Source organism: Paenibacillus sp. PsM32 (genome assembly GCF_030433815.1).
Classification (GTDB): Bacteria; Bacillota; Bacilli; order Paenibacillales; family Paenibacillaceae; genus Saccharibacillus; species Saccharibacillus kyungheensis.
The window spans coordinates 1-115,343 of the sequence record NZ_JARUWY010000003.1; the positions used below are offsets into that span (position 1 = coordinate 1).

The following is a 115,343-nucleotide window of genomic DNA, read 5'->3' on the forward strand; positions in this document are numbered from 1 at the left end:
TGTATGTGTATGTGTATGTGTATGTGTATGTGTATGTGTATGTGTATGTGTATGTGTATGTCCAGTTAAATGAAGGAGGATTCCTATTGAATACAAAGTTGATACCGTCACTTTCTCCAACTAACACGAAAGTATCTACTGCAATTATAGATCAAGTTCATAAGATCATCGAAGATGAAAAAGTAAATCGTTCTCCGCATATGATCTCACGAAAACCTGTATGTGCTTTTATTTATGATCTGGATACATTACGTCAACGTACACGTAGCAAAGTAGAGGATATGCCGGCAAGAACTAACTTATTTTATGCAGTCAAAGCAAATCCTGAGCCACGCATTATTACAGTATTAGCGCCAATTGTAGACGGTTTTGAAACGGCATCGATCGGCGAAGTGCATACTATTCGGCTGATCGATCCCGATGTTCCTATTATTTTTGGTGGCCCGGGTAAAAAAGATAGCGAAATCGAGCAAGCGATTGATCATAATGTGATGTTGATTCATGCAGAAAGTATGCATGAAATTCGTAGAATTGCATGGATTGCCGAGCAGAAAAGCAAAACAGTGCGCATTTTACTACGTGTGAATGTCAGAAAGACTATTCCTACAGGAACCGTCACGATGGGTGGTAAGCCGACTCAATTCGGGATTGATGAAGCGCAGATTGCAGAAGCGATCGAATGTGTACAGTCTTTGCCACAACTAACGCTAGCTGGATTTCATATGCATTCAGTATCCAACAATCTGGATGCACAGCTACATGTCGAATTGGTCAATATGTATATTCAATTGGTGAGTCAGTGGATCAGTCAATACCAGCTATCGATTCAATATGTTAATGCAGGTGGGGGATTTGGCATTTGTTATACAGAGCCAGATACTCATTTTGCATGGGATACTTTTATAAAAGGTCTTGATGATATCTGGAATGAAGACGTATTGCCAGGAGTAGAACTTATCTTCGAGCCGGGTCGTTATCTGGTTGCTCATGCAGGATATTATGCGTCAGAAGTGATTGATCTGAAATGCAATCATCATAAACATTACGCTATTTTGCGTGGAGGAACACATCATTTTCGTTTACCTGTCTCATGGGGACATAATCAACCTTTTGAACTCATCGCTATACAGCAGTGGGATTATCCTTTTGAGCGTCCACATCAAGAGCAGATTACGATAACACTGGCAGGAGAACTATGTACACCCAAAGATGTACTTGCTCAAGATGTAAAAGTAGAACAGATTGCTGTAGGAGATATTGTTTTATTTTCGATAGCAGGTGCTTATGCTTGGACAATATCACATCATGATTTTTTGAGTCATCCTCATCCCGATATGATCTATATTGATAACCAAATAGGAGGTTATGAACCGCTATGAATTGGAACGAAGTTTTAGAACCGTTAACTGCTAAGAACAATCCATCTATCGATCTACAATCTGTATCTTCCAATCCTACCTATACAGAGCAGACAGAACAGCAAGTGAAGCGAAGTATAGCATCAGAGCAGATTATGCAAGATTTGATCAATACATTACTAGCTGAAAAGGTCTGGTCAGATCACGAATTACAATTGCTGTCTACAGAGGAATTGAAGCATCGCATCATTTCATCGGCATCAGCTTTGTCCACTATCCAGCAAGCAGAAGCATTAACAGCGATCTCTTCGCTAACGGATACCAAGACATTAGAAAATAGCTTGTGGTATCTCTGGAATATAGAGTCGCCCCAACATGATCTATCTGTATCATCTGCTCCGGCACAGATTATAGATACACCTGCATATACCATTATTTTTCCTGTAAAATCAGCGATTGTTCAACCTTATCGTTATATACCTGCTAGCACGTCTATATATGCTTATCATGCTAACTCTACTGATTCATATTCTAATAGCGTCGAGGCAACTCAGATCAATACTCATGTCTATGCGGTTCGTTATTCTGATATACTCTCAGCCGATCAACCGTCGTCTGTCCTACAGATCATCGCATTAACACCGACACAATTGATGAAGATTGTAAATGATCAATGCTTTACTGCCACTTATCGAGAACAACCCGGTGTAGAGCGCTTTGTGCAGTTATTAGAAGAGACAATTCAGCAGACCACTTGGTCATTAGAACATAATTTAGCTCCAGTATCTTTATTTGATCTGTCAGCCAGCGAATTTTTTCAACATATGGAGCGGTATGCTTCATTAAGAGATCGACCTTTTCATCCAGTATCCAAAGCCAAAGTTGGATTAAATGAGCAAGATTATCGTCAATATAGTGCAGAGTTCGCTCAACCCGTGACATTGTGCTGGGTGGCTATTAAGCGTCATGTTGTGATGGAAGGCGAAGCTCTGGTTGGCAGAACGGTTCTGGATTATCAATTATATGATTATCGTCAAAATAGTTCATTAGCAAATGATCTGTCTGAACCGATGTTTGATCTATTATCTAGTGATCAACAACAGCAAGTCATACAAGCTATGCAACAGCAAGGGTTAGATCAAGCAGAATATATAGCAATTCCTGTTCATCCATGGCAATTTCAGTATAATTTGCCGCAATATTTAGCAACAGCACAGCAACAAGGCGATTGGGTAGACCTTCAGCTTCAAATCGGTCTATTTGAAGCTACTTCATCGGTACGTTCGTTATCGCCTACAGATCATAGTCCGCATTATCTCAAATTACCGCTTAGTGTATTTTCATTAGGGGCTTCTCGTTATTTGCCAGCTGTCAAATTGATAAACGGGCAGCGTGGACAATCTATGCTAGAACAAGCGCTGGATCGTGATCAGATATTGAATGAACAGTTACTTCTATGTGATGAAAATCGTTGGTGGGCGTATATGCCTGAAGCAGGAAGTCTATTTGATGATGAACCGAGACATCTAGCCGCAATGGTACGTACTTATCCTGAGTCATTGATTACAGGTGCGCAAGGAGAACGATTATTACCGATGTCTGCTCTATCTGTAATTTTACCTGCACCGATCAATGCTTCGCGTGAAGGACACTTTTTCGATGAATGGATGATTGCACGTCATCTGCAAGTGACAGAAGAATCGGTATGTACATTATTTGGCGAAGTCTGTCAGACCTTTTTCCAGATCAATTTGCGACTATTCCGACTAGGACTGATGCCAGAATTGCATGGACAGAATAGCGTATTGGTCTGGCAAAACGGTCATATCAAGCAGATGCTTTTACGAGATCATGATTCTGTACGATTGCATTTACCATGGCTTCGCAAGCAAGGTATCGCTGATCCTCAGTATATGATTCGACCCGGTTATTCAAATAGCTTGTACAATGATACACCGACAGAATTACTGTTTTATTTGCAAACGTTAGGGATTCAAGTGAACTTGTATGCAATTATAGATTCGTTATGTACGGTATACGATATACAAGAAAATATATTATGGACAGTATTACGAGATCAATTGATCGAGCAGTTAGATGAAATACCTTTTGAAGCAGAAGTACGACAAGAAATAGATGGTGTATTGTTCGACAAAGCAGAATGGCCGCTTAAATTGTTAGTGAAGCCTTTATTAGAACAAGCAGGTGTACCCGGCAGTATGCCATCCGGTCAAAGTACAATTCAAAATCCATTTGCACAACTGTGATCCAAAGACTCATTTGCTACAACAATTTACTTTTGCGTCTAAATCTATATAATGAGAATAGTTCTCAGAAATGTGATAATTATTCTCAATCTATGTAGAAAGGCGACGAGTAATGAGTAAGATATTAGATCAGTATCGACAATTTCCTTCCTATATTTATAAATTACAGACTGTGCAATATGCGGATCAAGTGTTACCACGCTACGACGCTATATTGCATAGTCTTTTACTATTTAAAGAAGCCAAAGGACAGATCATTATTAACGGTAATCGCTATGATCTTCATCAGCAAAAAGTATTTCTAGTTCCACCACATGCTTCGCTGAAAATCATGGTTGATAGCGATACTCGTACCGAATATTATATGCTTTCTTTTCATGTACTACAGCCTGATATACAGGGTAGTTTTGTACCGATAGAATTGCTCGGGTTATATGAGCTTCATGTGGCTCACTTTCGCTGGTTTGTTGATCGAGTGCGTGAGATTCAAGAAAAGCACGATCAAGAGAATTTATGGGATCAGATGAAAGCGAATATTATTTTCCAAGAACTGTTGATTCATTTGTTCAAAGAAGATGCTCAAGAACAGAAGCCTGATATGAATCAAGCGATAGCGGCTACACTGGATCATATGGAACAGCATTATGCTACATCGATTACTCGCAATCAATTAGCCGAGATTGCAGGCATGAGTGCAGATTATTATTCGCGTGCTTTCAAAAAAGTAGTCGGGAAAAGTCCGATGGAGCATCTTACTGAACTTCGGATCACTCAGTCCAAAGAAGTGTTATTGCTGTCTAATGATTCTTTTCGTTCGGTAGCACAGCAAGTAGGGTTCAGTGACGAATTTTATTTTAGTCGCAAATTCAAAGCTGTAACCGGGCGCTCACCCAAATCGTATATTCACAATATTCGTTATTCGAACAAAATCGCTTCACTCAAACATTTATTAACCGGTCATCTGGTAGCACTTGGAATAGAACCTTATGCAGCCGTTATTAATAATGCTTATCCTGTGACGACTCAATTTGAACATACGATTCCGATCGGAGATAGTAAGCCTGATCTGGAGAAGTTAATGAATGCTCAACCCGATCTGATCGTAACTTGTGAATTTCGAGATTTTGAAAAGTCACAAAAAGAAAAAATGTATGAGCAGATTGCACCTACTATCACATTGCCTTTTTTTGAAGATTGGCGTGTCCATTTTCAAACGATTGCACGAATTGTAGGTAAAGATCAAGAAGCTCAAGTGTGGTTAGAACAATATGCAGATATCGCCCAATTATTACGTCAACAATTGAAACATACATTTGGTTCACGTTCATTGCTAATTCTTGGTGTAGGAGAGAGCAAGATCTGTATCTATGGCAAGCGCAATCTAGGAGCTGTATTGTACAACGATCTAGGATTTACAATGCCTGCCGGAGTAGAGAATATCGCTCATTATTTTGAAATTCAACCGGAAGACTTGATGCATTATGATGCAGATTGTATATTGATTACTCCTTTTCAGCATGATGGTACAGTAGGGATGCAAGCTGGCATTGAGCAAGGTATTTTCCGTTTGTGTGCTCATCCGATCTGGCAACAGCTCCAAGCTGTACAGTATGATTCAGTCTATGAAATGTATACGACTCAACATATGCATACCTGTTATAACTCTTTTTCACATCTGATGTTATTAGAAAAAGTACGTCAATTGTTTTTGGATAAAAACGACAAATGACGGATTATTCCAAGCACTAGACTGAATTGTCCATGTTAAAGGAAAAGACGTTCACTATAATTAATAATGAGAATCAATATCAATTGTAGTGAACAGAAAGGGAGAATAAAGACCATGTTGAAAGGCAAATCGTTCAAAGGTATACATATGTTGTGCATCATGATGATTATCGTGATTATCCTTGCGGGTTGTGGTGCAAATAACAATAAAAGTGCAGTTGATCCAACAGCGCAAGCGGCAGGCGAAAATGCTAATGCAGAAGCAGCAACACGTACAATTCAGCATGAAATGGGTAGCACAGAGATAAAAGGAACACCCAAACGGATTGTGACATTATATCAAGGCGCAACTGATGTATTAGTCGCTTATGGTGTAAAACCTGTAGGTGTAGTAGAAGCGCATACAGGAGAACCTGCTTATGATTATTTGAAAACTGATCTGACAGGTGTGCCTACAGTTGGACTTGAAACACAGCCAAATCTCGAAGAAATTTATAATTTAAAACCGGATCTTATTATCGGTTCCAAATTCCGTAATGAAGCAACGTATGCTCAGTTGTCCGAGATTGCTCCTACTGTGATGGTGGATCAAGTCTATGATTGGAAAAAAACGCTTGATCTAGTCGGTCAAGTCTTAAATGAACAGGATAAAGGAAAGCAACTGTTGCAAGCGTGGGAAGATCGTGTAGCTGATTTCAAAAAGAAAATGGGAGATCGTTTGCCTATTCAAGCTTCTATTGTGAACTTCCGCGCTGATCATGCTCGTATTTATTATATGGGTTATGCAGGGTTGATATTGAAAGAGCTTGGATTTACCCGCCCAGCATCGCAAGAACAAGAAGAGTGGGGAATCAAAGTAAATTCCAAAGAAAGTATTCCTGATATGGATGCTGATGTGATCTTTGTATTCGATTCAGGTACAGACAAAGCCGCTATCGAAAAAAATTATCAACAATGGACGAGTCACCCATTATGGAAAAACTTAAAAGCATACAAAAACAATCAAATCTACAAAGTCAACGAAGTGAATTGGAATCTAGCAGGCGGTTATATCTCAGCAGGTCTAATGTTAGATGAACTGTATGATATCTACAAATTAGAAAAGCCTCAAACCAAATAAGTGCAATTGGCTAGAACCTAGAATTTCTTAATAGGATAAAGGAGGAGAACAGGTAGTTTACATCACCTGCTCCTCCTTTTATCACATTTACTGGATAGGAGTATAGATGTAGTCCTGTTACTACAATCATTTAACAAAACGTAATCATGAAAGAGTGAATGTCTATTGGTTTTATTCAAAAGCAATACAGCCAAATGGTGCGGATTAATTATTACGTTATTATTATGTATCGTTGTTCTAGCGATTAGTCCGATGTTAGGGCGAACTTTTGTACCACTAAAAGAAGTGATCGCGGCGATACTTCATTACAATCCCGAATCGATAGCAGACGTGGTAGTGTATACAGAGCGATTGCCACGTGCCATTATCGGAATAGTAGTAGGAGCAAGTCTAGCGGTTGCAGGTGCATTGATGCAAGCACTGACACGCAATCCACTAGCTTCACCGAGTACATTTGGGATTAATGCAGGAGCTATCTTTTTTGTCGTGATAGCTAGTCTGCTATTTTCGATAACCGAAATGACGCAACTGATGTGGTTTGCTTTTGCAGGGGCATTAGTAGCGGCAGTAATCGTCTATGGATTGGGGTCGATAGGACGAGACGGATTAACACCGATAAAGATTGTACTCGCAGGATCAGCGATTCTGGCGTTATTTACTTCATTTACACAGGCGATGCTTGTTTTAAATGAAACAGGTATGCAAAATGTATTATTCTGGTTAGCTGGAGCGATTGGTGGACGAACATTAGCGATGTTACAACCAGTTCTGCCGTTGCTTACGATTGCAGGTATAACTGCATTATGTATGGGACGAGCGATCAATTTATTTGTCACCGGTGAAGAGATTGCCAAAGGCATGGGACAACGTGTGCTATTACTCAAACTGGTTATTGGTTTGATTATTGTTATTCTTGCAGGTGGTTCGGTAGCTATAGTTGGTGCTGTCGGATTTGTAGGGTTATTTATTCCTCATATTGCACGTGCACTTGTAGGAGCTGATTATCGCTGGATTATTCCATTTTCCGGTGCTTTGGGAGGTTTGTTGTTGATGACAGCAGATCTGGTGGCACGATTAGTGATTATACCAGCAGAGATTCCATTAGGTGTAATGACAGCATTTATCGGGGTACCGTTCTTTATCTATATCGCTCGTAAAGGAGTGACATGGAAATGAACAAACATAGATATTGGACATTACGCAGTCGTTCTGCGAGATTTCATATGCAAGTAGAAAAAAGATCTGTTCGTACTTTGGCGATACTGATAGCGCTTGTGATCATCATTGGCATTATAGGTGTAGGAATCGGAGAGACATGGATACATCCATGGGAAGTGATTAGAGCTATATTCGGTCACAGTTCAGGCAACTATGATTTTGTATTGTATCGCTTGCGCTTACCGCGTGCTGTTGTAGGTTTGCTAGCAGGAGCGGCGCTGGGCATGTCGGGTGCTATTTTACAAGGAATGATTCGTAATCCGTTAGCTTCACCAGATATTATCGGTATTACAGGTGGAGCGTCAGTGGCGGCTGTTTTATTTCTTTCATATGGAAATAGTGTATTTCATCTAAGTATCGACTGGTTACCTGTGGCAGCTATTACAGGAGCACTGGTTGTATCCGGGCTTATCTATCTATTGTCCTGGCAAAATGGTGTGACACCGATGCGACTGGTATTGATTGGGATAGGAATCTCAGCAGGAATGAGTGCACTGACTACTTTTATGCTTGTGATCAGTTCTTCGTTTACAGCAAGCAAAGTATATATCTGGTTAACAGGTAGTGTATATGGGGCTACATGGAGCGGAGTTTATTCTATTTTGCCTGTATGTATAGTAGCGATTCCATTACTTTTGTACTTTGCCCGTAGTCTTAATTCGCAAGAATTGGGTGATGATGTAGCGCTAGGTCTAGGTGTACGAGTGCAGAAGCATCGCTTGATGCTGTTACTATTAAGCGTGATTTTGGCAGGAAGTGCGGTAGCTGTAGTTGGAGCAGTTGGATTTGTCGGATTAATCGCACCACATATTGCCCGTAGATGGGTTGGTCGTACATTTGGCAGTGTTGCACTTGCCTCGGGATTGCTCGGAGCTTTACTGGTATTTGTAGCCGATGTTATCGCACGAACAGCTTTTTATCCTATTGATATTCCAGCAGGTATATTTACAGCGGCGATCGGTGCTCCTTTTTTTATCTATTTGTTATATCAACATCGGAATCGATTTTGAAAAAAATCATATTCACTAACATGAATACATGGAGCATACAAGGAGGGGGAAGATGATGGATCAAATCGAAGCAAAAAATATGACGATCTCGTATGGAACAGATCCTATTATCGAAAATCTGAATCTGCATATTCCTAAAGGTGAAATAACGGTTCTGATTGGAAGCAACGGGTGTGGTAAATCGACGATTTTACGTACATTGGCACGCCTACTCAAGCCGAACAATGGATCGATATTGTTAGCAGGAGAAGAAATCGCTCATATTTCCACCAAAGAGATTGCTCGCCGGATGTCTATTTTACCGCAAGGCCCGAATGCTCCTGAAGGATTAACCGTAGAACAATTAGTTAAGCAAGGAAGATATCCGCATCAGAGCTGGCTCAAACAATGGTCTATTCAAGACGAGCAAGCTGTTCAGCGAGCACTGGAATTAACACATATGGTCGAATTAGCTGATCGAGCAGTAGATTCATTATCTGGTGGACAACGTCAACGTGCATGGATAGCGATGACGCTAGCACAAGGAACAGACACTTTATTGTTAGATGAACCGACAACGTATCTTGATATGACGCATCAAGTTGAAATTTTGGATTTGCTATTTGATTTGAATGAACGTGAAGGGCGTACGATTGTTATGGTACTGCATGATCTCAATCTGGCTTGTCGGTATGCTCATCACATGATCGCTGTACACAATCGAGGGATTTACGCTCAAGGAAGACCTGAAGATATCATGACCGTAGAAAATGTACAATCGGTATTTGAAATGCGTTGTCAGATTGCGCGCGATCCTTTATTTGGTACACCAATGCTTATACCTTATGGAAAGGGGAGAGTCTTACATGAACCGCTCTCTGTCTAATCTTACATCTTGGGAATCATATGAATGGGAGTATCTGAATCAAGAGTTAAGATTAACTGATCAGATTGCAGAAGATGATGAGTATAGTGTCACTTCTTCTGCCTTGTTAGACCCTCAGCAATGTGCAGCCTATTTGGATCGGTTACAACCATTGTATCGTTCATCTTCACGTGCACTTACAGCTTCGATGTTTTCCAAACGTTACGCTTTTATGATGGTCTGTCCTATATTGTATGCGATGAGTATGTATCGCAAAACATTTTCACTGAATATTGATAATTGTCAGTTAGAATCAGCTTATTTCCAATTACCGACTCGCAAAACATGGATGCCTAATCTACTGTTGCGTGATCCAAGTGTATATGAGCTTCAATCTGCGGATGTAGCCAATAATGAATTATACGCCCAACAGCGGGAAGATATTGTACGACGTGTATTTGCAGAGCATCTTCAACCTATTTTACAAAATATCTCGGAAGTGTCTTCGATCTCACGAACTATTTTATGGGAAAATATAGCGATCTATGTATATGTACTGTACGAAAATCGGTTATTGAAAGAAGCAAACGAAGAACAACGTCAACGGATACAGCAGGATCTGTATTATCTGACTCAAGAAGCGCCGAATGATTGCTTTGGAGAAAAGCGTAATCCACTGACACAATTTTATACTAAAAAGCGCGTAGTACCTCTTTCAGAACAACCGCAACGTGTACGCAAAACGTGCTGTGCTCATTACGAGTTACCTGCTCCATCGGATTATTGTCCAACCTGTCCTAAAATTTGCAAAAATTAAAGTATCAGTACAGACACGATCTATACAGTAAATCCTATATCAAAATCATGATCGAACTCATTTGTATATTCAATAGAGAAGGAGTACAGCAGATGTTACGTATCGAACCGCGCGTTCAAGGTGTTACAGCAGAATTAATAACATTGTACAGTCAACTTCAGCCTTCTACATTAGGTCATCTGACAGACTTTGGATTTTTACGAGGAATACAGCCTTTATTTCGTCCGATTCGAATGCTTGGCAATGCAGTGACTGTACGTATTCCTCATCTTGATTCCACAGCGATTCGACATGCGTTACAACAAGTGATGCCTGGCGATGTGATTGTAGTGGATATGTCTGGAGATGATTTTCGAGCATGTTGGGGAGAATTTCGTACATATGTAGCGATGAAAAAAGAAGTAGCAGGTGTAGTGATCTCTGGTTGTGCAACCGATGTGAAAGTGATTCGAGAATTGAATTTTCCGGTATTTGCGACAGGAACCAGTGCATTAACTACTCGAAGCTTAGACTTGGAAGGCGAAGTAAATACAACGATTAGTGTATGTGGTGTAACCGTACAGCCAGGAGACTTGATTATTGGCGATGATGATGGCGTATTTGCTGTTCATCCAGATTATGCACAGATGCTAGGTGAGCAAGCTTTAGCCAAACAACAACAGGAAGAACTTAATCGTCAAAAATACGGATATGATCTTATAAAACCATATCCGTTACCCAAAATATAATAGTTGCTTATAAAAAGACATAAACAAACAATAAAAGATAGATATAATCTTTATTTTGTTTTATTTATGTCTTTTTTTGTTGACTTTATTTTTAAGTAGGACTAATATAACATTATAGATAAAGTAATTATTTTCACAAAGTATAAATGCAAATGATCACTTCTGTATCATCCTAACCCATATTGAATAGGAGAGATGTAACATGAACACCTCAACAGTAGCTCAACCTATCAAAGCAGGAATGCATATTCCTTTTGTACGTGAAATGGCAGAGACGACCTATAATATGTGGAAGTTCGGTTGGGATGAGCGGAATGGTGGAAATGTGAGCTGTATACTTGATGAAGAAGAAGTCTCGCCTTATATTGATATTCAGCAAGTACAATATAATATCCAACCTGCCTTTCCTGTACATGAATTAGCAGGTAAATACTTTATCGTAACAGGATCAGGGAAATATTTTAAAAATGTAATTGATGATCCTGAAGCCAACTTGGGTCTTTTGCGTGTATCTGCGAATGGAGAACAATTGGAAGTATTATGGGGATTCAAAAATGGAGCTGTACCGACAAGTGAATTGCCTTCTCATTTTATGAGTCATATTGAAAGGTTAAAAGTAGATCCTCAGCACCGGGTCGTCATACACAATCACGCAACAAATGTGATCGCGATGAGCTTTATCCATGATCTTAATGAAAATAAATTTACCAAAACATTATGGGAAATGTGTACCGAATGTATTGTAGTGTTTCCAGATGGAATTGGCGTTATCCCATGGATGGTGCCAGGGTCTAATGCCATCGGTCAAGCCACTGCGCAGAAGATGAGAGATCATCATGCGGTATTATGGCCACATCATGGTATATTTGGGACAGGGCACTCGATAGATGAAGCTTTTGGACTTATCGAAACGATAGAAAAAGCAGCTCAGATTTATATGCTGACAGCTCATCATTCGGTTCGTCAGAAAATAACCGATCAACAATTAGCTGATCTAGCCACAGCTTTTGGTGTGACTCCACGTGCTGGCATTTTACAAATCTAAACATCATAACCAGTTTACAAATAGCGATTATTACATTTACAAAAGTAGATCATTGAATTAACGATCTACTTTTTTTATGTCTAAAAATAGGTCTTTTGATTTACTTTTTAACTTAAAAATAGAATAAAAGGAAAAAATATTGAATTTTTTTACGAAAATTAGCGAAAAATAAAAAATATTCATACTTTATTAACAATTTTTATGTAAAATGAGTTTAAAGTCTTTACTTTTTGTTTAAATTTATATGATAAAAGACTCATATTAAGTAGTCTAAAGAACTAATAAGAGGATATATATAGAAACGTAACGAAAGAGGCAGAAAAATGAATACGATTTTGGAAACAACGATACCCGTCCACTGGCTATATGTGTTTATAGCCGCCTTTGCTTCTATGGTAGGTTGTGCTGTCATAGTTATTGGTTCTGCGTGGTCTAACTCTTCGTTGCGTAATCAATATGTGAAAAAAAGACAGCGGATAATAGCTCTCATTGGCGTACTAGCTTTTAGTACTTCTCATATCTTGATCCCTATATCAATGAATGTTCCGATCACAATGAAATATTATGGATTTCATCTTGTTTTTACGATTATTGGTTGTTATGGAGCAGTGTTTGCAGCTTCCCGTTATGCTTTTTCATCATGGCGTGGATCTATGCAATTTTTTGTAACCAGTATGACGGTAGCAGTTACGATTTTAGTATTTGATTATGCGAATACATTATATTTATTTCGAGGATTTTTGATCTGGCAACCTGAACTGATTTTAATGACGATTCCTATCGCTATTTCTATTTGTTTAGCAGTTATGCGCTTATTTTCACTATCTAGTCGTAATCGGGAACACGGTCTACGTTCGCCTACAATGATTTTTGGCATCATCACTTCAGGAATGGGGCTAGCAGGTATTCCGTTACTTTGTGCATATTCCGTATTACCATTTGATCAAATGGGATTGACTGAAAAATCGTATCTTGTTCCTTATATTTATATGATTTTTGTTACAGCTAGTCTGTATGCTATTCCGGATAGTTTTATCTTTGTCCGTGAACAAAAAGAAAATCGTGCAATGATTCAGCGAGAACAGTATTACAGTTCCTTGTATGAACAGAATCCTGATAGTGTGATTGAATTTGATATCAATGGTGTTATTACAGGGATTAATCGCCGTGCACAGAAAATGTCTAGTGAACTGGGCAAAACATTGATTGGAGTACGTGCTACAGACCTGCTAGAAGGCGAGCAGAAAATTCTTGCTCAAGATCATCTAAAATTAGTGTTAAGCGGACATTCAAGTACGATTGACCTGGAATTAAAATATCAAAAAGATCGTACGTTATCCATAGCGTTAACGTCTATTCCTATCTTTGTACATGGCAAAATCGAAGGTGCTTATACTATTGTTAAAAATATTACCAAACGTAAACGAGATCAAGAAACGATCCGTCATCTTGCCTATCATGATGAATTGACAGGGTTAGCGAATCGCCGTTCTTTTGAAACTCGTTTATCGATGTATACGATGGTAGATAATCATCATTCACCGTTCACTTTATTTTTTATCGATCTGGATCGATTCAAACGTATTAACGATTTATTCGGTCATGCTTTTGGAGATGCTGTTATTCGTCACTCTGGTCTTGTACTGAAAAGTTGCCTGCCCAAAGACAGCTTTGTTGCTCGAATGGGTGGAGACGAATTTACAGTGATTATCCCGGGCTTATCAGATATCGAAGAAATCAAAAAAATAGCTGGTAAAGTGGTAGAACGATTTGTACAACCGTTTCATATTGAAAAGCATGCGGTAAAATTATCAGCTTCGATTGGGATTGCCCGCTTCCCGGAAGATGGGGCATCCGCAGGTGTACTGACTCAGCGTGCCGATACAGCGATGTATACAGCCAAAGAAAATGGTAGTTCTCAGTATCAATTCTACGACGCAGTATCTGATCAGAGCAGTCTAGAACAGATTATGCTAGAAAATGATCTGGAACAAGCAATCGATAATAATCAATTAAAATTGGTATATCAACCCAAGTTCGATATTCGTACCGGACTTATTATCGGCTATGAAGCACTTGTTCGCTGGTATCATCCTATTTTGGGTGAGATTCCGCCACTTTCGTTTATCCCGTTAGCAGAAAAGTCAGGCATGATTATTGCTTTAGAACAATGGGTGTTACGTACGGCGTGTTTACAAAGTAAAAAATGGCAATGTGAAGGTTATGATGCAGTACCGATTGCTGTCAACGTATCTCCAATTCACTTAATGAAGCCAGACATTTATGAGACTATTATCAAAACGCTACAAGAATTAGATTTCGATCCTACCTTGTTAGAAATTGAGATTACAGAAAGTGCAATGATGCATAATGAAGAGCATGTCATTGATATTTTGAGTAAATTAAAACAATCCGGCATTTCGGTGTCGATGGATGATTTTGGTACAGGTTATAGCTCACTTAGTTATTTGCATAATTTACCAATCGGTTGTCTCAAAATCGACCGCTCGTTTATCCGCAAAATTACAGTAGATAAAGATAGTCGTGCGATCGCTGAAATGATTATCTCTATGGCGAAGCAATTAGGACTAAAAATTATTGCTGAAGGCGTAGAGACAGAAGAACAAGTAGCGTTACTCAAAGAGTGGAAATGTTATAACGTACAAGGATTCTACTACAGTCGTCCACTTGCCCCAGAAAATGCAATTCATAGTCGTGTGTCGTAATGAACGCCGAGTAGTATCAATAAATACCAAAATAAAGACCCTGAGTACGCTGTATGATCCAGCACTCAGGGTCTTTTATAATAAACAATCACTAATCTTGTTAAGAAGCTGTCTTCGTAACTGTTTTCTCGCGGAATACAAAGAACAAAGCAATCAACATCAAAATGACTCCAATAAGACGTTTGATCCCAAAATGAATCGTTGCACTTTCAAACCAACCAAAGTGATCGATCGCCATACTGGCTACCAATTGACCGACAATCACAGAGATCACCGCAGCTGTTACACCAATCTTAGGAACAGCTAATACCATTAATGAAAGATAGACGACACCGAAAATAGCACAAAGCAATTGCCATTTAGGAACTTCGTGGATATTTAAAATATTGCCTTGTCCAAAGAAGTTTACAATAATAGTCAAAAAAATAGCACCTGTGAAAAAGGTGAAAAAGGCACTTTCGATCGTTCCAATTTTGTTACCCAGTGTACCGTTGATTGCGGATTGAATACCTAAGCCGATACCTGCTAGTAAAGGAATAATTAACATAGCTATATTCATAATGTTGACCTCCTACAAGACTAAGAAAAACGACACAGTAAGCAAAACAACAGCTACCAATCGATTGACATTAAATTTGATTTTGGGTGAACCGAGAAGTCCAAAGTGTTCAATAATAATACTAATCACAATTTGACCGATAATAACGGCAGTGATCGATATACCTACACCGATTAACGTTACACTGATTACGAGTAGAGCAAGGTAGACGACACCGAGCAGACCGCCAAGAAGATTCCATTTGGGAACTGTAAATATTGCGCCCAAGTTTCCTTTACCGAAAAACAACGTGACCAAAAAGGTCGCCATAGCTCCGATAATAAAAATGTAATACGTACTTTCTAATTCTCCTACATGTTCACCTAGCGCACCGCCGATAGCAGCTTCGATACTTAGAGACATACCTGCGATAATAGCCGCTAGATAAATCAGTATTTTACTCACATTATTCACTCCTTTTATATAAATATCTCGAATAATCGATATATCTTCAAAAAAAGAAACTAGCTTTGTTCAAATTTCTTCATCTAAGAACTTAGCTATTTTCTTAATTGTATCTTCATTACGACGATAATACGTCCATTGTCCATAACGTACCGCTTCAAGAAGACCCGCTTTTTGCATAATAGATAAATAATGTGAAACTGTTGACTGAGATAAATTCACCTTATCGTGGATATCGCCTACGCATACGCCACCTTTGATACTTACCTCCTTAGGCAAATGCGCTTGTTGCTGGGGAAAGTTTTTCTCAGGTTCTCTCAACCATTTCAAAATATTTAAACGCGTCTCATTTGAAAGAGCTTTAAAAATATCGATTTCTGTCATACAGGCTATTATATCGAATAATAGCGATATGTCAAATTAGATCTTTTCTGTTAGTATAGATAGAATTATGACTTTTGATATTAGAACCTGGTCTTAAGACGTGATATACTATGCAGAAGTGATAACACTTATATTATGGTTGAATAAAGGAGATTACTCATTTGGATTATCAAAAATGGATTGCACCCGAACAATATAATCTGACGTCAGAGATGGAACGTCATGATGCTGATAAGATTGCTTTAAAATGGTTAAGCGAGCATGACGATTATGCTGAGATCACTTATGGTGATTTATTGAAAAAGGCCAATCGTCTAGCAAATGGATTGGTGAAGTTAGGACTTCAAAAAGGAGATCGGGTATTGGTCATGGTACCAAGACAGATTATTGCTTATGTTATTTATCTGGCTTGTCTGAAAAGTGGATTAGTCATTATCCCTTCTTCTGAAATGTTGCGTGCGAAAGACTTAGCATATCGTCTGGATCATTCTCAAGCCAAAGCTGTTATTGCCTGGTCTGATGTAATGGGCGAAGTGGATAAAATTCAAGATGAATTGCCATCATGGCAACATCGAATCGCTGTTTCTAATGAAACAGTTACTTTATCAGAGAACTGGGTTGGATTAGACTCACTGCTAAATGCACAGTCTGAAGAATTCACAGCAGTAGATACGAAGCGAGATGATACAGCGATTCTCGCTTATACGTCAGGAACAACAGGCAATCCAAAAGGTGTTGTCCATACACATGGTTGGGCGTATGCTCACCTTCGTATTACCTCACCATGGCTTGATATCCGTGAGAGTGATACAGTGTGGGCAACTGCGGCACCTGGCTGGCAGAAATGGATTTGGAGCCCGTTCTTATCGGTTCTAGGAAATGGTGCAACTGGATTCGTATATAATGGATCATTCCATCCCAAACGGTATTTGCATTTGCTTGATGATTACAATATTCAAGTGCTGTGTTGTACACCGACAGAATACCGGATTATGGCCAAAATCGAAGGATTAGACGAATATCAATTGCCTAACTTACGCAGTGCTGTGTCTGCCGGTGAGCCACTAAATCAAGAAGTAATTCATACGTTCAAACGCCACTTCGATATTACGATTCGTGATGGGTATGGACAGACAGAGAGTACACTATTGATCGGTAATTTGATTGATACTGAAATTCGCTTGGGCTCTATGGGGAAATCGATGTCTCCTGGATTGGTAGAAGTGGTAGACGAAGAAGGTGTTCCTGTACCGGCTGGTCAGGTAGGGGATATCGCTGTTCGTATTGATATGCCTGCGTTATTCCAGACGTATTATCTGAATCCAGAACGCAAGCAGGTTAATGTACATGGTGATTACTTTGTGACTGGAGATCGCGCTTGGAAAGATGAAGATGGTTATTTCTGGTTTGAAGGACGGGGCGACGATATTATTATCAGCTCTGGTTATACGATTGGACCTTTTGAAGTAGAAGAAGCATTAATGAAGCATCAAGCTGTCAAAGAATGTGCAGCTGTAGCGAGTCCTGATGAAGTTCGTGGACATGTGGTTAAAGCATTTATCGTATTGCAAGACGGAGTAGAAGGTACACCTGAATTAATAAAAGAATTACAAACTCATGTCAAAGAGTGGACAGCACCATACAAATATCCACGTAAAATCGAGTTTGTGACGGATCTCCCAAAAACCAATTCTGGCAAAATCCGCAGAATAGAATTAAGAGAACAAGAGAAAAAGAACAATAGTCTTTAAAAATTAAAGAAAAATGGATATTATTGATTAAAAAGCAACGAAAATGGCTGAATATAAGCTATTTTCGTTGCTTTTTCTTTTTTCTACAATGAAGGAACGATTGGCAAAGTTCAAAACTTTTTGGACAATAATAACTTTATAAAACTACCTAAATAAATATTTCAACATATGAAAAATTCACAATAGAAAACCAGAAATGTTATCGCATCATACTCAAAAAACCATACTTTCGACGCTTAATAGAAAAAAAGAAAAACACATCCTCTACAATTATACAACAACAAAAATAACCGACTATACCATAGATCAGAAGCAGTCTGATACTACTTCTGATCTATAAGTATTGCCAGTTTACGAGCGGTATCAAATTCAGGTAAAGCTATATTAACAAGAATTTGTATATCAGGAGAATCTAAAGATTGAAAAGAAATATGTTCAAATGCAAGTTCTTTGACAAGAGGATGAAGGATAATTTTACGACCTTCTGGCGCATCTAACACTTCATGCAATTCCCATAATTCGCGAAAAGGTTCACTTACTTTTTGCAAATTCATCACAAAGTCGGTATACCAGGGATCTTCGATAAAACGAGCATATCTGGCACGAAATTGAGCGACAAGGCGAAGGGCATGTTCTTTCCACTGTGATCCTTTGAGAGCAATAAATTCAGTAGAAGTAAAGGTTCGCCACAGTAGATTCCGATCCTGTTCGTTCAAATAACTATAGTCTCCATATACGACTGAAAAAGCTTTATTCCACGATAGGACATTTAACTTTGGATCAATAGCACAAGCAGGTGCATGACCTAATTGATCTAAAAAGCGTTGCACTGTATCGCTAACTTGCAATTGAGGTGGATGTATATAAGGTGGTAATTGGCAATGGGCTAAAACAAAAAGATGTTTACGCTCAAATTCGTCTAGTTGTAAAACGCGAGCGATACTTTCTAGCACTTGAATAGAGACTTGTATATCGCGTCCCTGTTCCAGATACGTATACCAATCTACACTTACTCCAGCGAGCATAGCAACTTCCGCACGACGCAACCCTGGAGTCCGTCTACGTCCATGTTCCGGTAATCCAACATGTGCAGGCAATATTCGAGCACGACGATTTTTTAGAAAATCTCCTAATTCTGATTGACGATCCACTTCTAACATAGCGACCTCCTACTAAGCTTATTTATAAATATCTGTCCAGATGAGACAGGGACAATGAATCCTAGGATAAACGCCCATCTATGTCATAGAATTCTTTCATTATACACTAGGATCAAGCAAAGGAGAGGATCACACAATGGATATAATCTTGAATAAAGTAGTATTGATTACGGGAGCAAGTAGCGGAATAGGAGAAGCGACAGCACGTGTATTATGTAGAGCAGGAGCGTCGGTAGTTCTCGGAGCAAGACGAACAGAACGTTTACAAAAGGTAGTCCAAGAATTAAAGGAAGAAGGCGGACAAGCAGAATATTGTACGTTGGATGTCACCAACCTTGAACAGATGCACGAATTTGTAGCTTTTGCCCAGCAAAAATTCGGACGAGTAGATGTGTTTATCAATAATGCTGGAGTTATGCCATTATCTCCACTTGATAGTTACAAAGTGGAAGAATGGAATCAAATGATTGATGTGAATATTCGCGGTGTTTTACATGGTATTGCTTCAGCATTACCTGTTATGGAAAAGCAACAGACAGGGCATTTTATTAATATCGCTTCTGTAGGAGCTTATCAAGTAAGTCCAACAGCAGCAGTCTATTGCGCTACCAAATTTGCAGTACGAGCCATCACAGAAGGATTGCGTCAAGAATCAAGTGGACATATTCAAGTCACTCTTGTATCTCCAGGTGTCACTGAATCTGAATTAGCTGATCATATATCGGATGAGCAAGCTCGTGCTGAAATGAAAGAATACCGCCGTATTTCGATACCGGCTAGCGCTATTGCTAATGCGATCTTGTATGCGATTGAGCAACCTCAAGAAGTAGATATCAATGAAATCATTATAAGACCAACTGCTACTTCATAAACTAAAGTACAATAACGCACTATTTTAAATTCATAATCTAAAAAAGTTGCCTCTATATAAGGAGGTGACTTTTTTTAGATTGATTATACAAATCACAAAAATATTATACATAAATTTACTTATTTAGAAAATAAGGATATGAATCATTAAGAATAATCTAAAAGTTATTCGAAGATCACTTTTAACGCTAATCTTTTTGTCTAAATTGTTCGATATTTAAGATATAACGTTATAAGTGACGTTAGGTTGGAGGATACGATTATGTTTATTTTTGTGATTAGTGTAATCAGTTTGTTTGTACCCTTTTTATTTCTTACTACTTTAGCGATCAATGTTATTTTGAGAAATCCCAAACATTCTTTGCATCGATTAACGATGATGGTTATGTTTACATTAGGTTTAATATTTTTAAGCGATTTTCTTATGCATACCTTAGAATTTCAATACGGACAACTTACCTTTACTTTTCTAGGATATAATCTTTCCTTTTTAGCGATGACATTGCTGATTTATTTTTTTGCTAATTTGAGTCACTTGCGTATTCCTAGATATGTGGTTCATATTATGGCTTGTATTCCGTTAATAGGTATTCCTTTACTTAATGTGTATCCGTACCTTTTTAATATTACGATTACTCAAAGTAAATACTGGCGAGTGGAAGATCGTTCACTCTCGTTTGATTTGATGTTTATTGTTATTGCTCTTTATAGTCTAACTACCCTTATTACATTTGTCGCACTTACTTATCGCAAAATGAATGGCTCTTTAATGTATCAGCGTGAGAAGCGCATGATGGGTACCATTATGCGAGGAAGTATTCTAGCCGCACTATGGTTAGTGATCACTTTCGTAATTACTTCGATTTATAAAGAAACCCCTTATTTTCCGATTGCAAGTCTACCGGCTTATTCAGGTGTGATCTTAGCTGTAACATTGCATATTGCCATGCATAAATATAACTTTTTGGCAGCAGCAGAACGCCGCTATAAGCTTCTATTTACATTATCAAGTAGCGGGATTGCTTTGATGAATCGAAATGGAATTGCAGTGGAAGCTAATCCTGCTTTTCGCTTATTGGCGGCTGTCGATGAATCGGAAGGCGAGATTGATATTTTTACGATGCTTCAGCATGAAGATAAACATAATTACCGAGAACGTTTAAAAAAAGCATTTGAGAATCGTACGATATTACAGAACTCTCAAGTACAAATACGTAATTTAACAGGGATGACCTATATTGTTGAAGTGAATAATGATTTTTTGGAGATTGATGGGGAACTGTATTGTTATCTATTAGTGCGTGATATTACAGCGCAACAATTGAATGAAGCCCAGTTGATCGAATTAGCTTACAATGATCCACTGACAGGACTGTCTAATCGCTTTCAATTCAATCGCAAATTATGGATGGCTGTCGATAAAGCAAATGAAGATGGCACTAAAGTGGTTGTGATGCAGATTGATCTGGATCATTTCAAATGGATTAATGATACGATGGGTCATTCTGCTGGAGATATTTTGTTACGACACGTCGCTCAGCTTTTACAAGAATATGTACCTCCTCATGCTGTTGTAGCTCGTATGGGTGGGGATGAGTTCTCTATTATGATTGAACTCGCTTCAGGAGAAGGTGAGCAGTTGGCGATCGATATTGCGAATCAGATTATACATGCTTTTGAACAACAGGTCGTTATCGTAGGCAAATATTATAGAGTTTCTTGTAGTATCGGTATTAGTATTTCTCCTGATGATGGAGAAGATTCGGAAACGTTACTGCGTCATGCAGATACAGCGATGTATGTAGCCAAACGTTCCGGTCGCAACCAATATCATATATTTACCAAACAACTCAAAAGATTAGCTGAAAAGCATCTATTATTGCAACAAGGGTTAGAGAATGCACTAAGTCTTGGAGAGTTCTCTCTTGTGTATCAACCTCAAGTCGATAGTCGTACTCAACAAGTATTTGGAGTAGAAGCGTTGTTACGATGGAGTTCACCTGATCTGGGGATTGTCTCACCTGTCGATTTTATTCCGATTGCAGAACAAAATGGAACGATTCGTCAAATTGGAGAATGGGTGATGAGAGAAGCTGCTTATCAAGCCGCCGCATGGATTCAAGCAGGGCATACAGATTTACAAATATCTGTTAATGTCTCCGCTAGTCAATTAAGCGATCCTAACTTTGCTAACAAAGTAGAAGCTATTCTTAAAGAAACCGGATTACCAGCTCATCTGTTATGTCTGGAGTTTACAGAAAGCGAAGCGATTCGAGAAGAAGAGCAAATCTTAAAAGTGTGCAAATCGATTGTAGATATGGGCGTTGTGTTGGCTGTCGATGATTTTGGTACAGGATATTCATCGTTACGAACAATCACCCGTTTTCCATTCCAATTTATAAAAATTGATCGTTCATTGATCTATGATATCGGAACCAATCCACGAAATGTAGCAGTAGTTCGTTCAGTTATCGAATTAGCTCAGCAATTGAATATGAACGTGATTGCCGAAGGCGCAGAGATGGCAGAGCAAGTAGAAATGTTATCTCAACTAGGCTGTTTTCAAATTCAAGGATATTATTATGGCAAACCAATGAGAGCCAAAGATATCGAACGCAAGTTATATCGTGATTTGGAAGAAAATACACGTATTGATCAAGCTTTATAACGATAAAAAAGCAGTTCGCCTGTCATGAGGAAGAACTGCTTTTTGTTATATTCTGAAATACATAGATTATCTGATAACCAAAAGTTTTGATTTTTTGCAGTTGAACATATATGCTACGATTAGATTGAAATATAACATCTGAATCAAAGTATCGTATCATTATATTGAAAAAGGATGGATAAGGAGGAATACGGTTGACATTGCAGCAGCTACGGTATGCGATCGAAATTGCGAATTGCGGTTCGATGAATGAAGCAGCCAAACGTCTTTTTATTTCTCAACCGAGCCTTTCCAACGCGATTAAAGAACTTGAAAATGAGTTAGGCATTACTATCTTTGATCGTACCAATCGAGGAATTAGTATTTCTATCGATGGAATGGAGTTTCTCGGTTATGCACGTCAGATCATTGAGCAGACAGAACTGATCGAAAACCGGTATCATGGTAAAAATCGTACACAAATTCATTTTTCGGTATCTACACAACATTATGCGTTTGTGGTAGATGCGTTTGTCAAATTGATGAAGCAAAGTGATGTAAATGAATACAGTTTTCATTTACGAGAAACACAGACGTATCCGATTATTGAAGATGTGCGTTCTTTGCGTAGTGATATCGGCATTTTGTATATTAATGAACGTAACTTCAAAGTGATGAATAAGCTTTTTAGTGATGGTAATCTGAAATTTACCCCTTTGTTTAACACGAGTCCGCATATTCTGATTCATAGCAGACATCCATTAGCTAATCAAGAAACAGTGAAGATGGAGGACTTGTCGGGCTTTCCGTACATTACGTTTGAACAGGGAGTTAACAATTCATTACACTTTTCTGAAGAAATGCTCAGTATTCGAAGCAATGAAAAAAGTATTAAAGTAAGCGACCGCGCTACATTATCTAATCTATTAATGGGTACAGATGGATATACGATCGGGACAGGTATTCTTGTGTCTGAACTTAATGGACATCAGTTAATCTCGATACCTGTTGAAACCAATGAAACAGTAACGATTGGCTGGATTGCTCATAAAGATCGACAACCTAGTGAAATAACAGCTCAATATATCGAATTACTTAATGATATGATTTCTCAGAACTTACTTGATCTGAATCAGTTCTTATTATGATTACACTTATACAGGAGGATTCTATGCTCAATCCAGTCATTGGTACCAAACGAAACAAGCCTCCTTTTCGCTATGATATTGTTGGAAGCTTTTTAAGACCGGACGATCTGAAAGATGCTCGTCTACAGTATGAACAAGGTGAAATGAATGCCGAGCAATTATCGGTTATCGAATATGCAGAAATTGCTCAATTGGTAGACAAGCAAAAAGCTTTAGGATTGCAAGTGATTACAGATGGAGAATTTCATCGTTCCTGGTGGCATTTAGATTTCTTTCTCGGTATTCAAGGTACTCAGAAGATCTATCTCAATCAGGGGACAGGTGGACAAGATAGCAAAACACGCACAGAAAGTTTTCAAATTGTAGATAAAATCTCTTTTGCACATCATCCCATGTTAGCGCACTTTCGTGAATTGCAACAATTAGCAGGAGATCATATTGCCAAAATGACGATTCCTTCGCCGGCATTATTTCATTTTGTAGAGCATTATAACGGCAATGATGTGTATTCTGATCAAGAAGAGTTGTTTGCTGATATTATCAAAGTTTATCAACAAGCGATTCAAGCGTTTTATGATGCAGGTTGTCGTTATTTACAATTAGATGATACTACATGGGGGACACTGTGTAGTGGCAGACATCGGGTACACTTGCGTAGTCGAGGACTTGATCCAGATCAATTAGCTGAAGACTATGTACGCTTAATCAATGAAAGTATAGCTCATCGTCCAGATGATATGGTGATTGCGCTTCATGTATGTCGGGGCAATCTGCGCTCAACATGGTTTGCCGCAGGTGGTTATGAACCGATTGCTGAGACTTTATTTGCTCAGGCACAAGTTGATGCTTTTTTTCTTGAATATGATAATGAACGTTCAGGAGGATTTGAGCCATTACGCTTTATCCAAGATCAATTTGTAGTACTCGGTCTAGTCACAACCAAACATGGTGGACTTGAAAGTAAAGAAATGCTCAAAACCAGAATAGCCGAAGCCGCGCAAGTAGTTAATCTTAACCAACTCTGTCTAAGCACCCAATGTGGATTTGCTTCCACAGAAGAAGGTAATATGTTAACAGAAGAAGAACAGTGGGATAAGATTCGTCTAGTGATCGAAACAGCTAATGAAGTATGGACACAGCCTAGTTCTTAATTTGAAGGGTAACGGAAGATTGTAGTGAAGCTCAGCATGCTAAGATTTAGGCTCATATTAACATGACTATCAGTAGGGTAGAAATAAATAAAAAGGACTTGCTATCATACATCGAGCAGGTCCTTTTTTGGTGTATCTATCACTTTTATTCATCTTCAATAATATAACCCTGTCCAAGTGACTTGCTCTCAAAACCAGCCATATGACGACCTTGATAGCGTATAGGTTGATGACCGGCTATAATAATCATATTTTGCGTATCAGATGTTCCTTCAGCCGGAAGAGCAAAACACTCGATATAGGTATACACTTCACACAATGTAGTGTATATCGCATTAATGATCCGATCATGATTAGCTTTACCAATCAGATTAATCATCAAATATCCTGTATCGTGTAACTTGGTAGCGGTCATTTGAAAAAACGATCTAGAGATTAAATGTTGAGGAGTGCCTGCTGTCGTAAAAGCGTCTAAAATAATATAATCATACTGGTGATCATTTTCAGCCGATAATAATACTCTTCCGTCTCCGATCTGGACATTATCCAGTGTGTAATAAAAATAAGTCTGACTTAGCTCAAGCACCAGCGGATCAATTTCAGCAATGCGAAATGACTTGGTCGGATAGTGACTCGCAATCGTTCCTATGCCATGCCCGATAACAAAGACATCTTGAAACTCTGAATTGTTAAGCTCCATCAGATGAATCATGGCACGCGGATACTCAAATAGAATCCGATCAGGATGCTGAAGATCAATCGCACCCTGTATGTCTTCATTAGCAAATTGAAGAATCCGAAAACATCCTTTTTCATTATAAAACTCATTAGTCTCATATACAGAAAGTTGATTTTCTTTTTGAAATAATAGTTGCAAGATAGTATGCTCCTTACTGAATTAAGTGATCAAATGTATGGCGGAAAAAGGATAAATAAACACTCTATAATCATAACAAATTGTGCAATATGGTTCATTATACATATAGTTGGTGAATCATAGAATAGAACAAGCTAACATTAAAAAAATATACTTTTGGAGGTTACCATCATGGCTAAAATTGCTGTCGAAAAACCATTTGACGATATTAAAGAAGTATTGGAAGGAAAAGGTCATCAAGTTGATCTTGTAAATAGTGATCAAGAACTTAAAGGATACGACGTTGGTGTAGTTCGTGTCCAAAATGATGGCGATACAGGATTGTATGATTTCCCGATCGTGAGTGTAGAAGGTTCATCTATCGATGAAGTAGTTGCACAAGTAGAACGCTATCTCGAACTATCTAAATAAGCAATCAATAGATTTAATAACCAACTGATCCTTTATACAAAGGGTCAGTTTTTTTGTTCACTTTTGCTGCTTATTGACACGTACAATCGTTTGTCTTATATTGTTAACTAACATACTAAAACTATTATTTTTTCATAATATGCAAATAAATGGATATAGAAAATATCGAATTTTATTTAGGTATTATTAAGTTTACATCAAATGTTAAATCGCTTTAAGTTACCCATTTTACACAAAAAGACATTTACTTAACAGGCAAGTTATTTTATCTTTAATTATAGCGAATCTTTTGATGATATCTAATCGTTGTTTCGGCACGTTACATAAAATCAAAAGAAAATATGTAAAAAATTTCGTAGTGTACATAACAGTAGACGACCTGGGAGAGCTATGCCTTCGAGGGCGTTTTGTCTCAAAATCAAGCCAATCAACCAACATAGACGGGAGGTAGCAGATGAATAAAAAAAACGTACTTATGTTTTCTGGTCAAGGTTCTCAATATTATCAAATGGGAAAAAAGTTATTTGATCAAGATCAGCAGTATCGTCAGATTATGCTTGATTTGGACAAAATAGCGATAGATATGATAGATATTTCTATTGTACATACGATTTACAATAATGAGTTTCGGAATAGTCCGCAATTCACACGTACGTTGCTAACTCATCCCGCTATTTTTATGGTTGAATATGCACTGGCGCAAGTATTAATCACACGCGGTATCCAAGTCGATTATGTGTTGGGCAGTAGCCTGGGTGAATTTGCAGCGGCTACTATTGCAGGTGTATTCGATGCTTCTACCGCTCTTACATGTGTTATTCAGCAAGCAAAATGCTTTGAACAATATAGTTCGTCCGGGTCTATGTTAACTGTGTTATCTTCTGTTGCTATCTATGATCAACTACCACAAATACAATATTGTACACTGGTGTCCGTCAGCTATGATGGGCATTTTGTTATTTCTGGACCTGTAGAGAAATTAGCATCTATTCAGAAATATCTAGCTCAGCAATCGATTGCTTGTCAGTTACTCCCAGTATCGTTTGCTTTTCATTCATCTGCGATTGATTCAGCAAAGCCATCTTATTTATCATTTTTAAAAACGATATCATTTCAAAAGCCAACATTGCCTTATTTGTCGTGTATGCAAGGAGGTCTCGTTACAGCGATTCAACCTGATCATTTCTGGCAAGTAGCAAGGCAACCTATTTTATTTCAACAAACTGTTCGAGAGAGTGAATCTTTAGGGTCACATCTGTATATCGACAGTAGCCCTGGTGGTACATTATCAGCTCTGGTCAAACGCAATCTAGATACTTATTCGTTATCATCTACATCTAGCATCCTAGCGCCTGCTGGAGATGAGATAGTGAATATAGAGCGTCTGTGCAATCAAATAAATAGTGATGATGATTCAACACCTTATTCATCTGTACCGTCTCAATCACAAGGAGGAGAAAAGCTTATGAGAGCATATGTATTTCCAGGGCAGGGTTCACAATTTAAAGGTATGGGCAAAGAATATTTTGCTGAATTTCCAGATTTGGTTGCTCAAGCTGATCAAATCTTGGGTTATTCGATCGAAGAACTTTGTCTGAACGATCCTCAAAAACAAATCGGACATACAGCTTTTACTCAACCTGCATTATATGTTGTAAATGCACTGATGTATTACAGCATGATCAAAAAGAATAACATTCCTGATTACGTGGCTGGACATAGTCTAGGCGAATTTAATGCATTATTAGCAGCAGGGGTATTTGATTTTGCAACAGGTCTAAAAATTGTACAATACCGTGGCGCACTTATGGGAGAAGCTAGCGGTGGCGCAATGGCAGCGATTGTCGGATTAGATCAGAGCAATATCGAACGAATTGTCAAAGAGCACAGATTCCATACTATCGATATAGCGAATCTCAATACTCCTTCACAGATTGTGATCTCTGGTCCTAAAGATGATCTGGTACAAGCACAAGCGATATTTGAACAACAGGGGGCTACGAACTATGTAATGCTCAAAGTCAGTGCAGCGTTTCACTCTAGATATATGGCAACTGTACAGCAGAAATTTGCAGCGTATCTGGATCAATTTGATTTCAATATGCCTGCTATTCCTGTTATTTCAAATGTATATGCTAGACCTTATCAATCTAACAATCTGCATGAATGTATGGTTCAACAAATTACTTCGTCAGTACAGTGGACAGATAGTATACGTTATCTGATGGGAAAAGAAGTAAGCGAAATTATCCAAGTCGGCCCTGGAAAAGCAGTCACTAATATGGTGGCAGCGATTCAGCGGGATGCCAGCCCCTTAATTTTAGAAGAAGCTACGGTAGAACAACCGCATGAAGTGAATGTACCAACCGTACATCGTTATGATGCTTCTACACTGGGTTGCAATGAATTTAAAAAAGAATACAATCTCAAATTGGCTTATATTGCAGGGGGAATGTATGGCGGCATAGCGTCTGTATCTATGGTGAGTACATTGGCTAGCTACGGTTGCCTTGCTTTTCTAGGAACCGGTGGATTAACGATGGAACGGATTGAAGCAGACATTATTGCTATCCAGCAAACTCTTCAGCATAGAGAGTCATACGGGGTTAACTTTTTACATAATCAAGTTCAACCAGATATAGAACAACAATTGGTTGAACTTTTGTTAAAACATCAAGTGAATATTATAGAAGCCAAAGGATTTTTAACGATAACACCAGCGCTTGTGTATTACCGGGTATCTGGATTATCGCTTGATTCGAACAGTGAAATAAAAACAGCTCATCGCATTATTGCTAAATGTTCACGTCCAGAGATAGCGACTTTATTTATGAGCCCGCCACCTCAACATATAGTGGATCAATTGGTACAAAGCCGACATATTACAGCAGAACAAGCTCAATGGGCAAAACAGATCCCGATGGCAGATGATATCTGTGCAGAAGCAGATTCAGGGGGTTATACCGATAGTGCAGTCATGATGACGTTGTTGCCATCGTTGTTAAGCCTTCGAACAGCAATCATGAAGCAGTACTCCTATCGTCGAAAAATAAGAATAGGCGCTGCTGGAGGGATCGGTACACCTGAAGCAGCAGCGGCGGTGTTCGTGATGGGAGCCGATTTTATTTTGACAGGATCGATTAATCAATGCACGGTCGAAGCCGGAACCAGTGCGATGGTCAAAGAATTGCTTCAGCAGATCAATGTCCAAGATACCGAATATGCACCTGCTGGAGAAATGTTCGAATTGGGAGCTAAAGTACAGGTGCTAAAAAAGGGATTGTATTTCCCGGCACGTGCAAACAAATTGTATGAATTGTATCGCCAGTATAATGCGATTGAAGAGATAGATGAGAAGACGAAAACAAGGTTACAAGAACAGTATTTCAAAAAGAGTTTTACCGATATTTATGCTGATGTTAAACAAACGTATAGCTCGCAAGAGATTGAGCGTGCAGAACGTAATCCCAAAGCTAAAATGGCGTTATTATTCAAATGGTATTTTACGTATTCTACCGAATTGGCATTACGTGGTGATCGGGACTCCAAAGTAGATTATCAAGTCTATTGCGGACCGGCATTAGGTGCTTTTAATCAGTGGGTACAAGGTACTCTGCTAGAGCACTGGCAACAAAGACATGTAGACCAAATCGCAGACAAGTTAATGAAAGAGACTGCCGATTTATTAAATCATCGCTTGCTTCATAGCTTTTAACTACAACTTATTCTAGTGCGAAGGAGCCAAATGAATGCAGATAAATACAGATGTATTGATTGTCGGTGGTGGAATAGCAGGTGTCTCATTAGCTCTGGCGATGGGCAAAAAAGGTCATGATGTGACTCTAGTAGAACGGGTAAAGCAATTTAAGCCTATCCCTAAAGGGGACTTTCTACAGCCAGTGACGATAGAGTTGTTAAAAGGATTGGATGTTCTTCCGGAAATCCGTAAACACTGCGCGCTAGTCACCAAAGTTCATTATGGAACAGTAGGCGGGATACGCTGCTTTTCAGGAGATTACAGTACGATGGATATTCCTATTCAATATGCACTAAATGGAGATCATCATAAAATTCATGAAAGTATATTTAATGCAGCAATCGCGCTTCCTAATGTTCACTTCTATGCTGGAGTGAATGCTCAACAGTTATTATACGATAATGGAAAAGTCATCGGGCTCGAAGCAACAACCGATGGAGAACCAATGACTATTCATAGCAAAGTTGTAGTAGGATCAGATGGCATTAAGTCGAAGATTCGAGAACAGCTAGGGCTCAAACACCATTTATATCCTTACGAAGAGAAAAAAGCTAAAATGTTTGCTTTTACTTTTCATATGGATGAAGATCCACCAGCAGAAGCCAGTTTCTTTTTTGGAAGTGGCGTAAGCTGTGGAGTATTTCCATTGCCTAATAAGCGTACACGTGTATATCTCGCCCTTCGTAAAGAGCTGTGGCAGAATATCAAAGATGATGGGATTGATTCGTTACGCCAATTACTGCTATCGCTTTGTCCGCATCTTCAGCAGGAATTAACACAGATAACAGATTTTAAACAAGTTCAGTCGATTCCGGCATTTTATCTAGATACAGATAAATGGGCGGTAGATGGAGCTGTTCTGTTGGGGGATGCTTGTCATGCATTAAGTCCTGCACTGGGGCAAGGAATGAATCTGGCGATTCAAGGTGCTATGGAGCTTAGTGAAACGTTGACTACAGCATTATCGACTGAAAATTATTCGGAGTCAATGTTGCGTTCTTATGAAAAGAAAAGACGTAAATATGTAAAATTAATTCAGCAAAATAGCACAGCTCATACGTTCTGCTGGTTTGTTAAAAATAGTTCGTTTATCAAATTACGCAATGCGGCTTTTCGCCGGATGGGTCGTTGTCCGAATCTTCTAGAAGCTCAAATGCTAACAACATCGGGATATAGTGATAAGTCACCATCGTTTTCCTATTTACTTCGTTTTGCAGGTATTATGAAACCTTAATTTGACGGAGGTGAAGAGTAATGGAATCGAAAAGAGCCGATATTGCTATTGTAGGGATATCTTGTCGTTTTCCCGGTGCGAATGGGTATGAGGAATTTTGGAACAATCTCGAAGCAGGAGTCAATTCTATTCAAGAAATCCCCGCCGATCGTTGGAATATTCAAGACTATTACTCTGCCGATGTACTGGAAGCAGGCAAAACCAATAGTAAATGGTGTGGAGCGATCGATCATGTGTATGATTTTGATCATCGGTTTTTCAATATTTCGCCACGTGAGGTAAACAACATGGACCCTCAGCAACGATTATTGCTAGAGGAAACATGGCATTGTATTGAAGATTCAGGTATTCCATTATCACTATTGCAACAACAAATCACTTCGGTCTACGCAGGTATTATGTCGGCTGATTATTTACAAGAGATCAGCAGTCTGGATCAGCAAGACATCGATAGTTACGCTTGTCTAGGTACATATGAAAGTCTGTTAACCAATCGAATATCATACATTTTGAATTTAAAAGGAATAAGTATGCCTATTAATGCAGCTTGTGCTTCATCACTGGTGGCTGTCCATGAAGCCAGACGTGCATTAATTCATGGTGATTGTGATTATGCTATCGCTTCGGCTGTGAATCTAAATCTTCATCCTATGAAATATGTTTCTTTTGCTCAATCTCGAATGCTTAGTTCAGATGGTCAATGCAAAACATTTGATCAACAAGCGAATGGGTATGTGCCTGGCGATGGGGTTGCAGTCCTTTTGTTACAACGACTAGATCAAGCGGTAGCAGATGGAAATCATATCTATGGAGTTATTCGGGGATCGGCTGTGAATCATGTCGGGAAAAGCGTTTCTTTAACTGCTCCCAAAATGGAATCTCAACAACAAGTTATACAAGCCGCTTATCAATCTGCTGGTGTAAAAGCATCGACTATCAATTATATTGAGGCTCACGGTACAGGTACATCGCTAGGCGATCCGATAGAGATCGAAGCTTTAACTCAAGCGTTTCGGACAGATACTTCAGATAAGGGATATTGTCAGATTGGTTCGGTCAAAACCAATATCGGACATCTGGAAAGTGCAGCTGGAATGGCTGGGATCATTAAAGTGTTAATGATGATGAAGCACCAAAAGATACCGGCTTCTCTAAATATCCAAACACTGAATCCGATGATCGATTTTGACTCTACTCCATTTCAAGTCACTACAAAATGTAGTGTATGGGAACGAATCGATACAGATCAACCTTTGCGAGCAGGAGTAAGTTCTTTTGGATTTGGCGGTGTTAATTCTCATATTTTGTTGGAAGAATATACACCTGATCCTGTTCATGAGGTTGTAGAATCACCAATCTCTACACCTGATACTCAATTCATTCTATTATCTGCCAAAACGATTCAAAGTCTTGAGCAATTGATTGACCATTGGAAAAACTGGATCGAGCATATCGAGGAAAAAGAGTATTCATTTCATGATATATGTAGAACACTTTTACATGGCAGAGAATCTTTTGCTTATCGAGTAGGCAGTATCGTATCTTCTATCAGCGATATCAAGAAATGGCTACAAACGGCTGCTTCTCATATTATCAAAGCAGATCAACCGTATTGGAGCTTGGATACAACATGCTTATCATGGAGAGGTTATGCTGATATTCAATCAAGTTCTATCTATAGTTCTCTGTATAAGCACAAACAAGAAGAAACGTTAAATATTCTTCGACAAATTACCCAAGATCCTAATCAAACTGAAGGCTATTATCAAGAAGTATGGCTTGATAAAGATATCGAATTATATACATTTATAAGCGGATACAGTTATGCTTGTGCATTCATTGAAGTAAGCACATTACCAGAACTCGTGACTGCATTTGGAAAAGGAACATGGATTGGTCTTGCTATTAGTGAAGTTTTACCTATCCCAACGATTATGAATCTGTTACTTCATCAAGCAAATCAAGAAGAGATGGTGCTTAATAGACCTTCTATTCCTTTATATACAGGGAATCATACCTATATCGCACCTTTAGTATGGGATGCTGCATATGTTCAATATCTATCCAATCAATTATCAGAACTTGCGCAATATGAGCAGATATCACGTATTCAGGAAGAACATATCAGCAAAGCAAAATTGTTATACGCTCATCAGTATACGTTTAGATCATTGCTAGAGGAATGGAATAAGATTATACAAGAAAAATATAAAATCGATATTATAAAATGGATGATTGAAGATAAACCAATGACATGTGATTATCCAATCGCTCAGATCAATATGATGATACTGTTAAGTATTGTGTATTCCTTACGCAAATTGAAACAAAAATGGAATCTATCCGAGCGATATACTTTTGATCATAAAGCTTGGCAAGAATGTATAGATTTATTAGATGATGAGATGCTTAGCAAGCAAGACGCATTGGAACTTATTATGCATACTAATCTGGATGCTGAGCGTATAGCCTATTCATTGTCGCAACAACCAAATCAAATCAATAAACAACATGATTATTCTATACTTTATGCGCATAATCATACGCTTACTGAAATAGATCATCCTTCTGACTGGTTGTCGCACCTGGTGTATACAGAAGATAAGTCATCTGCATTGGAAGAAGAACTACTTGCAGATCACATGATAACTAACAAACAATGTGTTATCCATTTAAACGGTTCTTATACAGAACAGTTATTACAATTGTGGCTACATGGCATTGATATTCGCTGGGATGTATTTTACAAAAATCAATCTTACACCAAAGTGAGCTTACCTTTATATGCCTTTCAACGTACTACATTTCGACTGCAAGTCAATACCAAAACAAAGCAAAAATCGATACAAAATGAGATGACTTCACATCCGATGGTACAGCAAAATCAACCGACAGCAGATCGTATTGCTTTTCGATCTACATTTACAGGAGAAGAATTCTTTTTGTGGGATCATCGGGTACAAGGGGTTGCTGTGCTACCTGGTGTAGCTTATTTGGAAATGGCTGTTGTAGCTCTTCAAAAAGCGAGCGGGATGTTAACAAAAGTTCAGACTGGCTTTGTCTTGAACTATGTAACATGGACACAACCTATCTATGTTACAGACCAACCCATTGATGTACACATCTATCTGTATTCAGCAACACAGGAACAATTACGTTATGAGATTGCTATAGAGCATGATGATTCTAGTCTTTCTGTATGTGGTCATGGCATGGTTATGCTGAAGAACTATTCGGAATCTCAGCTATTAACTATTGATCCTGAAGAACTTCAGCAGTTAGCTACACAACAACAATGGGATGCTACAACTTGCTATCACCAACTGGATCAATGGGGTCTGAACTATGGTGATAGTCATCAAGGTATCGATTATGTATGGATAGATAAGCAACAAGCCGTAGCCAAAATAAAGCTGCCAGCGAAAATAGAAACTACGCTATCCGATTATATATTGCATCCGGCGATGCTCGACTCGGCATTACAAGTTACTATTTTATTTACAATGTCTCAACAGGATACGCATTTGAAAGGAAAACCTCAGTTACCTTTTGCTTTGGGAGAGTTAGAGTATATTCAAGCTTGTACGACGACAATGTGGGTATGTATTCGTTGGAGCGAAGGCAGTAGTGCTCAAGACAAAGTGCAAAAGTTAGATATAGATCTTTATAATGATTCGGGTCAACTATGTATACGCATATCAAAATATACAGCTAGAACATTAGAAGGACAATTATTAGAGTCATCCCGAGTACCTACACCGACTAAATTACCTGAACAGGTAACCATGTTTGCACCGGTATGGGATACCTTATCAGTAGATGAAATTGTAAGCCTAGATCATACTGCAATACATCAACAAAAAATGCTGGTGATAGGAAGTTCTGATTTGGAGTGGATCGCTCTTTCTTCTAATTATCCGAACGCTATACGCTGGGAATGGAAAACAGATCAGACTATTGAGTCTATCTATCAGTCGTTACTTCTTTATGGTCAGATCGATCATATAGTATGGATAGCTTCTGATCTTCCATCAGATGTGACTCATAGTGAAACGATTATATATGGACAAGAACAAGGTGTGATTCAGCTTTTTCGTCTAATCAAAAGTTTATTTCAACACCATGATGATCGTCATGTATTGGAATGGACGATAGTCACTATGAATACGCAACGGGTATCGCCTTCTGAACAAGTTAAACCTATTCATAGCAGCATTCACGGCTTAATAGGTTCACTGGCTAAAGAAATAAAAAATTGGCATTTTCGTGTAGTTGATCTTGAACAGACAGAGGCGATAGACTGGCAACTTGTTTTTTCATTACCACCTCATCCTGATGGTGATGTGATAAGTTATCGTAGATCACAGTGGCATCAACAGCAACTTATTCCGGTACAGTATACAGCTATTCAACACACTGCTTATCGTAAAAATGGTGTGTATATAGTGATCGGTGGTGCAGGAGGGATCGGCGAAGTATGGAGCGAGTACATGATACGCCATTATCAAGCAAAGATTATTTGGATCGGTAGACGTGATATCAATGAACAGATTGAAGCAAGCTTACATCATTTAGCACAGTATGGCACAGCACCTGAATATATCAGTGCAGATGCAGCTGATCCAGATGATCTGGAAAGAGTCTATCAAGAAATCATCAAGCGTTATCCTCAGATTAACGGTGTTATCCATGCAGCAATTTCTTTATTAGACAACACACTGATGCAGATGGATGAAGAGCGGTTTCGAGGAGCGTTGACAGCCAAAGTGAATGTGTGTGCCAGTATAGAACATGTATTTCAAAAAGTTAATCTTGATTTTGTGTTGTTTTTTTCTTCAATCAATGCATTTGCTAAGCCAGCAGGTCAAAGTAATTATGCAGCAGGATGTACGTTTAAAGACACATTTGCGCAATATCTAGCCACTCGTTGGACATGTGCTGTCAAAGTCATGAATTGGGGATATTGGGGAAGTGTAGGCACAGTAGCATCAAGAAACTATCGTGAACGTATGCTCAAACAGGGAATCGGTTCGATTGAACCTCAAGAGGCGATGCAAGCATTAGAATGGTTGCTTGTTTCTCCATCTCAACAGATAGGGCTAATCAAACAAGTAGATGAACGCAATGTGTATCATATTAATGAAGAAGAACTAATGATTGTACAATGATCAGAAAAGGGAGATCTTTATGTCTGATAATGAACAACTACATGATCAACAGCAACAGTTAGATGAACTAAATCAATGGCTTGTTCAATTATTGTATGTGCAGATGCAAAAGATAGGCTATACAGCAGATATGCCTATAGCGGAGCTATTAGACTTACTTCCTAAAACAAATCAAATGTATATGAAATGGCTACAACAAACGGTAACTGTTTTTAACCAGAATTCGTTTCCTTTGCTACATGCTGATGAAGTATGGAACAACTGGACAGAACACAAAGAACAATGGTTAAAAGATACTGATATGCGTGCCAAAGTAATTTTAGCTGAAACGATGCTCTTGTCCTTACCTGATATTTTACATGGTGATAAGCCAGCAACCGACTTGATGTTTTCACATGCTTCGATGGATCTGGTAGAAGGAATCTACAAGCACAATAAGATAGCAGATCATTTTAATCATATGGTTGCAGATCAGGTCATTGCTCAGATTCAAACCATAGATCAGAAGAGCAATTCCAAATCATTGCGTATTTTGGAAATAGGAGCAGGCACAGGTGGAACAAGCGCTTTATTATTTTCCAGATTAGAACCGTATACAGCATATATAGAAGAATATGCGTATACTGATATTTCCAAATCTTTTCTCAATCATGCTCGCAAACATTATGGAATTCACTACGATTATTTAACATACCATCTTCTGAATATTGAAGAATCTATGCTGAATCAGCAGATTGATATAGGTGGTTACGATCTAGTCTTAGCGACTAATGTGCTACACGCTACAAGCGATATTCGTTTAACTTTACGTAATGCCAAAGCATTATTGAAAAAAGACGGTCAAATCATTATTAATGAAATTATTGAATATTCTTTGTTTAATCATGTCACTTTTGGTCTACTTCAAGGATGGTGGTTGTATGAAGATCCGGTATTGCGTATTCCGGGTTGTCCGTTGCTGACTCCTAAGCAATGGAGCAATGTACTGGAACAAGAAGGATATCAGCAGATTTCGTATCCCACGGTAGAGACTGAATTTCTAGGGCAACAGGTAATCACTGCTATAAGTGATGGAATTGTTCGTCAGAAAAAAGAGATTGCCACTCCTAAACAGCATGATGCAGCGAAAATGATCCAACAACCTGTAACAACACAAGAAGTATCTAACAAAGTCACTGTGACATCAACAACACAACAGTCCGAAGAGTTAGTAAAACAGAAAAGTATGGAGCACTTCAAAGTAGTCATTGGACAGATTTTGGAAGTGGAACCCGATAGTATAGATGTTAGTGAAGAACTCGAAATGTACGGTATGGATTCTATTTTAATTATTCAATTAACAGATGAACTGAATAAAGTCATGGAAGAGCATGTGAGTAGTGTGCTCTTTTTTGAATACTCTACTATAGCCTCGTTAGTCGAGTATTTTATTACCAATCGCTATCAAGCATTGATGAAGATGTTGGGAGAAAAAGTAGAGTCAGATTCCGAAGAAAGTACTGATCCTATTGCAACTGTAAATGTGCTAGAAGAGGTTATTCCTTATACTTCTACAGTGACCACAGAGCCAGTAGTTGAACCTGACACCGAATCTATAACATCAACTGCATCAACAGATTCGCGCCAACAAGATATCGCTATTATTGGATTAGCAGGTCGATATGCACAAGCCGATGATATGGATGAATTCTGGAATCAACTACAACAAGGTAAAAGTGCTATTACCGAAATACCTACCGAGCGCTGGCAATGGCAAAATCATTACCGTTCTGAAAAAGGGCAAACTGGATTTTCTTATAGTAAGTGGGGAGGGTTTATCAAAGGTATTGATACGTTTGATCCTTTATTTTTTTATATTTCTCCCAAAGAAGCAGAACAAATGGACCCGCAAGAACGACAATTTTTACAAATTGCTTATTCTTGTATTGAAGATGCTGGCTATATTCCGCAACAATTAAGTGATTCGCAAAAAGTAGGTGTATTTGTAGGTGTGATGAATGGAAACTATCCTACTGGATCATCATACTGGTCTATAGCCAATCGGGTCTCATATAGTTTTAATTTTGTAGGACCTAGTCTAGCTGTAGATACAGCATGTTCATCATCGCTAACAGCTATTCATTTAGCATTAGACAGTTTGTACAGTGGAACCAGTGACTGTGCAATTGCTGGCGGGGTGAATCTGATTGTAGATCCTGTACACTATGCACGATTATGTGAAAAAAATATGCTTTCTCCTGGAGAACAATGTCGTTCCTTTGGCGAATCTGCTGATGGATTTGTAGACGGAGAAGGGGTAGGCGCTATCGTATTAAAGCCTCTTCAGCAAGCGATACAAGATGGTGATCATATCTATGGAGTGATCAAAGGCAGTATGATCAATGCAGGTGGCAAAACCAAAGGCTATACCGTTCCTAACCCGGCGCTTCAGTCGAAAGTGGTTGCCGATGCTATACAAACATCGGGTATAGATGCACGTATGATTAGTTATATTGAAGCTCATGGTACAGGTACAGCACTAGGTGATCCTATCGAAATCGAAGGGTTACGAAGAGCATTTGCTCAACATACTACAGATACGCAATTTTGTTCGATCGGTTCTATCAAGTCTAATATCGGTCATTGCGAAAGTGCGGCAGGGATAGCCGGATTAAGTAAAATCTTATTACAATTTCAACATCAGCAATTAGTACCATCGCTTCATTCTAATCGATTGAATCCTAATATTCAGTTTGAACAGACTCCTTTTCATGTTCAACAACAGTTAACAGCATGGAATAGACCACAAATTGAACAGGATGGTTATCAAGAAGAAATACCGAGAATAGCAGGTATTTCTTCTTTTGGTGCAGGTGGAGCCAATGCTCATCTGATTGTAGCAGAGTATATGCCTGCCTCTGTTCACCAGCAACTACATGATCAGCACGACTATAACAGTCCTCCTGTAGCTATTGTATTGTCTGCTCGTACAGAAGAACGATTACAGGTAATTATGGAGCGGTTACTTCAATACTTAGAACGTTCGCCTGTAAATGAAAAACAATTACCAGATATAGCTTATACTTTGCAGGTCGGACGAGAAGCGATGGATTATCGTCTAGCCATTATCGTGTCATCTGTAGAAGAATTGAAGGATGGATTGAAGCAAAGTCTTCATTCTATCGACAAATCTACAAACACGTATAAAGGCGACACATCAAATAGCAAACAAATCCAGACGCAATGGTCGGACGAGGATATGCAAGCTACGATCACAACATGGATTCGCAAAAGAAAATATCCTCAATTGTTAGAACTATGGGTGCAAGGTATAGATATTCAATGGTCGTTAGCTTATAACGAGAATGATGTATTACCACAGCGAATGTCTTTACCAGTCTATCCATTTGCCAAAGAAAAATATTGGTATACGCCAGCAACAATACAATCTGATATGGATGTATCAGTACAATCTCAAGTTGCTTCGATAGCTGACTATATTCATCCTTTATTACACCGTAATCATTCAAGACTACAACAACAAATATTTACTTCTATATTTAGCGGAAATGAATTTTTTCTAGAACATCATCAAGTACAAGGTGTACCGATATTACCAGGAGCTGCTCATTTGGAAATGGCTTTGCAAGCGATCAGACATTCTATGCCGTTATCAAAAGGGTTAGACACAGAGCTACCTGTGCCTTTTGCATTAACTCATATCGTATGGGCAAATCCTGTGTCTATTGAACAATCTTCTAAGTCAGTGCATATTCATCTGCAATTAGAACATGCACAAGACTTGAGTTATGAGATTTATAGTGAACAAGATCATCAAGAACCGCTGTTATGTAGTCAGGGTAGAGCAACATTCGATATCGCATTACACAAACAAGTGCTAGATATTCAGTCTATTCAACAAGCTTGTCAGTTAAAAAAATGGTCTGCTGCTGAATGTTATAAAGCTTTTGCAGCGATGGGATTATCTTATGGTGTAGCTCATCAGACGATACAATATGTGTCTGTAGGTACCGATCAATTGATCGCCAAATTATCGTTGCCAGATGTATTTGAATCTACTATTCAACCGTATATTCTTCATCCTGCATTGCTTGATGGGGCATTACAAGCTTCTATAGGATTAACGACTGGGTTTGATGGATCTATCACCTCACCATCGCTTCCTTTTGCTTTACAAAGGCTTGAAGTGTTGGGGGATTGTGATACAGAAATGTGGGCACATATTCAATATAGTACAGGTAGTCATCGCAATGATTCTATGCCTAGATTAGATATTGATATTTGTAATCGACAAGGAACAGTATGTATACGATTAAAAGAATTTGTGACACGTCGTATGCAATCTCATCATGCTCCAATTCAGCCTTCTGATGCTATAGATACTTTGGCTACAAGAAATACAGAAACAATGCTGTTTACTCCAGTATGGGAGTTAATCGATAGTATTCCTACAACACATGTGTGTGAATCTATAGAAACAATCGTGTACATTAATACTCAATCTAATGTGCCAGAAATCTGGTCGGACTTTATGCCCAATATGAATATAGTCAATATAGATGCTGGTCAATCGATCAATCAAATAACCGATCGTTTATCGATATTTAGCGAAATAGATCAAGTGATCTGGTCTGCTTCACCTGAATCGATATCAGATGCACAGGAGCAACAAAGTATTGCTTCTCAACAAAAAGAAGTTCTTTTATTTTTTCGGTTTGTCAAAAGTTTGTTAGCACTTGGTTATGGAAGCCGGTCGCTACATGTAACAGTCATTACTTATCAAGCACAACAGCTTGATCCATTTGACAGCATACATCCAGCACAAGCTGCATTACATGGATATATTGGATCACTTGCCAAAGAGTACAGTCACTGGCAAATTCGCCTTGTGGATATAGAAAACGAAGCACATATTCCAGTTGCAGATATAGTATCGATCGCCCCTGATCCACAAGGGAATGCTTATCTATTTCGTGATCAAGAATGGTATTATCAACAATTACTTGCTGTTGAATATGAGCAAAACCAGACATCTACGCTCTATCGTCAAGGCGGAGTATATGTCATCATCGGTGGAGCAGGCGGAATAGGCGAAGTATGGAGCGAGTATATGATTCGTAATTACAGGGCAAATATTGTATGGATAGGTCGAAAAGAACAAAATCCACAGATTCAAGCTCAGCTAGATCGCTTGGCTCGATTAGGGAGACCACCAGTATACATTTCAGCAGACGCTACCGATCTGAACCAATTGCAACATGCGTATCAACAGATCAAGCAACATTATGATCATATTGATGGAGTGATTCATTCTGCACTAGTTTTGTCTGATCGTAGTCTAGCCAATATGCATGAACACCAATTTTGCATAGGGCTTGCGCCTAAATTAAATATTAGTGTGAATATGGCACAGGTATTTACTCAAGAATCTTTAGATTTTATTGTATTCTTTTCTTCTTTGAATTCATTTATGAAATTACCAGGACAAAGTAATTATGTTGCTGGTTGCACGTATATTGATGCGTTTGCCCGCCAGTTATCACAGTCTTGTACATGTGCAGTTAAAGTCATGAACTGGGGCTATTGGGGAAATGTTGGATCGGTTGTATCTCCAGAAGTACAACAAAGTATGGCAAGTAAAGGCATTGGATCTATTGAGCCACCAGAAGCCAATCAAGCGCTTGAGTTGCTTTTGACCAATACGTTAGATCAACTTGTAATGATTGAGACGATAGGACAACCAGAGTTGCCATTATGGAACAACAACAAAACGATTATGGTATATCAATAATCGTTTTGTTTGGGTTGCAATAAAAAGGAGTGCTCAGACATGAAAAACTTCAAGATGATGGAATCAGCGAATCAACAAATGGAAGCTGTCAATGAGCTTTTAATCCAATTATTATGGTGTCAATTGCATGCTGTAGGTTGCTTAGATAAAGATTTTGTCTGGAAAAAAGGAACACTATCGTTTTATCCTAAATGGTTAGTCGAAAGTATCGCTATGCTTCAAGCGCAAGTTCAATTTTTACCTATAGATACCGATCGTTTAATCGATACGAACTTATATAAACAGATGGTCAATACCTATTGGGAGAAATGGGATCAACAACTGACAAGCTGGTTACAAAATCCTGATCTTCAAGCGCAAGTGAAGCTAGTAGACCGCATGTTACGCAGTTTACCTTCGATTTTGCATGGGGACAAATTAGCTACAGAAATTATGTTTCCTGAATCATCTATGCATCTAGTAGAAGGGATCTACAAATATCATTCGACTGCGGATTATTTTAATACTGTACTGGCAGAGTCTGTGTCTACCTATGTTGAGAAATGTGCACAAGCTGGCAAAAAAGTACGCATTTTAGAAATCGGGGCAGGTACAGGCGGAACAAGTGAAGTGGTGTTTGAACATTTAAAAGTATGGGAACATCATATCCAAGAATATGTTTACAGTGATATTTCAAAAGCATTTTTGATGCATGCAGAACAAAAATATGGCCCATCTGTTCCTTATTCGAACTATCAAATTATTGATTTGAAAAAGTCATTTGCTAGTCAGCACGTGGATTTAGGCGCATATGATCTTATTATTGCCAGCAATGTTCTGCATACGACAAAAAATATCCGTCATACGTTACAAACTGTGAAAACAGCGCTTAAGAAAAATGGCATGTTACTTGTGAATGAAATCACAGATAAATCGTTAATCAATCATCTCACATTTGGACTACTGGAAGGCTGGTGGGCTTATGAAGATGAAGCTTTGCGTATTAGCGGTTCACCTGCATTATCCGCAGATTCCTGGAAAAAAATATTAAAACGTGAAGGTTTTCATTCGATTACATATCCTGCCTCAGAAGCTCTTATGTTCAAGCAACAGGTAATTGCTTCTCAAAGCGATGGAATTGTTATTCATGCTAAACATACAACACCAGAGGTGGATGTACCTCTAACTCCACCACCACAACATACGCCAACACAACAATCTGGAGAACATGCTGATATTAAAGCTGTAACCGATCAGTCTGTATACGATTTCGTTAGTGATATCGTGCGTGGAAGTATAGCAGAAGATCTCAAAATAAGTACTGATCGCATCCAGAATAATCGTAGTTTTGCTGAATATGGTGTTGATTCTATTATTGCTGTGCACTTGGTAAATGTAATCAATAAGCGAGGACAATTATCTCTACAGACTACGGTATTATTTGACTATAACAATGTTGATTTGTTAGTAGAGTATCTGCTAGAAGAACATTCTACTCATTTCAAACAAATGCTCCAGACTATAAAAGAATCGTCTGAAGAGAATAAACAGGTACCAACGATTGAAAAGAATACAACACCTCAAAAATTGGATACGCCTATCGAAACGTTAAAAGATTCCAATACCGATCATTTTTCGTCTGAACATCATACATTTTCAGAGAACTATACCAAAGCTCAGAATGTTTCTGCTTCATCTTTTTATCAAGTTGTACTTCACCGACCGTCCGATATCCAAGAATTATCTATTCAAGCACAGGAAGTACCAGCACTTAAAGAAGATGAAGTTCGTATCGCTGTACGCGCGTTTTCTTTAAATTTTGGTGATTTATTAAGTGTAAAAGGAATGTATCCTACGATGCCTCCTTATCCATTTACTCCTGGCTTTGAAGCATCTGGAATTGTGGTTGATGTTGGTGATCGTGTTACACATATTCGTGCTGGAGAAGAAGTTGTCTTTTTTGCGAGTGAACATATGGGTGCACATGCAACAGCTATTACATGCAAATCATCTCAAGTATTTGTCAAACCATCTGCTCTTTCTTTTGCTGAAGCTTGTTCTTTACCGGTTGTAGCGATGACAGTTATTGCTGCTTTTCGTAAAGTACAGATCAAGCCAAAACAACGGATATTAATTCAGACTGCTACTGGCGGAGTCGGATTGATCGCTATTCAGCTAGCTAAACACTATGGAGCTGAAATCTATGCCACAGCAGGTTCACAGCACAAGTTGGACTATTTGTTATCAATTGGTGTAGATCATGTGATCAATTATAGAGAAGTTGATTTTGAACAACAGATTAGACAGCTTACCAATGGTCAAGGCGTTGATATGATCCTGAATACTTTATCAGGCGATGCTTTGCAAAAAGGATTAAATAGTCTGGCTTCTAATGGAAGTTATATCGAAATCGCAATGACTGCTTTGAAAAGTGCCAAAGCGATTGATCTTTCTCAGATGGGATCGAATCAATCTTTTTATAGCTTAGACTTGAGAAAATTAAGCTTAGAGCAACCTGAACGATTAGTCGATTATTATCAGGAAATGGTCGATTGGATCGAAAAAGGAGTGATTGTTCCTCATATCGGTCAACTATTTAGATTTGATCAATTGCAAGAAGCTTATCGGAATATTGAAAATCGCGAAAATATCGGCAAAATTGTAGTTACGATTCCAGAAGAATGGCAATATCAAGGCTCACCACAGAATGATCCAGTGCCATCTTCTAATCAAGATCGAAACTCACGCGAACCTATAGCGATTATAGGGATCAGTGGACGCTTTGCAGGTTGTAATACTCCTGATGAATTGTGGGAACATTTACAACAAGGAACAGATCTGATTCAAAGTGTATCTCGTTGGGATTTATCCAACTATTACGATAAGGATAAACAATATTGTGATCAAGGTAGCTTTTTAGATGATATCAGTACATTTGATCCGCTATTTTTTAATATTTCAGGGCAAGAAGCAATCTATATGGACCCGCAGCAACGTATTTTTTTAGAAGAATCATGGAAAGCTTTAGAAGATGCAGGTTATGCAGGTCATTCGATCAAAGGGCAAAAATGCGGTGTTTATGTAGGTTGCACCAGCAGTGATTATCAGACATTAGTGGGTGAAAATCCACCACCTCAATCGTTTTGGGGCAAAGCAGGGTCTATTATCCCTGCCCGTATTGCTTATTACTTGGATTTGCAAGGGCCTGCTATTGCTGTAGATACAGCTTGTTCTAGCTCATTAGTTGCGATTCATTTGGCTTGTCAGGCGTTATGGGGAAATGAAATTAATATGGCATTAGCCGGTGGTGTGTTTCTCCAATCTACACCTCAATTTTATCTCGATTCTAATCGGGCAGGTATGTTATCTCTTCAAGGAAAATGTCACACATTTGATGAGAGAGCAGACGGGTTTGTTCCCGGAGAAGGAGCAGGAACGATTGTATTAAAACGTCTGCAAGAAGCGATAGATGATGGAGATCATATCTATGGTGTAATACAGGGAAGTGGTATTAATCAAGATGGTACAACCAATGGAATAACAGCACCAAGTGCCAAATCTCAGACTAGATTAGAACAACAAGTCTATGATTCTTTCGCTATTAATCCAGCTCATATTCAAATGGTAGAAGCTCATGGTACTGGAACTAAGTTAGGCGATCCTATTGAATATCAAGCATTAACAAAAGCTTTTAGTGCCTATACAAATGAACAACAATATTGCGCAATCGGTTCTATCAAAACCAATATCGGACATTTGGCGACAGCAGCAGGTATTGCCGGTGTTCTTAAAATAGTGCTATCACTGAAAAACAAACAAATTCCAGCTTCTTTACATTTGGAACATGGTAATCCGGGTATCTCTTTTGCAGATAGCCCTTTTTATGTGAATACGGAGACCAAAGATTGGGAAGTTCCAAGCGGTCAAGTGCGACGTGCAGCGATTAGCTCATTTGGATTTAGCGGAACGAATGCTCATATGGTGATCGAAGAAGCACCACAGAATTCGCAACCCTTTCATGTATCCAAAGCGGGATATCTGATCGTATTATCTGCACGTACCGAGCAACAATTACGCTTACAAGCACAACAATTACTATATTGGAATATAAATCATACAGCAGATTGTGCTGCGATCAGTTACACGCTATTAAGTGGTAGACAGCATTTGAATCACCGTTTGGCTTGTATTGTACGCAATCAGCAAGAATTGACTACATGTCTACAGCAATGGTTGGAGCAAGGACAATCTTCTCAGGTAACTGTTGGGCAAGTGAACCGAAGTGAGAACCGTGAACAACTCTCATTTAAAAAGTATGCAGAAGACTGTATTCAGAAGTGTCAACAAAGTAGACAAGATCCTTCTTATCTTGAATATCTATCTGCTGTAAAAGAAGTATTTATACAAGGATATGACGGTAATATGGGCGATATTTTTGTGAAAAAAGAACAACAACGAGTACCAATGCCAACGTATCCGTTTGCCAAAAATCAATACTGGGTTCCGACTACGCCTGCACAACAAAAAGGATTCACCTCTTCTCAAGCAGTAGTTGTTGAATCTATTCATCCATTGATGCACCGAAATACGTCAGACTTGCAACAACAAAAATATAGTTCTACCTTTACAGGCGATGAGTTCTTTTTCCGGGATCATATTGTACAAGGCGATAAAGTATTACCAGGCGTTGCGCATCTGGAATGGATACGCATAGCGGTTACAGAAGCAGTAGGTGGAATTGCTGAAGATCAAATGATGCAACTTAAAAATATTGTGTGGGCCAGTCCTTTACGTCTGGAAGTCGAGCCATTCATAGCTCATATTGATTTATATGTTGAATCCAATGGCGAACTGTCTTTTGAGATTTATAGCGATGCAACAGCCAATAGAGAGCGCCTTGTATACAGTCAAGGATCAGCATCTATTATAGACAATACACATCCTGTAGCTATAGATATGGCTGATCTGCAACATCAGTATTCAATCAGTCCTATAAGTGCTGATCAATTTTATGAGCAATCACAGAAAAATGGAATAGCATTAGGGAACAGCTTAAAAGGAATAGAAGTCGTCTATACAAAAGCAACAAATGATCATGAAGTATTGGCGCGCCTTAAAATGCCTGTGAGTCAGTTACCTGATCAAGAATCATATCAATTGCATCCTAGTATGATGGATTCAGCTTTACAAGTAGCGATAGGCTATACGATAGGAACGGTAAGCAACCCGGCATATCAAGGCAAATCTACACTTCCATTTACGTTGCAGAAGTTAGAGATATTTCAGCCATGTCTTCCAGAAATGTGGGTATGGGCAAGATACAGTGCTGGCAGTACAGCGAATGATAAAGTTCATAAATTGGATATTGATCTGTGTGACGATGAAGGTAATGTCTGTGTTCGTTTTCGTGGATTTACGGCTAGAACATTAGAGCATGCACTAACAGCTTCTTCACATCATCATGATTCTGTATTACTAACACCAACTTGGACAGAATATCCAGTCATATCCGACAGACAAGATTCTGTGCATAATGATAAAAATATTCATCATATCGTAGTATTATCTCCACCTTTTGCTGCTAGATATGAAGAGATTCGTACACAGCTTCCAGATGTACATTGTGTTATTTTACAAGAAGAAGAGGTTGCCTATCTCATCGAAGAAGAACAGAACGCTCATTTATTTACAAGTTGTACTGTGCAACTGATAGATCTGCTCAAACAATCGCTGTCTAATTCTTCGGAAAAGATATTGCTTCAATTGATCGTACCTGATAAAGGAAAGTATCAGATGTTACTTGGATTAGCTGCGACACTACAGACGGCTCAACAAGAATACAGCAAGTTGCAAGCCCAATGTATTCAAATGAACCTTCAAGAAACAGCTACAGGCATAACAATCAAAATCAAACAAAATCGTCATGAGTCGGTTGCAATTGTACGTTATGAAGATCAGATTCGTTATCTACGTGATTGGAAGAAGTGGGAATCTCTATTATCCAACTCTCCACAGCTCCTATGGAAAGATCGGGGTCATTATTTAATTACAGGAGGCCTTGGCGGTCTTGGATTTATTTTTGCGCAGGAGATTATTCAACAGACGCATCAAGCAACGATTATTATTGTAGGGCGTTCACCGCTAGATCATGTGATGCAAGAAAAGTTAGACCAATTACAAGATCATCAAGCTCAAATTCACTATATCGTAGCAGACATTACGATAGCAGAAGATGTGAATACTATGATGTATCAAATTCGCTCGATCTGCGGAAATCTACATGGCATTATTCATAGTGCAGGTGTCCATCGAGATCATTATATTCAGCACAAAGTAAACGAAGAAATCGAAGAAGTACTGGCTCCAAAAGTTAAAGGAACATTATTACTAGATCAAGTCAGCGCAGAGATGCAACTTGATTTTTTTGTGTTGTTCTCTTCTTTAGCTTCAGTCATAGGCAATACCGGTCAAGCTGATTATGCAGCGGCGAATGCTTTTATGGATATATTTGCTTCCGAGCGTAATCGCAAAGTAATCTATCAACAGCGTTCAGGTAAGACATTATCGCTTAACTTTCCGCTATGGGAAGAGGGAGGTATGCAGGTAAATACGGCAGAACGTACACGAATTCAAAACAAACTAGGTATGATCCCTATGGATACTGCTACAGGTATGCATTTATTTTATCAAGCGATGCAAAGTCAACAAGATCAGGTTGTCGTGATGTATGGCGATACGGATAAGTTTCAATCGTTATTACAACCTGCTAGATCGAAACGGTTAATGAAGCAGGATACATCTACTGTTCCGTATAATGATCAAGATACATCTATACAAGAGCAATCAATCAATAAAAAAGCTGAAACCCACCAGACTGTATTGATCGAGAAAATGCAGTCTGCTCTAATTCATATCGTTTCTCATATGCTGAAAGTAAGTCCAAAAGACATTTATCCTGATGTCGAGTTAAGTGAATATGGATTTGATTCGATCTCATTTACAGACTTCTCGAACCAGTTAAATGATAAATATCAATTGGACTTAACACCAACTGTCTTTTTCGAGTATTCAACTATTTATACATTAGCCAGACATTTGATAACTGTGTATTCAGAACAGTTAACATCTATATTGATGCCAAATGTTCAAAGAAAAGTCGATAGTGCTTCGGATTCGGCGAAAGTAGTAAATACCGAACTTGACCAAGAAGTGAAATCGACCAAGAGTGAGGCAATTGCTCAAGCACGCTCACGTTTTCAAAAGGCAGCAGAACTAGTACATGAACCTGTCTCTTCTACAGAAACAGATCAAAGTCCAGACCCTGTAGCGATTATAGGGATAAGCGGTAGATTCCCGATGGCAGAAGATATTCATGAACTCTGGGAAAATTTAATAGAAGGTAAAGATTGCATTTCCGAGATTCCTGCGGATCGCTGGGATTGGAAAGCTTACTATGGTGACCCGTATCAAGAAAAGAACAAAACAAATATCAAATGGGGAAGTTTTATAGACGGAGTAGCCGATTTTGATCCGATGTTTTTTGGTATTTCTCCTCGTGAAGCAGAATTAATGGACCCACAACAGCGTCTAATGATGATGTATATCTGGAAAGCGATAGAAGATGCAGGTTATGCGCCTTCTAGTCTGTCCGGTAGCAAAATGGGGATTTTTGTAGGTACTGCTAATAGTGGATATAGTCATCTTCTGTCTCAAGCAGATACAGAGATTGAAGGATATTCATCGACAGGTAGTGTGTCATCTGTAGGACCGAATCGAATGAGCTTTTTTCTAAATGTCAATGGCCCGAGTGAACCTATCGAAACAGCATGCTCAAGTTCTCTTGTAGCTCTTCATCGAGCGGTACAAGCGATTCATAATGGAGATTGTGATACCGCAGTAGTAGGTGGAGTCAATACTATTCTTGATCCTGATTATCATATTAGCTTTAACAAAGCAGGCATGTTAAGTCAGGATGGTCGTTGCAAAACGTTTTCGGATCAAGTTAACGGTTATGTGCGCGGAGAAGGCGTAGGGATGATTTTTGTCAAACGCTTAAAAGATGCCGAGCAAGCAGGCGATCATATCTATGGATTGATTCGTGGTACAAATGAAAATCACGGCGGAAGAGCTACCTCGTTGACTGCACCTAATCCAAGAGCTCAAGCCGATTTGATCAAATCAGTCTATAGTCGTGCTCATATTGATCCGGCAACGATCAGCTATATTGAAGCTCATGGAACAGGTACTCCACTAGGTGATCCGATTGAGATCAATGGTCTGAAAATGGCATTTAATGAATTAGGTTATGATGCTACGCTGAATACAGCCACATGCGGATTAGGATCTATCAAGACCAATATTGGACATTTGGAATTAGCAGCCGGTATTGCAGGAATCATTAAAGTGTTATTACAAATGAAATATAAAACACTGGTAAAAACAGTACATTTTGAACAGCTAAATCCTTATATCCAACTAGATCAGAGTCCATTTTATGTGGTGGATAAAAACCGACCGTGGACACCTTTACAAGATCAAGAAGGCAATATATTGCCACGTCGAGCAGGAGTCAGTTCGTTTGGATTTGGCGGTGTGAATACTCATGTATTGGTGGAAGAGTATATACCTTCTTCTATAGATCAAGCTATAGCAACTAGACATGAAGAACCAGTATGTATTGTATTATCTGCACGAACTGAACAACGTTTACGAGAACAAGCCAAGCAATTACGAACAGCTATGCAGTCTGATCAATATACTGATCATGAGTTAGAGCGGATTGCTTACACATTGCAAGTCGGTAGAGAAGCGATGGAAGAAAGGTTGGCTATGCGTGTCTCTTCGATCAACGAACTTGTCACTCTATTAAATAAATATATTGAGCAAGATGATTCTTCATGGAACGATGATATTTATACTGGACAAGTTAAACGGGATCAGGAAGTGCTTGAATTTCTAACAGCAGATGAAGATATGCAAGAAACCGTACAACGCTGGCTCGAAAAAGGCAAATATCATAAGTTGTTAAAACTATGGGTAAAAGGGATGGATATTGATTGGTCAACCTTGTATACTCATCGTTCATTACAACGAATTAGTTTGCCGACCTATGCTTTTGAACGTACACGGTATTGGATTCCTAACCGATCAAAAGTAGATTCTAATTCATATGCGATAGCCAATTCATCCCATATGCATATGATCCATCCATTGCTTCATCATAATACATCTACACTGACTCAGCAGAGATTCACATCTACATTTACAGGAGAAGAATTTTTCCTGAAGGATCATGTGATTAAAGGTCAGAAGATCTTACCAGGCGTTGCTTACTTGGAAATGGTACGTGCTTCTGTCGTACAAGCGATGGAACTTACTAAGCACGATCCATCGATGATTGTTTTGCAAAATGTAACTTGGGTACGTCCGATAGCTGTAGATCAGCAACCTGTACAGATTCATATTCAGTTGATCCCGCAAGAGAATCAGCTACTGAATTATGAAATCTATAGCCAGCAAGAGAATATGCTAATTACTTTGTACAGTCAAGGAACAGTAACAGTAACAGTTGTTCCAACTGAAAAAGAATACAAAGAAATCAATATTGCTGCTCTTCTAGAAAGTTGTGATCAGCACATGATTACAGCAGCAGAATGTTATGATTCTTTCCAACAAGTAGGACTCTCGTATGGCCCTGCTCAACAAGCTATACAAAACATCTATATCGGACATCAGCAAGCGATCGCTCAATTGTTATTACCATCAACCGTATCACATACAGCAGAACAATATATATTACATCCAAGTATGATGGATGCCGCTATTCAAGCATGTATCGGATTACCTTCGCTAGGATATGAATCGGTGACTCCATTTGCTTTGGATCAAATGAAGGTATATCAACCTTGCACATCTAAAATGTGGGTCTGGGTACGTTATCAAGATACGGTAGAACATCAGAGTTCTTTGGACAAAGTAGATATTGATATCTGCAATGAACACGGACAGATCTGTATTGAGATCAAAGGTCTGAATATTATTCATTTAAGCCCTAATCAAGATCAGCTACAGCATACTGATAGCGCTCCACCTGTCGGTGCATTGATGCAATATCCTGTATGGGATAGTGTTATTCCTGAATATACAGCCTCTCATATGGAGTCTTCAACACATATTCTATGCATAGGAGAGAGTCCAGCATTGTGGTTGAATCTCATTCAGGATTATCCACATGTCCGATATGCACAATTAGCAATAGATGCCGATGTAGAGCAGATCGTTGCTCTGTTAGAAAAAGAACCTGCAATCGATCATATCATATGGTCTGTATCTAATACTGTTCAACTTGATCTTTTACATGTGCCTGTACAGCAACCTGCTAAAGGAATATTACAAGTGTTCCGCATATTGAAATCATTGTTGCAGTTAGGATATGGAGAAAAAGATCTATCATGGACTATTGTGACTGCACAGACGCAATCCTTATCCATAGCAGAAAAGGCATATGCAGAACATGCAGGGATTGCAGGTCTGGTCGGTTCTATGGCCAAAGAATATTCAAATTGGAATATCCATCATGTGGATTTGGAAGAGAATATGAATGTGGTTGCTCATGATATATTGACTTTACCTGTTGATCCGGAAGGCAATACATGGATGTATCGTGAACATCAGTGGTATTGTCAACAGTTAATGGTAGTTGATGCCAAAGAAGAATCATCCACTTATTTTCAACAGAATGGAGTCTATGTTGTTATTGGTGGAGCAGGTGGAATTGGTGAAGTATGGAGTCAGTATATGATTCAGACCTATAACGCACAAATGATCTGGATAGGTAGACGACCACTGAATTCACAAATTCAAGACAAGATCGATCGCTTAGGTCAGCAGGGAATCGCACCTCTTTATATCGCTGCTGATGCATCTGATCTACAAAGCCTAACAGAAGCTTACCGAATGATTAAACAATCGTATTCGTCGATTAATGGGGTTATCCATTCAGCAGTAGGAATTATGGATGCTAGCCTGAGTCATATGGAAGAAGATCATTTTCAAACCAGTCTGTCTGCCAAAATAGATATCAGTCTTGCTATGATGCAAGTATTTGCAAAAGAACCATTGGACATTGTATTATTCTTTTCTTCGATGAGTTCATTTAGTAAGCCGATCGGTCAGAGTAGTTATGCGGCAGGTTGTACTTTTACAGATACATTTGCGAACGAGATGAGAAGAGCATTTGAATTTCCGATCAAAGTTATAAGTTGGGGATACTGGGGCGATATCGGAATTGCGGAGAAAGTGCCTTCTGCTTTCAAGCAACGATTAATACAATCAGGGATAGGATTTATAGAGCCGTCTGAGGCTATGCAAGCTGTTGAATATCTAGTGGGTAATCCTATCGATCATATGGCTTTTATTCATACGACTCAACCGGATGCAGTCCTCAATACACATTCAGATGAGAAATTATGGATTGCGCCGAAAGTGGAAGCTGTTGCTATAGAGTCATTACAACGTGATCATACGGATGATTTTAAAGTGAATTCTCTGATACAAACAATGCAAATATTTGATCGAGAATTAGAAACGTTGTTAGCGCATCTATTGTATGTTCAGTTACAACAGGCACAGTGCTTGGAGCATAATAATAATATTGTGCCTGTATATGAACGCTGGCTAGAAAGCAGTCGATGGATATTAAAACAAAAAAATATAGATGATTCCTATGGAGCTATTGAACAGATGTGGAGTCAATGGCAACAGAGAAAAGAAGTATGGAGTCAGCATCCTGATCTACAAGCACAAGTTGTATTGGTAGATACGATGTTGAAGCATCTTCCTGATATTATTCAGGGTAAGGTGTTAGCTACAGATATTATGTTCCCGGATGCTTCGATGTCTTTACTTGAGAATTTGTATAAAAACAATGCGGTTGCAGACTATTTTAACGAAAAGCTAGCAGATACTATTGTGTCTTATATTCAAGCAAGATTGCAAAATGATCCATCTGCGTCTATTCGTATCTTGGAAGCAGGAGCAGGTACCGGAGGAACAAGTGCTATCGTCTTGAAAAAATTAAAGCCTTATACAGACTCTATTGCAGAATATGCATATACAGATCTGTCGAAGGCTTTTTTGAATCGAGCAGAAATGATGTTTGGTCAAGATTATCCTTATCTTAACTATCAGCTATTTAATGTTGAAAAACCAGCGCAAGAACAATCACTAGCAATAGGTAGCTATGATATCGTTATTGCTGCAAATGTGCTACATGCTACACAAAATATTAAACGTACATCCAAACATATTCATTCCCTTTTAAAACAGAATGGATTGTTATTGTTAAATGAACTCAATCGTAGCACATTGTTTAGTCATCTTACATTTGGATTGTTAGAAGGTTGGTGGATGTATGAAGATGCTTCTATACGTATTCCAGGATCGCCTATACTAGATCAACATCATTGGCGTAACACTCTTGAATATACAGGATTTCATACAGTAACATTCCCTGCGCAATATGCTGAACCGTTAGGGCAACAAATTGTTGTAGCAGCTAGTCATGGATTGATTCGGTTACCGCGATCTCAATCAAGTAATCCTATATATGACAGTAAAAATCACAAGGCAGAGGAACGATTCCAGACCATAGATACGATATCTACAGCCAAAGAGATCTATCCCTCACAAGAACAAAAGCAAGAAAAGATTTATATGAGTGCTAAGCCAGCTACTCCAGAACCGATTACTGAAGAAATGCTACTGCAACACAGTAAACCTTATTTTCAGCAATTAATTGGGGAACTGGTCAAGCTTCCTTATGAACAAATTGATATCTCAGAGCCGCTAGAGAAATACGGGATTGATTCTATATTGATAGTGCAGTTAACTAATAAGCTTCGTAAACATTTCGATCCGATTAGTAGCACTTTGTTTTTTGAACATCAGTCTTTGGCAGCGCTTATCCAGTATTTTATAAAAGAACATCAGCAACAACTCATTGAATTATTGGAGATTAAGCCGTCTCCTGCAACAACCGTATCTGCAACTGCATCGTTCACTAACGATAGCTCTCAAGTGATCTCGGATAAAAAGTATCGTCCATTAAAAATGCCTGTACAAGAAGTAAAAGTAACAGAATCAATAGAACCAGAACCAACAGTATCGGAACCAATAGCATCATCTATATCCCAATCAGTGGTTTCAGTTCAACCCATTCCATCGATATCGCAACAAGAGCCGATAGCGATTATTGGTATGAGTGGACGCTATCCACAAGCGGATAATTTGGAACAATACTGGTACAACCTTGAACATGGAATAGATTGTATTAGTGAAATACCTGAAGAACGCTGGTCTATCGAAGGATTTTATAATGCTGATCGTAAGCGTGCAGCAGCTCAAGGACAAAGTTATAGCAAATGGGGCGGATTTATTAATGGATTTGCAGATTTTGATCCTTTGTTTTTCAAGCTATCGCCACGAGAAGCAATCAATATGGACCCGCAGGAACGCATTTTTCTACAATCTGTATGGGAATCGTTAGAAGATGCCGGGCATACTCGGCAAAAGCTGGCAGAACACTATCACAGCAAAGTCGGTGTATTCGCGGGTATTACCAAAACAGGATATAACTTGTACGGGCCAGAGCTATGGAAGCAGGGAAGTGATTTATTTCCAATGACTTCATTTAGCTCCGTAGCAAATCGGGTATCATATTTGCTCGATCTGCATGGGCCGAGTAAGCCTGTAGATACGATGTGTTCTTCTTCATTAACAGCAATTCACGAAGCTTGTGAAAGTATACGTAGTGGAGCTTGCGAATTAGCGATTGCTGGAGGGGTGAACCTATATCTGCATCCATCTAATTATATTGGTCTATGCGCTCAACAGATGCTAGCAGCAGATCATAAATGCAAAAGTTTTGCAGAGCAAGCAGATGGATTTGTACCGGGTGAAGGTGTAGGGGTATTGCTACTCAAGCCACTTTCAAAAGCTATAGCAGATGGAGATGCGATTCACGCTATTATTCGCGGAACAGGTATTAATCATGGTGGCAAAACCAATGGCTATATGGTTCCTAATCCGACAGCTCAAGCTAATCTGATTCGCGATACGATGGATCAAGCAGGCATTCATGCAGAGGAAATTAGTTATATTGAAGCTCATGGTACAGGTACATCACTAGGTGATCCTATTGAAGTATCCGGCTTAACCAAAGCATTTCGTATAGATACTCAACAGCAACAATATTGTGCAATCGGTTCTGTCAAAAGCAATATGGGACATCTTGAATCAGCGGCAGGTATTGCAGGAGTTACCAAAATTATTTTGCAAATGAAACATCAAAAAATAGTGCCTACATTACATGCCAGTACACTTAATCCGGAGATTCCATTTGCGCAGACGCCTTTTGTTGTTCAGCAACATTTGTCAGATTGGAAAAGACCGCATATTCATATCAACGGTCAATTAAAAGAAGTACCACGTATTGCTGGAATTTCTTCTTTTGGTGCAGGTGGATCTAACGCCCATGTCATTTTAGAAGAATATATCGCACAGCAGACCGAACAATCACCACAGTCTGAACCTATTGATCTTCAACCAACAATGATTGTATTGTCTGCTCGTCAGTCAGAGCAATTGATTGAACGTGCTCATCAATTACTTGCTTTTGTAGAGAGCACTGTATCGTCTGAGGTTTCCTTAGCAGATATTGCTTATACTCTGCAAGTAGGTAGAGAAGCGATGGGAGAGCGTATAGCTTGGGTTGTACACTCAATAGCGGATTTGAAAGAAAAATTATCATCTTTTATTCAACAACCTGAGGATTCTAGTATTCATAATTATCAAGGGACTGTGAAACGTTTATTTGATATTACGTCTGTTTTTGACTCTGAAGAACATATGCAACAGATCGTAAATGAGCATTATGTAAATGGTCAGTATGATGTTCTTTTAAAATTATGGATACAAGGTGCACCGATTAGATGGAACAAGCTTAATCGTTCTGTCACAAGCCATATCATTCATTTACCTGCATATCCTTTTGCAAAAGAAAAATATTGGTTAGCGCCTGCACAGCTGAATACATCGCTACCAGAGCAAAAGGTACATTTAAATGAAGGAAAAGTAATGTATCATACGGCTTTGCATCCTTTGTTACATCGCAATACTTCTCAATTATCAGAGCAACGATTTACATCTATTTTCAGTGGTCAAGAGTTTTTCTTTGCAGATCATGTAGTGAACGAAGCCTCCATTTTGCCAGGAGTGGCTTATTTGGAAATGGTTCGCGAAGCGATTGCACAATCAACAAGTGCATCATTAGATCATAGTATGTGGTCGTTAGAAAATATAATCTGGGCAACACCAATTCGTATAGAAGAAACAGAGCTAGCTGTGCATGTTGCGTTATATGCAGAAGATGAAAATCATATTCAATATGAAGTGTATACAGAAAAAGGTACTGCAAGAACGATTCATAGTCAGGGTAGAGCGGTCAAATCATCTTTAATAGATGCACCTGAACTCGATCTATCGCATATTAAACTGTCTATGACAGAAGAGATTCTACCATCTACATGTTATAAGCAGTTTGAGCAGATGGGTCTGCATTATGGAGATCGATTGCAAAGTATTACTTTTTTACAACTAGGTACAAAAGGTGTTCTAGCCAGATTAAATCTACCTGCAACGCTGGAAGATTCTTTTTCTTCCTATGTTCTGCATCCAAGTATGATGGATGGAGCATTGCAAGCTTCGATCGGTCTGATCTTCAGTGACAATACGTCAGCATCTATGCCAAATCGTCCACGATTGCCATTTGCATTGGAACAGATTCGGATATTTAGTGCATGTTCTACATCGATGTGGTCTTATATTCGTTATAGCGAAGGAAGTGATCCGATGGATAAAGTACAGAAATTAGATATTGATATTTGTCATGAAAATGGAGAAATCTGTGCCAGTCTAAAAGGATTTACCAGCAAACGTTTAGAATATTCGGAAGCTTCATCATATCCTAAAGAAACTGTAATGTTAGTACCCGAATGGTTAGAGCAAGATATGGTCACAGTACCTGAAATTTCATTTCAGCAGCATATGATTATGATCTGTAGTCCTTCTACACAGATAGCTGAACAGGTTCGACAAGAACTTCCTGAAGCATTATGTATCCAGCTTGGTTGTCATGAAAGTCTACCGTTAGAACAACGATTTGGAAAAACAGCTTTAGAAGCATTTACTCAAGTTCAACAACTGTTGCAGTCCAAGCCGGAAGGTTCTATTCTGGTGCAATTAGTGGTTGTGAATGACCAAGACTATCAACTGTATACTGCGCTTTCAGCTATGTTAAAAACAGCAGAGTTAGAAAAGCCGCAGTTGATTGTACAGATGATAGAATTAGACGCTTTAGCTGCTGCTTTTCATCCAGTAGACAAATTATGTGAATGTAGAGATAGTGCAGGAGATACGCATATTTCTTATCATAATCATCAAAGATATATTTCAACATGGCAAGAATTTGTTCCTAACGCCACCTCTGTAAAACAGGCATGGAAAGATCGAAATGTCTATTTAATTACAGGCGGAATGGGAGGAATCGGTTATTTGATAGCGCAAGATATAGCACAAACAGTTACAGAGCCGATTTTGATTATGACAGGTCGCTCTAGATTAGATAAAGATATTCAGATCAAATTAGATACATTGCAAGCGTATGGCGCTCAAACTTTTTATTATGTATCTGATATTGCTAATAAAGAAGAAGTATCTGCATTGATGAACACAATTCGCATGAAATTCGGTCAATTACATGGAATCATTCACAGTGCAGGTGTGTTAAAAGATAGCTTTATGATTAGAAAAACGCCTGAAGAATGGAACCATGTGTTAGCAGCCAAAGTGAATGGAACTCTATATTTAGATCAATACAGTCAATCATTTGAGTTGGATTTCTTTGTTCTTTTCTCATCTCTGGCAGGTGTTCTCGGCAATATAGGACAGAGCGATTATGCAACAGCGAATGCTTTTATGGATCAATATGCTCATTACCGGAATAAATTGGTCTATACCGCTAAGCGAACAGGTCATACACTATCTGTAAATTGGCCTCTTTGGGAAGAAGGAGGAATGCAGATGGATACACAAAGTACTTCTTCGATGAAGCAAATGTCTGGCATGCTTCCTATCGATCATTCCACAGCTATACATGCACTACAACAAGCGTTAGAACATGAACAATCTCAAATCGTAGTAATGTACGGCAATGGTGCACAAATTCGCAGTTTTATGGATGTGGATAAAGGAAGAGAGATAGATGTACAAGATAAATATTTTTTAGAACTGTTTGATCATATTCAAAGCGGGCAATATTCGTTAGAACAATTAGTAGAACAGCATAATCAGACAAAACCATTTTAAAAAGAATAACGAAATGAGGTGTTACTATTGAATGAGTCATTATCACATCTATACAGCCAGATTGAACAAGGAAAGATGGATAAGGTAGAAGGTGCTAAGCGATTACAGCAATTACTTTCTACAAAGACGGAATCTTCTACACCACCTATCGAATATTCTATCGATGAAAATGCGCTAAACGATAATGAGCTTCAAGATCAAGCTGTTCAGTACCTCAAAAAGTTATTATCTTCGGTGTTAATGATGCCTGAACGACAGATTGAAGCCGATGCACCGCTCGAAAAATATGGAATAGACTCTATCATGGTTATGAAATTAACAGATCAGTTGGAAACTGTTTTTGGTTCATTGTCCAAAACACTATTTTTTGAATATCATAATCTAGAAGAATTAACAGAATACTTTTTGAAATCACATCGTAAGCAATTGGTTGAACTTTTGGGTACTGGCAAAGAACAACATACACAGATACAACCCCAGCCAAAACAATCACTTAATGCGTCGACAACACAAAGAAACATGAGAAATACAAGGTCTTCAAAAGGTTCTGCTAATCTTAATCGCATAGCTGAACCTGCTAATGATTCTACAACTGCAACAGAATCTTCATCTTCACAAGCATTAGATATTGCTATTATTGGATTAGCAGGTCGTTATCCTGAAGCCGAAAACATTTCACAGTATTGGGAAAATCTTAAAAACGGCAAAGACTGCATTACTGAGATTCCTCAAGAACGATGGAATTACAAAGTGCACACAGAGATGAAACGTTCTACTAATGATGCGACAGTTTCTGGAAAATGGGGCGGATTTATAGAAGGAGTGGATCGTTTTGATGCACTCTTTTTTAATATTTCTCCGAGAGAAGCGGAACGGATTGATCCGCAAGAACGACTATTTCTAGAAAGTGTATATACTGCTATAGAAGACGCTGGATATACTCGTGCTAATTTAGTCCGATCAACAGCGCAGTCAAAAGTCAACAAAGTAGGCGTATATGTCGGAGTAATGTATCAAGAATATCAATTGTATGGAGTAGAATCTCAAAAAATTTATAACGAACCTTTTGCCTTAAATGGTAATCCTGCATCAATTGCGAATCGGGTATCGTATTACTTTAATTTTCATGGGCCAAGTATGGTTGTGGATACGATGTGTTCTTCATCATTAACAGCGATTCATCTCGCATGCCAGAGTCTGCAAAAGCAAGAATGTGAAGTAGCGATAGCAGGTGGAGTTAATGTCTCTGTTCATCCTAATAAATATGTCATGCTAACACAGGGGCACTTTTTATCTAGCAAAGGAAGATGTGAAAGTTTTGGCGAAGGTGGAGACGGATATGTTCCCGGTGAAGGCGTAGGAGCAGCGATCCTCAAGCCGTTAGCCCAAGCTATAGCCGATGGCGATCACATTTATGGAGTGATTAAAGGAACAGCGATCAATCATGGAGGCAAAACTAACGGCTATACGGTTCCTAATCCTAATCAACAAGCAGAAGTCATTGACCAAGCAATCCAAGAATCAGCTATCGATCCTAGAAGTATTAGTTATATCGAAGCTCATGGTACAGGCACATCGTTAGGAGATCCGATTGAGATTGCAGGTCTTACCAAAATGTTTGATCGCTACACATCTGATCGGTCATTTTGTGCGATCGGTTCTGCCAAATCCAATATTGGACATTGTGAAAGTGCAGCAGGGATTGCAGGTATAACCAAAGTGTTATTGCAAATGAAGCATCAGAAACTAGCTCCTTCTATTCATTCACAACCAGCTAATCCTAATATCGACTTTGCAAAAACGCCTTTTACAGTTCAACATCAATTAAGTGAATGGCAACGTCCTGTGATCGCTATAGATCATGTAATGACCGAAGTTCCTTTGACTGCTGGTGTGTCTTCATTCGGTGCAGGTGGATCTAATGCGCATATAGTGATCCAAGAATATATGTCTCCAATCGTAGCCAAGCAATTAGCTGTACCTGTGCAACCTGTGATGATGATATTATCTGCCAAAAATGAAGAAAGATTAAAACAAGTCGTTCTTCACTTCATTCATCACCTAACAGAACACACGTATACTGATCAAGATTTGGCTGATATAGCATATACGTTATGTACAGGTAGAGAAGCGATGGATATTCGATTAGGCATCGTGGCTTCTTCGGTAACGAATCTTATTAGTCAGCTTCAAGAGTATATCGAATCTGATGATATACCTTCATCTGTATACTACGGCAAAGTTCAAAATGATCTGCCTGCATTGCCTTTTTTATCTACAGATGAAGATATGACAGCTACTATTCAGCAATGGATAGAGAAAAGAAAATATTCTAAATTGCTTGAATTATGGGTGAATGGAATCGAATTGAATTGGGATAATGTATATTCAGCTGGTACATTTCAAAAAATCAGCTTACCTACGTATCCTTTTGCTCGTGATCGTTACTGGGTTCCCGAAGTGGAAGAAACGCACGCATTAGAAATAGAACCGAAGTTTCATTCTCAATCTATTCTTCATCCTTTAGTTCATACGAATACTTCAAATATAAATGTACAAAAATATACAACTGTTTTTGAAGGTGATGAATTTTTTATAGCAGATCATCGCATAGGAGATGAACATCTTTTACCAGCAGTAACGTATTTAGAAATGGCTAGAGCGGCTGTGGAACAAGCTCTTACAGGGACACCAGTACAAGGACAATCGATATCTTTGCAACAAACCGTTTGGAAACATCCACTTGTAATTGAACAAGAATCTACTGCTGTACACATTGTTTTATTTCCAGAGCAAGAAAATGCTATTCATTATGAAATATACACGAAATCTGATGATCTAGCCGAACCTATTATTCATTGTGAAGGCATCGCTATTATTGAAGATGTCAAGATAGAACAACCTTTACTAGATATACACCAGATCAAAGCAACATGTAATACAAAAGAATTTACTGCAAACACATGTTATGAAGCTTATCGTCAACTGAATATGAATTATGGAGATCGTCACCAAACGATTCATCATCTATATGCAGGTTCAAATGAATGGTTAGCTCAGCTCCACTTATCAGAAGAACTGCAAGTAAATAGCCAGGATTATGTCCTTCATCCTGCGATAGTAGACGGTGCTTTGCAAGCTTCTATTGGAATATGGTTAGGTAGAGAAGAACGATCTCAAGAGCAAGAAACCTCTTTACCGTTTGCTTTGGAACAAATTGATATCTATCATCCGACAACATCAACAATGTGGGCACATGTCTATCAAGATGAAGTAGCTCAATCTTCTATATCGAAATTAAATATAGATCTAATAGATCAGACAGGTCTTCTTTGTGTAAGATTACAAAGCTTAACAAGTAAAGCGATTCGTAATGAAAAAGCAATCTTACTTTCTCCCAAGTGGGAAGAAAAAGCAGTGACCAATCCATTAGTTGCTCAACATCGTAAATATGATCAGCATATCATCATGCTGTGCGAACCTGATCTGGCACTAGAACAACAAGTGAAAGAACATTTTCCTAATGCACAGTGCATTTCGTTATTACCAGCTCATCTAGCACATATTGATAAATCAAACCTTTCGATCGATCAACGATTTACCCGATTGGCTACACAAGCATTTGAAGAAATAAAGCGTATTTTGCAAAGGTATAAAGAAGATCGCGTGTTTATTCAAATGGTCACTGTTCATCAAAAGTCTCAAAAATCGCCTACTGCTCTTATAGCATTACTCAAAACAGTCACACTAGAAAATCCTAATATAACTATTCAAATGATAGAAACGCAATCTTATCTAACAAATGCTCAAATCATTACACAATTACAAGAAAATCAGTATAGTACAGATCAACAGATTCGCTATGAATCTCAACAACGCTATATTCAGTCTGATTACGAACAGATCATAATACCAATAAAGACTACTCACTCCCTATGGAAAAATGGTGGAGTTTATTTGATTACCGGCGGTACAGGTGGCTTAGGCATGGTTTTTGCAAAAGAAATTATACAGCAAGTGGAGCAACCGATTGTTATTTTAACAGGTCGAGCAGACAATGTAGATGAATCTATTCTTTATTCATTACGATCAAAAGAAGCGATTGTGTTATACAAACAACTTGATCTGACACAACAGGAAGATGTAACCCAATTAATAGAATGGATTACTCAACAATATGGATCATTAAACGGCATTATTCATAGTGCTGGTATGACTCAAGATAATTTTATCATTAAGAAAACAACCGAAGAATTCAATCAAGTGTTATCTCCAAAAGTAACAGGTACAGTCCATTTGGACGTAGCTACTCAGTCTATACCATTAGACTTTTTTGTATTATTCTCGTCGGTTGCTAGTGCGTTTGGGAATGCAGGTCAAGCAGATTATGCCACAGCAAATGCTTTTATGGATCAATACGCTATCGATCGCCATAAGCAAGTATTAGCTGGAGAACGTTCCGGTCAGACAGTGAGTTTTAATTGGGGTCTATGGGTAGAAGGTGGAATGCATATCGATAAGGATACAGCACAGTTTCTGTATCGTACGACAGGTATGAGACCATTGCCTACAGTGACTGGATTGCAACTTTTTTATGCAGGTATGGCATCCAATCAATCTCAAATCATTACTTTATATGGCGATCAAGCTCAGTTATCATCCATATTGTTATCAAGAACGAATGCAGTCCCAACGCTAACAGATCATAAAGTAGAAAAAGAAATACTACACATCATGGCTACTATTCTCAAAGTAGATGCTTCTGAATTGGATACAGAAACAGAATGGTCTGAATACGGTTTTGACCAGACAATGTTAGCAGATTTATCCCATCAATTGAATCAGCACTTTCAATTGCAATTAACAGCCTTAACGTTTGTGGAATATACTACTATTCGGCAATTAACAAATTGGATTGAATCTGGAATCACTATCTCATCACAAGCAGACACCAATAAAATAGCAGATCAAAAGGGTGTAAATCTACCTGAACCTCAATCTGTTGACGTTCATGAACAATCGAACAGTCTACAATCGGCAACAATGATGTATTTGAAACAAACACTATCTACTATTCTCAAGTTGCCGGTAGACCACATTGAAGCCAATGCTCCAATGGAGAAGTACGGTATCGATTCAATTACAACATTACAATTCACAGAACAATTAGAGCAGACATTTGGACGATTATCCAAAACACTATTATTCGAATATCAGACATTATCAGCATTAACAACTTATTTTATCAAAGCACACTTTGATATTTTGGATAAGCAATTTAATATCAATACAGCTCAAAAATCTTCACCTTCTATTGCTAAAGCAGAACATTTATCTACTAATCAACCAAAGAAAGCAATACAAGCACAGTTACCTGGTATTCATTCTCGCTTCAAATTTGCTTATCATACTCATCAACCTGTAGAAAAGCATGAAACAGATATTGCTATTATCGGATTATCTGGTCGCTATCCTCAAGCTGATCATGTAGATCAATACTGGGAAAATCTAAAACAAGGAATAGACTGTATTACAGATATTCCTTCAAGTCGTTGGAATAATGATTCGCTAGATGCTACATCATCGCAGAATAGAAATCAGGGCGGATTTATAGATGGAGTAGAGCAATTTGATCCACTATTTTTTAATATTTCACCTAAAGAAGCAGAGATGATGGACCCGCAAGAACGATTGTTTTTACAAACGGTCTATCAAGCGATTGAAGATGCAGGTTATACCCGACAGACACTGGGTGCTTCTACAGACTCGAATGAAAATCATCAAGTGGGTGTCTATGTAGGTGTTATGTATGAAGAGTACCAATTGTATGGAGCACAAGCGCAAGCATTAAGCCAGAGTTCTGTAGCACTTAGTGGAAATCCAGCATCGATTGCAAATCGTGTATCGTATTTCTGTAACTTTAATGGGCCGAGTATGGCTGTAGATACGATGTGTTCTTCTTCACTAACAGCGATTCATTTGGCTTGTCAAAGTCTGATTACTCAAGAATGTTCGACCGCGATAGCAGGTGGAGTCAATATTTCTGTTCATCCTAACAAGTATCACATGCTAAATCAGGGTGGATTTCTGTCGAGTCAAGGAAGATGTGAAAGCTTTGGTGCAAATGGTGATGGTTATGTGCCTGGCGAAGGTGTAGGAGCTGTTGTACTCAAACCTTTATCTGTTGCTCAGGCAGATGGTGATCATATTTATGGAGTTATTAAAGGTTCAGCAATCAATCATGGTGGCAAAACCAATGGTTATACGGTTCCCAATCCTGTTGCTCAGTCTCAAGTGATTCAGCAAGCATTTCAACGGGCAGGCGTAGAGCCGAGAACGATTAGCTATGTAGAAGCGCATGGCACAGGAACATCTTTAGGTGATCCTATCGAAATAGCTGGATTAAATGCTGTCTACCAGCAAAATACAGCAGATAAGCATTTCTGCGCTATAGGTTCAGTGAAGTCTAATATTGGACATTGCGAGAGTGCCGCTGGTATCGCAGGATTAACTAAAATTCTATTACAAATGAAGCATCAACAACTTGTGCCTTCATTGCATGCAGATCCATCGAATCCGAATATCGATTTTGATCATATTCCGTTTGTTGTTCAAAAAGAATTATCACAATGGCAACGCCCTTTACTTGAAGAACATGGTAAAAAGAAAGAAATACCTAGAAGAGCAGGGTTGTCTTCTTTTGGCGCTGGTGGTTCGAATGCTCATCTGATTATTGAAGAATATACAGTAGAACCAGCGATTACAACGTCTACTGATTTATCTGAAAATGATCCGGTACTAATTGTATTATCTGCCAAAACAGAAGCACAATTGCGTATACAAGCACAACAATTATTAGAGACGCTAGCAACGGATCGTTCAGCATATCCTTTACAACAGATTGCTTATACTTTACAGGTCGGTAGAGAAGCGATGGAAGAACGGTTAGCCTTTGTGACGCATTCGTTATCGGATATGAAAGAGAAGTTGAAATCGTATCTACAACCAACTACACAACCTCATTCATACCAGTTCTATCGAGGACATACGAAAGCGCATAAAGAAATGTTGTCTATGCTGTCTTCAGATCGTGGATTTGAAAATATGATTGCTTCATGGCTCAATCATCGTCAGTATAATCAACTATTAGAATTATGGGTAAAAGGTCTAACAGTCGATTGGAAATCACTTTATAGCGATAGCCAGCCACAGCGTATTTCTTTACCTGTATATCCGTTTTCCAAAGAAAGATATTGGGCTCCAGATCATCTGATGTCTGCAAGCTCTAATCTATCGACATCATTGCCAAAAGCACAACAACAATCTGACCGAACATCAATTATATATAAAAAGCATTGGCAAATGAGTGCTATAACGGAATCATTCAATACCGAGCTTACTTTACCTGCTGATAGACGTGTAGTCATTTTAATGAATAACAAAACAGAAAGTTTAGAAAAGCATTTGTCTGCTATGATCCCGAATTTGTTGATCTGGGATAAAGACGATCTGGCACATCAATTGGAGAGTACAGAGGAGCAAATAAAATCGATTGCAAGCTTTATTGATCTGACTGCATGGACAAGCGATAATACGAGTGATAGTAACAGTAACATACGCTACACTTTACACAAAGGCTGGTTGCAATGGTTACAACGTTGGATTGAGATCAACCAAAAAACACCACTCACGTTATTGCAGGTAACAAAAGGGTTAGAGGTTTTTCAGAATACATCTGTACATCTTCAAGGAGCAGAACGTGTAGGACTGTATCGGATGTTACAACATGAATATGCTCATGTACGTTCAAAACATATTGATTTTGATCTGCATGCATCAGAAGAAAGGACAGCTTTTGCGATTATGCAAGAGCTGTTATTTGATTTTCCAGATGTGGAAGTGTGCTATCGATCCGATCAGCGTTGGGTAGCTTATCTCGGACTTGTAGAGAATATGCCTGATTTTAATACTACCCCCGCTCAACAACGTTCATTTGATCCAGAACAAGTCCTTTGGATCACTGGAGGAACCAGAGGGTTGGGGATGTTATGTGCTCAACATTTTGTAGCTCAATATGGAGTGAAGAAGCTTGTATTAAGCGGTCAAGAAGTATTACCGCCAAGAAAAGAATGGCATTTATATGATCATCAAACTTCAATAACCGCAGAAAAAATAAAATCGATTGTCCAACTAGAAAAACAAGGTGTACAGATCTATGTGACTTCTGTAGATATAACCTCTGTGCAAGAAGTGCAGAAAGTGATTGATGAAGTCCATTCGGAGTTAGGTTCGATAAGCGGTGTTATTCATTGTGCAGGCACAGCGGATCAGATCAATCCAGCTTTTATTCGCAAAAAGGCAGAATCAGTTGAATCTGTGATGAATCCTAAAATAAAAGGATTGCATACTTTGCATCAGTGCTTGCAACAAGAACCTTTGCAATTCTGGGTATTATTCTCGTCAGTCGCTGCGACGATCCCATCACTGGCTGTAGGACAAAGTGATTATGCTATGGCAAATGCTTATATGGATTATTTTGCTGAAGCTTCTACAGATTCGTATCCGATATACAGTATTCAGTGGCCTAGCTGGAAAGAAACTGGATTTGGCGAAGTGAAAAGTAAGCCTTATGAGCAAACAGGATTACTCAGTATGACCAATACAGAAGGATTACAGTTGCTTGATTGTATTATGAACTCATCCAAAGATAGCGTCATATTGCCTGCTGTTATCCATCAAGAGATTGCGCAACCATCGATATGGATGAAATATCAACCGTCTCTATTCTCTGACAAGTTGATAGCAGAGCAAAACGTCAAATCTGCTTACACATCAGCAGCATCAATCGCTATGCCAGAGTCAGAAGAATTACACCATATGACTTTGGATTGGTTAAGAAAGCTGATTGCAGAGGAATTGAAAGTAGAAGTTGGACGATTAGATGATCATACGCCATTTGCTGAATACGGAATCGATTCTATTTTACTAGCACAAATTATTACAACATTAGATCGAACATTACAAGGAACTGCTGTAGATCCAACCATGATGTTAGAGTATCCTACAATTCAACAATTAGCAGAACAATTGGTGTACACGTATCCATTGGAATTAGTTACATTATTCACAAATGATACAACTACAGAGCCAATCGCAAGTCCATCACCAACTATTATTGAAAAGGCTCAGGATATGTATACGCCTATGTCTGAGAAACAACGAGAGCCGAAGCAGAAGATTGCTGTGATTGGTATAGGATGCCATTTTCCTGATGCCAATGATCCTTTGCAATTTTGGAATAATTTAAAATCAGGCAAAGATAGTATTCAAAAAGCACCATCTTCTCGTCAGCATCAACAATCCAATAGAATCGCTTCATATGATTCGACAACTCATGTTCGATATGGAGCTTTTTTACCACATATCGAACAATTTGATCCTGCTTATTTTGGTATCAGTGAATCCTTGGCTGTGCAGATTGATCCGTTACAACGACAACTTTTAGAAGTGAGTGTCGAAGCGGCTACAGATGCAGGATATACCAAACAGCAATTATCAAATACACAAACAGGTGTATTTGTAGGATCACGTACCAGTAACTATTCTTCTAAAGTCGATCGTACAGCGAAAGATACGATTGTCGGTATAGGGCAAAATTTTATCGCTGCACATTTAGCGCATTTTTATAATTTGAAAGGTCCTAATCTAGTTGTAGATACTGCTTGTTCTAGTTCACTTACAGCGATTCATCTCGCTGTACAAAGTATTCAAAATGGAGAGTGTGAATTGGCTTTTGCAGGTGGTGTTGATATTTTGCTAGATGAAGTCCCTTTTGAAACGTTAGGATCAGCTAATGTATTATCGACAGATTCACGCTGTAAAACATTTAGTGCAGATGCAGATGGTATAGGCTTGGGAGAAGGATGCGGAGTTGTGATACTCAAGCCGCTAGATCAAGCGATTGCAGATCAAGATCGTATCTACGGCGTGATTGATGGAAGTGCTTTGAATAATGATGGCAATACGATGGGAATCACAACACCTAATCCAGAAGCGCAGAAAGAATTGGTATACAAAGCAGTTCAGAATGCAGATATCGATCCTTCGACGATTAGTTATATAGAGACTCATGGTACAGGTACATTGATTGGCGATCCGATTGAATTAAAAGCATTAACCAGCGTTTTTTCAGGTGTAACAGATCGTCAACAATTTTGCGGAGTAGGTAGTGTGAAAAGCAATATCGGTCACTTATTAAGTGCAGCAGGAGTGGCTAGCTTTATCAAAGTGTTGCTGTCTCTTGTGCACGAAGAGTTACCACCTACGATTCACTGTGAAGTACCTAATCCAAGATTTCGATTTGAGCAATCACCATTTTATATTGTGCAACAGCATCAGAAGTGGAATCATACACAAGGAGTCTTGCGTGCCGGTATTAGTGCATTTGGATTAGGCGGTAATAATGCTCATATTCTTGTAAGTAATGAAGGGATTCCTGCTTCTTATCGTCGTCAATTGCCTTTATTGTATTCTAATGTTGGATTTAATCGTCAACGATACTGGCCTACAGAACCCCAAGATTATGCAACATCTGGAGTGATATCTTCAGAAGCACCATCTGATTTTTTTGATGTGATTAAAGTTGGCGAAGGGAGTGAATAGGGATGGCTATAGCATCTCGTACCGAAACCTTTTTGCAGAAGCTAAAACATACTGATTATTTTGTACAAGATCATAGAGTGCATCAAATCTGTACACTTCCTGGCGTGGTGCTACTTGATATGATCTATCGTCTCAGTTCTCATGCATTAGGAACTCAAGCTATAGAATTGCATAATGTAATATTCAAGCAACCTATCGTCACGTCAGAACAGTTCGATATTGAAATTTGGGTATCTTTTACAAATTATGATCACTATACAGATGTAGTCGTATCCAGTCGCAAAGTTTACCATGCTAACGATAATATAAAAGAGAACGATAAAGTGGTTAATATGGAATGTTCTCTTCATCCTATAACTACGAATCAGAGTGCTAGAACACAGGTATCTATGCCTTTTCTAGATAAACAGGTAGTGAGTCAATGGGATATGGATAAAGTATATGGGTTAGCGCGCGATTCGGATATTCATCATTATGATTTTATGAAAAATTCTGGCACTGTATATCAACAAGATGATAATGAATGGATGCATTTGCATATTAGCCCTGTAGCTACTCCATATATGAATAAATTTTATGCCCATGTCGCTTTGTTAGATGGTTCTACCTTTGCTGGGACATCGTTCCGTTGGGATGCACAGGGTAACGAGAAGTCAATGGAAGGATTCAAACCGTATATCCCATTTATGATTGAGCGATTTACCATTTATCGTTCTTTTCCCGAGCAAATTTATACTCATACCGTAAGAACCAAAGAAGACCTTGTTGCAGATGCAGACATTATTAAGCGTGATATTTCCATCTATGATCATGAAGGTGTTCTTCTTGCATCATTTCAAAATCTTACTGCCAAACGAATTCGAGAATCTCAATTAATTACGGGATTAGTGAACGAATCATCTGGTTCTGTTGCTACTATTCCATCCAAAGTGGAAAAGGCAACTACTCTAGATAGCCATACATCAGAATCTCCACTCAAACAAATAGAACAATTTTTACAGTTGCAATTAGCGGATATTTTGATGATTGACTCTAATCATATTGATCTTGAAACGGGTTTTTATGAATTAGGATTAGATTCGATTAAGTTACTAGAATTGGTTACTTTTTTAGAACAGTATCTCCAAATCGAATTATATCCAACGTTGTTATTTGAATATTCTACTGTGGCTACATTAGCAGCATATTTGAATGATCACTGGCAGGATACTTTTCTGCAAACTCTTTCTCAGTCTCAGTCGTTAGCAGACCGTTCAGTATTAACAGACACGATAGATCCAGTTGAAAGTACAGCAGTTATCTATGAACCTGTATGGGAAGAAACTTCGATCTCAGAATCGCTTCCAACGGTAAGCAATGCTATAGATCGAATCGTTATTTTGTATACTCCATCTCCAGAGTGGAAAAAAGTATTATCAGCTCATTCCCAAATAGAGCATATCGTTGCACTTCAACACGATAAGCAGCATACGATAGACTATCTACCTTCTCTGATCGAACAGGTATTTACATTCATGCAACAATATGTACAAACCAATCGACACACGCCGACTTTCGTTCAGGTGATTGCGGATAATGAGGATACTACGGGAACGATTTGGGGATTAGAAGGATTGTTTAAAACAATTGCTCAAGAATATCCTTTGATTCAAAGTCAACTTATTTTGTTGGATGTGGCAGATGTATCGGATGCAGACCATATTGTACAGCGATTAGATCAGGAATTTCAGCAGGCTTCTATAATTCCATCAATCAGTATTCATTATCAAGGGCATAGATTAGAACGCCATATCAAAACGTTAAAAGAAGTTACGTTGTTACATGCTAACGCTAACAATGACATTACTACTCAGCATTCTTTTCGTAATGGCGGTGTCTACCTGATTATTGGTGGGATGGGCGGTCTGGGATATGAGTTAGCCAAGCATATTGCAGATCATACGGATACAGTGCTTGTTCTAACAGGCAGATCTCCTTTAAGTCATTCATTATCTGTACAGTTAGAATCACTGCGCGCTAAGGGATCTGAAGCGATATATATCCAGACAGATATCACCAAACATGAAGAAGTCGAAAAAATGGTTGATCTGATTCTGGCGGAATACGCTACTATTAATGGCGTATTCTATTGTGCAGGTGTGATTCAAGATAAGTTATTGATTCAGAAATCAATCACTGAACTTCATCAGACGCTGCAACCTAAAATTCAAGGATTTACTTATTTAGATCAAGTGCTATCTCAACAAGCTCTTGATTTTTTTGTTGTTTTCTCTTCTCTATCTGCTGTAGTAGGCAATATCGGGCAATCTGATTATGCAGTAGCGAATGGATATATAGATCAACTGGTGTTAGAACGTGCGCTCAAAGTAAAACAAGGACAACGTTCCGGAAGCACGTATACAATCAACTGGCAATTATGGGAGCAAGGTGGTATGCAGGTCAGTGATACTCATCGTCAATTCATGTATAAGTCTGGAGGAATGATCCCTTTACCAACAGATGTAGGTATGAATACGCTTGATCTGATTATGAAGTCGGATTCACCTCAATGGACTGTATTATATGGTGAATCTGAGCAAATTCGTTATCATATGCGAGACAATCTAGCTCAGTCTCCTGTATTCTCGCAAAAGCAACATCTAACTACAAAAGAGAGTCAGACAGACAACCTAACAGACATCGCTATTATTGGTGTAGCAGGGCGCTATCCAGATGCCAATACGATCGACCAATTATATGAAAATTTAAAAGCAGGAAAAGATTCAATTACGTCGATTCCAGAACATCGCTGGGCTTCTAATCATAATGCGTATGCTGTAGAAGATTATTATCGTTACGGTAGTTTTGTAGATCGTATAGATGATTTTGATCCTTTATTTTTTAATATTTCTCCTTATCAAGCCGAACGAATGGATCCGCAAGCCCGATTGTTTTTGCAGACGGTATGGGAAGCATGTGAAGATGCAGGATTTGCTGTACATCGGAATCAACATGATTATTCAGCTTCCAGTAGTCGAAGTGTAGGCGTATTTGCAGGAGTATTCTGGAATCATTATGAGTTGTATAGTGCAGAGATGTCACAGCAAGGACAGCCTTCTGCTTTTGGAACCAATGCAGCTTCTATAGCGAATATGGTATCGTATCATTTGAATTTTCACGGACCTTCAATGGCTCTGGACAGTATGTGTTCATCGTCACTTACTGCTGTTCATCTTGCTTGTGAAAGTATCAAACGTGGCGAATGTCATTATGCTGTAGCTGGTGGAGTGAATTTGGTAACTCATCCTCATAAGTATGTATTTTTGAAAGAAGCGCAATTTTTATCTTCAGAAGGAAAGTGTAGAAGCTTTGGGAAAGATGGCGATGGATATGTTCCCGGAGAAGGCGTAGGTGCAGTGCTGATGACTTCTGTAGCTGAAGCTCAAAAGCAAGGTTATCCTATTTATGCTGTTATCAAAGGTTCAGCTCTTAATCATTCAGGAAGAACATCCGGTGCTACGGTTCCTGATCCAGTTGCACAATCAGAAGTGATATTAAATGCACTGGCAAGCGCGCATATCGATCCGTCTACATTAAGCTATATCGAGACTCATGGTACAGGAACTTCTTTAGGAGATCCGATAGAATTACAAGCGTTAGAACGCGCTTTTCGTCAAGCAGGTAGTACTGAGCAACAATTTTGCGCTATTGGTTCGCTCAAGTCCAATATAGGGCATTTAGAAGCTGCCGCAGGGATCGCAGGATTGACCAAATTATTATTGCAATTGAAGCACAAAGAAATTTTTCCTTCTCTTCATGCCAAACCGTTGAATCCACTTATTCCTTTTGGATCAACGTCTTTTTATGTACAACATCAAGGAAAAGTGTGGGAGCGACCTACAATCACGAACGGTGGAGTTACAAGTGAAATTCCATTACGTGCAGGAATTAGTTCATTTGGAGCTAACGGAAGTAATGCTCATCTTATCGTAGAAGAGTATGTTCCTGTACCTGCACTCATGAAGCAGCAACACAGTATAAATGATCAACAACCAGCGATTATTATTCCGTTATCTGCTCAGACTGAAGAACGACTGCAAGTCTATGCGCAAAAGTTACTAGATTTTGTACACACTGCGGACGAATCGTTAAACTTGCGCAACTTGGCATATACATTTCAATTAGGACGTACTGAAATGAAAGCTCGTGTTGCATTTAACATTGTAGATATAGCTGATCTCAAGCAACAATTACATGCTTTTAGACAACAAACGAATATCGATCATCCTCAGCAGACATTGATTCTACCTGCTGAGCAAGCAGATCGTGTTCTATTCATATCACAACTCGTAGCCCAACAGGAATGGAATACACTAGCTACTGCATGGACACAAGGAGCCAAAATCGATTGGACGATATTATATCAAAATCAAAGTGGTCAATTTATTCATGCGCCTACGTATCCATTTAGAAAAAATCGATATTGGGTTCCAGACATTGAGCCTTCTATCTTAGCGACCGAGCAACAAATATCTGCTGAACCACAAGTACCTTTGGAAGAAGTAGCTATATCTTCTTTACATGAACAACCTATTGAAGAGCATAGTTCAACAGATTCTTTATCAATAGTTGAAGAACATGTGAGTACATGGATAAAGACTACAGCTGCCAAAATACTCAAAGTTCAATTGATAGATATAGAGAATGATGTGGAGTTGAGTGAGTATGGATTTGATTCGATTTTATTTACACAATTAGCCGATCAATTCAATCATCAGTTACAGACCGATCTAACACCAGCTCACTTTTTCGAACAAACCACGATTCAACAAATTACAGCATTTTTGATAGATCAATATAGTACAGAAATAAAACATTTCTTTAAGGATAGGGTAGAACAGCATCATCGTTCAGCGAAGTCCAATAGCTCTAACTTATTAACATCGCCCAACCCAAAAGTATCGTCCAAACCAAAAGTGAATTCAAATCAACAACCAGTTAGTTCTGTTCCAGCTTCTTCATCTGTAGATCATCAAGAACCTATTGCTATTATCGGTATGAGTGCGAGGTTCCCGCAAGCAGAAGATCTAGATCAGTTTTGGGACAATCTTGTATCTGGGAAAGACTGTATTAGTGAGATTCCTTCTAATCGCTGGGACTGGAAAAAGCACTTTGGTGATCCTAATCAAAATAACTACAAAACCAATATCAAATGGGGAGGATTTATCGAAGGGATTGATGAATTTGATCCTTTATTTTTTGGTATTTCTCCTCGTGAAGCCGTGCATATGGATCCACAGCAACGGCTATTGATGATGTATGTCTGGAAAGCAATTGAAGATGCTGGATATGCCGCTTCAAGCTTAGCTGGTACACAGTTAGGTATATTTGTGGGAACAGGTAGCAGTGGCTATAACGTGATGATGGCACAAGCTAATGAAAATGTAGAAGCGTACTCGATTACAGCCAATGTACCTTCAGTGGGGCCAAATCGGATGAGTCATTTTTTAAATGTACATGGACCGAGCCAACCGATTGAGACAGCGTGTTCCAGTTCATTAGTCGCTATTCACAGAGCGGTGAATGCTATTCGTAGCGGTGATTGTGATACGGCTGTAACAGGGGGCGTTAATACCATCTTGTCACTCGATGCACATATTAGTCTGAATAAAGCAGGCATGCTTAGTTCAGATGGACGTTGCAAAACATTTTCTGCTCAAGCAGACGGGTATGCACGCGGAGAAGGTGTAGGCATGATCTTTTTGAAAAAGTTAACAGATGCCGAAGCAGATGGAGATCATATTTATGGCGTTATTCGAGGTAGTTATGAGAATCATGGAGGCAAAGCTGGTTCTCTGACAGCACCTAATCCCAAAGCACAAACTGCTTTGTTAAAAACAGCATTTGCAAGATCAGGTATTTCACCGGACACGATTAGTTTTATTGAAACGCATGGCACAGGAACACCTCTAGGCGATCCGATAGAAATCAACACGTTAAAATCAGCTTTTCAGACTTCAGGTGAAGAATCTACAGGGCTTGATCATTCTATCGGTTATTGTGGCATCGGTTCGGTCAAAACCAATATTGGACATTTGGAAATGGCAGCAGGGATCGCTGGAGTCATCAAAGTGTTATTACAAATGAAGCATCAAAAGCTGGTCAAAAGTCTTCATGCCGAAACTGTGAATCCGTATATCCATTTGGAAAATAGCCCTTTTTATATTGTGAATGCAACTCAAGATTGGCAACGGCTTAGAGATGAGAATGGACAAGAGATACCACGCCGTGCAGGAATAAGTTCTTTTGGTTTTGGAGGTTCGAATGCTCATGTAGTACTTGAAGAATACACTCCTGAGATGTCTCCACATCATAATCAAAATGAACCTTCACATCATCCTGTAGTGTTCTTATTATCTGCTGTGACCAAAGAACGCTTGCAAGCACAGATTCAGCAGTGGATACAAGTCCTTCAACACAATGACTATACAGACGATCAGCTACCTGATATTGCTTATACACTTCAAGTAGGAAGAGAAGCATTTGAGATACGATTCGGATGTGTAGTGAGTTCAATCGATGAATTAAAAGAAAAGCTTCAGTCTTATGTAGCATCTGAACATCCAATAGAAAATGTATACGAGGGCGATGCTTCAGCACACAAATCATTTATTTCTTTGTTCAAAGCAGATGAAGAATTGTCTGAAGCTGTGTATAAATGGATACAACGCTCTAAATATCATAAACTGCTTGACGTGTGGACGAAGGGGCTTGATGTGAATTGGAACGCCTGGTATGCAGACGCTCAACCACAACGATTAAGCTTACCTACGTATCCTTTTTCCAAAGAGAAATATTGGGTGAATGTATCATCTTCTTATCTAAGAGGAATTGAGTTACAAAATGAACACACAGGTACATTACAGAATCAAAAAGAAGCAGAAGAACCTCTGAATGTAGAGTCAGTACCACCAAGAGTTGAAGTGAATTCTACTCTGTCTATACAACAGCAAATTACTACTATTTTGGCTGATTTGCTAGGAATAAAAGATACATCTATACAAGCAGATGTACCTTTAGATCGTTATGGTATGAACTCTATTCTTATTTTACAAATGTTACAACGATTACAGAGTCAGATTGATGAATCGATTCAATTAGAAGATATTATGGAGTGCGATACGATCGAAGAGTTAATAACTGCTCTGCCTACTGATCATAGCCATATGAATACTCATTCGGATTCTATTGCCTATTCTGAGTTGATTCATTTAAATGCAGTGACTGTAGGACAGCCTATTTTTTGGATTCATGGCGGTACAGGTGGTGTTGAAGCTTATATAGATCTAGCCAATCAACTGAACCGACCATTTTATGGTATTCAGGCTAAAGGCTATTCTAATGATGAGCCACCTTTGCAAAGTATTTATGCTATGGCTGCTTATTACACACGTATTATTCGGGATATTCAACCTGAAGGGCCATACGATATAGGAGGATATTCATTAGGAGGAGTATTAACGTATGAGATTGCTCGTATATTGCAGACTATGGAGCAAGAAGTATCTTCAATCATTATGATTGATTCTTTCTATCCTGATGATTCACATGTTCAATGGAAAGCGGATCATCCAGATCTATGGCAAATGCTTTATCCGAATGGGTCTACTGCTTCCAAAGAAAAATTTATAGAGACTTGTTCTCGCTTAGAACAAGCGTATGAATTAGATCAGTATAAGCCATTACCTTTACTGAATCCGCAATCTATTCGTAGTTATTATTTCCGTAATCAGAACGGTATTTTGGTAGACGATAATAGCATAAATCCTACAGATTACTGGCAGACATGGAAAACAATATTACCAGATCTTCAGATGGTAGATATTGATGCAACTAATCATTTTGTGATGTTATCTGAACCCACATCGCTTCAAGAGATTACAACAGCTGTTCAATCTATTTATACACCGAATGATGTTCCTAATGCAGTGTCTTCTACAATCTTATAAATGATTCTATAGCCTACGGTACCCTGTAAAGGAGGTGATGCAGAGAACCGGGGTATTTGTTGATTTTTCTTTTAAATGTATTGATTGTATTTGCTTCACAGAAAGTAACCCCATACGAAAATAAGAGGAGATGTTTGTAATGATGATCGGTATTATTTTAATTTTGCTATGTATGATTCGTGTTCCGTCTGCAATGATATCTGCACGTAATGAGAAACAAATCAAAGCCAATGGTGGAGTAGAGTACGGCATGAATAACAGTAAACTACTGATTGTCATACAAGGATTAATCTATTTAGGATGTATCGTCTATGCTTTTGTATATGATGTTCAGTTTAGCTGGCTTACGATTGTTGGACTGCTTGTGTACTTATTCTCTTTGGTTACACTGATGTATGTTATTCGTACACTTAGCCCTTTTTGGACATTCAAGTTGTACATTGCTAAAGATCATAAACTTGTTGAAAGCCCATTATTCAAGCATGTACGTCATCCTAATTACTATATGAATATTATTCCAGAACTGATTGGTTTTGCTCTGATTTCTCAAGCATGGGTAGTCTTTATTCCTTTATTTATTTTGCATCTTATTACATTAATTAACCGAATTTCATTAGAAGAAAAAGTGATGAAGCAGACGTTCCAACAGTATTAAGACATAGTGAGTATGTATAAAATAAAAGACTTTTAGGAGGAATTGTAATGGAGAACAAAACAAGAGAGTATTTTCCTGACTTAACTCAAGTGTCTGGTTTTACAACTAATGAAGAGAAATACGAACCTTTTGCATGGTATCAACAAATGCGACAAAATGAACCGGTATATTATGATGAAGGACAAGATGTATGGAATGTATTTAAGTATGACGATGTGAAAAGGGTCGCTGAAGACAAAGATTATTTCTCAAATGCTGTTTTACTGCCAGATATTATCAAAGATTCATTAATGGGACTCGATCAACCCAAGCATACACTTAACCGGGCATTGATTAATCGAGCATTCACACCAAAAGCTGTGATGTCCTGGATTCCCAAAATCGATCAAATTATCGCTGAATTGATGAATGCTATTGATGGTAAACAGCATATCGATATCGTGCAAGATTTTGCTTTCCCTCTGCCGATGATTATTATTTCAGAATTGCTTGGTATTCCTACAGAAGATCTTGAGAAGTTTAGAGCATGGGTGAGTACACTTACTGTAGCTCCACAAGATAATACGATTGAGGAATATATGCGTATTGCACAGATTCAAGCAGAAGCCAGTAAGCAATTAATCGTTTATTTCCAGCATATTATAGAGGTCAAGCGTGCTCAACCAGAACAAGATATTATTTCGGATCTTATTCAAGCAGAAGAAAATGGATACAGGCTATCTCCTGAAGAATTGATGGGTAGTTGTGTCTTTTTGCTGATTGCAGGTAATGAAACTACAACCAGTCTGATCACTAACTCGATTTATTCTCTCGATCAAAACAATTTGTTCGGGACATTGCATACACAACCAGAACTTATTCCAACCACAGTGGAAGAAGTATTGCGCTATCGTGCGCCGGTTCAACGTACAATTCGTAAAGTATCACAAAATACAGTAATCGGCGGAAAATCGCTAAAAGCCGGTGATTATATCGCAAATTGGATCGGATCAGCGAACCGGGACGAAGATCATTTTGAACAAGCAGAATTATTTATTCCTAATCGACGCAATAATAAACATCTTTCATTCGGCAAAGGAATCCATGTTTGTTTGGGATCTCAATTAGCTCGCATTGAGGTAAAAGCAGCGTTGACTGCTCTGATACAAAAGTATCCCAACATGAAAGTAAGTCCTAATTATCAAATTGATGTTGCCTATAGCAATATTTATAGCCTAAAAAACTTACCTGTGGAACTTGGACAAAGTACATAGGTTCTTTTTTTTGCATAAAAAATGACTACTAACCAATTGAAATGAAACCCTTTCTTATTTTTATTTACTTTTGTATAATAAAAATGGTTTAATATGTAATTAATGTTCTGATTTAAAATTCATTTTATTGAGGAGGCATTATGAGTTGGTATACATTTTTCGTCCAAACCGGTAAAGAAGACTATATTAAAAAGCACATAGACCGACATTATGACGACAAGCAACTCAAATGCATGATACCCAAAAGGATAATACCTGAGAAACGTCAAGGTATTGTCAAAGATGAAGTGAAAGTATTATTTCCGGGTTATATTTTTGTAAAAACGCATATGATTCAAGATGTGTATCATTCGATCAAAACAACGCCTCATGTGTACTATTTAGTAGGTAGTTCTTCTTGTACTACAGCGAATACGAAAGAGTACTTTACCAAAATTCCTGAAAATCAAATGAATTGGTTACTTCAACTGTTTGGACAAAATCATATTATTGGTTATTCTGATATTATGGTATTGGATGAAAATGTTCAGGTGATCTCAGGTCCTCTTATGGGAAAAGAAGCGATTATACGTAAAATTGATAAACGTAAAGGTAGAGCCAAAATTGAAGTGCAATTACTCAATGATATTCGACTTATTGATGTTGGAATCGAAATATTGTCTCCATGATCGTAAGCTATCGAAAAATGTTTTTGGATGTGGGCCAGATCACTTTACAAGGTGGTCTGGCTTTTTTTACATAGATTGCAGTATCGAGGATAAAGGTTTCATTATCGCTGTAGTTGGGGAATCAATCTTTGAGCATAGGTCTACTATAACGAGCGAAAGAAAGGATGTAATTCATTATGCCTGTCGATCCGCAAATTCAACAATTATTGAATATGATTAATCAATTTCAGATGCCTCCCTTTGAGACTATTTCTCCATCAGATTATCGTGATATGGAAAAGATGATGACGTTACCGTTTGCGACAAATAAAACAGAACTTTTTGAAATAAAAGATCAAACGATTCCTTTAAAAGATCGAGATATTGCTATTCGGATCTATCGACCAACCGCAGAGGAAGGACCGCGTCCAGCGCTTGTCTTTTATCATGGTGGTGGATGGGTTGTAGGAAGTCTGGATTCTCATGATGAGATGTGTCGCCAGATTGCTCACGAATCCAGTTGTACTGTGATTTCTGTCGATTACCGCTTAGCGCCTGAATATAAATTTCCGACCGCTGTATGGGATGCTTATGATGCATTAGTGTATCTGACAGAACATGCAGCAGAATTTCAGATAGATCCGATGCAGATTGCAGTAGGTGGAGATAGTGCAGGAGGTAATCTGGCTACTGTCGCTTGTATTATTGCGAAGCAAAGAGGCGGAGTACCTGCTATTCAATATCAATTGTTATACTATCCTTCTGTTGGGAATGAGAAAGAAACGGATTCGTATCGTGATAATCAAAAAGGGTATTTGTTAACAGCCGATATGATGGAGTGGTTCCGCAAACATTACTTTAATACAGAAGAAGAAAGTCAGCATGTATACGCGGCACCGATATTATATGAAGACTTGAGCGATTTGCCACCAGCGATGATTATCACTGCTGAATACGATCCTTTGCGAGATGGTGGAGCAGCCTATGCCAAAAAGTTGCAAGAAAAAGGTGTAGCTGTAGAATATATGTGTTACGAAGGTATGATTCATGGATTTATGAGTATGCCTCAAATTGATAAAGCTAAAGCAGGCGTACTGCAAGGTGCAGAAGCATTAAAACGCATCTTTAATCTAAGCTGAGCAGAAGCAAATAAAGATAAAACAGTAGCTATTCCGAAATAAACAGCTACACAACACATAAAACCCCGCATCCTTGAATATCAAGAGTGTGGGGTTTTACGTGTTATTTTGAATATACAATTAACTTTTTCCTCCTGAAACAATCCTCCTGCGTGACATGGCACATACTTTCATATTTTCCATGTTGCCGATTATTAGGTCTTCACCATTTCAATAATCGTTTGTACTAATTGTTATACTTATTTGATAATTACTGTAATACTTTGTTCGCCTTACCTCCAAACTTTACGTAAAGGAGATAGCGATATCCGTTCCTCCAATCTTCAAGTTTTGGAGAACTTCATTAAATCGATCCGGCTTCCATCCATACTCATGTCGCTAATGATTTCCCGTATACCCACGATCTCACGAAAAACGTTTTCACTGACGCTTTTCTTACGTGTTATCGATTCTAGTATACTTCGCTAACATTTTCCAACGGAATCCTGCTCCCTTCCTGTAGATCTTAACTACTAATACGGAAATGAGACTATCACCTGATTGATGCTTGTTTGTTGCTTATGTGGTTCAGCACCTCTTGGTGATGTCTATATAATAAACCTATCTTTTCAAAAGTTAAAGGGGAGTAAAGTTTGTTTTCGGACTGTAAAATGGAGTCTGGATCACTGAGGTCACACATGCTTGATTTCGCTTACATTTACTGTTTATTTATAGCTTTTTTATTGATTTTATATATAGAAAAGTTGAATTTAAAATGAAATAAAGTTAGACTTGTAAAGGTTCATTTTATCTCAGATTACATCGAACTAAGACTACATTAGATTTTATTAGGAGGATCAACATGTCAGACTTATTTATATTTGGATTATTTGAAAGAACACGTAAAAGTATTCTTGGCTATACGGCGGAGTTGACTCCAGAACAACGTTCTATTGTTCCAACCGGATTTAATAATAATATTCACTGGCAACTGGGACATGTTATTGTTATCGCAGATGCGATTGTACTTGGGTTCGCTGGTCACGCGTCTCAAATACCTGCGGAGTACAGAACCTTTTTTGGACCAGGAACAAAGCCTGCGGACTGGACAACTGAAGCGCCAGCTTGGGAAGAGTTGCTTGATGTATTTGCAAAACAAACACAATCGTTACGTGAAACGTTTGCTGGTCAGACAAATGAACCTGTTGCGAATAAAGAAAACTTTGCCAAAGCAGAAACAGTTGGCAATCTATTGGAATTGAACACTATGCATGAAAGTTCACATTCTGGTATGATCAACGCTATGTCTCGCCTTGTTAAACAATCTTAATTAAACCTATATAACAAGTAAAAAAGGAGTACAGCATATGTTGCTGTACTCCTTTTTTTGCTGTGCTAGATTGAACTAGATGATGAGATAACGATAAGATTGACTATCGCTATAAAATAACGTAATATTCGAATTAATTGGAATATAATTACATAAAATAAAATATTATAGAGGTGATTTGATTGGCAAAGTATTATCCATTACCTTTATCTACTTATTATAATAACAACGGATTTAGTTATGAATTAGAACAACGAATCGGCAATTTTACGACATTCGGTTCGTCCTATCCTGGAGATGAAATACCTAACCAAACAGATGTAATTATCGAAGAGATTCCATTTTTATTTCCCGATGCTCAATCGACTTTTAATAATATCGAATTGGAAAATCAACAATTGGATATTCCAGCCGACTATTATACAGCTATGTTTATTTTAGGCGCGGCGGATAATGGATCTTATCAAGAAGATATTGAATACTATTTGAATGATACGTTGGTAGAGCAGACATCTCTCGCTTTGACCAATTGGACAGATCATATGCCTAAATATCAAGAACAAGTAGTGTATCGCTGTAGTGGCATTTACACCCAAAAGGGAGCACTCTTAACAAGCAAACAGACAACGATCTGGTTGCAAACGTTATCATTTGAACATCCTCTTCATATGAACAGGATCGTATTGCCGGATAATCCTTGTATGCATATATTCTCGATAACATTACAAAAAGGAGAATAAACATGAATATGCAGCCACGACCTGAACCTAAAGACGGTGAAGATTGTTTTACCTTATGTGTGAGCAGTATTCTAGCCTATCAAAATGTGCCCGAGTTTTGTAGTGTCTGGAAACAATGTGGAATCGTTTACACGGAGCCGAAAGAAGAAGTGCAAGGTCGATTATCTCCAATCTATATGGCTACCGAGAATGATTTACAATGGATTCACCGGATTAAGCTTCAGATTTATCGTGAAAATAATAAAACAGCAGTCGTACAACATATCAAGCAACTGCTTATTCAAGGAGAGCCTGTTATTGTCTGGTTGGATGTTTTTGATATGAAATATAATTCATTGTATCAACTACGTCACTTTGCTCATTGTTTGTTATTAGTAGAGTATGCAGATGAACAATTTGAATTTATTGATGAATTTTACCATCTCAAAAATACGATTGATGAACAGACATTAATCAATGCGCTTGATCTTAGACAGACAGAAATGATTGAAGAAGGAACTCATTATGTCTATAATGTGGTGGATAGTACTCAAGCAACTATAGAAGTAACCGAAAAAGATATTCACGATGTAATCCAAATGAATCTGAACGTTATGCAAAGTAAGTATTTGCATATGATTACAACAGATCACGGACAACCTGTAAGCAATGCTTATACTGGATTACAAGCACTGGATCGGTATATTGATCATATTCATAACTGTTTATCAGATATCAATATGCTGACAGATGAATATGTAGAGCAGATGTATCAAGATCTATCTCGAATGAGCAATAATCGATATTTGTTCACTTATTTTCTAGAGCAAGGTATATCTTATGATCTATCGTTAGAACGGTTGATCGAAAAGTATCAATATGTAGCACAACGCTGGAAATTAGTCTCTAACATGGCACTAAAAAGTCAATATGTAGAAGGCGAAAAGCGGCAACAAATGGTAGAACGAATCTGGAGCAAATTACAAAGTATTCGTCAGCTAGAGCAAGAACTTGTCGAATACAATCAATTGATAATAGAAAAAAAGGATCAAAAGATAGAAATGGAGTATTGATGAATGACGTATAGAGTGGCGATCTGCGATGATGATCAGCAACAAAGAGAACTTGTCCAACATATGTTGATGACATTATCTATGAAAACCAGTATCGATTTTGAGATCGACTATTTTGAATCTGGTGAATCATTAGTCTCTTATTATGAGAATAACCAACAACCTTTTCATATTTTGATTTTGGATATAGAAATGGGCGGTATTAACGGAATCCAGACAGCTCAGAAGATTAGAGACCTCAAACATCTGGATGAACAAATTGTGTTTCTTACCAGTTATCCAGATTATATGATCGAAAGCTTTGATGTAGTGACTTTTCAGTATTTACTCAAGCCAATTGCTGTGTCTACGTTTGAAGAAAAGATCCTTAAAGTTTGTCAGTATTTTCAGTCGTTAGATAAACGAATTTTGATTATCAAATCCGATTATGAAGAAGTTGTATTGAAATACGACGATATTATTTCGATTGAAGCTGTCAAAAGTTTAACGATGAAAAACAAACTGCATGTTGTCACTCTTCAGCAGACTCACACAACCAAGGGCATTATTTCTAACTATGCTACTGCATTAAAACAATATCATTTTTTACAAATTCATCGATCGATTATTATCAACTTGCTTCATGTTAAAAAGTTTGCAGGAGGCATGGTTCTAATGTCTAATGGAGTAGAGTTACCGATTGGACGTTCCAAAGTAAAAGAAGTGAAAGACGTGTATACCAAATTTATGATTACAGGTATGTATGAATAGATGGAAACTCAACTATTATTGCTGAATGCTTGTATTGTACTGGTGATGGGATTTCAAATTAATTTTTATTTCAATGCTGTTTTTGGCAAAGGACACCGCGGCTCTAACCATTGGGTGTATTTGATCTTATTTGGTGTGCTTGATTTCTTTTATTTAAATTCATATACATCTTCTGTATTTTCTTCAGTGTTGGCTTTGATCGTTATTTTTGTATTATCGATTCCTTACCAGACTGAACTAAAGAAGAAGATTGTTTTTTCGATTTTGTACGCAGTTTTGCTCACATTAGTTAATTTTATTTCACTGTACATTTTGTATCCATTTAATGCTACAGATCTAGGAACTTCTAATCCTGTGGCTATTGAAGAGTATGTTATTTTATCCAAAAGTATACTGCTAAGTTGCTTAATCATGTTTGTGATTATTCTGATTATTCGATTTATTGTGAAGCGTAGAAGTTTTCCTTTGCATTATCGATATTATCTACTTTTCCTTACGATCCCGGCGATTAGTATTTATCAGGTCAATGTATTATCGATGTATAGTGAAAGAAATGTGTATTACTTTATCTCGATTTTTAGCTTTCTTTTTTTGAATGTGTTTATTATTTATATATTAGATAATATGATCGAGAAATTTCAATTGATGCACGAAAATATACAATTGCAAGATCAGATGGATTATCAAGATGCGAATTATGAGAAAACTGTGCATAGCTTTAAGCAGATTAAGCGAATTATTCATGATACCCATCAACAATTTCTGTATATTGAACAATGTATCGAAAAAAATGAGTTAGATGAAGCTAAAAAGCATATCCATACCACGCTAAATAAGGTTGAAGATGCTTATCAGCGGGTGAACACAGGCAATTTGGTTGTAGATGCGTTAGTGACCAATGCGCTTAATATCGGTCAAGCCAATGGCATTCAGATCGATACACAATTGCAACTGTATTCTCAACATATCCAGATTGAACGGTATGATCTCTGTGTAGTGCTAGGCAATATGTTAGACAATGCTATTGAAGCTTCCAAAAAGATCAATATCGCTGAAGATCGTTATATATTGATCAAGATCCAATCGACGGATTCTCACCTTTCTATTCATATTTTGAATCATATGGTACAAGGTGCAGGGCAGGTGCAAAGCCAAAAATCGAATCCAGAGTTTCATGGAATCGGGCTGACGAATATTGATCGAATCTGTAACAAATACGGTGGGAATATGACAATCGAACGAAAACACCAAGTTTTTAATAATATGGTTATTCTGCCTTTTCAATAAAAAAAGTACACAACCAACAATCTCTCATGTCGTTGAGGGATTGTTTTTTTCGTTTCAGCCCTTTTTGAAGAGGATTCGACTATTTCCATGTAAGATGCAGATAGTGATTATATTTGAACACTTTCAAGGGAGGAATTATATAATGAAAAAGATAGGAAGCTTACTATTAGCTGCTGTATTAACCGTTGTACCGATGACTTCATCTTTTGCACAGGAAAGTCATTCCAATCTATCTCCAGAAGAAAAAGCGAAGCAATGGGCAACGACAGTCGTGACAGATTACGGAGCAAGTGCTGTCCAATATGCTATCGTTGATCATGGCAAAGTGATTCTATCCGGTCATGCAGGTATCAAAAACCAGGCAACCAAAGAAAAAATCACACCGGATACGATGTTTGGAATAGGTTCTGTCAGTAAAATGTATGTTTCTTCCGCAGTGATGATGCTGGTAGATGCAGGTAAAATAGATATTGATCAACCATTAACTACGTATATTCCTGATTTTAAAATGGCAGACGAGCGTTATACCAAAATCACACCTCGTACTTTGCTAAATCATTCTTCGGGATTATACGGATCTCATTATCATAACAGTATTTTATTTGACGATAATGATACTCAGAACTATGATAACTTGCTAAAAGAATTACAAACCGAACATCTCAAAGCCGATCCAGGCGCATTTTCTGTCTACAGTAACGATAGTTTTCAGTTACTTGAGGTGTTAGTAGAGCGAGTTAGCGGAATGAGTTATTCTGAATTTGTCAAAACACGTATTAGTGATCCGATGAAATTCAAATCTACGCATACACCGTTAGACCAGTTCGATCGTAAACAACTATCCAAAACGTACTTTCCAGGAATCGAAAGTGCATTGCCTGTAGAAAATGCGAATATACTCGGTACAGGCGGTATCTATTCTACAGCAGAAGAATTAGCGACATTTGGTGATGTGTTGATGGGCAATAAGCCAGAACTCTTATCCGAGAAATCTGCTCAAGCGATGCAAAAAGACGAATATCGCAATGGAATCTGGGTGCCTGAAGAAAGAAATACAACCAATTATGGTCTGGGTTGGGATGCTGTCAATTTAGCGCCTTTTAGCGACTATGGTATCAAAGCATTATCTAAAGGTGGAGATACTATAATGTATCATGCCGATCTGATTTCTTTGCCCGGCTATGATATGTCTGCTGCAGTTGTGTCCGCAGGAGGATCTTCTTTATATAATACGCAATTAGCAACGCAATTATTGTTAGAAGAATTGAAAGATCAAGGCAAAATTAAAAAAATATTACCTGATCAAACATTCAAACCTGCTGTGCAAGTAAATATGCCGGCTGAAATGAAACAATATGCTGGATTGTATGGCACATTAGACAAAACAATTCAATTGGAACTCAAAAATGGAACAATGGAATTACCTGATATATTAGGTGGAATTATACCTGCTCAGACGTATGTGTATACAGGTAAACAACAATTTACCAGCAAAGATGGAAGTACTATCATAAGCTTTGACAAACAGACCAATGGAAAAACGTATATTAAAGTCAATACAACGGTAAGTTTCCCTGGATTGGGACAAGCTGCAATGGTCTTTTATGAATACCAAAAATTAAGTAAAAATAAAGTATCAACAGCAGTACAACAAGCATGGAAAGCACGGGATGGTAAACGTTATTATGCGGTAGATGAAAAGATTAATTCTGCTTTTTATATAGCGCCATCGATTTTGACCAAAACGCTAGCTGTAGATGCAAGCAATGGCTATGTTAATGGAGACAAAATCATCGATCAGAATCATGCCGTCAATGTAGCTCAAATTCCTGTTATGACAGGCAGAGACACATTTGATTTTGAATTTGTAAAACAAAATAAGGTCGAATATCTAAAAACAAGCAAACAACTATATATCCCAGAAGATGCGATCTCACCTTTATCTAAAGACAAATCATCTACAATCAAGATCGCTTCTAATGGACATGTCAAATGGTTCAAAATTAATAAAAATACAGCAGGCAAAACAATAAACGTAGATTATCCAAACAATGCAGGCTTTGTTGTATATGATGCCAAAGGCAACGTTGTAGAATCTTCTATCATCACTTCTAAAAAATCTGCTATTCTGCCTGAAAATGGATTGATTGTGTTTGGAGGACAAGCAGGAAATGTTTTTAAAGTGACATTAGGTCAAGGTACAACGAAATAAAAGATTTTCGATCATATTCATAAATAAAGAAGTACGTATAAACATTAATAATGTTTGTACGTACTTCTTTTGTATTATACTATTTGAGTAAATACATATTATCTGGGAGTGACATTGGATACGATGGATATGTTAGATATTCACGCTACAACGCAGAGTCGCGAATTACTAGAAGTAGAGACATCACGCTTAGCAGACTTACTCTCAATACATGCGAATAAAGATGGTAGTTATGAGTCTAAGCGAATTTCAGGTTTATATTTTAATCGTTACTCCAAAGTCGAAAAAGCAGATTATACGCATACGATGTATTGGCCGACAGTAGGTATCGCTGCACAAGGTAAAAAAGTTATTGAAGTGGGAAATGAGATTTTTGAATATGGAGGTTCTACAATATTTGTAGCTCCTGTTGCTTTACCGGTAATGATGAAGACTATTATAGCTAGCCCCTCTGATCCTTTTCTGGGTGTGGGTATATATCTTAATCCGCAACGAATTGCTGAATTGGTGCCCAAAGTATTCCCACAAGGATTACCTAAAGTGAGCCAAAGAAGTCCAGGATATATGCTACCAGGTGATTTAGGATTTATACATGCAGTTGCACGGTTAGTGGATTGCTTATCTAGTTCTAGTGATAGTGAATTGCTAGCTCCACTTATCGTAGATGAGATTTTTATACGACTTCTTCGTAGCCCTATAGGTGTATTTGTAGCTGAGACTGTTTTTGTAGAATCTAATGTACAACGTGTTGCTAAAGCGGTTCGATGGCTTCATGAACATTTTGCTCAACCTTTAAAAATTCCTGAATTAGCAGACATGGTGCATTTGAGTCAATCTTCTTTTCGTGAACATTTCAAATCAGTAACTTCTATGAGCCCTTTGCAATATCAAAAAGCTTTGCGTCTGCAAGAAGCAAGACGATTGATGTTATCTGGTCATATGGATGCGATTACAGCTTGCCGGATGGTCGGGTATATTAGTGATTCACAATTCAGTCGAGATTACAGTCGTTTTTTTGGTAGTCCACCTAGTAGAGATCGCAACAGATGGCGTTAACATATACCAGTAAACATGAATACAGCTCAATTACAATACCAGCCCGAACTTATTACCACTTCAAGCTGGTATACAACCTGCATGCAGCTATTAGCTTTGCAGGTTTTTTTGTATCTTCAGACGTTCTGGCGAATCAGGCAAGAATTTACGCAGAATAGGCAAATGTCATACTGATATCCAATCTATACTACAAGTAACTTAAAAGCAGAAAGAGTGTGTTTTGGGGAGCAAGGTAGAGATGGAATCTAATACATGATGATATGAGGAGGATATAGGATGCGAGTATTTGTCACAGGAGCGAATGGTTTTATAGGAAGTGCTGTGATTCAAGAGTTAATTCAAGCCGGTCATGAGGTAACAGGTCTGGTGCGTTCCGTAGAAGGTGCTCGCAAACTTACAGCGATTGGAGCCAAAGCGCAACAAGGCAATGTAGAGAGTATCGAAGATTTACGTAAAGGAGTAGCCCATGCAGATGGAGTGATCCATACCGCTTTTTTTCATAAATTTTCGCATGCTCGCTTATCTACACGTGTAAAGATTATATTAGGTGGTAACCCTCGTCATGCTGGATCTAGATTTATGGCAATGGCTACTGAAACGGATCGACGTGCGATTGAAACGCTTGGAAAAGCTCTTTCGGGCGAAGATCGATCACTTGTGATGGCGTTCCCAACTATGGCACTAAAAGCCGGTTACGTAGCAACTGAAAATGATCCGTCCGATCCTCAATCAGTAGGAGGCGGACGGATTATTTCAGAGAAAACAACGCTAACACTCGCACACCAAGGAGTTCGCTCTTCTGTTATTCGTATAGCCCCACTTGTACACGGCATCGGCGATAAAAGCGGTTTACTACCGACTTTGATTGACATTGCTCGCAAAAAGGGCGTATCAGCTTATGTAGAAGACGGAGCTAATCGATGGCCAGCAGTACATCAATTAGACGTAGCACGCCTATTTAGATTGGCTTTAGAACAAGCTACGGCAGGTTCTACCTTCCATGCAGTCGGAGAAAAAGGAATACCTTTTCGTGAGATTGCTACTGCGATCGGTCGTTATCTAAATGTACCTGTATCAAGTATCAAAAAAGAACAAGCCAGTGCTCATTTTGGATGGTTAGGTGGTTTTGTATCTGTCGATAATGTTGTTTCAAGTACATTAACACAGTCACAATTAGGATGGACAAACCATCATCCATCTTTATTTACTGATATGGAGAATGGTCATTATTTTAAATAGAATCAATTTAAGTCAGATATAGATTTTTGATTAAAAAGTCATTTACAATTGTCTGTTATGAAGATAAGCATCGATGCGATCTAATGCTTCTTGTGGCCCGCCTGTGTGTTGGAAGCTTTCATTAATGTTCTGTACACCTTTTTTGTATTGTGGATTAGACAACACTTCTTGGACCGCTTCTTGAAGTGATTGTACATTGATCTGATCTTTGGTAATACGGTAGCCTGCTTGCAGTTCAGTTAAGCGCTGAGCGACCATTGGCTGATCTTTGTCTTGTGGCAAAACGACTAAAGGCACATTGAAATGGATGCCTTCATTGACACTGTTCATACCGCCATGAGTAATAAATACATCGGTATGTTGTAGCACCTCTAACTGAGGAACATAAGGTAAAATCATGATATGTTCAGGAGCCGGGTTGATCTTCGTAACGTCAACTTTCTCACCTGTAGCAATAACTACAATACCGTTAAAGTCTGTAAAAGCTTCGATACAAGTATTAAAGAATTGTTCGGTGTGATCCAGAACGGTTCCCATTGAAATGTATAGTACTTTTTGATCTTTAAGAAGATGAAGTGGAAATGACGTATTTTCAGTACGCTTTGGAAAACTAGGTCCAATAAAAAGATGTTCATCGCCAAACTGATCGCCATTGCGTTGAAAGTATTTACTTGTATAAACAATATTTAGATCACCGTTATTATTCATAAATTGACCCATTTCTTTAGGCATAACGTTATATTTCTCTTTCATTAGTGATAGCCCAGCTTGAATACTCTCGGAAAGCTGAGAAGTAGTGTCCATTTGACTTGGAAAAATTCGTTTAGTCATCTGATCATTAGATATCAAAAAAGATGGAGACGAGGAAATACCCGGAATATTCAGGAAATCTCGAACTAACTCACCGGCTCCGAACTTATCATAAAATACAAAATCAAATTGCATTGTCTGTGATAGCTGTTCGGTTAACGCTAAAATGTGTAACGAAGTTTGAATATGAATGTTTAAAAATTCATTTATTCCATTGGGGCTACCTATACGGATCGAAGCATTTCTAAGCAGATCAGTATGAACATGAACAATCGCTCCAACAGCTTCTAATCTATCTCTGAACTTCTCAGTCGTAATATAGTGAACCTCATCGCCACGTGATGTAAAAGCATGAGTGATCCCAAGTGTTGGATTCACATGACCTTCTGCGGGAAAATTAACAATTAGAATACGTAACATTCGATATCACTCCTATTGGAAAGTATAAGAAATAGAACCGTTGCTTATTTATGATAACAATAATCTATTTCTTTTCCAATTTTTGCAGATTTTTCACAAGTATAATGGAGCAGTGAATAGAAGAAAGAGATCATAACCGTTTGGCTAGAAAATAGTTACTCTCATATAGTATCTGCTTGTTCACCAAACGTTTTGCCAAAGCTATTCATCGCATCCAGTACAGGCATAAGCGCTGTTCCTTTATCAGTCAGTGAATATTCGACTTTGGGTGGAACTACAGGATATACTTTGCGTTTGATTACGCCATCTTTTTCTAATTCACGCAGTTGTTTGCTTAAAGAACCTTGCGAAAGATCACCTAGAAACGCTTTGATATCTGAATATCGGCGCGTATGTCCTTTTAAATACCACAAAATAAAATATTTCCATCGTCCAGATAAAATATTTTGCGTAAAAGCGATGGTGTACATATCTGTCTGATCATTAATAAATTCTTTTTGAAATCCGTCTTTACACACTCTCATCGTCTTTCTCTCCATTCTTAAGTACATCCATGTGTACTATGTACATCTAAATTGCCCTCTATGCAACGTCACGATATCACTTTATGATTATTTTATTATGCAAACTGTTATAGATAAAATGATCGCATAGAAGTCTTTATAACAGGTATAGTTAGTAAGCTAATTAATAGTCTAACATATGAATAAATATTAAAGGAGAGAACTTACTTGAATCAAACATTAGAATTGCTTCACAACCATTCATCGGTGCGTTCGTACACTAATCAACCATTAACCGAGGAACAACTAGATGCTATTTTCCAGGCAACTATTCAAACATCGTCATTTAGCTTGTTACAGGCTGTTTCTATTATTCGGGTTACAGATCCAGAGCTTCGCCAACAAGCAATGGAACTTTGTGGTCATCAGCCTTATATCGGGCAAGCAGCCGAGTTTTGGGTTTTCTGTTCAGACTTTCATCGGAATCATGAAATAGCTCCTGAAGTAGATATAGAATATATTGAATTTCTAACGATTGGTTTAGTAGATGCTGGACTTATGGCGCAAAATGCTTTGACAGCAGCCGAATCTATGGGACTTGGTGGCGTATATATTGGCGGTGTCAAACTCAATATCGAGAAATTATCTGAAGCTTTGCAATTACCTAAATACGTTATTCCAGTAGTAGGATTGTGTATTGGTGTTCCAGCAGAAGAGAAAGCAGAACTCAAACCACGCTTACCGAAATCTATGGTGTTATTTGAAAATAAATACGAATCATTAGACAAAGAAGAACTATCTACTTATGATAACACAATGAAAAAATACTATGAAGATCGTCCGATCAGAGCGCCTTTCACTGTAAAAACGGTCAAAGGATGGAGCGATCATATTCATGATCATCTACAACGAAGTATTCTGCCCAATATGATGAGTTATATGAATAAAATGGGATACGCTAAAAAGTAATAAGCAGTATATATAGGAGTCTATATTTGCACATTAATTTCCACTATGTTATATTTAGCCCACTAATTAGTTTTGAAAAACAATCTGAGAAACAAATCGAGAGTAACTTATTATAAAGTTACTCTTTTTTATGAATAATTTCTAATATGAATACGAACATAAATCTCTAAAGCGTAATAAAGTCATCAAAGATTATCCTATCTCAAGCTATTTTTGTTGGTATTACTAATTCAATGATTCGAAATGGAGCGATAAAAAAATGACTAAAAAGATCAAAGTAGGTATTATCGGTGGATCAGTAAATAACGGGTGGGCAAATAGTACACATATTCCCGCAGTTCAGCATTTGGAAGAGTATGAGTTAACAGCTGTAGCTACAAGTAACAAAGAAAGTGCAACCAAAAGTGCTGAAGCTTTTAAAGCTACTCATGGTTTTGATCAAATTGAAGAGTTAGTACAACATCCTGATGTGGATATGGTAGTTGTCAGTATTAATGTAAAAGAGCATTATCATGCGGTCAAAGCTAGTATTCCTTCTGGAAAGCCTATTTATAGCGAATGGCCACTAGGGTCAACTACTGAAGAAGCTATTGAAATGCAACAATGGGTAGCAGAGCATCAGATTCCAACTGCAATCGGATTACAAGCAAGACAAGCTCCTGCGATTAAGTATGTTAAAGATTTGTTGAAAGAAGGATATGTAGGAAAAGTGTTGTCTGCTCAATTGAGAGTATCTATGGAGGGTATGGGCGGTACAGCTGATCAATCGACTGCTTATTTGTTCGATCGCAAATCTGGCGGAAATTTGCTAACTATCGTGGGTGGACATAATATAGATGCGTTTACTTATATGGTTGGCGATTTTGCAGAACTTTCCGCTACAACAGCACAACAATACACTCAAGTAGCGTTAGTAGATACTCAACAAATGATTGAGAAAACAACAGATGATCAAATCCTCGTTACCGGAAAATTAACAAATGGAGCAGCAGCGAGTATTCATATTCAAGGAGGAGTGAAGCATCAAAAAGGGGTGACTCTTGAAATCTTTGGTGATCAAGGGACGATTGTTCTATATGCGCCTAAAACGATTCAATTTGGAGCACATGAATTATTAGGAGCCAATTCTGCTGATGCCGAGCTACAAGAGTTAACAGTTCCTGATGACTATTATTCTGTACCGGATTCTCTGCGAGATGATACTCCAGTGCTAAATATCGCTCAAGTGTATCGTGCATTTGCTCAAGATCTTCAAGAAGGAACATCGTTGACATCGAATTTTGCAGATGCAGTCAAAGTACATCAATTAATCGATGCGATACAAAAATCTGCACAAACAGGTGAACGTCAGTATCTTTAAATAAGACTCTATGTCTACGTGTTGGGTACCTAAAGCGTGGATCAAAGCGGAATTTTACCAATACAATCAATACTGATTTTTGCAAAGTCAAATCGCTTATCTTAAATCTCTTACCTAAAAAAAGGAGCAGACATCTTCAATGATGACTGCTCCTTTTTGGTATAAACTACACTTGATTTGATTGACTACATTCAAGGCTGAAAGCGATAGCCCACACCCCATACTGTCTGAATATAGCGAGGGTTACTAGGATCTTCTTCTGTTTTTTCGCGTAGTCGATTGATATGAACAGCTACAGTCGCATTATCACCAATCGATTCAAAACCCCATATACGCTCATATAACGTTTCTTTACTGAATACATTGTTAGCATTTACGATCAGAAAGTGGAGCAGATCAAATTCTTTTTTCTTCAACTCTAGTTCTTTGCCGTTTAGATAGACCCGGTGAGCTTGCATATTAATCACAAAAGAACCTATTTCAATATGACTATTCCCATGACGATCAGGTTTTCCTTTTATCCGATCATATTGAGCTAGATTGGACTTTACTCGCGCTACTAATTCATTAGGAGAAAATGGTTTGACAATATAGTCATCCGCACCTAATCCTAATCCGCGAATCTTATCAATATCTTCTTGCTTGGCAGTAACCATAAGAATAGGAATATCTAGCTTTTCACGCAAACGGCGACATACAGAAAATCCATCTTCACCCGGTAGCATAAGATCCAGCAAAATTAGATCATAAGGTTCAGATAACGCTTTTTCTGCACCGGTAAGTCCATTATCGGCTATCTCCACTGCAAAGTGATTGATTTCGAGATAATCCCGTTCAATTGATGCGATCGCTTCATCATCTTCTATAATTAGTATTTTTCTCATTGTACTTCCTCCTGATTAATCAATGGAAGCTGAATCTTAATCTGCAAACCGCCTGAAGGTGCATGCATTGCCCGAATCGTTCCACCCATGCGTTCCACAGCTTTGGCAGTGATCGCTAAGCCAAGCCCGCTACCTTTATTAGGATTATTACGCGAAGGATCACTACGATAAAATAGATCAAACAGTTGAGGCAATGACTGATCAGGAACACCGGGACCATCGTCGGTGATACAAATAGTGATCTGATCATCATCTACATTGGTCTCTATATGAACCCATCCACGCTCTTTGTGCTTGTACTTTAAGCTATTTTCGACGATATTGGTAAATACGCTATCTAACTGCAATTGATCTGCAAAAATTCTAGCTTTCTGATGTGAAAATGACGTGGTGATATACAGACCTTTACTACGATATTCTTCAGCTGTTGCTTTGACAAGTGATTCTAATTCATAATTCACATCTAGCAGCTCAGGATCGTATGGATAATTACCTAGATCCATTTTGGAAAATAGAAAGATTTTGGCAACCATCCGGTCAATATCTCTTGCTTTGGTCTGTATCATAGTAATGTATTTATGTTGAGCTTCCGGTGTATTAGCCACTCCATCGAGAAGCCCTTCTGAATAAGCACGAATCGAAGTGAGTGGAGAGCGTAGATCATGTGAGATACTAGCCAGTAGTTCTTTACGGCTTTCTTCTTGACGCTGAATTAATTGCATCGATTGTTTTAACTGCAATGCCATATCATTAAAATCATGACAGATCGCGGCAAATTCATCTTTGCTCTCATATTGAATACGTGTATCTAAGTTACCATCTCGAATCTGCTGAACACCTGCTACCAATGTATTGAGCGGTTGACTGATTCGCTTGAACACAAAATAAGTCAGAAAGCGATTAGTAAAAAAGATAGTGACAATAATCCCAATGCCAAATAAGATCATAAACAGCGTAATTAACATCTGATATCGGCTGTAGTAACTATCATCATTCGTAGCATTTTCATGAAACGAATCAAATGTTGAAATGACATACGTTTGATCATTTACAGTTACTTTTTTGCTATACACATCTTCTTCAGAAAGGTAGATACTACCTTCTCCGTTCAAAGACCAGATCGCTGTCATCATTTTATCATTAGCATCGATCGTCAGTTTCCCCATATTTAACAGAGGTGTATGCGTATTATAATCGTGCACTGTCAGTCTCATCGAATGCTTTTGCAAATAATCTTCTAGTTGCTGTTTTTCATTTGTTTTCTGCTTTTGAGGATGTTGAATAAGTTCTGTCGCAACAGAAGTGATTTTCTCCGGTACATCGTAGATAGAGCTTTCATTATCGTATTTCGTTTTCCAATACTGGTAAGATAAATATTGTCCGGCTCCGATAATAATCGCTGAAATTAGTACAGGTATGACAATCATCAAAATGTTAGAAATGATCAGGCGTTGTTTAATAGTCATACCACGTACTCCTTCGATAATAGATAAGTGATTACGAATGTATTGTAGCATTTAATCTGTACGAAGCGCATAAATAGGTCGTAATCGTGCAGCTTTATTGGCAGGAATAATTCCGAATATAACACCGATCACAAATGAAAATGCAAATGAGATCGTAACCATATTCCATGCATATTGAATCGGAAACGGTGTAAATTTACCAGCCACCCAGACCAATCCAAGTCCTACCCCGATACCAAGCAATCCTCCAAGTGTACTGAGAAATATCGATTCGATGATAAATTGGATCAAAATATTACTCTTTTTAGCACCAATCGCTTTGCGAATACCGATCTCACGCGTCCGTTCATTTACCGATACAATCATAATATTCATAATGCCGATTCCACCTACAATCAGTGAAATCCCTGCAATCCCTGCTAGAGATGCTGACATCAATGCATTGGTTTTTTCCATAGATTTGATCATTTCTTGAGCATCAAATATATCGTATGCTGAAGGATCTTTGAATTTCTGTTCAAGGCTAGCTGCAAGTAGGGCTTTGACAGTAGGGATATCCTGTTCGGTCACAGTTTTGACTTCAAACGTCTGAATGCCTTTTGTCTGTAAAAAGCGTTCTGCGGTAGCGAGTGGAATTAAAATTTTCTCATCATTGGAGCCCATTAAGCTTGAACCTTTACTTTGCAACAAACCTACAATTTTGAAGGTTTCTCCATTAAGACGGATATCATGCCCGACTGGATTTTCAGTGCCAAATAAAGTGGTAGCAGTAGATGAACCGATCACAGCTATCTTTTGTCGGTACTGGCTATCAATATTAAGAACAAATCGTCCGGATTGTACATGAAAGTCTTTGACATGCTCATACGCAGGAGTTACACCTTCTAAGGAAACATCGACATTGTTATTGCGATTTTTGGCAGTGACATTGCCTGAAAGGGTAGGGGATACACCGGATACACCTTTTAACTGGTTATAAGCAATGACTTCCTCATATGTCAGTGAACTGGTCACTCCGCGTCCCATCACATTAACAGATAGTAGATTGGTGCCCATATCTCCAAATTGATCACTAATCTGCCCGTTAAAGCTCATACCCACAGAGACAACTAGAATGACCGAAGATACTCCAATAATAATGCCTAACATCGTCAAAAAAGAGCGGATTTTATTGCTGATTACACTAAGTAATGCCATACGTACACTTTGAAAAAAGATCATTACTCATTCCTCCGATCTTCTGTCAAAATGCCATTTTGAATACGAATAACACGTTTGGCTTGATCGGCGATATCCAGATCATGGGTAATCAAAATAATCGTATGCCCTTGTTCATTCAGACTTTTGATCATCTGCATAACTTCTTTCCCTGTATTCGTATCCAAAGCACCTGTCGGTTCATCTGCTAGCAATAAAGGCGGATCACCAGCAAGAGCACGTGCTATTGCGACACGTTGCTGTTGTCCGCCGGATAATTGATTGGGACGATGATACATCCGTTCATGTAATCCTACTTGTTCTAACGCCTGACTTGCTCTTTTTTTACGTTCTCGATAAGACAATCCACGATAGATTAATGGAAGCTCTACATTTTCAATCGCTGATAATTTGGGCAATAGATTAAAACTTTGAAAAATAAAACCGATTTTTTCGTTACGAATTTTGGCAAGTCGATTATCAGATGTTTTGCGTACATTTTGACCATCTAGTATATATTCTCCGCTATTAGGCAGATCCAAGCATCCTATCATATTCATCAAAGTAGACTTGCCTGACCCCGAAGGGCCAATAATCGCTACAAATTCACCATGATTCACCGTCATAGAGATATCTTGCAAAATAGGCATCTGCTGTCCTGCCATCATATAGCCATGATTCATATGACTGATCTGTATCAGTGGCTCCTTATTCATGGAGTGCCACCACCTGTAGACGAGCTATCACTAGATGTACTCGTATTTGTATCGGTAGTATTACTATTATCTGTTGAAGTACTGCTGTCTGTTGCATTACTGTCAGTTGAACCACTATCCGAAGCTGTCGTCGAACTACTGTCATCCAAGCCACCTGCACCAGACATACTGCTATCTGGTGCAGAGGTACCAAGCCCGCTCATATCACTGGATGGGATCACGATTAGATCGCCTTCTTTTAGACCACTTTTAATCTCAATTTGACTATCATCATGAATCCCGATCGTTACTTTCTGTTCGGTCGTAGCATCAGGTTGCGCATTTTGTGTACCTGCTGATACTCTTGCTTTTTGAACTACATATTGGTCACCTTGTTGAATAACCGATTCGATGGGTACTACAAGAATATTTTTTTTCTGTTCGACCAAAATAGTAGCCTGTGCGGACATACCTGCTTTGATCTCGCCCGGTTGATCCAAATGAATCGTTACAGCAAAAGTAGAAACACCATTTTTGATCGAACCTTCATTTGCGATCATTGAGACTGTGCCAGTATACGTTTTGCCGGGTAGTGCATCTAGCTGAAGTGTAGCTTTCAATCCGTCGTGAATTTTAAGAACATCTAATTCATCGACCTGAATTGTAGCGCTCAAATCTTGATAATCAACAATAGTAAATGCTTCTGCGCCACTACTGACTGCTCCGCCGGGAGCGACACTCATCTTAGTGATTGTTCCACTAATTGGGGAAAGCAGCGGTGCAGGAGCAGCTTGATCTTTTTGTAAACGCGCGATTTCTGTTTCAGTAACAGTGATATCGTCTTTACCTTTTTCTATCGCTAGACGAGCCGTATCTAATTCAGTTGGAGTCGCATTATTCATAACTAGCTGTTTGTATTGTTCTTGCTTATCTTGAAGATCGCTTTGTTGTTGCTTCAGGGTGTTGGTTTGTTGAGTGATATCTTTGGAATTATCTTTATTTTTATAGTTGAACAAGACCTGTCCTTTTTGAACACGTGTATTTAATTTGCCGTTTACCTGATTAATATTTCCTTCATGATCGGCATAGACAAGCGTCTGGCTTGTAGCTTTGATTGAACCAGCCCCTTTGATCAATACTGTAATTTCTCCTTTTTGCACAGGAACAGAAGGGGTAGGTTCAACAACTAATTCATCTTGTGCTTTGGGCCAGAGAACATAGGCGGTTGCTCCGGCAGCGGCTAATACGACAATAATAGCTATAGTGATCCAGATTCGTTTTTTACTTTTCATAGGTTCCTCCGTTAGTTAGCAGATAGATCTGTTGTGCTATTTTTGTTATTGCGATCAGTTGAATCTGGTTTGTCCGGTTGATTGGTTGTCGGAGGTGTGCCCGGATTCGTTGTAGGTGTATCTACAGGTGATGTTGTAGATGGTGTATTGACGATATTAGCGGTGTAATCAATTCTGTAGCTCTGTGTACCAAGAAGGATTCGTTCGCCTTCAAATTCATCGTACACATTGATTAAGAAACGACCACCTTTCATCGTTTTGTACACATTACTATTTAAAGTGGTTGAATACGGAATCGACTTGCCGAGTGTTAAGTCAGTACCCGGAACCATAGTTTTTTCTTGGACTTGACCGGATGGATCTACCCATTGAATGACCAGATTATGTCCATACGTGCCCATATTATAAGTGTTGTCTTTGCTAAAGTTATAAGTCATATTCAGAGCAATACTTTCTTGACCTTCTGACAATGAACCTGTAGCACTTGTAATCGCAAATCGGTACGGGAATAGCTCCATATCGCTACTTACACTAGCAACTACAGGCGGCGTCTGTTTATTGAGTCCTAGTTCAACGGCATTAATATAACCTGTAGGTGTAGTCGTCGCTGTAGACATTTTGCCATCGTTAATCGCTTCACCGATATAAAGTGTTAGTCCGGAGGTATTGATTGACGCAGGGAGTTTGCTCCAGACAGTAATTAAGTTTTTACCATCAGGGCCGACTGTTTTGTCCGATTGATTAACAGTAGCTTCATAATATTCATTATTTGGTGTTTTGTAATAAGCGATAAGACGAGCAGGTGTAGAAGTTCGTTTTTCTTCACTCTTCATTTCAAGTTCAGTATATGCAATTTTTTGACTTGCACCTTCATAGGTAATCGTACGACGTTCTTTGATTTCTGCTTTTTTGCCTATCGTCTGAATATGGAAAGAAGATCCTGGGGCGATTTTGGCAACAGTAGAATTGATCTGACCTACTTGTAGCGATAAGAACGGATTATCTTGATCCAGTGTATTACCAGTAGAAGTTGTCGTATTGGTAGCTGGACTGGTTGAATCGGTATTTGCAGTATCTACATTAGGATATAGTTCGATTTTGAGTTGAGATAAATCTGCATCTGCATCAAAATGACTGACCACATAGTAGACACGACTTTGACCGGCATCCAGTGACGTATCTGTCTGTTCCGCTACAATCTGTACCGGGCTACTGATGCGATTATTTTGCGCTTTGATCCATCCGCCAAGTAGAGGCAAGTTAACAGAAGAAGTCCCGGCATTACGCAGACGAATTTTGGCAACTACGATATCTTCAGCAGTCCATGGCATACGTTGAAAGCTTTCAAGAGTCACACCAAAGTTGCCGTAATTATTATCAAATGTATACTCTGTTTGCGCCGATTGATTTTGTTCTTGGCTGTACGGAATCATATAAAAAGCTGTGGGTAAAATAATCGTACTTTTCGCTTGTGTATTGTCTGCTACTTGCGTATTTGTCGTTGTATTACTTGGAGTCGTTGCTGATGATTCTAACAATTGCAGTTGAAGTTGTTGCTGTTTCAATTGAGCTGGAATTTCAGCAGATAATTGAATTTGCTTTTCCTGCAATGGCTTGAGTGCTAGATTAGTGAATGCTTTGGTAGTGATCGGGAATGAATACCCTTCTGATGTTTTGATAGATGTTTCATAAGTAGGTAATACTACTGTTTGATTACCGATATTTTTTATTCTAAATTGCATCGTCCATACAGCTTTATCTCCACTGGTAGAGATTGTTGCTGTTTTTAATTGAGTCTCAATCATTGTTCCATCTACAGCGATTTTTCGAGAAGATGCTACAGGAACAGTAAGACTAGACGGACTCACTTTAGGTAATTTGAATGCTACTACTGGTAATTCCAAATTAGTAACACTACTTGCTGTAGAACTATCTGTTTTGCTATCTGTTGCAACAGTATTGCTTGTAATTTGTAAAGTCATATTTGTAGTATTTAGAGAAGATGGGATAGCAGCAATATACTTTATACTTTGAGTATCTCCGGGTGAAATAGAGAAATCACGACTAGCATGATCTAGTTGTAATTCAAAAGTAGAACCGGTAGCAGACTGTAAGTAAGTATGGTAATTAGGAGCCTCTAACACTTCAGTACTTAGATTGCTTACTTGTATAGCTAGACGAGCATATAATTTATTATTAAAACGGATCATTTGTAACTGCTGAGGTTTGAGCATGAGGGTGGTTGTACCAATCGTCACTTTTTTGCTTTTGCCTTGAGCGATAGCAGGTGAGTAATTCGCAGGAACGGTAAATGTACCTAACTTTTTCTCATAATTAGAGGCATTAAAATCCCAACCAAACATCGCAATTTTGCTATTAGCTAGTTTATTTTCTTTTTTCATATCTACATAGTACGTAATCGCTTGAGTAGACTTCGGGGAAATCGTCATCTGATCTTTGTTATCAGGAACAGGTACTCCTTTGATCGGAGAAGTTCGTATTGTACTTACTCTTGAAAAGCTATTCATTAATTTGTATGGACTGGAAGTGGTGTTGGTATAAGTAAGGGTGTATGTCAGAATATTGCCTGTGTTTTTACTAGCTAATTGAATATCGGTTAATTTCACACTGACTCCAGATTGGAGCGAGATTGAAGGGAGCGCTGTTAAAGAAGCGCTAGTCGAGGGATTCATCTGAGTTGCAGACAGATGGGTTGGAGCGGCGAATACGGGATTATTTGTAGTCTGGCTTAAAGCTACCATTCCTGCTAACAGAGCAAGATATGCAGGGTATTTCTTCATCTATCGTTCCTCCTGATCTTCATCACCTGTGTGTACAGATTGATTTATAGATTGATCTTAGAGGAAGGAGTTAAATTACATATAAACAAAAGCAAAGTATTTCTATACAGAACTTAAATTAAATATAAACTTTTTATAAACTGGGACGATCATATACATCTACCTCAAGATGACGTTCAAGCAATAATCCTAATCGCTTAGCCATAAAAGCAGGAGGGTGAGGTTTCTCATGCTTGATCCACCATTCGACTATTCCTAAAATCGCTGCTCCTAAAAACTGAATATCTACATAATCTTCTTCAGTTAGTGGTTGTTTCTTTTGATCCAGTATTCCTTGTTCTAACTCTTGAAGAAAAAATGCTAGAAATCGTGTACGAAAAAAAGAACTTCCTTTACTGGCTAGCATTGCAGAGAAAAATGAATACTGACTTTCAAAATATTCGAACCACAACAATCCAGATTCTACATAACTATCATTCGTGTCTTGTGAATTGCAAATGTCTCTCATTTCTTCAATATGCTCTTGAATAAGCTTATCTAGCAAATCAAACTTGTCTGTATAGTGAAGGTAAATCGTTCTTCGGCTAACATCTGCTTGATCAGCGATATCTTGGATCGTAATCTGATCAAACTGTTTCTCGATCATGAGATCAATAATAGCCAATTTGATCGCTTTTTGTGATTTCCGTACTCTTCGATCTATTTGCGACATGTTATTATGACCTGCTTTCTTCCAAATAATGCACAGTTTGAAGAAGAACGTGAACTACTGCACAAAATCTGTTGTTTTAATCATTGTAAATGCTGTATTTGTATTTAGTATTATACATAGTTGTTTCTTAATACACTAATGTGCATTTTTAAATATGAATATATGTATGAAATGATCCAGGGAGGAAAGAGAAAAATGAAAGTTACTGTTATTGGAGCTACAGGAGCCACAGGTAAGAAAGTAGTAGAACGTTTACTTCAATTAGATCATGAAGTTCATGCTGTATCTCGTCGACCTCAAGTTTATACATCGACTAAGCAACTGCATATTTATCAGGGAGACGTATTGGATACATCCACTATGATTAAAGCTATGATAGGTACAGATGTGGTTATCAGTTGTATAGGACCAACCAAAACATTTTCATCAGGTCATATCATGTCAAAAGGAGCTTTGAATGTTATTGCAGCCAATTTCTCACCGGGAACTGTGATGTCAGAAGGGATACCCAATATTTTATCAGCTTGTCAGCAAGCAGGAGTTGGGCGTGTGGTGATGCAGAGCGGTATTAATTTGAGTGATGGAAACGAATTGTCTGCTTTTAATCGGGTTGCTGTACGTACGATGCGATTTATTTTCTCCAAAGCGATCAAAGATAAAGCAATCGCTGAGCAGGCAGTGATCGCGAGTAACTTGGATTGGGTGATTGTACGTCCTTCTGTGCTTAGTCATACCGCTGACTCTGTCCAATATACAGCAGGGCCTTTAGCCCGGATTGAGCCACTTCATCCTCTATCATTTGTAGACTGTGCAGACTCTTTGGTTCGAGCGGCAACAAGTGAACCATCATGGATCAAAAAGATCATTAATGTCGGAAAATCATAACTTATACTAGCAAAATTTTAAATAATTATAGATAAAAAAACACCTCCAACGCGGAAGAACAGCAATTGATCTGCTTTCGCATTGGAGGTGTTTTGCAAATAAAGAATACTTTAAGACCAGCGATCAAACCAGTGAATATCAGTGATAATATCCTGATCTAAAGGAATACCGTATGTTTCATTGATCCATTTTAAGCTATTAAGTTTGTTTTTGACGACTTCAGCTTCTTCTGGAGATAACTGCTTATCCATTACTTTGATGACGATATAGTCGCTCCAGAAATCATAAAAAATCACCGGTGCTCCAATCGCATCTTCAACAGCCCGATAAAATTGTCCACGCGGTTCACTATCGCCTGCCATAATCGTATCCATAAAATCAATCGAAAAACGGATACTGTGATAATTAACAGATGCTTGCGATGTAGAAGATTGCACAGAAGATGTGGTTCCTGTGGAGGGAGGAGTAGAAGTGCTATTGTATAGGTCACTATCGGATGCTGAAGCAGAAGTCACCGGAAGAATCGAAGCGAATAAAGTAGCAGATAATAATAAAAAAGATAATTTTTTCATTATAAACCTCCTGTATAAGTGTAATAGGGATACAGCCAAAACAGAATCATGTAACACCTCAATAAACAGCTAATCTTTTCCCGATAGATGCTGTTAGTATGTAATACATTCCTCCTTTAGCGCTTAATACATATATATGCGGAGAATACACCTAAATTATATAATATTTTCTTTTTCATTAATATACCTAAATTGTAAAAATATTCTTTTTAAAACTTATAAAATAATAACGATAGTATAATCATATGCTAGGTCAGAAAGTACCGTTGATAAACAAGCAATTAGCCTATACAAATAATAGTTCTACAAATAACTTGCATGAAAAGAAAATATATTTTAAAATGTTGATATGTCAACAGTTGATTTATCAACGTTATTACTTTTGATGAAAATAAAAGCTAATCTAAGGAGAATACCCATGACAAAAACAGCATTAGTGACAGGAGCAAATAAAGGTATTGGATTTGAAATTGCCAAGCATCTATTGCAAGCAGGATATCATGTATTAGTAGGAGCACGTGATCAAGAACGTGGAGAAGTAGCCGTAAATACACTTAAAGCATTTGGTCATGCAGAGTTACTATTAATCGACGTAGCTAATCTACAAAGTATTGATCAAGCGGTCAATCATATCAAGCAAAACTATACTGATTTAAGTCTATTGGTAAATAATGCGGGTATCCCTGGAGATATGCATAAATTAGGCTGGGAATTTGATGTAGAAGAGTTAGTAGCCACTCACCAAGTAGACTTTATTGGCCCCTTCGCTCTTTCCAAAGGATTGTTACCGCTATTGATTGCGAATAAAGGCATAATTCAAAATATCAGCATACCGATTGAACCACTATCATTTTTTAATGCTTTTGCTTATCAGACTGCAAAAGCTCCTTTGAACGTTATGACCAAGTCATGGGGAATGAGCTTTGAAAAAGAAAATATACCGGTTGAAATTTTTGCAGTTATGCCAGGAGCTGTCTCTACTGATCTCAATGGAAATATGACAGGCGACTTTGTAAAAACTACTGCGCAAGCTGCTGAAATTATTGTAGCTTATATACTGGATGATCAGAATCACAATGGACAGGTGATCAATTACGACGGTACTCTGTCTGTATATCAATAAATCGTTATCTATTTTATATGTATGATAATTGTGACCAGCCCTCTTTCTTGTCTATAGAAAGAGGGTTTTATCTATATAGAGTAGTCTGGCACGTAGAAGAACTACTGATTTGTTTCACTACATAGGATAGTCATCTATTATGATGTGTTATGCCATTTTGAGAGTTATATGAATGTGTTTATTATCGAGGTCAAGGAACAGACTTGCTTGTAAAAAAAGGATTAAAGTTGTATATTGTCTAATACGCTGTACACCTATAGTAACAAAATATGATTACGAAAGATGGGATGGTTTTGAAGAAAGATTGGTCAGAAGAGAGTGCGTTGTTATACCAAATGTATCGTGTAAACAATGCGATAAATACGACATTTGATGCTTATATTAGTATCAGCCAATCTCGCTTTGAAATACTTGCTTTAATATATCAAGAAACAGAAATTAGTCAAAGTGATCTACAAAAAAAAGTGACCATTGATAAAGCGGCTGTCGCTAGACATCTCAAACAGCTTGAAGATAACAACATTGTATTGCGAAGAAGAAAAGACGGAGATAACCGTATGATTTTAGTGCAATTGACAGACTACGGTAAAGAAGTTATTGAGAATTCGCAAAAAGAAAAAGAACAATTTGCCAAAGGGCTGTTGAATAATATTAGTGATACCGAGTTCAATATGCTCAAAAAAGTATTAGATCAATTAAATGAAAATGTGAAACAGATGAAAGATAACACGTAAATCCTCCAAAATCTCAAGCAAATTAAACAATGAAATACTTGCTATCCAAGCAGATAGTAATCCAAAAGTCGGTCTATAATGATCGACTTTTTTTGTATTTATCCAGAGGAAGTAAAATCTTCTTGCTGTACATAATCATTTTATTACATATAAATGTATACAAAACGATGCGAAAGAGAGAAACTATACTCAACTACATGTATGATAGCTTTAGCACAAAAGGTCAATATTGAATAGGAGAGAGGCAATCATCATGGAGCATCATTATCAGACACTTCAGTCTATGGCTTATCAAGCTTCTATAACACCTATAGAGTGGAAATGGTTTGTACATGCAACAACAGTAAAGTCTATTGCACATGGAGCGACTATTATTGAAGCTGAAGATCATGTGAATCATGCTTATTTCTGTACACAAGGGTTATTTCGCTTGTATTATACTTTAGCAGATGGACGAGAGTATAATGTCGCTTTTACATTAGAAAATGATTTTGCTACCTCGTACGGAGCTATGATTACCGGATTAACTTCAAAATACACTATTCAGGCGATCGAAGATTCTACCGTTATCGAGATTCCTTATTCTACGTTGCAAATGCTTATGGATCAAAGTCATGGATGGGAACGATTTGTTCGCACAGCTCTAGAACGACTGTATATCCGTAAAGAAGAAAGGGAACGAGAATTGTTATATTTATCTGCTTTGGAGCGTTATCACGCTTTTCTACTCAAATATCCAGGGCTTGAACAAAGGATACCTCAATATCATATTGCTTCTTACCTCGGTATCTCACCTGTATCCCTGAGCCGCATTTTGCATGAAAATCATTAACCTATGTTAATGCAGTTGTAGATTATGTCCTTTACACTAGACATATAGCAACCATTACTTAGATGAGGTGAAAGACATATGCGACAAATGATGATTGTCTTACTAGAGTTCTATCCTTCCTGGTTAGCGTTACCACGAGAACAACGCAGAGAGCATGCAGAAGTATTACAGCAAATTATAAATAAGTATCGTTCATCGATTACAGTACGTTTTTTTGATGCTGAAGCTTTGCCGGGCAAAGATTATACTGATTTTGTAGTCTGTGAGACAGAAGATCTCAAACAGTACCATTATATGTGGGAAGAAATTCGTGACTCCGAGACATATACAAAAGGATATATGAAGATCAAAGATGTGATCATGGGTTTGGAAAATGCTTTTCAATCGTATGAGAAAGAAGCGTTGCAGATGTCTTCCGAATAAAAATCTATGCAATGAATCATTAAGATTTCTACTCTTGATATCGAAGTCTGATCAAATACAAAAGGAGTGCCTTTTTATAGGCACTCCTTTTTACGTGGATTATCAGTCATTTTGAATTAGACAAAAAGATTATGATTTGCTTGAGAAGCCTGTCCTAAATAATAACCGACGCCTACACTTTTAACATGATCCATCAATTCGTCGCGGTGAATATTCATCAGATCCATCGACATCTGGCAAGCTACCATTTCTACACCTTGATCGACGGCACTCTGTATAAGTTCTTCTAAAGATGGAACATTATGATGTTTCATAAGACCACGAATCATTTTGGGACCCGCGCCAAACATATTCATTTGGGATAAGCGTAACTTATGGCTAGTACGAGGGAGCATCATATCAAACATACGACCAATCATTGTTTTGGAGATTGGCTGAGGAGACTGTTTGCGAATAATCGTTAATCCCCAGAACGTAAAGAACATAGTAACTTTGCGACCACTGGCAGCAGCACCGTTAGCAATAATTAAGGAAGCAATTGCTTTATCCAGATCACCACTAAAAACAACCATTGTACTAGCAGGATCGGCTTCTGTAGAAATGGAAGGCGAAAGCTCTGAGTTCTGCTCTGCTATTGTTTTGCCAATGATAGCTTCAATTACTCCACCGTTACCACGCTCTAATTGGAGAAGAGTAGACTTAGACATTGCTGTCCATGCTTTGATATCTTCGTAAAAGCCAGGGTCAGACGCTTGCACATGTAAAGTCTGTCCATCGGGTAGTTGATCCATTGTTTTCTTAACCTGTATAAGAGGGCCGGGACAACTTAATCCACGTACATCCAGTTCAACATCTATATGCAACGGTTGAGCAGTTGGATGTTCGGTAATATGCGATCCATTTTCTACTACAGTAAGGGTTGGTAAAAGATCAGGTTGTCCATTGTTATTGCCGTTTGGTTCTTCGGAAGAAAAAGAGCTGGTCTGAAATTGAGCCATACGGTATGTTTTGTAACCGCCGCTTAAGTTTTTAGTCTCAAAACCATGCTGACGCAAAATTTGAGAAGCGGTATAGCCACGTAATCCAACCTGGCAATACACCCAAATTTCTTTGGAACGATCCAGTTCGCTCAACCGCTGACGAAGTTCGTCCACTGGAATAGACAGTGATCCAGTGATATGTCCATTGTGATGCTCCAGTTCACTACGCACATCGAGCAAAATAGATTGCTCAGAGTCACGTTCTGCTAGCTCATCATACGTAAAGACCTGCACACGTCCAGATACTATATTCTCCGCTGCATATCCAGCCATATTCACAGGATCTTTGGCAGAAGAATACGGTGGTGCATAGCTAAGTTCAAGTTCTGCCAGATCATGAATAGAGCCACCAAAATGAATAGCTGTAGCAATATCATCAATTCGCTTATCTACACCCTCATAACCAACAGCTTGAGCACCTAAAATTTTACCTGTTGGTGTAAATAGCAACTTGAGTGTAATAGCACTGGCACCGGGATAGTAAGAGGCATGAGAGGAAGGATGAACAATCACACTCTGGTAGTCTATACCTAGACGTTTGAGCTTCTTCTCACTACTTCCTGTAGAAGCACCGGTGAGATCGAATACTTTAATCACAGACGTACCTATCGTTCCTTTATAACTAGAGTTCAATCCAGCGATACGGTCAGCAACAATCCTACCTTGTTTGTTAGCAGGACCTGCTAGCGGAATCGTTGTCTGGCTTCCATGAATATAATCTTTCACCTCAATAGCATCTCCAACAGCATAGATATCTGGTAAATTAGTTTCGAGCGATTCATTGACAACAATATGTCCGTGTGATCCAAGAGCAATGCCACTACTTTGCAAGAAGGAAGTGTCAGGTCTTACTCCGATCGCAAGAATGACCAGATCAGCAGATAGTGGGCTACCATTTTCAAGTTCAACACCGATACCTTGTTCGTAGGAATGAAAGCCGATCACACGTTGCTTGAACATCAGCCTCACGCCATGTTGCTCCATCTCTTGTGCGAGTGCTGTCGCCAGTTCAGGATCGAATGGAGCTAGTAGCTGAGGATTACTTTCTATGAGGGTTACGTCCAGACCGGCTTCGCGTAGATTTTCTGCCATTTCTACACCGATAAATCCTCCACCTACAACAATGGCTGATCGGGTATGTTGAGAAGTGACACGTTCTTTGATACGTTCGATATCAGTCACATTACGTACAGTAAAGATAAGTGGATGATCATTGCCAGGCAAGTCGGGAATAAAAGGACGAGCACCTGGAGATAAGATCAACTTATCATAACTTTCTTCATATAGACCACGTTCAGGATGTTGGATCTGGATCGTACGAGTATCCGGATGAATAGCTATAACTTCGCTTTGTGTACGCACGTCAATTTGAAAGCGATCCGCCATGCCTTTTGGCGTTTGAACAAGCAAGCGTTCACGGTCGGTAATAGAACCCCCAATATAGTAAGGTAATCCACAGTTAGCAAAAGAAATATGAGGCCCTTTTTCAAACATAATAATCTCAGCATGTTCATCCAGTCGGCGTAAACGTGCCGCAGCCGATGCACCTCCAGCCACACCACCGACAATCAATACTTTTTGACGTTGTTGATTCATGATTCGCAATCTTCCTCTCCAAACAAAATATGGACGATCGGTTCGATCCGAGGGTCAGCGAGAAGATAGTTAACTTCTAGCCCACTACGTTCAGTGGTAACAATCCCTGTACTACGAAGCTTCTGTAGATGTTGTGAAATCGTCGATTGTGGAATATCCAGACATTCTTGCATATATGAAACGTTACATTTACGTTTGCGTATAAGTCCACGCACGATACATAAGCGAATAGGATGCGATAAAGCTTTCAACAGATTAGCAGGTTCATCAAATTGTTTTAAATCTTTTACATCAAAAGCGATAGTGTCCACATGAACCCTCCTTATATCGTTATATTAGAATAATACGATATAGTGAACAAAGAGTCAATTCAAAGCATTTTTACATTCTATTGACCCAAATAGTTTATACTTATTTCAATTAGTTCAGAATATATATTAAAGAAACCGACTTCTATAGCAAGCCGGTTTTTTTGAGTTATCAATAAAAGGGGCGAACGATCTGAACGAAAGTGACTTTTACATAGGGCAGTCATTTTTCTTCAAGTATCAAATATCAAACGTGATATTTATTTTAAATTGGATTCTCCCCATTCATACATGCTATTCAGGATCGGTAGGAATCTCTTACCGAGATCGGTTAGCCAATATTCAACTTTCGGTGGAACTTCTCGGTAAACTTCCCGGTGCAGTAGCCCATCGGTTTCTAATTCTCGTAACTGCTTTGTAAGCATCGACTGTGTAAGATCTGGATAAGCCCGTCGGATTTCTCCAAATCTTCTTTTATTTTCGGACATGTACCACAATAGAGATAATTTCCATTTACCGCCGACTAATTTTTGTACCTTGTTCAGTCCACACTCGGATGAACTTCCACTGCTCAATTTTTGCTCTTCGTTCATCCCACAATCAGATGAATATTTATGAGTATGCTCCATATTTGTTCCCCCTAGTTCAATAATAAGCTTCTAAAAAGCCAGTCAGATCACATTAGTATTAAATTTGATAGTATGTTCTAAAAATAATCGTACTTGTTTAAAGTAACATACTTCAATAAGATAATAAAGGCAAGTAAAGCGGTACGTTCAACGATATTTTTTCTCTACCAATCGGATATTTATTCGATAAATATAGGCAAAAGTCGCTCGTTATGCCGGGATTTATTTTTGTATCTATTATGGTGTGATTGTTCATTAAATTTGCCGAAATGAGATAGGCAAGTGAATGGCGGATCATTACTTTAAAAACATTACAATCCAGGAGGAATACAAATGAGATTTGGAATTATAGGTGCAGGCAATATTGGGTCCACTCTTTCACGAAAGTTAGTTCATAACGGACATGAGGTTAAAATTGCAGATGCTCGCGGCATTGATCGACTGGAAGGAAAGGAACTTGTAGGGGAGATTGTTACCATAGAAGAAGTAATCAAAAATATTGATATATTAATTACATCTATTCCTTTGCCTGCATTATCTGATATTCGTAGTATCATACAGCAAGTTGAAGAACATGTGATTGTGGTGGATACGTCAAATTATGCTCCAACAATCAGAGATCAGCGAATAGAAGAAATCGAAAATGGCATGGTAGAAAGTGTATGGGTGTCAAATCAGTTAGGTCGCCCAGTGATTAAAGCATTTAACAACCTATTGACTGAAACATTAGACAAAGAAGGCAAACCGGAAGGGACTTCATACCGTATCGCTATGGCTATTGCCGGAGACAACCAGGAGCAAAAGCAAACTATCGAGAAGATGGTGAGTGAACTTGGATTTGATACGGTGGATAGTGGGAATTTAAGCGATTCTTGGAGACATCAGCCCGGCACTCCAGCCTATTGCACAGAATTAACAAAAGAAGAACTTGTCCTTGCTCTGGATCAAGCAGACAAACAAGTAGCAATTCAATTAAGAGAACAATTTATCGAAAGAATTACAGAACTTTTTGCTAAAGGTAATGTAGAAAAGCAAGTCATTGTAAATTTAAAACGAGAAATATACAAACCAATCCTTTTGCCCAAAGAAGGATTAGAAGAAAAGACAGAGACACATCCGGTGCAACAACTTTTACAAAGCATTATCCAAAGCAAAAGTACTAAAGGTGAGGGAACGACTTTACTTTCTGACGAGTACATGAAGAACACATTAAAAAATTATTTGAAATATTTCAATGAACAAAATGCAGATGCTGTTATTGATCTACTAGCAAATGAGATCATCGGTGAAGATCCTGTAGGCACGAATCCTATAGTAGGCAAAGAAAACCTTGAAAGCTTTATCCGAGAAGGCATCGTTAACGTGAAAAAAGTAGACCTGTTAGCTCCAATTCGTACATCTTTCGCTAATTCGGCTGCAATGATGATCAATACACACATTTTGGTAGAAGGAAAAGAAGTCGTTATCGAAACGATCGACGTCGCACAGTTTGATTCCTCAGGAAAAATAACCCGTCTTCAGGCGTATTGGGGAGCAGATAATGTAAGTCTGGTGAAGTAACTACTTTTATGTAGATTAATATCGGATCCTTTCTTCGATCAATCATGTTGCATGATTGTAAGTAATGAATTAGCATGATTTAGACATTCTATAAGTAAAGATCATCAAAAGACATTTTCTCCGAATCGATGGAGAGAGTGTCTTTTTTATTGAGAGTATAGATAAGGTATTCATATTAGTAAAAACATAGTCAATGAAAGTAAATAGAGTAGGTTTTTATACAATATGTCCTTCATGTGTGTACAAATGACAAAAAAGATGATACATTGAAATCATTATAATGCCTATGTTGTAAGCGTTTACTTAAAGGTTTAATGTCTCCTGTATGAGGACATATGTTTAATGAGGAGGGAATGAAATGTCTAGTCAAGTATTACAACAATTTTTGACTATGAGTATCGAGGATCTAAAGACGAACGGTCTATATAACGTTATTGACACGCTACAGGGTGCTAATGGGCCTGTTATTCAGATTGATGGAAAGTCTCTAATAAATTTGTCTTCCAATAACTATTTAGGACTCGCAACCGATCAGCGCCTAATTGATGCTTCAGTGAAGGCGGTGCAGACATACGGTGCTGGTGCAGGAGCTGTGCGAACCATAAATGGTACGATGGATCTGCATATTGAACTTGAAGATAAGCTTGCGCATTTCAAAAAGACAGAAGCTGTTATCGTGTATCAATCGGGATTTAACTGCAATATGGCTGCGATATCTGCGGTAATGGATCAGCATGATGCGATTCTATCAGATGAGTTGAATCATGCTTCGATCATTGATGGCTGCCGCTTATCGAGAGCAAAGGTGATTCGATATAAGCATTCAGATATGGATGATCTAAGGCAAAAGGCGAAAGAAGCTACAGAATCAGGACAATATCATAAAATCATGGTCATCACTGATGGCGTGTTCTCGATGGATGGCGA

At 38.3% G+C, this 115,343-nt stretch carries 61 protein-coding genes and 5 pseudogenes (1 of these 66 running past the window's edge); 48 read left to right on the top strand and 18 right to left on the bottom strand.

Annotated elements, in window-relative coordinates; genetic code table 11:
- The first annotated feature begins 86 nt into the window (after window positions 1–86).
- The 11 genes from QCD85_RS08055 (at window position 87) to QCD85_RS08105 (ending at window position 14,861) form a co-directional block, all read left to right on the top strand.
- Window positions 87–1,379, top strand: a complete 1,293-nt coding sequence (locus QCD85_RS08055) for a type III PLP-dependent enzyme (RefSeq protein WP_301262230.1) — start codon at window positions 87–89, stop codon at window positions 1,377–1,379.
- On the top strand, window positions 1,376–3,625 hold the full coding sequence (locus QCD85_RS08060; protein ID WP_301262231.1) for an IucA/IucC family protein: 2,250 nt from the start codon (window positions 1,376–1,378) through the stop codon (window positions 3,623–3,625). Before QCD85_RS08055 ends, QCD85_RS08060 begins: the two co-directional genes overlap by 4 nt.
- A 112-nt stretch (window positions 3,626–3,737) precedes the next feature.
- Entirely contained in the window at window positions 3,738–5,354 is a 1,617-nt protein-coding gene (locus QCD85_RS08065) for an AraC family transcriptional regulator (RefSeq protein WP_301262232.1), read from the top strand.
- 114 nt (window positions 5,355–5,468) lie between these two features.
- Complete coding sequence (locus QCD85_RS08070) at window positions 5,469–6,473, top strand: ABC transporter substrate-binding protein (protein WP_301262233.1); 1,005 nt, start codon at window positions 5,469–5,471, stop codon at window positions 6,471–6,473.
- Window positions 6,474–6,638: 165 nt separating this feature from the next.
- Window positions 6,639–7,649 (top strand): FecCD family ABC transporter permease, encoded by a 1,011-nt coding sequence (locus QCD85_RS08075; RefSeq protein WP_273616125.1) that lies wholly within the window; start codon window positions 6,639–6,641, stop codon window positions 7,647–7,649.
- On the top strand, window positions 7,646–8,701 hold the full coding sequence (locus QCD85_RS08080) for a FecCD family ABC transporter permease (protein ID WP_273616126.1): 1,056 nt from the start codon (window positions 7,646–7,648) through the stop codon (window positions 8,699–8,701). The genes QCD85_RS08075 and QCD85_RS08080 overlap by 4 nt, the downstream gene beginning before the upstream one ends.
- A gap of 55 nt (window positions 8,702–8,756) precedes the next feature.
- On the top strand, window positions 8,757–9,566 hold the full coding sequence (locus QCD85_RS08085) for an ABC transporter ATP-binding protein (RefSeq protein WP_301262234.1): 810 nt from the start codon (window positions 8,757–8,759) through the stop codon (window positions 9,564–9,566).
- Window positions 9,547–10,362, top strand: coding sequence for an IucA/IucC family C-terminal-domain containing protein (locus QCD85_RS08090; protein WP_301262235.1), 816 nt, complete (start codon window positions 9,547–9,549; stop codon window positions 10,360–10,362). The genes QCD85_RS08085 and QCD85_RS08090 overlap by 20 nt, the downstream gene beginning before the upstream one ends.
- A 92-nt stretch (window positions 10,363–10,454) precedes the next feature.
- On the top strand, window positions 10,455–11,090 hold the full coding sequence (locus QCD85_RS08095) for an RraA family protein (protein WP_301262236.1): 636 nt from the start codon (window positions 10,455–10,457) through the stop codon (window positions 11,088–11,090).
- Between the two features lie 202 nt (window positions 11,091–11,292).
- On the top strand, window positions 11,293–12,135 hold the full coding sequence (rhaD, locus tag QCD85_RS08100; RefSeq protein ID WP_301262237.1) for a rhamnulose-1-phosphate aldolase: 843 nt from the start codon (window positions 11,293–11,295) through the stop codon (window positions 12,133–12,135).
- Between the two features lie 323 nt (window positions 12,136–12,458).
- Window positions 12,459–14,861, top strand: a complete 2,403-nt coding sequence (locus QCD85_RS08105) for a bifunctional diguanylate cyclase/phosphodiesterase (RefSeq protein WP_301262238.1) — start codon at window positions 12,459–12,461, stop codon at window positions 14,859–14,861.
- Between the two features lie 100 nt (window positions 14,862–14,961).
- On the opposite strand, the gene QCD85_RS08110 is transcribed toward QCD85_RS08105, so the two are convergent.
- From QCD85_RS08110 to QCD85_RS08120, 3 genes are all read right to left on the bottom strand, one after another.
- On the bottom strand, window positions 14,962–15,420 hold the full coding sequence (locus QCD85_RS08110) for a DMT family transporter (RefSeq protein ID WP_301262239.1): 459 nt from the start codon (window positions 15,418–15,420) through the stop codon (window positions 14,962–14,964).
- Between the two features lie 12 nt (window positions 15,421–15,432).
- On the bottom strand, window positions 15,433–15,864 hold the full coding sequence (locus tag QCD85_RS08115; protein WP_273616133.1) for a DMT family transporter: 432 nt from the start codon (window positions 15,862–15,864) through the stop codon (window positions 15,433–15,435).
- Window positions 15,865–15,933: 69 nt separating this feature from the next.
- Window positions 15,934–16,248: an ArsR/SmtB family transcription factor gene (locus QCD85_RS08120; protein WP_273616134.1), complete on the bottom strand. Its 315-nt coding sequence runs from the start codon at window positions 16,246–16,248 to the stop codon at window positions 15,934–15,936.
- A gap of 212 nt (window positions 16,249–16,460) precedes the next feature.
- Between QCD85_RS08120 and QCD85_RS08125 the strand changes: the two genes are divergently transcribed.
- The gene (locus QCD85_RS08125) at window positions 16,461–17,999 is read left to right on the top strand and encodes an acyl-CoA synthetase (protein WP_301262488.1); all 1,539 of its coding nucleotides are present in this window, start codon (window positions 16,461–16,463) and stop codon (window positions 17,997–17,999) included.
- A gap of 323 nt (window positions 18,000–18,322) precedes the next feature.
- Here QCD85_RS08125 and QCD85_RS08130 read toward each other — a convergent pair whose 3' ends face one another.
- The gene (locus tag QCD85_RS08130; protein WP_301262240.1) at window positions 18,323–19,159 is read right to left on the bottom strand and encodes a helix-turn-helix transcriptional regulator; all 837 of its coding nucleotides are present in this window, start codon (window positions 19,157–19,159) and stop codon (window positions 18,323–18,325) included.
- Window positions 19,160–19,295: 136 nt separating this feature from the next.
- Here QCD85_RS08130 and QCD85_RS08135 point away from each other — a divergent pair, with 136 nt between their 5' ends.
- The 4 genes from QCD85_RS08135 to QCD85_RS08150 all read left to right on the top strand — a co-directional run bounded on the left by QCD85_RS08135 (window position 19,296) and on the right by QCD85_RS08150 (window position 24,975).
- Window positions 19,296–20,030 (top strand): SDR family oxidoreductase, encoded by a 735-nt coding sequence (locus tag QCD85_RS08135; protein ID WP_301262241.1) that lies wholly within the window; start codon window positions 19,296–19,298, stop codon window positions 20,028–20,030.
- Between the two features lie 261 nt (window positions 20,031–20,291).
- Complete coding sequence (locus tag QCD85_RS08140; protein ID WP_301262242.1) at window positions 20,292–22,697, top strand: EAL domain-containing protein; 2,406 nt, start codon at window positions 20,292–20,294, stop codon at window positions 22,695–22,697.
- Window positions 22,698–22,891: 194 nt separating this feature from the next.
- A complete protein-coding gene (locus QCD85_RS08145) occupies window positions 22,892–23,824 on the top strand; it encodes a LysR family transcriptional regulator (RefSeq protein WP_274170034.1) in 933 nt (310 codons plus the stop codon).
- Between the two features lie 23 nt (window positions 23,825–23,847).
- Window positions 23,848–24,975, top strand: a complete 1,128-nt coding sequence (locus QCD85_RS08150) for a 5-methyltetrahydropteroyltriglutamate--homocysteine S-methyltransferase (RefSeq protein ID WP_274170033.1) — start codon at window positions 23,848–23,850, stop codon at window positions 24,973–24,975.
- A gap of 145 nt (window positions 24,976–25,120) precedes the next feature.
- Here the strand turns inward: QCD85_RS08150 and QCD85_RS08155 are convergent, their stop codons facing one another.
- Window positions 25,121–25,852 (bottom strand): spermidine synthase, encoded by a 732-nt coding sequence (locus QCD85_RS08155; protein WP_301262243.1) that lies wholly within the window; start codon window positions 25,850–25,852, stop codon window positions 25,121–25,123.
- A 171-nt stretch (window positions 25,853–26,023) separates the two neighbouring features.
- On the opposite strand from QCD85_RS08155, the gene QCD85_RS08160 reads away from it, so the two are divergent.
- The 22 genes and pseudogenes from QCD85_RS08160 (at window position 26,024) to QCD85_RS08255 (ending at window position 91,605) form a co-directional block, all read left to right on the top strand.
- Window positions 26,024–26,263: a YkuS family protein gene (locus QCD85_RS08160; protein ID WP_273616142.1), complete on the top strand. Its 240-nt coding sequence runs from the start codon at window positions 26,024–26,026 to the stop codon at window positions 26,261–26,263.
- 454 nt (window positions 26,264–26,717) lie between these two features.
- Complete coding sequence (gene fabD / locus QCD85_RS08165; RefSeq protein ID WP_301262244.1) at window positions 26,718–29,978, top strand: ACP S-malonyltransferase; 3,261 nt, start codon at window positions 26,718–26,720, stop codon at window positions 29,976–29,978.
- 34 nt (window positions 29,979–30,012) lie between these two features.
- Window positions 30,013–31,254, top strand: coding sequence for an FAD-dependent oxidoreductase (locus QCD85_RS08170; protein ID WP_301262245.1), 1,242 nt, complete (start codon window positions 30,013–30,015; stop codon window positions 31,252–31,254).
- A gap of 20 nt (window positions 31,255–31,274) precedes the next feature.
- Window positions 31,275–36,422, top strand: coding sequence for an SDR family NAD(P)-dependent oxidoreductase (locus QCD85_RS08175; protein ID WP_301262246.1), 5,148 nt, complete (start codon window positions 31,275–31,277; stop codon window positions 36,420–36,422).
- A 19-nt stretch (window positions 36,423–36,441) separates the two neighbouring features.
- Window positions 36,442–42,213, top strand: a complete 5,772-nt coding sequence (locus QCD85_RS08180; RefSeq protein ID WP_301262247.1) for a type I polyketide synthase — start codon at window positions 36,442–36,444, stop codon at window positions 42,211–42,213.
- A 39-nt stretch (window positions 42,214–42,252) separates the two neighbouring features.
- On the top strand, window positions 42,253–59,616 hold the full coding sequence (locus tag QCD85_RS08185) for an SDR family NAD(P)-dependent oxidoreductase (protein ID WP_301262248.1): 17,364 nt from the start codon (window positions 42,253–42,255) through the stop codon (window positions 59,614–59,616).
- A 27-nt stretch (window positions 59,617–59,643) separates the two neighbouring features.
- Window positions 59,644–70,278: an SDR family NAD(P)-dependent oxidoreductase gene (locus QCD85_RS08190; RefSeq protein WP_301262249.1), complete on the top strand. Its 10,635-nt coding sequence runs from the start codon at window positions 59,644–59,646 to the stop codon at window positions 70,276–70,278.
- A gap of 2 nt (window positions 70,279–70,280) precedes the next feature.
- A pseudogene (locus QCD85_RS24005) lies at window positions 70,281–75,092 on the top strand (SDR family NAD(P)-dependent oxidoreductase); the annotation flags it as partial.
- Between the two features lie 201 nt (window positions 75,093–75,293).
- Window positions 75,294–76,868 (top strand): annotated as a pseudogene (locus QCD85_RS24010) (type I polyketide synthase); the annotation flags it as partial.
- A gap of 408 nt (window positions 76,869–77,276) precedes the next feature.
- Window positions 77,277–78,266, top strand: a pseudogene (locus QCD85_RS24015) (thioesterase domain-containing protein); the annotation flags it as partial.
- 139 nt (window positions 78,267–78,405) lie between these two features.
- Window positions 78,406–78,921 carry an isoprenylcysteine carboxylmethyltransferase family protein gene (locus tag QCD85_RS08200; RefSeq protein ID WP_301262251.1) on the top strand — a complete coding sequence of 172 codons (516 nt, stop codon included), beginning with the start codon at window positions 78,406–78,408 and terminating at the stop codon, window positions 78,919–78,921.
- A gap of 47 nt (window positions 78,922–78,968) precedes the next feature.
- A complete protein-coding gene (locus QCD85_RS08205; RefSeq protein WP_301262252.1) occupies window positions 78,969–80,174 on the top strand; it encodes a cytochrome P450 in 1,206 nt (401 codons plus the stop codon).
- Window positions 80,175–80,314: 140 nt separating this feature from the next.
- A complete protein-coding gene (gene loaP, locus QCD85_RS08210; RefSeq protein ID WP_301262253.1) occupies window positions 80,315–80,842 on the top strand; it encodes an antiterminator LoaP in 528 nt (175 codons plus the stop codon).
- Window positions 80,843–81,018: 176 nt separating this feature from the next.
- Window positions 81,019–81,960: an alpha/beta hydrolase gene (locus tag QCD85_RS08215; RefSeq protein ID WP_301262254.1), complete on the top strand. Its 942-nt coding sequence runs from the start codon at window positions 81,019–81,021 to the stop codon at window positions 81,958–81,960.
- Between the two features lie 841 nt (window positions 81,961–82,801).
- Window positions 82,802–83,269: a DinB family protein gene (locus tag QCD85_RS08220; protein ID WP_301262255.1), complete on the top strand. Its 468-nt coding sequence runs from the start codon at window positions 82,802–82,804 to the stop codon at window positions 83,267–83,269.
- Between the two features lie 182 nt (window positions 83,270–83,451).
- Window positions 83,452–84,009 (top strand): hypothetical protein, encoded by a 558-nt coding sequence (locus tag QCD85_RS08225; protein ID WP_273616155.1) that lies wholly within the window; start codon window positions 83,452–83,454, stop codon window positions 84,007–84,009.
- A gap of 2 nt (window positions 84,010–84,011) precedes the next feature.
- Window positions 84,012–85,061 carry a BtrH N-terminal domain-containing protein gene (locus QCD85_RS08230; protein ID WP_301262256.1) on the top strand — a complete coding sequence of 350 codons (1,050 nt, stop codon included), beginning with the start codon at window positions 84,012–84,014 and terminating at the stop codon, window positions 85,059–85,061.
- A 3-nt stretch (window positions 85,062–85,064) separates the two neighbouring features.
- The gene (locus tag QCD85_RS08235) at window positions 85,065–85,811 is read left to right on the top strand and encodes a LytR/AlgR family response regulator transcription factor (RefSeq protein WP_273616157.1); all 747 of its coding nucleotides are present in this window, start codon (window positions 85,065–85,067) and stop codon (window positions 85,809–85,811) included.
- Entirely contained in the window at window positions 85,812–87,098 is a 1,287-nt protein-coding gene (locus QCD85_RS08240; protein ID WP_301262257.1) for a sensor histidine kinase, read from the top strand.
- A 142-nt stretch (window positions 87,099–87,240) separates the two neighbouring features.
- Window positions 87,241–89,310 (top strand): serine hydrolase domain-containing protein, encoded by a 2,070-nt coding sequence (locus QCD85_RS08245; protein WP_301262258.1) that lies wholly within the window; start codon window positions 87,241–87,243, stop codon window positions 89,308–89,310.
- Window positions 89,311–89,433: 123 nt separating this feature from the next.
- Entirely contained in the window at window positions 89,434–90,366 is a 933-nt protein-coding gene (locus QCD85_RS08250; protein WP_301262489.1) for an AraC family transcriptional regulator, read from the top strand.
- 276 nt (window positions 90,367–90,642) lie between these two features.
- Window positions 90,643–91,605 carry an SDR family oxidoreductase gene (locus QCD85_RS08255; RefSeq protein WP_301262259.1) on the top strand — a complete coding sequence of 321 codons (963 nt, stop codon included), beginning with the start codon at window positions 90,643–90,645 and terminating at the stop codon, window positions 91,603–91,605.
- A gap of 42 nt (window positions 91,606–91,647) precedes the next feature.
- Here the strand turns inward: QCD85_RS08255 and QCD85_RS08260 are convergent, their stop codons facing one another.
- Complete coding sequence (locus QCD85_RS08260; RefSeq protein ID WP_301262260.1) at window positions 91,648–92,835, bottom strand: macrolide family glycosyltransferase; 1,188 nt, start codon at window positions 92,833–92,835, stop codon at window positions 91,648–91,650.
- 161 nt (window positions 92,836–92,996) lie between these two features.
- Window positions 92,997–93,359, bottom strand: a complete 363-nt coding sequence (locus QCD85_RS08265; protein ID WP_301262261.1) for a winged helix-turn-helix transcriptional regulator — start codon at window positions 93,357–93,359, stop codon at window positions 92,997–92,999.
- A gap of 207 nt (window positions 93,360–93,566) precedes the next feature.
- Here QCD85_RS08265 and nfsA point away from each other — a divergent pair, with 207 nt between their 5' ends.
- Both nfsA and QCD85_RS08275 read left to right on the top strand, forming a co-directional pair.
- Complete coding sequence (gene nfsA / locus QCD85_RS08270; protein WP_301262262.1) at window positions 93,567–94,307, top strand: oxygen-insensitive NADPH nitroreductase; 741 nt, start codon at window positions 93,567–93,569, stop codon at window positions 94,305–94,307.
- Between the two features lie 259 nt (window positions 94,308–94,566).
- Window positions 94,567–95,667, top strand: coding sequence for a Gfo/Idh/MocA family protein (locus QCD85_RS08275; RefSeq protein ID WP_301262263.1), 1,101 nt, complete (start codon window positions 94,567–94,569; stop codon window positions 95,665–95,667).
- A gap of 191 nt (window positions 95,668–95,858) precedes the next feature.
- On the opposite strand, the gene QCD85_RS08280 is transcribed toward QCD85_RS08275, so the two are convergent.
- The 7 genes from QCD85_RS08280 to QCD85_RS08310 form a co-directional block, all read right to left on the bottom strand.
- The gene (locus QCD85_RS08280) at window positions 95,859–96,551 is read right to left on the bottom strand and encodes a response regulator transcription factor (RefSeq protein WP_274170011.1); all 693 of its coding nucleotides are present in this window, start codon (window positions 96,549–96,551) and stop codon (window positions 95,859–95,861) included.
- Window positions 96,548–98,017: a sensor histidine kinase gene (locus tag QCD85_RS08285; protein ID WP_301262264.1), complete on the bottom strand. Its 1,470-nt coding sequence runs from the start codon at window positions 98,015–98,017 to the stop codon at window positions 96,548–96,550. Before QCD85_RS08285 ends, QCD85_RS08280 begins: the two co-directional genes overlap by 4 nt.
- 51 nt (window positions 98,018–98,068) lie before the next feature.
- Entirely contained in the window at window positions 98,069–99,238 is a 1,170-nt protein-coding gene (locus QCD85_RS08290) for an ABC transporter permease (RefSeq protein ID WP_301262265.1), read from the bottom strand.
- Window positions 99,238–99,930: an ABC transporter ATP-binding protein gene (locus QCD85_RS08295; RefSeq protein WP_274170008.1), complete on the bottom strand. Its 693-nt coding sequence runs from the start codon at window positions 99,928–99,930 to the stop codon at window positions 99,238–99,240. The genes QCD85_RS08290 and QCD85_RS08295 overlap by 1 nt, the downstream gene beginning before the upstream one ends.
- Window positions 99,927–101,201, bottom strand: coding sequence for an efflux RND transporter periplasmic adaptor subunit (locus QCD85_RS08300; RefSeq protein WP_301262266.1), 1,275 nt, complete (start codon window positions 101,199–101,201; stop codon window positions 99,927–99,929). The genes QCD85_RS08295 and QCD85_RS08300 overlap by 4 nt, the downstream gene beginning before the upstream one ends.
- 11 nt (window positions 101,202–101,212) lie before the next feature.
- Complete coding sequence (locus QCD85_RS08305; protein WP_301262267.1) at window positions 101,213–104,002, bottom strand: hypothetical protein; 2,790 nt, start codon at window positions 104,000–104,002, stop codon at window positions 101,213–101,215.
- Window positions 104,003–104,135: 133 nt separating this feature from the next.
- Window positions 104,136–104,714, bottom strand: a complete 579-nt coding sequence (locus QCD85_RS08310) for a TetR/AcrR family transcriptional regulator (protein WP_301262268.1) — start codon at window positions 104,712–104,714, stop codon at window positions 104,136–104,138.
- A 195-nt stretch (window positions 104,715–104,909) separates the two neighbouring features.
- Between QCD85_RS08310 and QCD85_RS08315 the strand changes: the two genes are divergently transcribed.
- Complete coding sequence (locus QCD85_RS08315; RefSeq protein WP_301262269.1) at window positions 104,910–105,599, top strand: NAD(P)-dependent oxidoreductase; 690 nt, start codon at window positions 104,910–104,912, stop codon at window positions 105,597–105,599.
- 110 nt (window positions 105,600–105,709) lie between these two features.
- Here the strand turns inward: QCD85_RS08315 and QCD85_RS08320 are convergent, their stop codons facing one another.
- On the bottom strand, window positions 105,710–106,171 hold the full coding sequence (locus QCD85_RS08320; protein WP_301262270.1) for a hypothetical protein: 462 nt from the start codon (window positions 106,169–106,171) through the stop codon (window positions 105,710–105,712).
- Between the two features lie 418 nt (window positions 106,172–106,589).
- Here QCD85_RS08320 and QCD85_RS08325 point away from each other — a divergent pair, with 418 nt between their 5' ends.
- The 4 genes from QCD85_RS08325 (at window position 106,590) to QCD85_RS08340 (ending at window position 109,283) form a co-directional block, all read left to right on the top strand.
- Window positions 106,590–107,294 (top strand): SDR family NAD(P)-dependent oxidoreductase, encoded by a 705-nt coding sequence (locus QCD85_RS08325; protein WP_301262271.1) that lies wholly within the window; start codon window positions 106,590–106,592, stop codon window positions 107,292–107,294.
- Window positions 107,295–107,581: 287 nt separating this feature from the next.
- Entirely contained in the window at window positions 107,582–108,028 is a 447-nt protein-coding gene (locus tag QCD85_RS08330; RefSeq protein ID WP_373462042.1) for a MarR family winged helix-turn-helix transcriptional regulator, read from the top strand.
- A gap of 253 nt (window positions 108,029–108,281) precedes the next feature.
- Window positions 108,282–108,860: a Crp/Fnr family transcriptional regulator gene (locus QCD85_RS08335; RefSeq protein ID WP_301262272.1), complete on the top strand. Its 579-nt coding sequence runs from the start codon at window positions 108,282–108,284 to the stop codon at window positions 108,858–108,860.
- Window positions 108,861–108,938: 78 nt separating this feature from the next.
- Window positions 108,939–109,283: a darcynin family protein gene (locus QCD85_RS08340; RefSeq protein ID WP_301262273.1), complete on the top strand. Its 345-nt coding sequence runs from the start codon at window positions 108,939–108,941 to the stop codon at window positions 109,281–109,283.
- 116 nt (window positions 109,284–109,399) lie between these two features.
- On the opposite strand, the gene QCD85_RS08345 is transcribed toward QCD85_RS08340, so the two are convergent.
- The 3 genes from QCD85_RS08345 to QCD85_RS08355 form a co-directional block, all read right to left on the bottom strand.
- Window positions 109,400–111,919 carry an FAD-dependent oxidoreductase gene (locus QCD85_RS08345; RefSeq protein WP_301262274.1) on the bottom strand — a complete coding sequence of 840 codons (2,520 nt, stop codon included), beginning with the start codon at window positions 111,917–111,919 and terminating at the stop codon, window positions 109,400–109,402.
- Window positions 111,916–112,230 (bottom strand): ArsR/SmtB family transcription factor, encoded by a 315-nt coding sequence (locus QCD85_RS08350; protein WP_301262275.1) that lies wholly within the window; start codon window positions 112,228–112,230, stop codon window positions 111,916–111,918. Before QCD85_RS08350 ends, QCD85_RS08345 begins: the two co-directional genes overlap by 4 nt.
- A gap of 257 nt (window positions 112,231–112,487) precedes the next feature.
- Window positions 112,488–112,856 (bottom strand): winged helix-turn-helix transcriptional regulator, encoded by a 369-nt coding sequence (locus QCD85_RS08355; RefSeq protein WP_301262276.1) that lies wholly within the window; start codon window positions 112,854–112,856, stop codon window positions 112,488–112,490.
- A gap of 333 nt (window positions 112,857–113,189) precedes the next feature.
- Between QCD85_RS08355 and QCD85_RS08360 the strand changes: the two are divergent.
- The 3 genes and pseudogenes from QCD85_RS08360 to QCD85_RS08365 all read left to right on the top strand — a co-directional run.
- Window positions 113,190–113,921: pseudogene (locus tag QCD85_RS08360) on the top strand (NADPH-dependent F420 reductase); the annotation flags it as partial.
- Window positions 113,922–114,083: 162 nt separating this feature from the next.
- Window positions 114,084–114,416: pseudogene (locus QCD85_RS23925) on the top strand (nuclear transport factor 2 family protein); the annotation flags it as partial.
- A gap of 358 nt (window positions 114,417–114,774) precedes the next feature.
- On the top strand, window positions 114,775–115,343 hold the beginning of the coding sequence (locus QCD85_RS08365) for a glycine C-acetyltransferase (protein ID WP_301262277.1). Its footprint extends 622 nt past the window's final position; only the first 569 of its 1,191 coding nucleotides appear in the window; the start codon lies at window positions 114,775–114,777; the stop codon falls past the right edge of the window.

Coding starts and splice junctions, on each gene's coding strand:
- QCD85_RS08245 (WP_301262258.1), top strand. CDS start 87,241: ATGAAAAAGATAGGAAGCTTACTATTAGCTGCTGTATTAACCGTTGTA.
- QCD85_RS08250 (WP_301262489.1), top strand. CDS start 89,434: ATGGATATGTTAGATATTCACGCTACAACGCAGAGTCGCGAATTACTA.
- QCD85_RS08125 (WP_301262488.1), top strand. CDS start 16,461: ATGGAACGTCATGATGCTGATAAGATTGCTTTAAAATGGTTAAGCGAG.
- QCD85_RS08090 (WP_301262235.1), top strand. CDS start 9,547: ATGAACCGCTCTCTGTCTAATCTTACATCTTGGGAATCATATGAATGG.
- QCD85_RS08280 (WP_274170011.1), bottom strand. CDS start 96,551: ATGAGAAAAATACTAATTATAGAAGATGATGAAGCGATCGCATCAATT.
- QCD85_RS08345 (WP_301262274.1), bottom strand. CDS start 111,919: ATGAATCAACAACGTCAAAAAGTATTGATTGTCGGTGGTGTGGCTGGA.
- QCD85_RS08305 (WP_301262267.1), bottom strand. CDS start 104,002: ATGAAGAAATACCCTGCATATCTTGCTCTGTTAGCAGGAATGGTAGCT.
- QCD85_RS08310 (WP_301262268.1), bottom strand. CDS start 104,714: ATGTCGCAAATAGATCGAAGAGTACGGAAATCACAAAAAGCGATCAAA.
- QCD85_RS08085 (WP_301262234.1), top strand. CDS start 8,757: ATGGATCAAATCGAAGCAAAAAATATGACGATCTCGTATGGAACAGAT.
- QCD85_RS08300 (WP_301262266.1), bottom strand. CDS start 101,201: ATGAAAAGTAAAAAACGAATCTGGATCACTATAGCTATTATTGTCGTA.
- QCD85_RS08315 (WP_301262269.1), top strand. CDS start 104,910: ATGAAAGTTACTGTTATTGGAGCTACAGGAGCCACAGGTAAGAAAGTA.
- QCD85_RS08235 (WP_273616157.1), top strand. CDS start 85,065: ATGACGTATAGAGTGGCGATCTGCGATGATGATCAGCAACAAAGAGAA.
- QCD85_RS08105 (WP_301262238.1), top strand. CDS start 12,459: ATGAATACGATTTTGGAAACAACGATACCCGTCCACTGGCTATATGTG.
- QCD85_RS08355 (WP_301262276.1), bottom strand. CDS start 112,856: ATGGAGCATACTCATAAATATTCATCTGATTGTGGGATGAACGAAGAG.
- QCD85_RS08060 (WP_301262231.1), top strand. CDS start 1,376: ATGAATTGGAACGAAGTTTTAGAACCGTTAACTGCTAAGAACAATCCA.
- QCD85_RS08130 (WP_301262240.1), bottom strand. CDS start 19,159: ATGTTAGAAGTGGATCGTCAATCAGAATTAGGAGATTTTCTAAAAAAT.
- QCD85_RS08120 (WP_273616134.1), bottom strand. CDS start 16,248: ATGACAGAAATCGATATTTTTAAAGCTCTTTCAAATGAGACGCGTTTA.
- QCD85_RS08080 (WP_273616126.1), top strand. CDS start 7,646: ATGAACAAACATAGATATTGGACATTACGCAGTCGTTCTGCGAGATTT.
- QCD85_RS08260 (WP_301262260.1), bottom strand. CDS start 92,835: ATGTTACGTATTCTAATTGTTAATTTTCCCGCAGAAGGTCATGTGAAT.
- QCD85_RS08170 (WP_301262245.1), top strand. CDS start 30,013: ATGCAGATAAATACAGATGTATTGATTGTCGGTGGTGGAATAGCAGGT.
- QCD85_RS08240 (WP_301262257.1), top strand. CDS start 85,812: ATGGAAACTCAACTATTATTGCTGAATGCTTGTATTGTACTGGTGATG.
- QCD85_RS08325 (WP_301262271.1), top strand. CDS start 106,590: ATGACAAAAACAGCATTAGTGACAGGAGCAAATAAAGGTATTGGATTT.
- QCD85_RS08135 (WP_301262241.1), top strand. CDS start 19,296: ATGGATATAATCTTGAATAAAGTAGTATTGATTACGGGAGCAAGTAGC.
- loaP (WP_301262253.1), top strand. CDS start 80,315: ATGAGTTGGTATACATTTTTCGTCCAAACCGGTAAAGAAGACTATATT.
- QCD85_RS08340 (WP_301262273.1), top strand. CDS start 108,939: ATGCGACAAATGATGATTGTCTTACTAGAGTTCTATCCTTCCTGGTTA.
- QCD85_RS08215 (WP_301262254.1), top strand. CDS start 81,019: ATGCCTGTCGATCCGCAAATTCAACAATTATTGAATATGATTAATCAA.
- QCD85_RS08320 (WP_301262270.1), bottom strand. CDS start 106,171: ATGAAAAAATTATCTTTTTTATTATTATCTGCTACTTTATTCGCTTCG.
- QCD85_RS08070 (WP_301262233.1), top strand. CDS start 5,469: ATGTTGAAAGGCAAATCGTTCAAAGGTATACATATGTTGTGCATCATG.
- QCD85_RS08205 (WP_301262252.1), top strand. CDS start 78,969: ATGGAGAACAAAACAAGAGAGTATTTTCCTGACTTAACTCAAGTGTCT.
- QCD85_RS08330 (WP_373462042.1), top strand. CDS start 107,582: ATGGTTTTGAAGAAAGATTGGTCAGAAGAGAGTGCGTTGTTATACCAA.
- QCD85_RS08285 (WP_301262264.1), bottom strand. CDS start 98,017: ATGACTATTAAACAACGCCTGATCATTTCTAACATTTTGATGATTGTC.
- rhaD (WP_301262237.1), top strand. CDS start 11,293: ATGAACACCTCAACAGTAGCTCAACCTATCAAAGCAGGAATGCATATT.
- QCD85_RS08095 (WP_301262236.1), top strand. CDS start 10,455: ATGTTACGTATCGAACCGCGCGTTCAAGGTGTTACAGCAGAATTAATA.
- QCD85_RS08275 (WP_301262263.1), top strand. CDS start 94,567: ATGACTAAAAAGATCAAAGTAGGTATTATCGGTGGATCAGTAAATAAC.
- QCD85_RS08335 (WP_301262272.1), top strand. CDS start 108,282: ATGGAGCATCATTATCAGACACTTCAGTCTATGGCTTATCAAGCTTCT.
- QCD85_RS08255 (WP_301262259.1), top strand. CDS start 90,643: ATGCGAGTATTTGTCACAGGAGCGAATGGTTTTATAGGAAGTGCTGTG.
- QCD85_RS08200 (WP_301262251.1), top strand. CDS start 78,406: ATGATGATCGGTATTATTTTAATTTTGCTATGTATGATTCGTGTTCCG.
- QCD85_RS08065 (WP_301262232.1), top strand. CDS start 3,738: ATGAGTAAGATATTAGATCAGTATCGACAATTTCCTTCCTATATTTAT.
- QCD85_RS08220 (WP_301262255.1), top strand. CDS start 82,802: ATGTCAGACTTATTTATATTTGGATTATTTGAAAGAACACGTAAAAGT.
- QCD85_RS08175 (WP_301262246.1), top strand. CDS start 31,275: ATGGAATCGAAAAGAGCCGATATTGCTATTGTAGGGATATCTTGTCGT.
- QCD85_RS08150 (WP_274170033.1), top strand. CDS start 23,848: ATGCTCAATCCAGTCATTGGTACCAAACGAAACAAGCCTCCTTTTCGC.
- QCD85_RS08110 (WP_301262239.1), bottom strand. CDS start 15,420: ATGAATATAGCTATGTTAATTATTCCTTTACTAGCAGGTATCGGCTTA.
- QCD85_RS08140 (WP_301262242.1), top strand. CDS start 20,292: ATGTTTATTTTTGTGATTAGTGTAATCAGTTTGTTTGTACCCTTTTTA.
- QCD85_RS08230 (WP_301262256.1), top strand. CDS start 84,012: ATGAATATGCAGCCACGACCTGAACCTAAAGACGGTGAAGATTGTTTT.
- fabD (WP_301262244.1), top strand. CDS start 26,718: ATGAATAAAAAAAACGTACTTATGTTTTCTGGTCAAGGTTCTCAATAT.
- QCD85_RS08185 (WP_301262248.1), top strand. CDS start 42,253: ATGAAAAACTTCAAGATGATGGAATCAGCGAATCAACAAATGGAAGCT.
- QCD85_RS08295 (WP_274170008.1), bottom strand. CDS start 99,930: ATGAATAAGGAGCCACTGATACAGATCAGTCATATGAATCATGGCTAT.
- QCD85_RS08290 (WP_301262265.1), bottom strand. CDS start 99,238: ATGATCTTTTTTCAAAGTGTACGTATGGCATTACTTAGTGTAATCAGC.
- QCD85_RS08180 (WP_301262247.1), top strand. CDS start 36,442: ATGTCTGATAATGAACAACTACATGATCAACAGCAACAGTTAGATGAA.
- QCD85_RS08160 (WP_273616142.1), top strand. CDS start 26,024: ATGGCTAAAATTGCTGTCGAAAAACCATTTGACGATATTAAAGAAGTA.
- QCD85_RS08265 (WP_301262261.1), bottom strand. CDS start 93,359: ATGAGAGTGTGTAAAGACGGATTTCAAAAAGAATTTATTAATGATCAG.